At 66.4% G+C, this 115,343-nt stretch carries 98 protein-coding genes and 1 pseudogene (2 of these 99 cut by a window edge); 46 read left to right on the top strand and 53 right to left on the bottom strand.

Translation table 11 applies throughout. From position 1 onward, the window contains the following. Positions 1–387 carry the 3' end of a polysaccharide pyruvyl transferase family protein gene (locus H5V43_RS20170; protein WP_044661109.1) on the top strand. 639 nt of this gene lie to the left of the window's left edge, so only the last 387 of its 1,026 coding nucleotides appear in the window; its start codon lies beyond the left edge, outside the window; the stop codon is at positions 385–387. 18 nt (positions 388–405) lie between these two features. Here the strand turns inward: H5V43_RS20170 and H5V43_RS20175 are convergent, their stop codons facing one another. Beyond that, a complete protein-coding gene (locus tag H5V43_RS20175; RefSeq protein WP_044661108.1) occupies positions 406–1,374 on the bottom strand; it encodes a glycosyltransferase family 2 protein in 969 nt (322 codons plus the stop codon). A gap of 133 nt (positions 1,375–1,507) precedes the next feature. On the opposite strand from H5V43_RS20175, the gene H5V43_RS20180 reads away from it, so the two are divergent. The 5 genes from H5V43_RS20180 to H5V43_RS20200 are packed head-to-tail and all read left to right on the top strand — an operon-like array spanning position 1,508 to position 7,154. Beyond that, on the top strand, positions 1,508–2,644 hold the full coding sequence (locus tag H5V43_RS20180) for a glycosyltransferase (protein WP_025547684.1): 1,137 nt from the start codon (positions 1,508–1,510) through the stop codon (positions 2,642–2,644). Further along, positions 2,641–3,765: a GumK N-terminal domain-containing glycosyltransferase gene (locus H5V43_RS20185; RefSeq protein ID WP_037481683.1), complete on the top strand. Its 1,125-nt coding sequence runs from the start codon at positions 2,641–2,643 to the stop codon at positions 3,763–3,765. Before H5V43_RS20180 ends, H5V43_RS20185 begins: the two co-directional genes overlap by 4 nt. Continuing rightward, entirely contained in the window at positions 3,758–5,014 is a 1,257-nt protein-coding gene (locus tag H5V43_RS20190; RefSeq protein ID WP_238320157.1) for a polysaccharide biosynthesis protein GumE, read from the top strand. The genes H5V43_RS20185 and H5V43_RS20190 overlap by 8 nt, the downstream gene beginning before the upstream one ends. Further along, entirely contained in the window at positions 5,011–6,090 is a 1,080-nt protein-coding gene (locus H5V43_RS20195; protein ID WP_025547688.1) for an acyltransferase family protein, read from the top strand. Before H5V43_RS20190 ends, H5V43_RS20195 begins: the two co-directional genes overlap by 4 nt. Before the next feature lie 20 nt (positions 6,091–6,110). Next, a complete protein-coding gene (locus H5V43_RS20200; RefSeq protein WP_025547690.1) occupies positions 6,111–7,154 on the top strand; it encodes an acyltransferase family protein in 1,044 nt (347 codons plus the stop codon). Position 7,155: 1 nt separating this feature from the next. Here H5V43_RS20200 and H5V43_RS20205 read toward each other — a convergent pair whose 3' ends face one another. From H5V43_RS20205 to H5V43_RS20240, 8 genes are all read right to left on the bottom strand, one after another. Continuing rightward, entirely contained in the window at positions 7,156–8,451 is a 1,296-nt protein-coding gene (locus tag H5V43_RS20205) for a hypothetical protein (RefSeq protein ID WP_025547691.1), read from the bottom strand. Between the two features lies 1 nt (position 8,452). After that, positions 8,453–8,863 carry a DMT family transporter gene (locus H5V43_RS20210; RefSeq protein WP_025547692.1) on the bottom strand — a complete coding sequence of 137 codons (411 nt, stop codon included), beginning with the start codon at positions 8,861–8,863 and terminating at the stop codon, positions 8,453–8,455. A 21-nt stretch (positions 8,864–8,884) separates the two neighbouring features. Beyond that, positions 8,885–10,336, bottom strand: coding sequence for a UbiA family prenyltransferase (locus H5V43_RS20215; RefSeq protein ID WP_025547694.1), 1,452 nt, complete (start codon positions 10,334–10,336; stop codon positions 8,885–8,887). A gap of 112 nt (positions 10,337–10,448) precedes the next feature. Continuing rightward, entirely contained in the window at positions 10,449–10,856 is a 408-nt protein-coding gene (locus H5V43_RS20220; protein WP_025547696.1) for a c-type cytochrome, read from the bottom strand. Further along, on the bottom strand, positions 10,853–12,439 hold the full coding sequence (locus tag H5V43_RS20225) for a flavin monoamine oxidase family protein (RefSeq protein ID WP_025547698.1): 1,587 nt from the start codon (positions 12,437–12,439) through the stop codon (positions 10,853–10,855). Before H5V43_RS20225 ends, H5V43_RS20220 begins: the two co-directional genes overlap by 4 nt. 28 nt (positions 12,440–12,467) lie before the next feature. Beyond that, the gene (locus tag H5V43_RS20230) at positions 12,468–12,971 is read right to left on the bottom strand and encodes a RidA family protein (RefSeq protein ID WP_025547700.1); all 504 of its coding nucleotides are present in this window, start codon (positions 12,969–12,971) and stop codon (positions 12,468–12,470) included. 84 nt (positions 12,972–13,055) lie between these two features. Then, entirely contained in the window at positions 13,056–16,004 is a 2,949-nt protein-coding gene (locus tag H5V43_RS20235) for an amidohydrolase family protein (protein WP_025547701.1), read from the bottom strand. Positions 16,005–16,016: 12 nt separating this feature from the next. Beyond that, positions 16,017–17,891 (bottom strand): gamma-glutamyltransferase family protein, encoded by a 1,875-nt coding sequence (locus H5V43_RS20240; RefSeq protein ID WP_025547702.1) that lies wholly within the window; start codon positions 17,889–17,891, stop codon positions 16,017–16,019. Between the two features lie 452 nt (positions 17,892–18,343). Here H5V43_RS20240 and H5V43_RS20245 point away from each other — a divergent pair, with 452 nt between their 5' ends. Together H5V43_RS20245 and H5V43_RS20250 are read left to right on the top strand one after the other, a co-directional pair. Then, positions 18,344–21,466, top strand: a complete 3,123-nt coding sequence (locus H5V43_RS20245) for a TonB-dependent receptor domain-containing protein (RefSeq protein WP_171009941.1) — start codon at positions 18,344–18,346, stop codon at positions 21,464–21,466. A gap of 74 nt (positions 21,467–21,540) precedes the next feature. Next, positions 21,541–23,418, top strand: a complete 1,878-nt coding sequence (locus H5V43_RS20250) for a gamma-glutamyltransferase family protein (protein WP_025547705.1) — start codon at positions 21,541–21,543, stop codon at positions 23,416–23,418. 17 nt (positions 23,419–23,435) lie between these two features. On the opposite strand, the gene H5V43_RS20255 is transcribed toward H5V43_RS20250, so the two are convergent. Genes H5V43_RS20255 through H5V43_RS20265 form a run of 3 tightly spaced genes read right to left on the bottom strand, consistent with a single transcriptional unit; the run spans position 23,436 to position 24,120 of the window. Next, a complete protein-coding gene (locus H5V43_RS20255; protein WP_476749645.1) occupies positions 23,436–23,612 on the bottom strand; it encodes a hypervirulence associated TUDOR domain-containing protein in 177 nt (58 codons plus the stop codon). A gap of 29 nt (positions 23,613–23,641) precedes the next feature. Next, positions 23,642–23,827 (bottom strand): hypothetical protein, encoded by a 186-nt coding sequence (locus H5V43_RS20260; protein ID WP_025547709.1) that lies wholly within the window; start codon positions 23,825–23,827, stop codon positions 23,642–23,644. A 26-nt stretch (positions 23,828–23,853) separates the two neighbouring features. Next, positions 23,854–24,120, bottom strand: a complete 267-nt coding sequence (locus tag H5V43_RS20265) for a DUF2171 domain-containing protein (RefSeq protein WP_044661102.1) — start codon at positions 24,118–24,120, stop codon at positions 23,854–23,856. Positions 24,121–24,421: 301 nt separating this feature from the next. Here H5V43_RS20265 and H5V43_RS20270 point away from each other — a divergent pair, with 301 nt between their 5' ends. The 10 genes from H5V43_RS20270 (at position 24,422) to H5V43_RS20315 (ending at position 36,071) form a co-directional block, all read left to right on the top strand. Continuing rightward, positions 24,422–25,345: a LysR family transcriptional regulator gene (locus H5V43_RS20270; RefSeq protein ID WP_025547710.1), complete on the top strand. Its 924-nt coding sequence runs from the start codon at positions 24,422–24,424 to the stop codon at positions 25,343–25,345. Between the two features lie 120 nt (positions 25,346–25,465). Then, positions 25,466–27,430, top strand: coding sequence for a methyl-accepting chemotaxis protein (locus H5V43_RS20275; protein ID WP_025547711.1), 1,965 nt, complete (start codon positions 25,466–25,468; stop codon positions 27,428–27,430). Continuing rightward, positions 27,427–28,833: a chemotaxis protein CheW gene (locus tag H5V43_RS20280; protein WP_065847827.1), complete on the top strand. Its 1,407-nt coding sequence runs from the start codon at positions 27,427–27,429 to the stop codon at positions 28,831–28,833. The genes H5V43_RS20275 and H5V43_RS20280 overlap by 4 nt, the downstream gene beginning before the upstream one ends. Further along, positions 28,830–29,975: a chemotaxis-specific protein-glutamate methyltransferase CheB gene (cheB, locus tag H5V43_RS20285; protein WP_065847825.1), complete on the top strand. Its 1,146-nt coding sequence runs from the start codon at positions 28,830–28,832 to the stop codon at positions 29,973–29,975. Before H5V43_RS20280 ends, cheB begins: the two co-directional genes overlap by 4 nt. Continuing rightward, on the top strand, positions 29,972–30,808 hold the full coding sequence (locus tag H5V43_RS20290; protein ID WP_025549513.1) for a CheR family methyltransferase: 837 nt from the start codon (positions 29,972–29,974) through the stop codon (positions 30,806–30,808). The genes cheB and H5V43_RS20290 overlap by 4 nt, the downstream gene beginning before the upstream one ends. After that, positions 30,808–32,757 carry a chemotaxis protein CheA gene (locus H5V43_RS20295; RefSeq protein ID WP_130030067.1) on the top strand — a complete coding sequence of 650 codons (1,950 nt, stop codon included), beginning with the start codon at positions 30,808–30,810 and terminating at the stop codon, positions 32,755–32,757. Before H5V43_RS20290 ends, H5V43_RS20295 begins: the two co-directional genes overlap by 1 nt. Beyond that, complete coding sequence (locus H5V43_RS20300; protein WP_025549512.1) at positions 32,754–32,999, top strand: hypothetical protein; 246 nt, start codon at positions 32,754–32,756, stop codon at positions 32,997–32,999. Before H5V43_RS20295 ends, H5V43_RS20300 begins: the two co-directional genes overlap by 4 nt. Positions 33,000–33,080: 81 nt before the next feature. Continuing rightward, positions 33,081–33,464: a response regulator gene (locus H5V43_RS20305; protein WP_025549511.1), complete on the top strand. Its 384-nt coding sequence runs from the start codon at positions 33,081–33,083 to the stop codon at positions 33,462–33,464. Continuing rightward, on the top strand, positions 33,461–34,099 hold the full coding sequence (locus H5V43_RS20310; RefSeq protein ID WP_025549510.1) for a chemotaxis protein CheX: 639 nt from the start codon (positions 33,461–33,463) through the stop codon (positions 34,097–34,099). The genes H5V43_RS20305 and H5V43_RS20310 overlap by 4 nt, the downstream gene beginning before the upstream one ends. Further along, positions 34,092–36,071 carry a hybrid sensor histidine kinase/response regulator gene (locus tag H5V43_RS20315; protein ID WP_037482726.1) on the top strand — a complete coding sequence of 660 codons (1,980 nt, stop codon included), beginning with the start codon at positions 34,092–34,094 and terminating at the stop codon, positions 36,069–36,071. The genes H5V43_RS20310 and H5V43_RS20315 overlap by 8 nt, the downstream gene beginning before the upstream one ends. A gap of 41 nt (positions 36,072–36,112) precedes the next feature. Here the strand turns inward: H5V43_RS20315 and H5V43_RS20320 are convergent, their stop codons facing one another. Then, a complete protein-coding gene (locus tag H5V43_RS20320; RefSeq protein WP_025549508.1) occupies positions 36,113–36,877 on the bottom strand; it encodes an IclR family transcriptional regulator in 765 nt (254 codons plus the stop codon). A 127-nt stretch (positions 36,878–37,004) separates the two neighbouring features. On the opposite strand from H5V43_RS20320, the gene H5V43_RS20325 reads away from it, so the two are divergent. Continuing rightward, positions 37,005–37,946: an acetaldehyde dehydrogenase (acetylating) gene (locus H5V43_RS20325; protein WP_025549507.1), complete on the top strand. Its 942-nt coding sequence runs from the start codon at positions 37,005–37,007 to the stop codon at positions 37,944–37,946. Next, positions 37,943–38,965 carry a 4-hydroxy-2-oxovalerate aldolase gene (gene dmpG, locus H5V43_RS20330; RefSeq protein WP_025549506.1) on the top strand — a complete coding sequence of 341 codons (1,023 nt, stop codon included), beginning with the start codon at positions 37,943–37,945 and terminating at the stop codon, positions 38,963–38,965. The genes H5V43_RS20325 and dmpG (H5V43_RS20330) overlap by 4 nt, the downstream gene beginning before the upstream one ends. A gap of 83 nt (positions 38,966–39,048) precedes the next feature. On the opposite strand, the gene H5V43_RS20335 is transcribed toward dmpG (H5V43_RS20330), so the two are convergent. From H5V43_RS20335 to H5V43_RS20345, 3 genes are read right to left on the bottom strand one after another with little or no spacing between them, the layout of a single operon-like run. Continuing rightward, on the bottom strand, positions 39,049–40,227 hold the full coding sequence (locus H5V43_RS20335) for an acetyl-CoA C-acyltransferase family protein (protein WP_025549505.1): 1,179 nt from the start codon (positions 40,225–40,227) through the stop codon (positions 39,049–39,051). Beyond that, complete coding sequence (locus H5V43_RS20340) at positions 40,224–42,311, bottom strand: 3-hydroxyacyl-CoA dehydrogenase NAD-binding domain-containing protein (RefSeq protein WP_044661094.1); 2,088 nt, start codon at positions 42,309–42,311, stop codon at positions 40,224–40,226. The genes H5V43_RS20335 and H5V43_RS20340 overlap by 4 nt, the downstream gene beginning before the upstream one ends. Before the next feature lie 14 nt (positions 42,312–42,325). Next, complete coding sequence (locus H5V43_RS20345) at positions 42,326–44,059, bottom strand: acyl-CoA dehydrogenase family protein (protein WP_065847030.1); 1,734 nt, start codon at positions 44,057–44,059, stop codon at positions 42,326–42,328. Between the two features lie 147 nt (positions 44,060–44,206). Between H5V43_RS20345 and H5V43_RS20350 the strand changes: the two genes are divergently transcribed. Continuing rightward, positions 44,207–44,917: a helix-turn-helix domain-containing protein gene (locus H5V43_RS20350; RefSeq protein ID WP_025549504.1), complete on the top strand. Its 711-nt coding sequence runs from the start codon at positions 44,207–44,209 to the stop codon at positions 44,915–44,917. Positions 44,918–44,949: 32 nt separating this feature from the next. Here the strand turns inward: H5V43_RS20350 and H5V43_RS20355 are convergent, their stop codons facing one another. Both H5V43_RS20355 and H5V43_RS20360 read right to left on the bottom strand, forming a co-directional pair. After that, positions 44,950–45,534, bottom strand: a complete 585-nt coding sequence (locus H5V43_RS20355) for a TetR/AcrR family transcriptional regulator (RefSeq protein WP_025549503.1) — start codon at positions 45,532–45,534, stop codon at positions 44,950–44,952. A gap of 90 nt (positions 45,535–45,624) precedes the next feature. Then, positions 45,625–46,320: an FCD domain-containing protein gene (locus H5V43_RS20360; protein WP_025549502.1), complete on the bottom strand. Its 696-nt coding sequence runs from the start codon at positions 46,318–46,320 to the stop codon at positions 45,625–45,627. A gap of 223 nt (positions 46,321–46,543) precedes the next feature. On the opposite strand from H5V43_RS20360, the gene H5V43_RS20365 reads away from it, so the two are divergent. The 5 genes from H5V43_RS20365 to H5V43_RS20385 all read left to right on the top strand — a co-directional run bounded on the left by H5V43_RS20365 (position 46,544) and on the right by H5V43_RS20385 (position 52,653). After that, complete coding sequence (locus tag H5V43_RS20365; RefSeq protein ID WP_025549501.1) at positions 46,544–47,683, top strand: NAD(P) transhydrogenase subunit alpha; 1,140 nt, start codon at positions 46,544–46,546, stop codon at positions 47,681–47,683. Beyond that, a complete protein-coding gene (locus H5V43_RS20370) occupies positions 47,680–47,970 on the top strand; it encodes an NAD(P) transhydrogenase subunit alpha part 2 (protein WP_025549500.1) in 291 nt (96 codons plus the stop codon). Before H5V43_RS20365 ends, H5V43_RS20370 begins: the two co-directional genes overlap by 4 nt. A 1-nt stretch (position 47,971) precedes the next feature. Beyond that, entirely contained in the window at positions 47,972–49,366 is a 1,395-nt protein-coding gene (locus H5V43_RS20375) for an NAD(P)(+) transhydrogenase (Re/Si-specific) subunit beta (protein ID WP_044661092.1), read from the top strand. Between the two features lie 222 nt (positions 49,367–49,588). Further along, positions 49,589–51,079, top strand: coding sequence for a DUF4139 domain-containing protein (locus H5V43_RS20380; RefSeq protein WP_025549499.1), 1,491 nt, complete (start codon positions 49,589–49,591; stop codon positions 51,077–51,079). 8 nt (positions 51,080–51,087) lie between these two features. Next, positions 51,088–52,653, top strand: a complete 1,566-nt coding sequence (locus H5V43_RS20385) for a DUF4139 domain-containing protein (RefSeq protein WP_052628177.1) — start codon at positions 51,088–51,090, stop codon at positions 52,651–52,653. Between the two features lie 66 nt (positions 52,654–52,719). Here the strand turns inward: H5V43_RS20385 and fdhD are convergent, their stop codons facing one another. From fdhD to hmgA, 9 genes are all read right to left on the bottom strand, one after another. Next, positions 52,720–53,529 (bottom strand): formate dehydrogenase accessory sulfurtransferase FdhD, encoded by an 810-nt coding sequence (fdhD, locus tag H5V43_RS20390; protein ID WP_025549497.1) that lies wholly within the window; start codon positions 53,527–53,529, stop codon positions 52,720–52,722. Next, positions 53,526–53,762, bottom strand: a complete 237-nt coding sequence (locus H5V43_RS20395; protein ID WP_025549496.1) for a formate dehydrogenase subunit delta — start codon at positions 53,760–53,762, stop codon at positions 53,526–53,528. Before H5V43_RS20395 ends, fdhD begins: the two co-directional genes overlap by 4 nt. 10 nt (positions 53,763–53,772) lie before the next feature. Further along, on the bottom strand, positions 53,773–56,619 hold the full coding sequence (gene fdhF, locus H5V43_RS20400) for a formate dehydrogenase subunit alpha (RefSeq protein ID WP_025549495.1): 2,847 nt from the start codon (positions 56,617–56,619) through the stop codon (positions 53,773–53,775). Continuing rightward, positions 56,616–58,196 (bottom strand): NADH-ubiquinone oxidoreductase-F iron-sulfur binding region domain-containing protein, encoded by a 1,581-nt coding sequence (locus H5V43_RS20405; protein ID WP_044661091.1) that lies wholly within the window; start codon positions 58,194–58,196, stop codon positions 56,616–56,618. Before H5V43_RS20405 ends, fdhF begins: the two co-directional genes overlap by 4 nt. Further along, complete coding sequence (locus H5V43_RS20410) at positions 58,193–58,660, bottom strand: formate dehydrogenase subunit gamma (protein WP_025549494.1); 468 nt, start codon at positions 58,658–58,660, stop codon at positions 58,193–58,195. Before H5V43_RS20410 ends, H5V43_RS20405 begins: the two co-directional genes overlap by 4 nt. Positions 58,661–58,747: 87 nt before the next feature. Beyond that, positions 58,748–59,113 carry a Rieske (2Fe-2S) protein gene (locus H5V43_RS20415; RefSeq protein WP_025549493.1) on the bottom strand — a complete coding sequence of 122 codons (366 nt, stop codon included), beginning with the start codon at positions 59,111–59,113 and terminating at the stop codon, positions 58,748–58,750. Continuing rightward, positions 59,110–59,754: a maleylacetoacetate isomerase gene (maiA, locus tag H5V43_RS20420; RefSeq protein WP_044661090.1), complete on the bottom strand. Its 645-nt coding sequence runs from the start codon at positions 59,752–59,754 to the stop codon at positions 59,110–59,112. The genes H5V43_RS20415 and maiA overlap by 4 nt, the downstream gene beginning before the upstream one ends. Further along, complete coding sequence (gene fahA, locus H5V43_RS20425) at positions 59,751–61,052, bottom strand: fumarylacetoacetase (RefSeq protein WP_044661089.1); 1,302 nt, start codon at positions 61,050–61,052, stop codon at positions 59,751–59,753. Before fahA ends, maiA begins: the two co-directional genes overlap by 4 nt. Then, complete coding sequence (gene hmgA / locus H5V43_RS20430; protein WP_025549488.1) at positions 61,049–62,389, bottom strand: homogentisate 1,2-dioxygenase; 1,341 nt, start codon at positions 62,387–62,389, stop codon at positions 61,049–61,051. The genes fahA and hmgA overlap by 4 nt, the downstream gene beginning before the upstream one ends. A 78-nt stretch (positions 62,390–62,467) precedes the next feature. On the opposite strand from hmgA, the gene H5V43_RS20435 reads away from it, so the two are divergent. Beyond that, positions 62,468–62,917 (top strand): MarR family winged helix-turn-helix transcriptional regulator, encoded by a 450-nt coding sequence (locus H5V43_RS20435; RefSeq protein ID WP_025549487.1) that lies wholly within the window; start codon positions 62,468–62,470, stop codon positions 62,915–62,917. Between the two features lie 59 nt (positions 62,918–62,976). Here the strand turns inward: H5V43_RS20435 and H5V43_RS20440 are convergent, their stop codons facing one another. Then, positions 62,977–63,873, bottom strand: coding sequence for a LysR family transcriptional regulator (locus tag H5V43_RS20440; RefSeq protein WP_025549486.1), 897 nt, complete (start codon positions 63,871–63,873; stop codon positions 62,977–62,979). 100 nt (positions 63,874–63,973) lie between these two features. On the opposite strand from H5V43_RS20440, the gene H5V43_RS20445 reads away from it, so the two are divergent. The 5 genes from H5V43_RS20445 (at position 63,974) to H5V43_RS20465 (ending at position 71,403) form a co-directional block, all read left to right on the top strand. After that, the gene (locus H5V43_RS20445; RefSeq protein ID WP_025549485.1) at positions 63,974–64,582 is read left to right on the top strand and encodes a TetR/AcrR family transcriptional regulator; all 609 of its coding nucleotides are present in this window, start codon (positions 63,974–63,976) and stop codon (positions 64,580–64,582) included. 348 nt (positions 64,583–64,930) lie between these two features. Further along, positions 64,931–65,308 (top strand): hypothetical protein, encoded by a 378-nt coding sequence (locus H5V43_RS20450; RefSeq protein WP_025549484.1) that lies wholly within the window; start codon positions 64,931–64,933, stop codon positions 65,306–65,308. A gap of 4 nt (positions 65,309–65,312) precedes the next feature. Continuing rightward, the gene (locus tag H5V43_RS20455) at positions 65,313–66,563 is read left to right on the top strand and encodes an efflux RND transporter periplasmic adaptor subunit (protein WP_025549483.1); all 1,251 of its coding nucleotides are present in this window, start codon (positions 65,313–65,315) and stop codon (positions 66,561–66,563) included. A 212-nt stretch (positions 66,564–66,775) separates the two neighbouring features. After that, positions 66,776–69,973 carry an efflux RND transporter permease subunit gene (locus H5V43_RS20460; protein ID WP_025547981.1) on the top strand — a complete coding sequence of 1,066 codons (3,198 nt, stop codon included), beginning with the start codon at positions 66,776–66,778 and terminating at the stop codon, positions 69,971–69,973. 8 nt (positions 69,974–69,981) lie between these two features. Next, positions 69,982–71,403, top strand: coding sequence for an efflux transporter outer membrane subunit (locus tag H5V43_RS20465; protein WP_373278218.1), 1,422 nt, complete (start codon positions 69,982–69,984; stop codon positions 71,401–71,403). 19 nt (positions 71,404–71,422) lie between these two features. Here the strand turns inward: H5V43_RS20465 and H5V43_RS20470 are convergent, their stop codons facing one another. The 3 genes and pseudogenes from H5V43_RS20470 to H5V43_RS23870 form a co-directional block, all read right to left on the bottom strand. Next, positions 71,423–73,933, bottom strand: a complete 2,511-nt coding sequence (locus H5V43_RS20470) for a TonB-dependent receptor plug domain-containing protein (protein WP_025547984.1) — start codon at positions 73,931–73,933, stop codon at positions 71,423–71,425. Positions 73,934–73,964: 31 nt separating this feature from the next. After that, a complete protein-coding gene (locus H5V43_RS20475) occupies positions 73,965–74,978 on the bottom strand; it encodes an ABC transporter substrate-binding protein (RefSeq protein WP_044661084.1) in 1,014 nt (337 codons plus the stop codon). 50 nt (positions 74,979–75,028) lie between these two features. Next, positions 75,029–76,017 (bottom strand): annotated as a pseudogene (locus H5V43_RS23870) (TauD/TfdA dioxygenase family protein). A 196-nt stretch (positions 76,018–76,213) separates the two neighbouring features. Here H5V43_RS23870 and H5V43_RS20485 point away from each other — a divergent pair. The 8 genes from H5V43_RS20485 (at position 76,214) to H5V43_RS20520 (ending at position 86,502) form a co-directional block, all read left to right on the top strand. Continuing rightward, a complete protein-coding gene (locus H5V43_RS20485) occupies positions 76,214–76,783 on the top strand; it encodes a 3'-5' exonuclease (RefSeq protein WP_025547992.1) in 570 nt (189 codons plus the stop codon). An 80-nt stretch (positions 76,784–76,863) separates the two neighbouring features. Further along, complete coding sequence (locus H5V43_RS20490; RefSeq protein ID WP_048576877.1) at positions 76,864–78,201, top strand: LLM class flavin-dependent oxidoreductase; 1,338 nt, start codon at positions 76,864–76,866, stop codon at positions 78,199–78,201. Between the two features lie 259 nt (positions 78,202–78,460). Further along, the gene (locus H5V43_RS20495; RefSeq protein WP_025547994.1) at positions 78,461–81,034 is read left to right on the top strand and encodes a TonB-dependent receptor plug domain-containing protein; all 2,574 of its coding nucleotides are present in this window, start codon (positions 78,461–78,463) and stop codon (positions 81,032–81,034) included. A gap of 4 nt (positions 81,035–81,038) precedes the next feature. Further along, positions 81,039–82,556, top strand: coding sequence for a flavin monoamine oxidase family protein (locus H5V43_RS20500; RefSeq protein WP_025547996.1), 1,518 nt, complete (start codon positions 81,039–81,041; stop codon positions 82,554–82,556). 17 nt (positions 82,557–82,573) lie between these two features. Then, positions 82,574–83,080, top strand: coding sequence for a RidA family protein (locus tag H5V43_RS20505; RefSeq protein WP_025547998.1), 507 nt, complete (start codon positions 82,574–82,576; stop codon positions 83,078–83,080). A 100-nt stretch (positions 83,081–83,180) separates the two neighbouring features. Beyond that, complete coding sequence (locus tag H5V43_RS20510; RefSeq protein WP_025548000.1) at positions 83,181–84,524, top strand: LLM class flavin-dependent oxidoreductase; 1,344 nt, start codon at positions 83,181–83,183, stop codon at positions 84,522–84,524. Beyond that, the gene (locus H5V43_RS20515; RefSeq protein WP_025548001.1) at positions 84,521–86,113 is read left to right on the top strand and encodes an FAD-dependent oxidoreductase; all 1,593 of its coding nucleotides are present in this window, start codon (positions 84,521–84,523) and stop codon (positions 86,111–86,113) included. Before H5V43_RS20510 ends, H5V43_RS20515 begins: the two co-directional genes overlap by 4 nt. Next, positions 86,110–86,502 carry a 4Fe-4S dicluster domain-containing protein gene (locus H5V43_RS20520; protein WP_044661080.1) on the top strand — a complete coding sequence of 131 codons (393 nt, stop codon included), beginning with the start codon at positions 86,110–86,112 and terminating at the stop codon, positions 86,500–86,502. Before H5V43_RS20515 ends, H5V43_RS20520 begins: the two co-directional genes overlap by 4 nt. Before the next feature lie 137 nt (positions 86,503–86,639). On the opposite strand, the gene H5V43_RS20525 is transcribed toward H5V43_RS20520, so the two are convergent. Next, on the bottom strand, positions 86,640–87,302 hold the full coding sequence (locus tag H5V43_RS20525; protein WP_025548003.1) for a peroxiredoxin-like family protein: 663 nt from the start codon (positions 87,300–87,302) through the stop codon (positions 86,640–86,642). A 244-nt stretch (positions 87,303–87,546) separates the two neighbouring features. After that, positions 87,547–89,058, bottom strand: a complete 1,512-nt coding sequence (locus H5V43_RS20530) for a PAS domain-containing protein (RefSeq protein ID WP_172668310.1) — start codon at positions 89,056–89,058, stop codon at positions 87,547–87,549. Between the two features lie 135 nt (positions 89,059–89,193). Between H5V43_RS20530 and H5V43_RS20535 the strand changes: the two genes are divergently transcribed. The 4 genes from H5V43_RS20535 to H5V43_RS20550 all read left to right on the top strand — a co-directional run bounded on the left by H5V43_RS20535 (position 89,194) and on the right by H5V43_RS20550 (position 93,007). Continuing rightward, entirely contained in the window at positions 89,194–90,369 is a 1,176-nt protein-coding gene (locus H5V43_RS20535; protein WP_025548007.1) for a zinc-dependent alcohol dehydrogenase, read from the top strand. An 11-nt stretch (positions 90,370–90,380) separates the two neighbouring features. Then, positions 90,381–90,971: a hypothetical protein gene (locus tag H5V43_RS20540; protein ID WP_025548008.1), complete on the top strand. Its 591-nt coding sequence runs from the start codon at positions 90,381–90,383 to the stop codon at positions 90,969–90,971. Positions 90,972–91,074: 103 nt separating this feature from the next. Then, complete coding sequence (locus H5V43_RS20545) at positions 91,075–91,821, top strand: type 1 glutamine amidotransferase domain-containing protein (RefSeq protein ID WP_025548010.1); 747 nt, start codon at positions 91,075–91,077, stop codon at positions 91,819–91,821. Between the two features lie 94 nt (positions 91,822–91,915). Beyond that, on the top strand, positions 91,916–93,007 hold the full coding sequence (locus H5V43_RS20550) for a potassium channel family protein (RefSeq protein ID WP_025548013.1): 1,092 nt from the start codon (positions 91,916–91,918) through the stop codon (positions 93,005–93,007). Between the two features lie 225 nt (positions 93,008–93,232). Here H5V43_RS20550 and H5V43_RS20555 read toward each other — a convergent pair whose 3' ends face one another. After that, positions 93,233–94,123 carry a LysR family transcriptional regulator gene (locus H5V43_RS20555; protein ID WP_037481824.1) on the bottom strand — a complete coding sequence of 297 codons (891 nt, stop codon included), beginning with the start codon at positions 94,121–94,123 and terminating at the stop codon, positions 93,233–93,235. Positions 94,124–94,297: 174 nt separating this feature from the next. On the opposite strand from H5V43_RS20555, the gene H5V43_RS20560 reads away from it, so the two are divergent. Further along, the gene (locus H5V43_RS20560) at positions 94,298–96,658 is read left to right on the top strand and encodes a TonB-dependent receptor (RefSeq protein ID WP_025548015.1); all 2,361 of its coding nucleotides are present in this window, start codon (positions 94,298–94,300) and stop codon (positions 96,656–96,658) included. Positions 96,659–96,679: 21 nt separating this feature from the next. Further along, positions 96,680–98,086 (top strand): sulfatase family protein, encoded by a 1,407-nt coding sequence (locus H5V43_RS20565; protein WP_025548017.1) that lies wholly within the window; start codon positions 96,680–96,682, stop codon positions 98,084–98,086. Positions 98,087–98,102: 16 nt separating this feature from the next. Here H5V43_RS20565 and H5V43_RS20570 read toward each other — a convergent pair whose 3' ends face one another. The 19 genes from H5V43_RS20570 to H5V43_RS20660 all read right to left on the bottom strand — a co-directional run. Next, on the bottom strand, positions 98,103–99,770 hold the full coding sequence (locus H5V43_RS20570; protein WP_025548019.1) for a sigma-54-dependent Fis family transcriptional regulator: 1,668 nt from the start codon (positions 99,768–99,770) through the stop codon (positions 98,103–98,105). A gap of 69 nt (positions 99,771–99,839) precedes the next feature. Next, on the bottom strand, positions 99,840–100,898 hold the full coding sequence (locus H5V43_RS20575) for an NADH:ubiquinone reductase (Na(+)-transporting) subunit F (protein ID WP_025548020.1): 1,059 nt from the start codon (positions 100,896–100,898) through the stop codon (positions 99,840–99,842). Beyond that, complete coding sequence (locus tag H5V43_RS20580) at positions 100,898–101,257, bottom strand: phenol hydroxylase subunit P4 (protein WP_025548022.1); 360 nt, start codon at positions 101,255–101,257, stop codon at positions 100,898–100,900. The genes H5V43_RS20575 and H5V43_RS20580 overlap by 1 nt, the downstream gene beginning before the upstream one ends. 51 nt (positions 101,258–101,308) lie before the next feature. After that, positions 101,309–102,865, bottom strand: a complete 1,557-nt coding sequence (locus H5V43_RS20585) for a YHS domain-containing protein (RefSeq protein WP_025548024.1) — start codon at positions 102,863–102,865, stop codon at positions 101,309–101,311. A gap of 3 nt (positions 102,866–102,868) precedes the next feature. Next, entirely contained in the window at positions 102,869–103,141 is a 273-nt protein-coding gene (locus tag H5V43_RS20590) for an MmoB/DmpM family protein (protein WP_007684796.1), read from the bottom strand. Further along, positions 103,138–104,133 (bottom strand): ferritin family protein, encoded by a 996-nt coding sequence (locus tag H5V43_RS20595; protein ID WP_025548027.1) that lies wholly within the window; start codon positions 104,131–104,133, stop codon positions 103,138–103,140. The genes H5V43_RS20590 and H5V43_RS20595 overlap by 4 nt, the downstream gene beginning before the upstream one ends. Before the next feature lie 23 nt (positions 104,134–104,156). Continuing rightward, positions 104,157–104,408: a phenol hydroxylase subunit gene (locus H5V43_RS20600; RefSeq protein ID WP_025548028.1), complete on the bottom strand. Its 252-nt coding sequence runs from the start codon at positions 104,406–104,408 to the stop codon at positions 104,157–104,159. 293 nt (positions 104,409–104,701) lie between these two features. Continuing rightward, a complete protein-coding gene (locus H5V43_RS20605) occupies positions 104,702–107,251 on the bottom strand; it encodes a TonB-dependent receptor (RefSeq protein ID WP_025548030.1) in 2,550 nt (849 codons plus the stop codon). 64 nt (positions 107,252–107,315) lie between these two features. Beyond that, positions 107,316–108,248, bottom strand: coding sequence for a catechol 2,3-dioxygenase (locus H5V43_RS20610; RefSeq protein ID WP_025548032.1), 933 nt, complete (start codon positions 108,246–108,248; stop codon positions 107,316–107,318). Further along, on the bottom strand, positions 108,249–108,695 hold the full coding sequence (locus H5V43_RS20615; protein ID WP_025548034.1) for a GlcG/HbpS family heme-binding protein: 447 nt from the start codon (positions 108,693–108,695) through the stop codon (positions 108,249–108,251). Beyond that, positions 108,692–109,039, bottom strand: a complete 348-nt coding sequence (locus H5V43_RS20620) for a 2Fe-2S iron-sulfur cluster-binding protein (RefSeq protein ID WP_025548035.1) — start codon at positions 109,037–109,039, stop codon at positions 108,692–108,694. Before H5V43_RS20620 ends, H5V43_RS20615 begins: the two co-directional genes overlap by 4 nt. 131 nt (positions 109,040–109,170) lie before the next feature. Next, entirely contained in the window at positions 109,171–109,596 is a 426-nt protein-coding gene (locus H5V43_RS20625) for a tautomerase family protein (RefSeq protein WP_025548037.1), read from the bottom strand. Positions 109,597–109,611: 15 nt separating this feature from the next. Beyond that, complete coding sequence (locus H5V43_RS20630) at positions 109,612–110,385, bottom strand: SDR family oxidoreductase (RefSeq protein ID WP_025548039.1); 774 nt, start codon at positions 110,383–110,385, stop codon at positions 109,612–109,614. Between the two features lie 29 nt (positions 110,386–110,414). Beyond that, positions 110,415–111,461 (bottom strand): 4-hydroxy-2-oxovalerate aldolase, encoded by a 1,047-nt coding sequence (gene dmpG / locus H5V43_RS20635; protein ID WP_025548040.1) that lies wholly within the window; start codon positions 111,459–111,461, stop codon positions 110,415–110,417. Further along, a complete protein-coding gene (locus H5V43_RS20640) occupies positions 111,458–112,348 on the bottom strand; it encodes an acetaldehyde dehydrogenase (acetylating) (RefSeq protein ID WP_025548042.1) in 891 nt (296 codons plus the stop codon). The genes dmpG (H5V43_RS20635) and H5V43_RS20640 overlap by 4 nt, the downstream gene beginning before the upstream one ends. After that, a complete protein-coding gene (locus H5V43_RS20645; RefSeq protein WP_025548043.1) occupies positions 112,348–112,551 on the bottom strand; it encodes a tautomerase family protein in 204 nt (67 codons plus the stop codon). The genes H5V43_RS20640 and H5V43_RS20645 overlap by 1 nt, the downstream gene beginning before the upstream one ends. Then, positions 112,551–113,336, bottom strand: a complete 786-nt coding sequence (locus tag H5V43_RS20650) for a fumarylacetoacetate hydrolase family protein (protein WP_025548044.1) — start codon at positions 113,334–113,336, stop codon at positions 112,551–112,553. Before H5V43_RS20650 ends, H5V43_RS20645 begins: the two co-directional genes overlap by 1 nt. Then, on the bottom strand, positions 113,329–114,138 hold the full coding sequence (locus H5V43_RS20655) for a fumarylacetoacetate hydrolase family protein (protein ID WP_083199059.1): 810 nt from the start codon (positions 114,136–114,138) through the stop codon (positions 113,329–113,331). Before H5V43_RS20655 ends, H5V43_RS20650 begins: the two co-directional genes overlap by 8 nt. Further along, positions 114,135–115,343: the 3' portion of a 2-hydroxymuconic semialdehyde dehydrogenase gene (locus tag H5V43_RS20660; protein WP_025548047.1), read on the bottom strand. 234 nt of this gene lie beyond the right edge of the window; only the last 1,209 of its 1,443 coding nucleotides appear in the window; the start codon falls outside the window, past its right edge; its stop codon occupies positions 114,135–114,137. Before H5V43_RS20660 ends, H5V43_RS20655 begins: the two co-directional genes overlap by 4 nt.

Consider the following 115,343-nt stretch of genomic DNA (forward strand, 5'->3'; position numbering starts at 1 on the left):
GCGCTGCCCTCGATCAGCCTGCGGGCCTATTATGAGGGGCAGGTGCAGCGCTGCATCGGACAGGATTTCCGCCTGCCGCGGCCGGACAGGGATAGCGCCATGGCGCATTATCGGCGGATGATGCGGCGGGAGGGCAATGCGCTATGGCAATCGGTGCGCCCCAAGGTGAAGCATCACCTGCGCGCGCTGCCGGGGCGCCTGCCGGCGCAGCGTGCCGCGCGGGGCGCGATGACGCGGTGGGACAGGCGGCGGACGGAGCGCATGGCGACGGTTTTGCATCGGCTGGTCGGCGCGCCCGCTTTCCTGAGCGGCGATGCGATTTTCGCGCAGAGGGTCGAACAGTTGAGCTATGCGCTGGATGGCATTGCGGGGGGCCGTGAAGGCTGAATATTGCCTGCGGGGGCCTTAACGCGCAAGCATCCGCGCCCTGTGCCGCCGGACCAGATGACGGGCCAGCATCGGCCAACTGCGCCGGTCGCGCAGCATTTCCATCAGCAGCGCCCCCGGCCGGCGGGCGCGCAGGTGCGGATAGGCGCGGTTCCAGATCGCCTGGTCGCGGATCGCGTCCGCCCGTTTCGACAACAGCCCCGCCAATGCCCTGTCCGCCCGGATGCGCGGGCGGGCGAGCAGGCCCAGCGTATGGTCCCGCATGGCCTGGAGGTTGAGGATGGTGCGCGACTGGCCCGAACTGTCCGAGGAGATCGAACCGATGCGCTGCGTGAAGAGGTAAAGCCCCTCCCCCATCAGCATGAAGCGCGCGCCGGCCAGCAGCCAGTCCAGAACGAAGGCGAAATCCTCGCCATGGCGGAGGTGAGGCGGATAGTGCAGTCCGCGCGCATGGAGGAAACGGCGGCGGAAGATCGGCTTTAGCTGGCCATAATCGAAGGGGGAACGGCCGGTCATGCACTGGCCGACGAAATCCGCCGCGCCGACCTGCTGCACATGATCGTCCGCCAGCCTGAGCGCCCGGCCCGCCACGGCCTGTGCCTGCCAGTCGAAGAACAGCAGATTGTCGGCCACCAGATCGGCCTCATGCCGCCTCGCCACCCCGGTCATGCGTTGCAGCCGCCCCGGCAGGAACGCATCGTCGGCGTCGAGTATCGCGATCCACTCGCCCTGCGCCGCGGCCAGCCCCCTGTTGCGCGCGACCGAAGGTCCGCCATTTTCCGCGCTGACGATCAGGCGGACATTGTCGTGCATGCGCGTCAGGCCCCGCGCCACCCGCAGCGTGTCGTCGCTCGACGCATCGTCGATGATCAGCACTTCGACCGGCACCTGCTGCGCCAGCGCCGAATTGACCGCGCGAACCAGCGTATCCTGCGCATTATAGGCGGCAATTATCACCGAGACACAAGGGGTTAGGTTCCGCTGCATAGGTGTTATGCCTTACTCGAAACAGGGGTGGGCTTTGGATATAACAGCCGCACAAGCAGCAGCGAATTGAGGGAATACCCCTAGGATATGTCCCAAGGGTCCGAACCCGATCTTCCCAGTGCGGACAGACAATATGCCGATGGTCGCCATTTACAGACGCGGTTTCCTGCCCTTGTCGGAGACCTTCATTGCGGACCATATCCGGTCGCTGCGCCGATACCGCCCCTTCGTCATGGCCGACGACATTGTCGGCGGCCATTATCGGGACGGACAGCAACTGCATCTGCTTCATGAACCCGGCGCCGGAAAGTGGAAAAGGATCAGCAGTCGGCTGACCGGACATTACGACCATCTGGACGGACAACTGTCCTCACGCTCCGCCGGCCTGATCCACGCGCATTTCCTTCAGGATGGCGCGGGCATTCTGCCGCTTGCCCTGCGGCGGCGCATGCCGCTGGTGGTGACGGCCCATGGCTATGACGCGACCGTCACCGCCCGCGAACATGCGCGGCGCACGGAGGGGCTCTGGTACCTGATGCTGAAGCCCGTCCTGATGCGCTATGTCGACGGCATCATCTGCGTGTCGAACTGGATCAGGCAGTGCCTGCTGGAGGCCGGCTATCCCGAAGGCAAGCTGCGGGTCATCCGCCTGGGCATCGACCCCGCCGCATTGCCGCAGGTGGATTCCCCCTCGCTGCGCCGGGGCGCGCTGTTCGTGGGCAGGCTGGTCGAGAAGAAGGGCGTCAACTTCCTGCTCGACGCCTGGGCGAAGCTGCCGCCCCGCCTGCGCGAGGAGCCGCTGACCATCATCGGGGACGGCCCGATGAAGCCGGCGCTGATGGATCAGGCACGAAAACTGGGCATCCAGCCGGTATTTGCCGGCCCGCAGCCGCGAGAGGCGGTGTTCGCCGCCATGGCCCGGCACAGGATCTTCGCCATGCCCAGCATCCGCGCCGCGAATGGCGACAGCGAAGGGCTGCCCATCGTGCTGATGGAGGCGCAGGCCCTGGGCATGGCGGTGGTCGCCTTCGACGACGGGCCGATGCGCGAAGCCATCCGGCCGGGGCAGAGCGGCCTGCTGGCGGAGCGGCGCGACACCGGCAGCTATGCCGCGCATCTGGAACGGCTGCTGCTGTCGGCGGACCTGTGCGAAAGCTTCGGCCGGGCAGGACGGGAATGGGTCAACAACAGTTTCCACATCCGGTCCAACATGGCGGAACTGGAAGATTATTACGACGAAATCATCGGCCGCAGGGAGAGACGCCATTGAACATCCCCATTTCGGCCGCCCTCGCACCCCATGGCGTCACCAACGCCCGCATCCTCATCCTGTCGCGCCACGATTATCGCACGGCGCGCCGCGCCAGCGTGCATTTCATCGCCCAGAAACTGGCCGAACGGGGTCATGACGTCGCCTTCCTGTCCATCGGCTACAGCTGGCTGTCGCGGCTGCGCGGCGACAGCCGGGCGGGGCTGGACCCGCGCGCCAACCGCTGGGAAACGGTGGACGGCCTGCGCGCCTATCTGTGGCGGACCCGCTGGCATCCGGTCAAGATGCCGGTGCCCGATGCGCTGACCGGCTGGCTGTTCCACCGCTGGGCCGGCATGGCCTGCCCCGCCCTGGACGAGGCGGCGGCGACGGCGGACCTCATCCTGATCGAATCCGGCATCGCCCCCGCGCTGATCCGGCGGGTGCGGGCCATCGCCCCGCATGCGCGGATCGTCTATCGCGCGACCGACCTGCTGGCGACCGCCGGCGTGCCGCCATGCATCGAAACGACGCTGCAAAGGCAGGCGCGCGACATCGACATGGTCGTGGTCGTCGCCCGCAGCATGCTGCCGCATTTCGACAGCTTCGACTGTCCGCGCATCTTCATTCCCCATGGCGTCGACCTGCGAAACCTGCGCCGGCCGACCGTCAGCCCCTATGACCGGCCGCATAATGCGGTGGCGGTCGGATCGATGCTGTTCGACGAGGGCGCGATCCGCACGCTGGCGCAGGCGGTTCCCCATTTCACCTTCCACATGATCGGAACGCCCAGGCACGCCTTTCCGTCCAATGTGGTGCTGCACGATGAGATGCCCTTCGAACGGACGCTGCCCTATATCCAGCATGCCGATGTCGGGATCGCGGCCTATCTGCCGGCGGAAGCATCGGCCTATCTGGCGGATTCCAGCCTGAAGCTGATGCAATATGGCGCCATCGGCCTGCCCGCCATCTGCCCGGATTTCGCGGTGGGCGAACATGGGCTGCGTTTCGGCTATCGGCCGGGCGACGCCGATGGGATGGTGCAGGCCTTCGCCAGAGCCGCCCAGACGCGCCGGCGGCCAGCGCCGACGCAGGATTGGGGCGATGTGGCCGACCGGCTGGTGGAGGTCGCCCTTGGCTGAGCTTGTCCTGCAAAGAGACGTCCGGATGCAAGGCGCCGGGGACATGCTGCGCGCGGTCGTGCCGGTGGCGGCCATGGCGCTGCTGGCGGCGACGGTCCTGTTCAACCCGTTCCTCGCCTGGGTGAACAGCCATGTCGCGCCGATGAACGGGTCGATCGTGTCCGTGATGCAGGGCGGCATCGTCATCTCTGCATTGCTGCTGGGCCTGTTCCAGCCGGTCGCGCTGGCGGCGCGATGGTGGACGCTGGCCGCGCTGCTGGTGATGGCCGTGCTGCTGACCAGCGCGATCCGGGCGCAGTTCAATCCCAAGATATTGGGCGACGTGCTGCTGATCCCGGCCTTCATCCTGCTGGGCACGGCGCTGCGCGCCGACCTGTTCCGCCGGTCGGTCCTCGTCATGCAGGCGTGCATCCTGCTGGTGGGCATGTGGGAACTGGCGCGGCCGGACCAATATGGCGCCTTCTTCAACGTGGTCGATTATTATGTGAACACGCGCGGATATGACGCCGACGCCTTCTGGGCGGGCGGATCGCTGTTCCTGAGTTCGGAACGGCCGGGCGGGCGGCTGTTGCTCAACGGCTTCGGTTTCCATCGCGGGTCGTCGCTGTTCCTGGAGCCGGTGTCGCTCGGCAACTGGGCGGTCGTCGTCACCATCTTCACGGCGGCCTGCTGGCGCGAACTGTCGCGCTGGGGCCGGGCCTTCATGGTGGCGTCCACCTTCGCGCTGCTGGTGATCTGCGACGGGCGGCTCGCGATGACGGTCATCCTGCTCTTCTGCCTCTATCTGCCGCTCTGCCGCTATCTGCCCGACCGCTGGAGCGCGATCTACCTGCCTGTCATGCTGGGCCTGCTTTGGCTGGGGGACGCGTTCGGCCTGCTGATGCCCAATGGCGACAATTTCGCCGGGCGGCTGGGCATCGGCCTGCATGCGCTGGGGACGATGGATGCCGCCGCATTGCTGGGGGTCAGCCCCGAATTCGCGCGGCTGGACGATGCGGGATGGGCCGATTTCATCCAGTCCCAATCCGTGCTCATCGCGCTCGGCCTCTGGCTGGCGCTGTCGCTCACCGGGTTCGGCAGGGCGCCGGGCGACCGCATGGCGAAACATGGCACCATGCTGTTCCTCATCCTGTGCCTGCCGATCAGCAATTCGCTGCTCTCGATCAAGACGGCGGCGTTGATGTGGGCGCTCTACGGCTTCTGCTTCGCACGCGGGCGGAGGGCAGCGGACAGCACGCCCCCGGCATGAGCGGGCGGCATATTCCAGCGCTGGACGGGTTGCGCGGCTTTGCGGCGCTGATCGTGATGCTGTCGCATTTTCCCGATGTCGGGCTGCCGCCCTGGGTCAATCACCGCCTGGGCGATTATGGCGTGATGCTGTTCTTCGTGCTGAGCGGTTTCCTGATGGGCCATCTCTATCTGGGGCAGAAGCCCGACGTCGCGGCGCTGCTGCGCTATGGCGCGGCGCGGGCGGGGCGAATCCTGCCGCTTTATCTGGCGGTGTCGCTGCTGTCCTTCTTCCTCTTCAGCTATGCCGATCCGGCCTTCATCTATCGCATAGACGGCCAGCAGCTCCTGCGGTTGCTCAGCTTCACCAGCGCGCAGCCGATCTTCTGGTCCATCGGCCCGGAATTCCAGTTCTATTTCCTCTTTCCGCTGATCTGGATGGCGTTCCACAGCAGCCGCCCGAACAGGCCGGTCGCCTTCCTGGCGCTGGCGACCGCGATCTGCCTGAGCTATGCGATCAGCAGTTGGACGCCGGGCTTCTCCGTCTTCGCAAAGCTGCACATCTTCATCGCCGGGATCGGCACGGCGTTGCTGATGAAGGCGGCGCCGCCGCGCCCGCCGCTCGCCATGCTCGTGCTGGGAAGCGCCCTGGCCTTCCTGGCCGCCATCCTGCTGTCGCCGGCGTGGGCCGAACCCTTCCTCTTCCCGTCGACGCGCGGCGACCCCAAGCATATCGGCTATTATGGCGATCTGGCGAAGGTCCTGCTCTGCGCCTGCGTCATCCACAGCGCGACCATCGACCATCGGCTGAACGACTGGCTGTGGGGCAATGGCGCGATGCGGCGGCTGGGGGCGTGGAGCTTCTCGCTCTATCTGCTGCACATGCCCGCTTTCTATCTGGCGGGATATCTGCCGGTGCCGCCGGCGCCGCGCGCCGTGGCATCGCTGCTGCTGGCGGTCGGCATCGCGGCGCTGTCCCATCGCTTCGTCGAAGGGCCGGCCAACCATTGTTTGCGCCGCCTGCTTGCAAGGCTGTTCGACCGGCAGCCCAAGGTCATCCTATTGCCCGATCTCAGCCGGGCGGAGGTTCGAAGGTGAGACGATAAGGATAAAGCCAGATGCGCAAGGAAAACAGGGTCGCGCACGGGTCGGTGAAGGAGGATGAGGGACGCATAGACTGGCTGGACGTGGCCAAGGGCCTGTCGATCCTGCTGGTCGTCTTCCATCATGCCGCGCTGACGGGTGCTTCCATCGGCCATGGCTGGGCGGTCTTTTCCACGCTCGATGCGTTGGCGAAGCCGGTCCGCATGCCGCTGTTCTTCGCCATAGCGGGGCTGTTCGCCGCCGGGGCGCTCAGCCGGTCCTGGGGCCGGCTGCTGACCGGCCGGGTGGCCAATCTCGTCTGGCTCTACAGCCTGTGGACCGTGATCTACTGGCTGTTCTTCCGCTATTTCGACCCGACCGACGGGCTGAAGCCGCTGGGCCTTTCCAAATGGCAGCTCATCTATATGTGGATCATCCCGCCCAGCGGACAATGGTTCCTGTGGCTGATGGCGATCTATCTGGTCCTTGCCAAGGCGATTGCCCGCTTCCGAAGTCCCGTCCATCTGTCGGCGATCTTCCTGCTTTGCGCCCTGTCGGCCGGGCCGGTGGCGGAACTGCCCCATTATCCGTGGCGCAACGGCCTGCTCTATGCGCCGTTCTTCATCGGCGGGGCATGGTATGGCCGGGCGCTGGCGGAGCGGGCGCCGCGCCATGCCGCGACGCTGATCGTCGGCGGAACGGCAGGCTTTGCGGCCCTTTTGATGCTGACGCGCCATCCCGGCGCGCAGATCGGCCTGTCCATGGCGGGCCTGATGGCGGCAGTCGGCGTCGCCCTGTTGCTCAGCCGGATTTCGTGGCTGAAGGGGCCGCTGATCTTCTTCGGGCGGCGAACGCTCAGCATCTACCTCGGCCATGGGCTGGTCATCGCCGCGCTGTCCATGCCGCTGTCCGTCCTGCCGCTGGGGGATCATGCCTTTCTATGGGTCACGCCCTTCCTGATGCTGTTCTCCCTGTTCGGATCGCTGGTCCTTCACGACCGGGCGGGAAGTCTGGGCCGGATGTGGCTCTATAGCGACGAAGGCATGCGGCAGTCCTTGCCGAAGCGGTTCAGCATCTGACTCAGATGCCGGATGCGCGGCCATGCTGCTTGTCCAGGGCAATCTGGTTGGAAAGCTTCGCCGCGGTCAGAAACTGCCGCTCATTATGGATGGAACCGACGGCGATGAAGAGGATCAGCGCGCCGACGACTGCCTTGCGATAGGGGGAGAACCATCCCAGCGCCGCGAAAGCCAGCGCGGCAACCGCGATGTCCGCCGCGTAAAGGAAGGTGATTTCTCCATAGACGCTGTGGAAGAGTATCTTCGAAGCCAGGAACAGGCCCAGCGCCAGGCCGATGGGCCGCCTCTGCCGGTCGGCCAGCGTTCCCGCGACGCCTCCGGCCAGCAGGACCAGCCAGGCGGCGGCGGCGATGCCGCCCGCGACGCCCCACTGGCCGAGCGGCGCGAACTGATTGGTCACGACCGTCGAGGAGCCGATCTCCGTCTGCATGTCGGCCCGCTGCGGCGATGGCACGACGCCCGGCATCAGCAGGGCGTTGCGCGCGCTGATGGACGGGTGCCATGCCATGCCGGCGGCGTGCATCTTCGGTCCGGCATAGGTCTTTTCCTTGACGATGATGCGCGGGTCGAGCCAGAAGGCGGCGCGGTGCAACAGCTTCATCTGGACCGCGGAGACCGCCGACACCAGCAGGAAGGCGCCCCCGCTGACCAGCAGGAACTGGCGGAACGGCAGGCGGAAGAAGGCGGCCGCCAGCCCCAGGCCCCAATTGGTGATCAGCATCGCGACGCTTGCCGCCGAAGCGACGATCCAGCCGGCGCGGGGCAGGCTCCGCATCGAACAGGTGAAGATCAGCATCAGCACGATGCCGGTCGCGCTGAATGCATAGGTTTCGATAAAGGCATACCAGTGGAGGAAACCGGCGCTGGCGAGCAATGCGAGGGTGAAGCCGGCGGCCGCCGCGGGGGCAAGGCCCATCAGCCGCATCGCCACATGGAAACCCCCCGCGCTGACCGCGGCGGCGAGCATCAGCAGCAGGCCGATCGCCTGCATCGGCGGCAGGCCCAGCAAGGCCAGCGCCTTGACCGATGACAATGCGGTTATGGAAAAGAGCGGATGGGCGACGGTGCGGTTCTGGTACGGGCTCCAGCGCTCCGTCATGTTGGAGATGACGCGGGGCGGATCGGCCTGGAAATAGATGTTGAACGTGTCATAGACCTGCGGCGACAGCGCCTTGCCGTTGAACAGGCAGATCGCCATGGCCGTCATGCTGAGCAGGATGACCAGCACCAGGTCGACGCGGCCGACGCCGATCGGCCAGATGCGGCGGGCGGGCGCGCCAAGCGCGGTCGCGGCCATCTCAGCTCAGCCCCGTCACGAGCACGCCCGCCACGATCAGCCCGATGCCCCCGAGACGCGCCGGCGAAATCGCCTCCCCCAGCAGCCAGAAGCCGCAAATGGCGGTGACCACGATGCCGAGCGCGACGCAGGGATAGGCCTGCGACAGGTTCATGCGGGACAGGACCATCAGCCACGCCCCGGCGCTGAGGCCGAACATCGCCATGCCGACGATCACCAGGGGGGTGGTCGCGATGGTGGTCGCGATCTCGATCGCCGATCCGCGCGCCAGCGCATTCTGCACCGGGACGCCGTTCATGCCGATCTTCATCAGCACCTGCGATCCGGAGGACAGCAGCACGCAGGTCAGGACCAGAAGCGGCCACAGCAGGCCGGCGGCCGCGCGATGTTCAGCCAGGGCTTGGGCAGGCAAGGTTTTCCTCCGGGGATGGGATCAGTGCGCCGCGAACATGATGAGCAGGACCAGGCAGACCATGCCCGAACTCATGCGGTCGCGCAGGGCGAAGACGACCGGATCGTCGTGGATCAGGCGGCGATGCGCCAGCATCAGCATCCGCCCCACCCAATAGAGCATGATCGGGCAGATGATCCACAACAGGTCGGGATGGCGATAGGAGCCGTTGACGGCCGGCGAGGTGAAATAAAGCGCCAGCACGGTGATGGAGACATAGGCGGAAGCCACCGCCATCGACATCACCATGGTCATGTCGCTGACCTTGTAATTGCGGTTGCTGGCGTCGCCCAGATCGGCGTCCTTGCGCTTGGCGAGTTCGGTGTAGCGCTTGATCAGCGCCAGGCTGGTGAAGAACATGACCGCGAAGGCGAGCAGCCAGTCGGACATGACGATCCCCGTCGCCGCGCTGCCGCCGATCACCCGCACGGCGTAGAGCAGGGATAGCGCCAGGACATCGATCAGGAATTTCCGCTTGAGCACGAAGCTGTAGGCGCTGGTAAGCGCGAAATAGCCGAACAGCACGCCCAGCAGCGGCAGCGACACCATCGCCCCCGTCAGCAGGCCGAGAGTCAGCAGCAGGCCCGACACGATCAGCGACGCCCCGATCGGCAACTGCCCGCTGGCGAGCGGACGGCCGCGCTTGCTGGGGTGCCGCCGGTCGGCATGCAGGTCGACGATGTCGTTGACGATATAGATGGACGACGCGATCAGGGAGAAGGCGACGAAGGCGCAGAGGCTTTGCAGCAGGGCCAGCCGGGTGATCTCATTGCCGATCAGCGGCGGCACGAAGACCAACGCATTCTTCACATATTGGTGGACGCGCAACTGACGCAGCCAGAGCCCGGGGCTGGCCCCTTCCTCCGCCAGGGCCTTGAGCGGGCGGCCCCTGCGCTGCATATGGCGGAAGGCGGCGGTGGGCGCGCGCACGGCATAGCCTTGCGCGGCATGCTCCCAGACCGGGACGTCGACCATGGCATTGCCGATATAGTCGAAGCCGCCCTCCCCGAATTCCGCGACCAGCCGGTCCCGCTTGGCCCTGCCCGACAGGTTGGTCGTCCCGTCGGACGCGAACCAACCGTCGAACAGGCAGAGATGATCCGCGATCTGCGACACCAGCCGGGCATCGGCCGCCGAGGCGAGGTAGGTCGGCCTTCCCTCCGCCCGCGCCGCGCGGATCAGGGAGAGCACCTGATCGTCATAGGGCAGGTAATGGGGATCGAAATCGGGGCTGTCCGCCAGTTCCGCCTTGATCGCCGCCTTGTTCCATCCCATGCGCAGAAAGGACGAGAGGATGGTGCGGGGTCTGTCGTTGAAGGCCGAGATCAGGCATTCGACCAGCAAGTCCCCCTTGATCAGCGTGCCGTCCAGATCGACGACAAGCGGACGGCATTGGGTATTCACCTGCGGCTTCGACTGGACAGCAACTTGCATGGCTTCCCCTTCACTTCATCCAAACTGATTAGATGTGAGGCGAGGAAGCGAATCAATTAAGGGGAAATTGCTAAGGGTTTTCGCGGTGCGCGGGAAGGAACAGCCTTTCCTGTCACTCCGCGCTTCGGCCGGGCCTGGCGATGCGTTTCACGTCCGCTTCCGTGACGGGTTGGGGATAGGCGTTGCCGAAATGGGTCCGCACATAGGTGATGACCGCCGCCACCTGCGCTGGCGAGAGCATGTCGCTCATCGGCGGCATCGCGCCCTTGCCCTTCGTCACGATGGTGACCGGATAGGCGGGATCGGCCAGCTTCCTGTTCTTCGCCAGAGCCGGAATGGCGCCGCCGCCGCTGCCCATGGCATTGGGCATGTGGCAGGCGGCGCAGATCTGCCTGTAGACCTTCTCCCCATCCACCGCCTTGTTCTTCGCCTGCACGCCGCCGGGCGTGTCGGCATGGCCCGGCGCGGCGAGAAGGGCCAATAGCGGCGGGACGAGGATCAGGGCGCGGCGCGGGCTCATGCCGCCTGCGTCCGCTGGTGGATGCGCGTGATCGCGTCGAGGCCGGAGAGCAGCGATCCTTCCATCCAGCCACCATAATAGCTGGCATGTTCGCCCGCCAGCACCACGCGCCCGTCAATGGCGACCAGATTTTGGTAATGCGCCTCCCGGTTCTCCTCGCTCCAGCGCGATGTGCATCCCAATATCCAGGGCACGCGGCTCCAGGGCACGGAAACGCCGTTCAGGAATTCCTTGCGATATTGCGGATGGAAGATTTCGCCCTGCGCCAGCGCCGCCTCTATCCGTTCCTGCGGCGTCATGCCGGTCAGTTCGAACGCACCCGCATCGCGGGCGAACGCGCCCAGCAGCACCGCCGGTCCCGGCGCGAAGAAGCGGTCGTTGGGATAGGATAGCTGCGCGATCGGCTGGTCGGTGAAGCTGTGGCCGCCATAGATATTGTCGTCCTCTTCCCAGAAGCGGCGCTTGAATTCCATTCCCATCTTGAGTTGGCCGGCATAGGGCACCGCCTTCATAGCCGCCGCCAGTTTCGGCCCCACTTGCATCTCGACCTGGCTGATGATCGACAGCGGGATGGTGCACACGCACCAGTCGGCGCTGACGCTGTTCATCCTGCCGCTCGGCACGTCCCTGTAGCTGACGGTCACGCCCTTGCCGTTCTGGGCGACCTTCGTGACCTTGGCATTATAGGTGATGAGCTTGCCGACCTGCTTGGCGAAGGCCTTGCCGATCATGTCCATGCCGCCCACCGGCTGGAACATGGTCGTCTGCATCACATAGTTGAAATAGAAGCTCATCGCCGTCCAGACCTGCGGGTCGAGCACGTCGCCCAGCTTCGCGATCTGGGAGGGCGTGGGAGCACCGCCGACGCCGCCGCCGGGCGGGCGGTCATAGCCCCGCTGGGCGGAGACGGCCACGCTGCTGGTATAGGCCATATTGTCGTCGAGCACGCCCCAATGGCGCAGCGCCTCCAGCAGCTTCTCCTTGTCCTCCGCGCTCACGCTGCCGTCCAGCGCCTTGGCGTTCGCGGCCTTGGCCAGCAGTTCCGATGTGTGGCCCCGGAAGTCGGTCGCCACCGCCTTGTAGCGCTGCGGCTTGCCGTCAAAGGCTTCGCTGGAATGGATGAAGCCATTATGGTTGAGCTGGATGAACGGCTCCAGCGCCACGCCGAACTGCCGGCAATAATGCAGCAGGCAGTTGTGATGATGCGGGATGCGCCAGGGGCCGGGATTGATGTAGTTGCCCGGCGCGAACTGCACCTTCTGCACAGTGCCGTCGCTTTCGGTGAAGGTGTCGCCGCCGCGCAGCGTATAGTTGCGGCCGCCCGGACGGTCCTGAAACTCCAGGACTTTGACCTGATAGCCGGCCTTTTCCAGTTCATAGGCGGCGACCATGCCGGCCAGGCCCGCGCCCAGCACGACGACCGACGCGCCCGGCTTCGCGCCGGAGAGGACGGGGGGACCGTCGAACTGGGTTTCGGCGGCATGGCCCAGCGCGGTCATCGCCTGGTACATGGCCGCCGCGCCACCCGCCTTGCCGATCAGGCCCAGAAGCTGGCGGCGGCTCGGCTGCATGCTATTCTCCATAATACCCCCTGTGCGCGGCGGCGGAAGTTCAGTTACCCCTGGCAGCGATCGCCTCGATCTCGATCAATTGCTGCGGCCGGGCGAGGCCCGCGATCTGGAAGGCCGAGCGCGTCGGCAGGTTGGGCTGCTCCGCCGTGCCGAAGAATTTCTTGTAGGCCCGCGTCATGCCGTCGCGGTCCATCTTACCGCCCAGCTTGGGGTCTCCCACCAGGAAGACGGTCAGCTTGACCACATCGCCCATGGTGAGACCCATTTCCGCAAGCTGCGCCTTCATCCTGGTGAAGATCGACATTGCCTGCGCCTCGGTATCGCCAAAGGCGCCGGGGCTTTCCGTATCCTTGGGGTCGATGGGCGCGCCGGTCGCGCCGGAGAGGAAATAGAGCGTGCTGCCGGGCGGGACCACGGCGGCGCTGGCGATCATCGCGCCGGGGGCCTGTTTATGCTCCACCGGCGCGGCATGGGCCGTCGATGACAAGGAAGCGGCGGCAATGATGCCGACAAGAGAAAGCCTGAACGCCGACGGATTTGCCATGAACGCCCCCATTCCCATATTGCTGATGCCTGTATCCCGATGAACGAGGCGGGAAGGAAAATCCTCCATGCCTATGTTGCGGTATCATTGCCCGCCGGAAACAAGTTCTGCGACGTCATAATATTTTCCGTTGGCGATCACCTTCCTCACATTGAAAGTGTTCGCGATATTCTCCCGCGGATCGCCCGCGAGGAGGGTAATGTCCGCCAGCTTGCCAGCCTCCAGCGTCCCCGCGTCCAGGTTGAGCGACTTGGCCGAATTGACCGTCGCCGTCTGCAAGGCCTGGAAGGGCGTCAGCCCCGCATCCACATAGGAGGAAAGCTCCGCATGCAGGTTGGTCGCGATCATCGTGTCGGTGCCCGCCGCGACCAGCGTGCCGGCATCGAACATCTTCTTCAGGCTGGTCAGGCTGCCCGCCATCATCGGCCGCAACAGCGCCGCCATCGGATCGCTTTCCGTCACCGTCTTGCGCGCCCAGAGCGGATAGAGGTTGATGCGCGGATCGTCGCGATAGGACGGGTTCTTCTCCAGATAATTGGTCAGGGCGCCGAAATTGGTGGGTGTCAGCGTCCGGCCGCTCCTGCCGAAAAGCTGGATCACATCTTCATAGGCCATGCCCATCGGCCCCTGCTTGGGCGAATAACCGCGGCGGCTGGTGGCGCCCAGATGCTCGGTCGCGTCGACGCCTGTATAGGCGGCGGGGAAGATTTCATGGCCGGTGACCGGCACGCCCATCTGGTGCGCCGCCTCCACGATGCGCCGCTGGTAGATGTCGGGCATGCGGACATAGCTTTTCAATATGTCATATTTCAGGATGCGGGCGCGCTCCAGCTCCCGCTCCAGATGGGCCGGGCCGGAAACGGCGACGCCCATCTTGTAATAGACGCGCTGCCATTCGAACAGCGGCCCGTTGACATAGAGGCGCGGGCTGATGCGCACGCCCGCTTCGGCTGCCTCCCGGTCCTCTATCGCGTCATAGACCTGATTGCCCGGATCGCGCACGGTGGTGATGCCGTAGGCGAGCCATGCGCGTTCCAGATTGGAGCCGAAATCCTTTTGCAGATGGGCGTGATGCTCGATCAGGCCGGGAATGGCGGTCAGGCCGGTGCCGTCGACAAAATGCTCCGCCTGATGCAGCGCCGGATCATGATCGCGGATCGCGGCGATGCGGTTGCCCTCGATCACGATGTCCTTGTCATGCTGGGTCTCGTCGCGGACGGAGTCGACCAGATTGCTGACGTGGATCACCATCCGCCCGGTCGGATTGGCGAGGCGGTAGCTGAGGTCGACCGGAATCTCCCGGATCACGCCGGTTTCGGTATCGATCGCCTTCAGCTTGTCCGACGACTGGTAGAGGATGGTGCGGCTGTCAGCGGTCCAGGTCGGGAAATAGGAGATTTCGGAGGTGTAGCTGCGCGGCGGACCCATCGGCTTGCCGTCGGCGGCGACGGGCCAGATCTTGAGCAGGCCTTCGTAGATCGCCGCCATCTTCGTGCCGTCAGGCGACCAGGCGGGACCGCCGCCGCCCCGCGTGTCGGTTCCGGCATTGTCCTGCGGCACCTGCCAGAAGGGCTCGCCCTTGCCATCGGCGGGGATGACGTAGATCTGGTTGGTGCCCTCACGGAAGCTGTTCGAATATTTGTAGGAGAGCGCGATGGCGACATATTTGCCGTCCGCCGACCAGGTGGGGCTGCCCGGCTGGCCGAGCGATGCCTGAAGCCGCGTCACCTTCCCGCTCGCCACGTCGACGACGCAGACGCCCGCGACGCCCCAGCGCCCGTCGACGTCGAGGAAGGCGATGCGCCCGCCGTCATGCGACCAGGCCGCGCCAAGCGGCTGGGTGTCCATGTCGGTGAGCTTGCGGTCCTTGCCGGTCCTGAGATCGCGTATCCACAGTTGCGGCAAGCCGCCGCCCTTGTCGGAGGTATAGACGATGCTCTGCCCGTCAGGCGACCATGCGGGATCGGCGTCCAGCGCGGCGTCCTTGGTGAGGTTCTCCGGCACGCCGCCCTTGGAGGACATAAGGTAGAGATCGCCCAGCGCCACGAAGGCGATGCGGCTGCCGTCGGGCGAAATGGTGGGATGGACGATGCCCAGCGCCTTGCGCGGCGCGGTGGAATCCCAGTCGCGCTTCGCCCGCGCATAGCTGGGCTTCACCACCTCCAGCGTGGCGGCGAAATCGACGGTGGAGAGGCGTCCGCCGCTCCGGTGCCTGATCTTGCCGTCCGAGACGTAATAATAGCCGCCCCTCCCCCAGCTTATGCGGAAGGGAAAGACATTCTCGGTCCCGCTGACGGCCTTGCCATCGACCTCCAGGTGGCTGCCCTTCGCGTCCTGCACTACATAGGCGAGTTCGCCGCCGGGGCCGAAGGAGGGCGCATCCACCCTGCCCTCGACCTGCTTGAGCAGGCTTTCCTTGCCGTCCGTCAAGGCGGTCGAATAGAGCGCCGTCCTGCTGCCCTCTATCCCCGCATAGGCGATCCTCGCGCCATCGGGCGACCAGCTCGGCATCCGGTCCTCGCGCGGACTGCTGCTGATCTGCTTCACCGCCCCGCTGGCGACGTCCAGCGTCCAGATGTCGTAATTGCCGCTGCGGTCGGAGGAGAAGGCGATGGTCTTCCCATCGGGCGACCAGGCCGGTTCGCGATCATCCCACGCGCCCAGCGTCAGCTTGCGCATGTCGCTGCCGTCGGGCTTGATCGTCCAGAGATCGTAGCCGCCGTCGCGATAGGCGAAATAGGCGAGGCGCGATCCGTCGGGCGACCAGACCGGCTGGCGCGCATCGTTGAAATAGTCGGTGATGCGCTTCGCCTTGCCACCCCTGGCGGGGATGATCCAGAGGCTTCCCTGAAGGTCCACCGCCAGCCATTTGCCGTCCGGCGATACGGAGACGGCCATGGAGGTGCCCTCATGCACGTCGAAGGCGATGGGCTTTTCCCCACCCGGCGGGGGCAGATTGGCGGGCTGGGCATAGGCCTGCACGGCGCAGGCCGAAAGCAGGGCGATGGAAAACAGCTTCAGCGGAGACTTCATGTACGCGCCCTCTTACCAACCAAAGACATAGCGTTCGCGGCGCACGTCCGCCCCGCCGCGCAAGGTGCCGCTGCCAGGCACGACGCCCGCCGCGACGATGCCGGTGGAGACGGCGAACGGCCCTAGCACGTCGAGCTTGTGCCCGCGCGCGGCCAGATGGTCGCGGACCGATTGCGGCACGCGATTCTCGATCTCCAGCACGCCCGGTTCATCCTTCTTGATCGCGAAGGAGGCGTGGAAATGGTTGCTGTTGATGCGCGGCGCCTCGATCGCGGCCTGGAGCGGCTGGTCGAAGGCCAGCACGCGCAGCAGCACGTTCATGATCTGCTGGTCCTGATTGTCGCCGCCCGGCGTGCCGATGGCCAGATAGGGCGCGCCGTTCTTCAGCACCATGGAGGGCGAGAGCGTCGTGCGCGGACGCTTGCCAGGGACGAGCACATTGGGGCTTTCGGGGTCGAGGTCGAAGACGGTCAAGCGGTTGCTCATCGGCACGCCAGTGTCACCCGCGATATAGGCGCCGCCCAGCAACCAGCCCGAACTGGGCGTGGCGCTGAACAGATTGCCGTCCTTGTCGACCACTTCGATGGCGGTGGTGTCGGCGGTCGGGCGCGGCGGAGCCTTCAGCATATGCGGCGTAAAGGCGGGCGTTGTCCGAGCCTTGCCCTCGAACGCCCAGGGGTCACCATAGCGATGCTCCAGCGAAGCCTTCGGCCCGATCTGCTTCGCGCGCTCTGCGGCATAGGCCTTGGACAAGAGGCCCTTCATCGGCACGGTCGCGAAATCCGGGTCTCCGAAAAAGGCGTTGCGGTCGTCGAAGGCGAGCTTGATCGATTCCGCGACGATGTGGAGATAGGGCGCGGACCCCGGCTCCATCGACGCGATGCCCGCCGCCTCCGCAATGTTGAGCGCCATCAGCATGGCCGGGCCCTGGCTCCAGAAACCGCCCTTATAGACTTCATAGCCGAAGACGCTGGTCATCGTCGGGGTTTCGACCTTGCCCTTATAGGCGGCGAGGTCTTCATAGCGCATCAGTCCGCCGTCGCGCTCCATCGCCGCGCCGATCCGCCGGGCGATGTCGCCCTTGTAGAAGGCGTCGCGCCCGGCCTGGATCGCGGCCTTGCGGTCCTTCGTCTTCTTATAGGCCGCCCGGTCCGCTTCCGCGATGATGCGAATGGTCTTCGCCAGATTGGGCTGGCGGAATATCTCGCCCACTTTCGGCAAGGCCCCACCCGGATAATAGGTGTCATAGGCGTCCTTCCACTTGGACGTCGCCTTCTTCTGGCTGGCGAAGACTTCGGCCAGGAAGTTATACATGACGAAACCGTCGGCCAGTTCGATGGCGGGTTGCAGAACCTGATCGAGCGTCATCGTGCCGTTGAGCTGCAAGGCCAGTGCCATGGCGTCGACCATGGCGGGCACCGTGCCGCCATTGGGGCCGTTGCCGGGGATGACGCCCGCCCTGGCGAACCTGTCCGGCGTGGCGAGCATGGGCGCGACGCCCTGCCCGTTCACCAGCGAAACCTTCTTCGCCTTCGCGTCGTAGATGATGGTCGGCGCTTCGCCGCCGAAGCCGAAATGCGAAATCTCCGTCACGGCGGCCGCGAACACCGCCGCGACGCCCGCGTCCGTCGCATTGCCGCCCGCCATCAATATGCGCGTCCCCGCCGCCACCGCATAATGACGCCCGGCGGCGACGATGCCGAAATTGCCGACGATCTCCGGCCGCAGCGTTTCGCCGGCGCTCACCAGCCGGGTCGGCTCCAGCGGCGCCCTGGCGGCGGGCGCCGCGTCCTGCGCGGAGGCTCCCGTCTGGGCCAGGGCGACGCCCCCCACAGCCAATGCCGCGAAGTCGCGACGGCTCAATCCCTGCCCTGCAGTATCGGTCATGAACGAAGATCCCCTGTAATCGGCATAGTCAGCGCTACCCGAGGGAAAGCAGGCATCTGCCTTGCCGGTCGTTTCCCTGTAACGAGAATGATCCCGCTTTCCACTATGCTTCAGGAAATTTCATGGAATTTTAAAAATATTCATCCGGCCATGGCGGAAATCATGTTCTGATCAGTTCTACTCTCCCGAACGGATGCGATAGTGGGCGTTTCGTCCGTCAATGCATGCTGCCGGCGTGGGGCCGGAAACAACATGGTCCACAGGGGATGATGCCGGAACTCCAGCTATCGGGGGATCCGCGAATGCACAGTCTGGGCCAATTCCCAATATATAAGAACAACCGCCTGTCGTGCACGGGATTCATCGGCGCGCACCTGCCCGATAGCTGAACCGCGCAAAGCCCGTCCGCCGAAGGGATCGGCGGACGGGCTTCATCACAGGGGAACAGCAAGATGAGGGTGAGTAGGAACAGCATTTCGACGCTGGCGGGAGCCAGCCTTTGGGCATTGACGGCAGGGGCGCTTCACGCGCAGACAGCAGCCGACACCGCTCCGCAGGACAGCGGAGCAGACGCCGAGATCGTCGTCATCGGCACCCAGATCAGGGGCGCGAACACGACCGGCGCGCTGCCCGTCAGCGTGGTGGGCGAACAGCAGATCGAAGCGGTGGCCGCAGTGTCCGGCGCCGATCTTTTCCGGTCCATCCCGCAATTGGGCGGCGTGACCTTCAACGAACAGGTGCTGGGCGGCGGCAATGCGAACGCGGCGCGCGGCGACGTTTCCACCGTATCGCTGCGCGGCCTGGGCCAGGGCAACACGCTGCTGCTGATCAACGGCCGCCGCACCGTGCTGCACCCCACGTCACAGGCCATCACCGGCGTCATCGATTCCGGCGTCCCGACTTTCGGCTATAACGCCAACACAATTCCCGTGGGCAACATAGCGCGCGTCGAAGTGCTGCGCGACGGCGCGGCGGCTCTCTACGGTTCGGATGCTGTTGCCGGCGTCGTCAACAATGTCCTCAATTCCGATTTCAACGGCGCCAAGTTCGACGCGCAATATGGCGGAGCGGAAGGTACCAATCTTCGCGAGTTCACCGTCAACGGCCTGATCGGCAAGGATTTCAGCGAAGGACGCGGCAACATCACCCTGTTCGCCGGCTATGCGCAGAAGTCCAAGCTTTATCTCAGCGATCAGGATTATACCGCCAATGTCGACCGGCGCGGCTATGTGGCGGGCACCAGCTTCGCCGGCGTCTCCGCGTTCAACGGCACCAGCACCAGCACGCCCTGGGGCACGTTCCGCGCGCTCAGCCCCGCCGCCAACGGCACCTTCCTCAACCGGACGATCACCAGCAACGGCGTCGCCTTCACCAACAGTTCCAGCCAGTTCCACATCCAACCGAGCACCAACAGCGGATGCCGCATCCCGTCGGGCACCACCGGCACATGCTATGATGACGGCAACGGCGCGACGGAAATGGCGAACGTCGATTCCAACCTGCGCTTCAATTCGCCGGCGACGTTCGACGACCTCACCACCCAGCCTTCGGTCAAGCGCATCAACCTGTTCGCCAACGGGCATTTCGACCTGACCGACAACCTGACCCTCTATGGCGAAGCGGGCTTCTATCGCGGCAAGACGGAAGCGATCATCGGCGCGCCGGGTTCGCTGGCGAACATCCCGATCACCGTCGCCGCCAACGCCTATTGGAATCCGCTTGGGCCCATCGGTTCCCCCAACCGCCTGCCCGGGCTCAGCACCGCCGTCGTTCCGGCGACGGGCCTGCCCGTCCAGATCACGTCCCTCAGCTATGTCGATGTCGGGTCGCGCAGCGTGGAGGTGACCAATTATCAATATCGCTTCCTGGGTGGCCTGAAGGGTAATATCGGCAATTGGGACTGGGATACGGCCGGCCTCTATACATGGGCCACCGCCGCGGATACGCAGGAGAACTTCTCCAACACTTTGCTGCAGGCCGCGATCAACCGCACGACGCCCGACGCCTACAACCCCTTCAACGGCGGTTGCGTCGACGCGCCGTCCATCGGCGACTGCACGCCCAACAGCGACGCGACCATCGACAGCTTCCGCATCAAGGCGACGCGCAAGACACGCACGTCGCTGGCCCTGTGGGACTTCAAGATTTCCAACGCCCATCTGCTGGGCCTGTGGGCGGACAACAGCATCGGCATCGCGGCAGGCGTCGAATATCGCCGCGAAACCTATCATGACAATCGTTCCCCCTATCAGGGCGGCATTCGCGGGGTCGACACCACCTATACCGATGCCGTCACCGGCATCTTCTACGGTTCCGACCTGGGCGGCGCCAGTCCCAGCCCCGACGTGCGCGGCAAGCGCAACGTGAAGTCCGCCTATGCGGAACTCGCCATCCCGATCTTCAGTCCGGAAATGGAGGTTCCCTTCTTCCGCAGCCTCGATTTCCAGATCGCCGGACGTTATGAAGACTATAGCGACGTCGGATCGGTCGCGAAGCCGAAGATCGCGGGAAGCTGGGAACTGCTTCAGGGCATGCGGTTGCGCGGTTCCTGGTCGCAGGGCTTCCGCGCCCCGAACCTTGAGGTGATCAATACCTCCACGCTGGACCGCGTGAACACCGGCATCGACTATGTGCTCTGCGAAGCGGACCTGCGCGCCGGGCGGATTGCCAACTTCTCCCAGTGCAACCGCAGCATCTCCGTCCTGCGGCGCAGCGGCGGCAATCCCAATCTGAAGCCGGAGGAATCGGAAAGCTGGAGCTTTGGCGCGGTCATTTCCCCGCCGCTGGGCGACGGCTGGGGCAAGGTGACGTTCACCGTCGACCGCTGGCGCATCAAGCAGAAGAATGTGGTCGGCCTGCTCGACTATCAGAACGGCCTCAACCTCGATTATCTGCGGCGCGTGCAGGGCAGCAGCAATCCCAATGTCGTGCGCCGCGATCCCACGGCGGACGACGTGGCGCTGGTGGCGGGCACCGGACTCGCCCCGGTGGGCGAGCTGCTCTATGTGGTCGCCAATTTCGAGAACCTGCTGCCGGTGACGGTGCAGGGCATCGACTTCAACCTCGACTATCTGCTGCCGACCGCATCGATCGGCACCTTCTCCCTCAACGTCAACGCATCGCGCCTGATCAGCTATTATGTCGATGCTCCGGCAGGGGTGACGGCGGTGATCGACGGGCGCTCCGCGGGCCTGGTCAATGCGGGCGTGCCGATCCAGGGCGGCGGCGACGTGGTGGGCCGCGACGGCCAGCCGCGCTGGCGGATCGCGGCGACGCTCGACTGGACGCTGGGGCCGGTCAAGATCGGCGCCTATACGCAGTTCATCGACAGCGTATATGAGAATGCGGTACGCGATGGCTCGACCAATCCCTGGATCGTGAAGGGACAGACGACCGTCAATCTCTATGCCCAATATACGTTCAAAAATGGCGGGCCGCTCAACGACACGAGCATCCAGATCGGCGCGCGCAACATCTTCGACAAGGACCCGCCATTGGCGTCGGGCGGCTATCTGTCGAACCTCTACCAGCCGCAGGCGCGCTACTGGTACACCAGCATCAAGAAATCCTTCTGATGCGGCGGGATGCGGCGCCATGCTCCCGGCGCCGCATCCCCTTTTCCCTTGCCCCCAGGATCGAAGGTTGACCCATGTCCGCTCCCGATAAGCCCCGGCGCCCGGAAGCGCTCGACCGTCGAGAATTGCTGGCCGCCGGGCTTGCGGGACTGGCGCTCACGGGCCTTCCATCCGCCGCCCGCGCGCAATCGGGCGCCCGCGCCCCCGACGCGCCCCGCTCCGGCGGAACGAGCGTCGCGGCGCACCGTGTCGAAGTGCCGATGCCGCATGGCGGCGTCACCGCCGGTCATCCGCTGGCCGCCATGGCCGGAACCCGCATGCTGATGCAGGGCGGCAGCGCGGCCGACGCGGTGGTGGCCGCCATGGCGGTGATGAATGTCGTCGAACCCTGGGCATCGAGCGCGGGCGGCAACGGCTTCGCCACCTGCCTCGACCGCAAGGCGGGCAAGGTCCACTCGCTCGCCTTCACCGGCGGCGCGCCGCGCCTGCTCGACCCGCAGGTCGATCCCAAGGCGCTGGACCATGGCCCGAAGGCGTTGACGGTGCCCGGAGCCTTTGGCGGCTGGATCGCGCTTGCCCGGCGATTCGGCAGGTTGCCGCTCGCCACATTGCTGGAGCCGGCGATCGGCTATGCCCGCGACGGCCACCCGCTCGACCCGTCCATCGCCCTGTTCATCGGCCGGGCGCAAAAGACGCTGAGCCTCTATCCGACCAGCGCCGCCCTGTTCCTGCCGGATGGACAGCCGCCTGCGGCCCGCTCGATCTTCCGCAATCCCAATCTCGCCCGCACGCTGCAAGCGCTGGCCGATGCCGAGACGAAGGCGCTGAAGGGCGGCGCGGACCGGGATCGTGCCCTGCAAGCCGCCTATGACTATTTCTACTCAGGCCCCATCGCGCAGGAATTTGCGCGCTTTTCGACCGAAACCGGCGGCTGGCTGCGCCTCGACGATCTCAAGGCCTATCAGCCGCGCTGGAGCGATCCGGTCAGCACCCATTATCGCGGGCTGGACGTCTATAGCAGTCCGCTGACCTCCCGCACCGGGCTGGAACTGTGCGAGCAGCTCAATCTGGTCGAGGGTTTCGACCTGGCCGCCCTGCCCGCCGAGGGGCCGCAGCTCACTCATCTGCTGATCGAGGCGATCAAGGTCGCCAAGGCGGATGTCTATCGCTACGCCGCCGATCCCCGCTTCGCCCAGACGCCGGTCGAGGGCCTGCTCTCCAAGCGTTTCGCGGCGGAACGGCGCAGGCTGATCGATCCGGCCCGGGCGGGTCTCTATCCGGAGGGCGGCGATGCCGCCGCCTTCGACCGGGCGGCGCTGGAACAGGCGCGGCCGCGCTTCGCGGCGCGGGGCGACGACCGCACGCGAGGGGGCGACACGACCAGCCTGTCCGCCGTCGACGCGGACGGCAACGCCATCGCCGTCACGACCACCATTGGCGGCGGCTTCGGCACTTTTCTGGTGATGGGCGATACGGGCATCCTCTTCAACAACGGGTTGAGGCTGGGGTCCACCGCACCCTATGACGGGCACCCGAACAAGGTCGCGCCCGGCAGGATCGCCCTTCTGGGCAACGGCCCCACCATCGTTCTGGACAAGGGCCGGCTGCATCTGGTGTTCGGATCGCCCGGCGGCGAAACGATCGGCCAGACACAATTCCAGTTCCTGGTGAACATGGTCGATCGCGGCATGCCGATCCAGGCAGCCATAGAGGCGCCGCGTTTCGCGCTCGATGCCGATCCGAATTTCTACAGGCCCGGCGCCGCGATCACCGTGCAGGCGGAGGGCCGCTTTGCCGATCCGGTGCTGCAAGGGCTGACCGCCATGGGCCACCGGATCGAGAAGGTCGGCCCTTATGCGATCGGCAGCGTCCAGGGCATAGCGGTCGATCCATCGGGCGCGCGCATGGGCGGGGCCGACCCCCGCCGCATGGGCTATGCGGTCGGTTATTGAGGCGACCCGCGAGGCGCTTACCGCTTCCTGAGGGCATCGGGCTTGTGCGCAGCCCGCTTGCCCTCATCCGTTTCCACGATGAATTCGGGATTGCCCGGCGTGGCGGCCACTTTGTGGCCCTTGATCCGCGTGGTTTCGGTGACCTTCTTCACCACCTTGCCATGGGCCTGTCCGCCATGGCTTTTCCACGTCACGGGATCGCCTTTCCTGAGAGTGCTCGCCATCATGCGCCTCCCGGATCGACGGAGAAGGCGATCTTGCGCCGATCCATTTCCTCGACCACGGCCTGAAGGAAGGGGGACAGATTCTCCGTCTCCTTGTCCGAGGCCGTTTCCCAGCTGTCGATCAGTTCCTCATCGGTCATGTTCCCGACCACGGCCCTATGATCGCTTTGCGCATCCGCAGCCATGACGATCCTCCGCTCTACGGCCTGGGTCAGTTGCCGTCGTCCATGATCGCTTCGCCGCCTTCCTCCTCCTCCAGGAGAACCGCTGCGGAACCCGACGCCGAAAGCCGGACCTGATTCCCTTCCACCGCGGCGACCAGCCCGCCGGCAATGAAATGATGATGGTCCCCATGCGATCCGCTGTCGGCCTTGACCATCTTGATCCGGTCGCCTTCCACCTTGTCGACCGTGCCGATGTGCACGCCGTCGGCGCCGATGATGTCCATATGTTCCTTGATTGCGCTCAGCTCTGCCATGTCCGTCTCCTTCTTCCGCCCTGAACGCATGGAGCCGCGCGAGAGATGCGCCGGGCGCCGCCGACTGGCGCGCCGGAGCCACGACTTCACGCAAAACCGCCCCTCTGCCCAGATGGGGCCGGCACCGGGCCGCATGCCTTCGGCACGGCCGATCGACGACGAAAGTATCATCCCGGTCCCGATGCGGACATTGCGCCGAATCTCCTGAAAGCTTACGGTTTCAGGCAAGGCCGTCTGCCCGGCCGTCGGCGGTTCAAGGGTCGACGCGGCCGGAAAGTCATACTCCGGAGGTATCATCATGTTGGACATGCGCCTTCTGCGCTACTTCGTGGCCGTGGCGGACGAGGGCAATTTCAACCGCGCGGCGGAACGGCTGCACATCGCGCAGCCGCCGCTGTCGCGCGCGATCCAGCAGCTGGAGGCGCATGTCGGCGCGCCCCTGCTGGACCGCGCCAGCCGTCCGCTGCGCCTGACCGGCGTGGGGCGCCTGCTGCACGCGCAGGCGGTGCAGGTGCTGAGCCGCATGGAAGATGTGGAGGCGATGGTGAAGGCGGCGGCGACCAGCCGGCGGCGGCGGCTGGTGATCGGCTTCGTCGCCTCGACCATCTATGCGCGGCTGCCCGAATTGATCCGCGCGTTCCGCAAGGTCGCCGACAATGTCGAACTGGTCATGGTGGAAAGCACCACGCTGGACCAGATCGCCGCGCTGAAGGAAGGGCGGATCGATGTCGGGTTCGGCCGCATCCGGTTCGAGGATCCGGGCGTGCGCCGCATCATCCTGCGCGATGAAAAGCTGGTCGCCGCCTTTCCGATCGACCATCCCCTGGCAAGCGGCGAAGGGCCGATTTCGCTGCGCGAACTGGCGGACGAACCGCAGATCGTATATCCCCGCGCGCCGCGCCCCAGCTATGCCGATCAAGTGATTTCCCTGTTCCGCGACCAGGCGATTGAGCCGCGCATCGTCCATGAAGCGCGCGAGCTTCAGATCGCCATCGGCCTCGTCGCGGCGGAGGAAGGCATGGCGATCGTTCCCGAATCGGTCCGGCGGGCGCGCAGCCACGACGTCGCCTTTCGCGAACTGGCCGAACCCGCCACGTCCCCCATCATCTTGAGCCATCGTCCCGGCGACCGCTCCCCCGAACTCGCGCTGATGACATCGGTCGTCGCCCGCAAATATGCGGAGTGGGGCTATGACGTGCCCGCAGCGCTGAGCGAGGAATCCTGAGCGGGCTGCGCGAAGCGGCGGTTCCGCCAGTCCACCCCTGCCATTTTTCACGGAGATATGGCGTGCGCCTTCCGCCTCGCTTATGCGGGTAGGAAATCGAAGCGAGGAAGAGAGTTACCCATGGCCCTGGTGAAAAAGGCTGCGCTCGGCAAGGCTGGCCGTGGCAGATCGGTCGCATCCTCTCCTGACGACCGGCCGGCAATGGACAAGTCCATGGCCCCCAACGGGTCCAGCCCGCCCAAACGGCTCCCTGCACGGCCGGGACGCAGGCGCAAGCCCATGACCGCGGTCGAGCGGCTCGACCAGGCGACGCAGGAACTGGCCAGCGGGTTGGGGGAATCGGCGTCCGCCGCGGCCGAACTCCAGCGCAATGTCGAGCAGATGGCGAGCGGCGCGGAGGAGGCGGCCAGCGCCGCGCAGGAGTCGCTCGGCCTCGTCGGCCATCTGCGCGCCAATTTTCGGGAAGCGAGCATCCGCGCCGCCGCATCGCGCAGCCAGACCGAAAGGCTGGAGGCGTCGTTCAAGGAAATCTCCGAACAGATCGATGCTTCCGTCGCGGCGATAGAGTTGAACGCCCGCCGCCAGCTTGGCTCGGTCACGGTGATAGAGCAGTTGGAACTGGCCGCCGCCCGCATCGGCGCGGTGGGCGACGCCATGGGCGACCTGGCCGAACAGACCGGCATGCTGGCGCTGAACGCATCGATCGAGGCGACCCGCGCCGGGGACAGCGGCAGGGGCTTCGGCATCGTTGCCGACGAGGTTCGCGAACTGGCCGAAGCGTCGGAGGCGAGCGCGACCGACATCCGCGCGATTGCGACGGGCATCGTCGCGGAGGTCCGCGCGATTGCGGCGCGGGTCCGCGCGGCCAGCGAACGCGCCAGCGGGGAGGCGCGGAGCGGCAGCCATGTCAGCACAGCCCTGGAAGAAGCGCGGGACGCCCTCGCCACCGTTCTGGGCGGCGCGCAGGAGATCGCCGCCGCCGCCGTCCAGGCTGAGGTGGCCGCCACGGAATCGGAACGCGGGGCCGAGCAGGTCGCTAGCGCCGCGGAGGAACAGTCCGCCGCGGCGGCCGAGGCGCAGCAGGCGATAGAGCAGCAGGCCGCCTCGCTGGAGCAGAGCCAGCAGACGGCGGAAGCGCTGGCGGCGCTGAGCGGCGCGCTGGGGACGGAACGGGCCGGTTCGCAGGAGGTCGAGCAGATCGCCGTGGCCGCCGAACAATTATCCGCCACGGTGCAGGAGCTGTCGGGCGCATCCAGCCAGATCCAGATCGCCATCGAGCAGATTGCGCGCGGCGCACAGCTTCAAAGCGCCGCCACATTGCAGGCCAGCGCCGCCATGGGGCAGATCGAAACCAGCGCCACCATTGCAAGGGACAGGGCGGCCGGCGCGGTCGAAAGCCTGGACGGGCTGGTCGCGACGGTCGGGGAAGGAAGCGCGAAACTGACCGGCCTGATCGACGGCGTGGGCGCCGCCGTCGAAGACACGCGCGCCGTGCTGGACCTGCTCGGCAGGCTGAACGAAACGGCGCGGCGGGCGGAGAAGGTGGCCGACACGCTGGCGCTCGGCGCGCTCCAGACCAACATGCTGGGGGTGAGCGGCGCGGTGGAGGCGACCCGGTCCGGCGAAGCGGGCGAAGGCTTCACGACCGTCACGGCCGACATTCGGAAACTGGCGCGCAGCCTGGCCGCCAATGCCGAAGAAGGCAAGGATGTCGTGCGCGCCATCCAGGAAGGCATTCAGATCGCGCAGCGCACGCTCGACCAGATCGCCGCGGCGGGGGAGACGGAAACGACGCGCAACGAAGCGCTGCTTGCCCGCTTCGCCGGCATGGCTGCGGAGCTGAACGCGACCCGCGCCGACAATGGCGTGATCCTCGATGGCGCGGAGGCGATACAGCACGCCGCGCGAGAGGTGCGAAGCGGCTGCGAGCAGATCGCAAAGGCGGCCGAACTGGCGGCCGAAGCTGCGCGGGAGGCGGGCGCTGCCGCTCACCAGCAGGCGCAGAGCGCGGAAATGCTGGCTGCGGCCATTGAAGACATCGCCTCTCTCGCCGCCTCGCTCAACAGCGGAGAGTCCGGCGCATGACGGCGGGCGACCGGCTCGTCTTCCGTGCCGGTGACAGGCGCTATGCCGTGGCGGCGGGCCGCGTGCGCGAACTCGCCCGATTGCCGCGGCTGACGCCGGTTCCACTGGCGCCGCAGGGTCTGCTGGGGCTGGGCAATGTGCGGGGAGAGACGATCGCGGTGCTTTCCCCGGCCGCGATGACCGGCGGCGAAGCGCTGGGCGCGGCGCGCCATTTGCTGGTGCTGGGGGGCAGCGATCCCATCGCCCTGGCCATCGATGCGGTGGAAAGGTCCGACGGGGACGAGGCGGGCAGGATCGAGGATTTCCCCCTCGACCAATGGATCGCACAGGCCTTTCCCCTGCGCGCGAGTGCGCGACGCGCCAGCGCAGGCGGGGCCATGGCACGACCTGTCCGGCACGCCATGCGGGACGACCGGCTGGCGCTGCTGCGCGTGGCGATAGGCGATCAGAGCTTCGCCCTGCCCCTGGAGGAGGTTGCGCAAGTGCTGCGCATGCCCCGCGACGTGGCGCTGCTCCCCGGCGCGGATGCAGCCGTGGTGGGGACGATCCGCTGGCGCGACCGGTCGCTGGGCGTGCTGTCGCTCGCGGCGCTGCTGGGCCTTTCCGGCGATGAGGGGGCGGAGACGGACCGTGCCCGCCGCCGCATCGTCGTGGTGACGCTCGGCGGCCAGAATCTGGGACTGCTGGTCGATCATGTCGAAGGACTTTTGCGCGTGTCGCCCGGGCGGATCGACAGCCTACCCACCGCCCTGTTGCGGACGGAAGGCGAGGCGCGGATCAGCGCCATTTGCCGTCCCGAGGGCGGCGGCCGGCTGGTGTCGATGCTGGCGGTCGACGAACTGCTGCGTGATCCCGCCGCGCGCCTGCCGGTGACGAAGGATCAGCGAACCGGCAAAGCCGCGCCTGCATCCTCGCCCTCCAGCCCGCGGATGTCCCTGCTGCTCGTCCGCATCGGTCCCCATGACCTTGCCCTGCCGGTCGGGGCCATCGACAAGGTGATGGGGCCGCCGGAGCGGCTGACCACGCTGCCCGGTGCGCCGCCGTGGCTGGCGGGCCTGGCGGCGACTGGCGGCGAACCGCTCGCGGTGGTCGATCAAGTCATGCGTCTGACGGGTTCCCCGGCCAGCGGAGCGCGGCGACGGCTGATCGTGCTGCGCACCGACGGCCGGCGCGTCGGCTTTCTGGTCGACGAAGCGCGCACCATCCTTGCCGTCGAACGCAGCATGCTCGTTCCCGCACCCCTTCCCGATGCGCTGGCCGATGGGATTTTCGGAGAGGTGCTGCACGCTTCGGACGGTGGCGGCAGAACGCTGCTCGTCGTCCAGCCGGCAGCGTTGCTTTCTTCAGCCGAGCAAGCCCTTATGGCCGAAATCGCTCGCCGCCAGCCGACGCCAGCGCCATGATCCGACTGCTGATCGTCGACGACAGCCCATTGATGCGGCAGCTTCTGACCGAAATCTTCGCCGAAGCCGGGGATTTCGAGACAGGCACGGCCCGCAACGCCGACGAAGCCCTGGCACAGCTCAGCGCGTTCCAGCCCGATGTCGTGACGCTGGACATTCACATGCCCGGAATGGACGGACTCGCCTGCCTCGACCGCATCATGGTCGAGCGGCCGACACCGGTCGTCATGCTGTCCTCCCTCACCGAAGCCGGGGCGGACGAGACGCTGGAAGCGCTGGCGCTGGGCGCGGTCGATTTCATTCCCAAGCCGCGGGGACCGCTGTCGATCGAGATCGAAGGAATCGCGGCCACGCTTGTCGCCAAGGTCCGCGAGGCCGCCAGCGCCCGCATCCCGCGCAGCGCCCGGCTGACCGAGCGGGTCCGGCGGCGCGCCGCCGCCACGCGCCTTGCGGGCGGCTCCGCTGCTCCCATCCGCCCGTCCATGCCCAGACAGGCCGCGACAGCCATTCCACCCCGCAGGCGGCCCGCCCACCTTCCTTCGCACGAGAAAGCCGAGGCGCTTTCAGGGATAGAGGCGGTGCTGGTGGGCGTCTCCACCGGTGGGCCGTCGGCGCTGGACGCGCTGCTCGGTCCGCTGCCTGCCGACTTCCCCTGGCCCATCGTCATCGCCCAGCACATGCCGTCCAGCTTCACCGGGCCGCTGGCCCGCCGCCTCGACCGGGGATGCGCCATCGCGGTGGAGGAGGTGCGGCAGCCCCGCCCCCTTCGCCCCGGCACCGCCTATATCGGGCGGGGAGACGCGGACCTGATCTTCTCCCGCCGGGATGGCGTGCCCCAGATACTGGCCGCCCCGATGCGGGCGGATCGGCTATGGCATCCCAGCGCGGACCGGCTGGTCGAAAGCGCGCGGGCGCTGTTCCCGCCACGGGCGCTGGTCGCCGTGCTGATGACAGGCATGGGGCATGACGGGGCGGAGGCGATGGCCGCCCTCCACCGGGACGGCGGCCATGTGCTGGCGCAGGACGAGGCAAGCTCCGTCGTCTGGGGCATGCCCGGCGCGCTCGTCGCGGCTGGCGGCGCCGATCTGGTCCTGCCGCTGGAAGATCTGGCGGCGCAGCTCCTCGCTTGGGCGCAGGGATGACGCAGGTGCCCGAAACGCTGCTTGCGGGATCGTCGCTGACGCGGCTGACGGCGCTGCTCTACCGCCTGACCGGCATGAAGTTCGACGAGAAGAAGCGCTTCTACCTCGAACGCCGGGTCGCGCACCGCATGGACCGGACCGCGACAACCGACATCGCCCGCTACCTCCTGCTGCTGGAGCGCGATGCGCACGAGCGGCAGATGCTGATCAACGCCGTCACCATCAACGAGACCTATTTCTTCCGGGAGGAGCATCAGCTCACCGCGCTGGCGGACGAGATCCTGCCCAGGATCGCCGCGGAAAAGCGGCCCGGCGACCTGATCCGCATCTGGTCCCTTCCCTGCTCGACCGGGGAGGAAGCCTATTCGATCGCGCTCTGGCTGCTGGAGCGATGGCCGCTGGTCGACGCCTATCATGTCGAGATCGTCGGGTCGGACATCGACACCCACGCGCTCGATGCCGCCCGGGACGGCCAATATGGGGCGCGCGCGCTCGCCCGGCTGCCGGCGGACATGCTCGCGGCCTATTTCGAACGCGAACATCAGCACCGCAGACGGATCGTCCAGGACCTGCGCGAATCCGTGCTCTTCACCCAGGCGAACCTGAACGATGCGGCTTCGGTGGCGAGCCAGGGCCGCTTCGATATCGTGCTTTGCCGCAACCTGCTCATTTATTTCGATGACGAATCGCGCATCGCCGCCGCCCGGCATCTGCACGAGGCGCTTCTTCCCGGCGGCTATCTCCTGCTCGGCCATAGCGAATCCATGGCCCGGATCGACGAGCGCTTCGATCTGGTTCGCTTGCGCCAGGCAATCGTCTATCGTCGGCGCTGATGGACGAGCTGCTTCAACAATTCCTGCTCGAAGGACGCGATCTGGTGGCGGATGCGCATGCCGCCCTGGTGGCGCTTGGCCGCGACGCACGGGATCGCCCGGCGCTCGACCGGCTGTTCCGCGCCACCCATACGCTCAAGGGGTCGGTGGCCCTGTTCGACATGGCGCCGGCGGAACGGCTGCTCCACGTCGCAGAGGCCCGACTCGAAGGCGCGAGGAAAGGCGACGGGGCGCTGGACGAAGCCATGCTCGACCTGTTGATGCAGGCGATCGACCAGACCGACCGCTGGATCGACGCCATGGAGGGCGCCGCTTCGCTGGACGCCGACGCCACCGGCCTTTCGGACCGCCTGATCGCCCTGATCGCAGGGGACGGGGAAACCGGTGAAGCTGACCTCCCCCTGCCCGTCTCACCCCCGGTCGCGGCTGATCAGGACTGGATCGCCGCCCTGCGCAGCCGCGCCGAACTGGCCATGGTCGACCCCGGCCGGGCGAGAACGGCCTTCCGCTATACCCCCGATCCCGACTGCTTCTTCCGGGGCGAGGACCCGCTGTCCATGGTCGAGAATGTGCCTCAATTGCTGGGCATCGCCATATTGCCCGCCGGCGATGCCTGGCCGGACCTCGCCGCCTGCGAGCCGTTCCGCTGCATGGCCGCCATAGAGGGGTTGAGCGCCGCCGACGAAGCGCAGGTGCGCGCCGCGTTCCGGCTAGCGCCCGATCAGATTGCGGTCGCGCCGTTCAATCCGTCGCCAGCGGCAAGCGATTCTGCCCCCTATGCCACCGAACTTGCGGCCACGCTCAGGGTCGAGGCGGTCCGGCTCGACCGGCTGGCCGACCAGAGCGGCGAACTTGCCGTCGCGATCCGTGCGCTGCAACCGATAGCGGCCCGCCTGCGCGTCATCGATCCGCTGCTCGCCGCCGAACTCCGTGCCGCGGAGGACGAGATCGCCCGCGTCGCCGGACGGCTCCAGCGCTCGGTCGCGCAGGTGAGGCTGGTGTCGCTCGAACCCGTGCTGCGCCGCCTGCCGCGGCTGGCGCGGGAGGCCGCGGCCATGGTGGACAAGGCGATCCGCTTCACCATCGAGGGGGAGACGGCGCAGGTCGACAAGCAACTGGCCGACCAGTTGTTCGAACCCCTGCTCCATCTGGTGCGCAACGCCGTCGACCACGGGCTGGAGCCGGCCGGACAGAGGGTGGCCAGCGGGAAACCCGCCGAAGGGCGGATCGGGCTTGCCGTCCGGCAAGATGGCGGCCATATCTCCATCGTCCTGACCGATGACGGGCGCGGGATCGATCCGCAGGCGATGCGGGCGGCAGCCGTCGCCAAGGGCCTGATGAGCGGCGAGGCGGCGGCCGCGCTCAGCGATGCGGAAGCCTTGCATATCGTCTTCCTCCCCGGTTTTTCCACCGCCGAAAGCGCCACTATGCTGTCGGGCCGGGGCGTCGGCATGGACGCCGTGCGGGCGGCGGTCGAACGGCTGGCGGGGACCATCACGATCCAGAGCGATGTCGGCCGGGGCACGCGCATCACCCTGCGCCTGCCGGCCAATGCGATCACGACTCCGCTTCTGGTCGTCGCGGCGGGGGACCGTCAGCTCGGCGTCAGGCTGGACCAGATCGTTGAAACCGCGCGGATCGACGCCAGCGCGGTCCAGCCGGTCGGTCAGGCGCATGCCTGCATATTGCGGGACAGGACCGTGCCCGTGCTGGACCTGGCGGCGCTGCTGGGGCTGGAACCCACGAGCGGCGCGCTTGCCCGGCTGGTGGTGACCGATGCCGGACCCTGCCGCACCGCGCTGCGCGTGGCTGCCTTCGGGGAGCGGTTCGACGCCGTCGTGCGCGAAAGCACGGGATTGCTGGCCGCCATGCCCGCCGTGGCGGGTACGGCGATGATGTCCGACGGCAGCGTGCTGCTGGTGCTGGACCTGCCGGAGCTGGTGGCATGAGCGTGGTCGTGGAGGAGGACCGGATCATCCTCTCAGGCGCTGCGACGGTGGAGGACGCCGAACCGCTGCTGGCCGCGCTGCTGGAGCATCCCCATCACAGGATCGACATCGCCGGGCTGGCGCGGGCGCATCTTGCCGTGGTGCAGTTGGTCCTCGCCGCCGGCCGGCCCGTCATCGGCCGGCCCGAAAGCCCGTTCCTGCGGGAAATCGCCTTTGCATCGCCAATGCGGATCAAGGTGTAACAATTTCATATCTGCGATTGCGGTTCCTTCCTATAGAAGAAGATGAAGGCCCGACCGGGTCGAGATTGAGTGGAGTCATGAATGCCCGTTACCGTGTTGATCGTGGACGACAGCAAACTCGCGCGGATCGTCGCGGGAAAGGCATTGGCGGAACTTCAGCCCGACTGGCAGAAAATCGAGGCCGGCAGCGGGGCGCAGGCGCTGGAACTGCTGGGCAAGGAGCGGATCGAAGTCGCTCTCATCGATTTCAACATGACCGAACAGGATGGGCTGGAACTTGCGGGCGAGATACGCGCTTTGAGGCCGGACATGCCGATCGCGATCATCACCGCCAATATCCAGGACGAGATCATCGCGCAGGCGCGGGCGATCGGCGCCGCCTTCATCGCCAAGCCCGTCACCAGCGAGGGCCTTGCCGGCTTCCTGACCGGCGCTGCGCTCAAGCTGAGGTCCAGCCAGGAATGATAACGGGCCACGTCGCGCTGAGCGAACTCGAACAGGACGCCCTGACCGAGATCGTGAATATCGGCGTGAGCCGCGCCGCCTCTTCCTTGAGGAAGATGATCGGGGACCAGGTCGTCCTGTCCGTCCCTTCGGTGGAGGTCGTGAGCCAGCGCCGCGCCGCCCGCCTGATCAGCGAGCGCGAAGTGGTCGACCTGATCGCGGTGCGGCAGGATTTTTCGGGTCCCTTTTGCGGGCGGGCCCTGCTGATCTTCCCCGAAACGAACAGCCTGGAGCTGGTTCGGGCGGTGACGGGCGGCGCCCTTTCGGCCGAGGAAGCGGTCGAGATGGAGCAGGAGGCGCTGGCCGAGACGGGCAACATCATCCTCAACAGCTGCCTTGCGACCATGGCCAACATGCTCAAGCGGTCGCTGTCCATGACCATCCCCGAAGTGCTGCGGGGCAATGGCGCGACCCTGTTCGAAATCGACGAAACGACAGGGTCGGAAGGGCTGGTCCTCTTTCTCTACATCGACTTTGCGGTGCGCCAGCGCGACATTCGCGGCTATATCGCGATGCTGATGGACATTCCTTCGCTCGCGACGCTCAAGCAGTTGCTCGACGAGTTCATCTCGCGCATCGTGGGCGAGGATGGCTGACGAAGCGATCATCGGAAACGCGGATCAATTGCGCGCCGTGCTCGCGGCGGCGGGGGCCAGCGGCGCCTGGGACTGGGACATCGTCCGGGACCGGCTGACCGTCGATGCCCGTTTTGCCGAGCTGTACGGATTGGGCGCCGATGCCGCCGACCAGCCATTGCCGACCGCCGCCTTCTTCCGCGCCATCCATCCGGAGGATCGCGCCCGCATCCGCATCGCGGTCGCTGGCATGCTGGCGGGCTCCGAATTCTTCTCCAAGGAATTCCGCATCATCGCTCCGGACGGTGCGATATTATGGATGCACGGCCGGGGCCGGAGCCAGCTTGACGATCAGGACGAGCCGATACGTTTCACCGGGCTGCTGGTCGATGTGACCGACCGCAAGCGCACGGAGGAGCGGCTCCGCATCGCGCAGAGCGCCGGCGGGATCGGCACGTTCGAATATCGGGACGGCTTCGCGACAGTGTCGGTCTCCAGCGAATTCTGCCGGCTGCTCGGCCTCCACCCCGCCGACCGGCTGCCGGTCAGGACGATCAACGCGGTCGTGTGCGAGGACGAGGAGCCGTTGATACCCGAAGACGGTGCGGAACCTGCCAGCATCGACAGCGTGTTCCGCATCCGCCGCAGCGACGATGGCGCGGACCGCTGGATCGCCCGCCGTGGCGAGGCGATGCGCGACAGCGAGGGTAGCGGTTACCGGCTGCTGGGCGTCATCTATGACGTGACCGATGCGAAGCTTCAGGAAACGCGGCTGCGCGAATTGAACGACACGCTGGAGCAGCGCGTCGCGCAGGAGATAGACGAACGCCTGCGGGCGGAGGATGCGCTCCGCCAGGCGCAGAAGATGGAGGCCGTCGGCCAGCTTACCGGCGGCATCGCGCATGATTTCAACAATCTGCTGACCATCATCACCGGCAGCGTCGACATGGCGCTGCGGCGGCTCGACAATTCGGCCGATCCCAGGGTGGGCCGCGCGCTGGACAATGCCATGCGCGGTGCGGAACGGGCAGCGGCGCTGACCCAGCGCCTGCTTGCCTTCTCCCGCCGGCAGCCGCTCGACCCCCGTGCCGTGGAGGTGCCCCGCCTGCTGGCCGGCATGTCGGACCTGCTCACCCGCACCATCACCGAAGCGGTCGCCATCGCCATCGAGGCGCCGGACGACGTCTGGACCATAGAGGCCGATCCGCACCAGCTTGAAAATGCGATCCTCAACCTGGCCGTGAACGCCCGCGACGCCATGCCGCAGGGCGGATCGCTGACCATCGCCGCAGGCAACCGGCAGGTCGCCGCGCACCAGAGCGACGAAAGCCATGTCAGTCCCGGCGATTATGTGGCGATCACGGTAAGCGACAACGGCACCGGCATGGACGCGGACACCCTGACCAAGGTGTTCGATCCCTTCTTCACCACCAAGGAGGTCGGGAAGGGCACGGGCCTTGGCCTGTCCATGGTCTATGGCTTCGCCAAGCAATCCGGCGGCAGCGTGCTGATCGACTCGGCATTGGGGGAAGGCACGACAGTGACGCTGCTGCTGATGCGCAGCATCCAGAGCGCGGAACCGCCCGCCGATGCGATGGACGAGCGCGAACCCTTCGGCAGCGCGTCGGAAACGATCCTGGTTGTCGAAGATGACGACGATGTTCGCGCCTATACGGTGGGAACGCTGCGCGAGCTGGGTTATCGGGTGGTGGAGGCGCATGACGGCGCTTCCGCCCTTGCCCTGCTGGACAAGCAGGACCAGCCGATCAAGCTGCTGATCACGGACGTCGTCATGCCCCGCATGTCGGGCAGCGAACTCGGCGCGGCGGCCCGCGCCCGGCAGCCCAGGCTGCGCATCCTCTACACATCGGGTTATCCCAGGGATGCGATCATGCGCGACGGACGGCTGGACAGCGGCGTCGAACTGCTGGCCAAGCCCTTCACCTTCCGCAGCCTGGCGGAACGGGTACGCGAGATCATCGACAAGGGCTAGGACGCGCTGCGTGAATTCCGGCGCAGGTCGTCGGTGGCGCCTCATTCCGCTGCGTTGAACGCCACCTGCTCGATCTCCCGCGCTGTGGCGTGCAGCAGTTCGATCACCTCGTCATGCCCGATCTTCCTCGCGCTCATCGACTGCGATATGGATATGGCGGCGGGCACCATGCCGTCCGGCCTCCGGATCGGAACGGCCGCGCAGGTCAGGTCTTCGGCAATTTCTCCATCGTCGATCGCATATCCCTGCCGCGCCACCAGATCGAGCTCGCATGCCAGGGCGCCGGCATCGACGATGGTGCGCGGAGTAAGGGCAACGAAGGGGCCGTTGGCGAGATAGGCATCCCGCTCGCCGGGGGGAAGATGGGCGAGCAGCACCTTGCCCATGCCGGAGCAATAGGCCTCCAACTGCATTCCCACCCGCGTGAACAGTCCTGCCGCCCCCTGGCCGATTTTCAGGCGATAGGTGACCATGTCATTTTCCAGCGTCCCCAGCTGCACGATCGTCCGCGCCTTCACGGCCAGCCGGTGCATGGCGGGCGCGGCGACGTTGACGATCAACTGCTTTTCGTCGAGCCGCTGCAAGAGCCGCAGCAGCCGCGCGCCCGCGACATGCCGTCCGCGCCCGACCGGCGTCAGATACCCTTCCTCGACCAGCGTCGTCACCTGCCGGTGGGCCGTCGCCACGGGCATGTCGATGGACCGCGCCAGCGCGGAAACGCTGTTCTGCCCGCCATCGGCCACAACCCCCTCCAGCATGGCCAGGGTCCGCTTGAGCGAACTGATTTGCGGCGTCCTGTTTCTCATGATGTGAGAAGATCACAGCTTGGCCCGGTGGCGTCAAGTACAAAGCTCCCTTATTCTGATGCCCTGTGAGGCGGCCCGTACCCGGCGCCGGCGACATGCGTTTCCTTTACGAAAAGGCTTGAAGGATATGGCCAAAACCAAGGTTGCGATCATCGGATCGGGAAATATCGGCACCGACCTGATGATAAAGATCATGCGTCTTTCGGAGACGCTGGAAATGGGTGCCTTCGTCGGCATCGATCCGGAATCGGACGGGCTGAAGCGCGCCGCCCGCATGGGCGTGCCCATCACGGCGGAGGGCATTGGCGGCCTGATCGCGCTGGAGGGTTTCAAGGACATCGCCATCGTGTTCGACGCGACGTCGGCAGGCGCGCACAAGCGGCACAATGAACTGCTCCAGGCGCATGGCAAGCGGGTGGTCGACCTGACGCCCGCGGCCATCGGCCCCTACACCATTCCGCCCGTCAACGGCGAAACCAACCTGGATGCGTCGAACGTCAACATGGTGACCTGCGGCGGCCAGGCGACCATCCCCATCGTCCATGCCGTCAACCGCGTCGCGAAGGTGCATTATGGCGAGATCGTCGCCTCCATCGCCTCCAAGAGCGCAGGTCCCGGCACGCGCGCCAATATCGACGAATTCACCGAGACCACCAGCCAGGCGATCGTCGACGTCGGCGGGGCGAGCCGCGGCAAGGCCATCATCATCCTCAACCCCGCCGAGCCACCGCTGATCATGCGCGACACCGTTTATTGCCTGTGCGACGACGCCAGCCAGGACGAGATCCGCGCCAGCATCGACCGCATGGTGGCCGAAGTGCAGACCTATGTGCCGGGATACCGGCTGAAGCAGGCGGTGCAGTTCGAACATATCGGATCGAACCGTCCCCTGCGCATTCCGGAGATGGACGGGGAATTCACGGGCCTCAAGGTCAGCGTCTTCCTGGAGGTCGAGGGAGCCGCCCATTACCTGCCCGCCTATGCCGGCAATCTCGACATCATGACCTCGGCCGCGTTGCGCACCGCCGAAAAGATCGCCGTCCGCATGCATGAAGGAGCCGTCGCATGACCTTCGATCCGACCCAGACCAAGCTCTACATCCAGGACGTCACGCTGCGCGACGGCATGCATGCCGTCCGTCACCAATATAGCATCGACCATGTGCAGAAGATCGCCCGGGCGCTGGACGACGCCAAGGTCGACGCCATCGAGGTCGCCCATGGCGACGGCCTTAGCGGGTCGTCCTTCAACTATGGTTTCGGCGCGCATACGGACCATGACTGGATCGCCGCCGTGGCGGACGTGCTGGAACATAGCGTCCTGACGACGCTGCTGCTGCCCGGCATCGGCACGGTGCACGATCTGAAGCATGCCTATGATCTGGGCGTGCGGTCGGTGCGCATCGCCACCCATTGCACGGAGGCGGATGTTTCGAAGCAGCATATCGAGGCGGCGCGCAACCTGGGCATGGACGTGTCCGGCTTCCTGATGATGAGCCACATGACCGATCCGGATGCGCTGGCGCAGCAGGCCAAGCTGATGGAAGATTATGGCGCGCACTGCGTCTATGTCACCGACAGCGGCGGCGCGCTCAACATGGAGCAATATGCGGCGCGGCTTCAGGCCTATGATCGCGTGCTGAAGCCCGAGACGCAGCGTGGCGTGCACGCCCACCACAATCTTTCGCTGGGCGTCGCCAATTCCATCGTCGCCGTGCAGAACGGCGCGGTCCGCGTCGACGCCAGCCTGGCCGGCATGGGAGCCGGCGCCGGCAATGCGCCGCTGGAGGTGTTCATTGCCGCAGCGGACCGCTATGGCTGGAACCATGGCTGCGATCTCTATGCGTTGATGGACGCCGCCGAAGAACTGGTCCGCCCCCTGCAGGACCGGCCGGTGCGCGTGGACCGCGAAACGCTGACCCTGGGTTATGCGGGCGTCTATTCCAGCTTCCTGCGCCATGCGGAAAAGGCGGCGCAGGACTATGGCCTCGACGCGCGCAGCATCCTTGCGGAAGTGGGCCGTCGCAAGATGGTCGGCGGTCAGGAGGATATGATCGTCGACGTCGCGCTGGATCTCAGCGCAAAATAAGCGGCGGGGCGGCTTCGCCCCTTCGCCCGTGAGCAAGCCCATGGCCTGACGGTTCGTCCGTCAGGCCATGGGCGAGCCAGGCCTCACACCCGTTCCCAGATGGCCGCGATGCCCTGGCCGCCGCCTATGCACATGGTCGTCAGGCCCAGGCGGCCGCCGGTGCGCTGCAGTTCATAGACCAGCTTGGTCGTGATGATCGCGCCCGTCGCCCCCACCGGATGGCCCAGCGAAATGCCGCTGCCATTGGGATTGACCCTTGCCGGATCGAAGCCCAGCTCCCGCGAGACGGCGCAGGCCTGCGCCGCAAAGGCTTCGTTGGATTCGATCACGTCCAGATCGCCCACGCCCATCCCCGCCCGCTCCAGCGCCTTGCGCGTGGCGGGCACCGGGCCGATGCCCATATAGGCCGGATCGACCCCCGCATGGCCATAGGCGACCAGTCGCGCGAGCGGCTTCAATCCCTGCGCCTTCACCGCCTCCCCGCTTGCCAGCACCACGGCGGCGGCGCCGTCGTTGATCCCCGACGCATTGCCGGCCGTCACGGTCCCATCCTTCTGGAAGACGGGCTTCAGCTTGCTGAAATCCTCCGGGGCCGCATCGGCGCGCACGAATTCGTCGGTGTCGAACGGCACCGGCTTGCGCCGCACCGTCACCTCCACCGGCACGATCTGCTCCCTGAAATAGCCCTGCGCGATGGCGTTCGCCGCCCGCTTCTGGCTTTCATGGGCGAGCGCGTCCTGGTCTTCCCGCGAAATGCCGTAGCGGGCAGCGACATTCTCCCCCGTGACGCCCATATGGATGCCGTGGAAGGGATCGGTCAGCGCGCCGGTCAACCCGTCCTGCACCACCGCATCGCCCATCTTCTGGCCCCAGCGGGCGGCGGGCAGGAAATAAGGCGCACGGCTCATGATCTCCACGCCCGCGCCCAGCGCGATGTCGCAGTCACCGAGCATGATCGACTGGGCTGCAGTAAGGATCGCCTGCAAACCCGATCCGCAGAGGCGGTTGACGCTGTGCGCCGGAGTTTCCTGCGGAATGCCCGCGCCGATCGCCGCTATGCGCGCGGCATAGGCGTCGCGCGGCTCGCAAGGGATGACATTGCCCAGCACGACATTGCCGATCAGGCTCGCCTCGAGCCCCGCGCGCTCGATCGCCGCCCGCGCCACATGCGCACCCAGTTCGCCCGGCTTCTGGTCCTTGAGCGAGCCGCCGAAGCTGCCGATGGCCGTCCGCGCCGCCGATACCAGAAAGACATCCGTCATATGCTGTTCCTGTCCTGAATGTTGAGATCCCCGAAGCGCCCACCCTCGGCAGCGAGCCGCTCGATCAGCGGGGCGGGCGTCCATGCCCATCCGTTACGGCCGGCGGCAAGGGCGCGAAGCCGGTCCAGAACGGTGGACAAGCCCATGATGTCGGCCTGGAACATCGGCCCGCCGCGTTCGCGGCCGAAGCCATAGCCATGGATGTAGATCATGTCGACGTCGACGGGACGATAGGCGATTCCCTCCTCCACGATCCGCGCGCCTTCATTGACCAGGGCCAGCAGGCAACGGCCGACGATTTCCTCATCGCTGAACGCGCGCCGCTCAAGGCCTGTCTCGGCGGAGTAATCCTCGATCAGCCTTGTGATTTCCGGATCGGTTTCCGCCGTCCGGCCATCCGGATAGGCGTAGATGCCCTTGCCCGTCTTCTGTCCGAACCGCCCCAGTTCACAGATGCGGTCTATCACGCCCGAATAGGGCCGGTCGGGCTGTTCCGCCATACGGCGCTTGCGGATCGCCCAGCCGATGTCCTGTCCGGCCAGATCCATCGTCCGGCACGGCCCCATCGCCATGCCCCACCGCTCCATGGCGGCGTCGATCTGCTGCGGCAGCGCGCCTTCCTCCAGCAGGAACCAGACCTGGCGCAGATATTCCTCGAACATGCGGTTGCCGATGAAGCCGTCGCACACGCCCGACACGACGCCGACCTTGCCGATCCGCTTGCCCAGCGCCATCGCGGTCGCCAGCACATCCGGCGCGGTTTCCCTGCCGCGAACCACTTCCAGCAACCGCATGATATTGGCGGGCGAGAAGAAATGCAGGCCGACGACCCGCGACGGATCGGCCACCAGCGCGGCGATGGCGTCGAGGTCGAGCGTCGATGTGTTGCTCGCCAATATCCCATCCGGCCGGGCGATCGCATCGAGCGCGGAAAAGACCTGCTTCTTGACGCCCATATCCTCGAACACCGCCTCGATCACCAGATCGGCATCCGCGAGCGCCTCCAGTTCGGTCGCCGCCGTGAAGGCGGCGATGCGCGCATCGGCCACGTCCTGACCGATCCTGCCCTTCTCCACATCGCGCTGGATCGTCTTGCAAATGGTGGCTTCGGCCTTGGCGAGCGCCTCGGGCCGCAGTTCGGCCATCGTTACGGGCAGGCCCGCATTCAACAGCGCAAGCGCGATGCCCGTGCCCATCAGGCCGCCGCCCACAACACCGACATGACCGACGTCACGGGGGCGCACGTCCGGCGCCAATCCGGGAATGCGCGCCACAGTCCGCTCCCCGAAAAATACGTGACGCAGGCCGCGAGAGGCTTCGGAGCGCAGCAATTCCCCGAACAGCGCCGCTTCCAGCGCCAAACCGGCGGCCAGATCGCCGGACAGCGCCGCGACGCAATCGACGATCCGGGCAGGCGCCTGGCTCAGCCCGGCCCGCAGCTTCGCCCGGCGCGACGCGACGGCCCCGGCGAGGTCGGCAGGCACCGGCAGCGTGCCCGAACGGCGCAGCGGAGGCACGTTGCGCGCCACCTCCAGCGCCGCCTCCACAACATCGCCGTCCACCAACTGATCGACCAGTCCCGCCGACAATGCGCGCTCCGCCGTCACGGGCTTGCCCGACAGCATCATGTCGAGCGCTGCGCCTGCCCCGATCAGGCGCGGCAGGCGCTGCGTACCGCCCGCGCCGGGCAGCAGGCCCAGCGTCACTTCGGGCAGGCCAAGGCGGCTTCCCGCCTGGGCAACGCGGTAGTGGCCCGCCATGGCCAGTTCCAGGCCACCGCCCAGCGCCATGCCGTGGATCGCCATGATCACCGGCTTGGCGCACGCCTCGACCGTCGCAATCAGATGCCGCAGCCGGTCGACCTGCTCGGGATCACCGTCGAAATCGCCGATGTCGGCGCCGCCACAGAACATCCGGCCGGCGCCGGCGATCACGATGGCGCGGCAGGCGGGATCGCTCGCCGCTTCCCCGACTTTCGCCCCCAGTTCCTCGACAAAGCCGTTGCCCACCGAAAGGGCATTTACCGGCCCGTTGGACAGGCGCAGGACGATGGTCGCACCCGCCCGGGTCATCTCGACGGCCATGATGATCCTTTCGTTCAGAAGGCGTCGGCGCCAAGCGCCATGATCGTGGCCTCACCCGCCGCGATGCCGGCTGCCAGCCCCTGGGCCTGCGGCAGCATCCGTTGCGCGAAATAGTCGGCCAGCGCGCGCTTCGCCGCATGCAGCGGCGCATCCCCCCGCGCGGCGGTGGCCATGCGCGTCCACATCCAGCCCATGGAGACCAGCGCGAAAAGGCGCAGATAGTCGACCGCCGCCGCTCCGGCTGCGTCGACCCCCGCGCCGCGCAGCGACGCGGTTACGCCGCGCAGAAGGGTGAGCGCGTCGCCCGTCTTCGCTGCAATGTCCAGCCCCGCCCCAGCTTCCAGATCCGCGTCCACCAGGGTGAAAAAGCCATCGACCACCGCGCCGCCCGCCATGGGAAGCTTGCGTCCGACCAGATCCATCGCCTGCACGCCATTGGTGCCCTCATAAATCTGGGCGATGCGGGCATCGCGGACATATTGCTCCATGCCCCATTCGCGGATGTAGCCATGCCCGCCGAACACCTGCTGCGCCTGCACCGCGCTTTCGAAGCCGAAGTCGGTGAAGGCCGCCTTCACCACCGGCGTCAGCAGCGCGACCAGGGCATCCGCCTTCGCCCGCTCAGCGGCATCGGGATGATGATGCGCCCGGTCGAGTTGCAAGGCCGTCCACCCGGCCAACGCCCGTCCGGCCTCCACGAAACCCCGGATATTGAGCAGCATGCGCCGCACATCGGCATGTTCGATGATCGCCACCGGACCCCGCGCGCCATCGGCGCTGCGTCCCTGGAGCCGCTCCTTCGCATAGCCGGCGGCCTGCTGATAGGCTGCGCCGGCAATGCCCAGCCCCTGAATGCCGACCATCAGGCGCTCGGCATTCATCATGGTGAACATGGCGGCCAGGCCCCTGTTCGGTTCCCCCACCAGCCAGCCGGTCGCGCCGTCATAGTTCATCACGCAGGTCGGCTGGGCGTGGATGCCCATCTTCTTTTCCAGCGCGCCCACCGACATGGCGTTGCGGATCGTGAAGCCGCCATCGGCGTCGGGCAGATATTTGGGCACCAGGAACAGGCTGATCCCCTTCACCCCCGCCGGGGCATCGGGCAGGCGCGCCAGCACCAGATGGACGATGTTGCCGCCGAAATCATGATCGCCCGAGGAAATGAAGATCTTCTGCCCGGTGACGGCGTAGCTGCCGTCGGCGCCGGGCGCCGCCTTGGTCTTCAGCAGCGCCAGGTCCGTGCCCGCGCCGCTTTCGGTGAGCGCCATGGCGCCGGTCCATTCGCCGCTCACCATGCGCGGCAGATAGGTGGCCTTCAGCGAATCGCTGGCATGGGCGATGATCGCCTCGCACGCGCCGCGTGTCAGGCCCGGGAACAGGCCGAAGGACAGGTTCGCCGCCGACAGCATCTCGTCCAGCCAGAGCTGGAGGATGAAGGGCAGCCCCTGCCCGCCATATTCCGGCTCCGCCGATAGCGATGCCCAGCCCGCAGCCGCGAAGTCCCGCCAGGCGTCGGCAAAACCCTCCGGCGTCTTCACCGATCCGTCGACGAGATGGCTTCCCTCCTCATCCCCATGGCGGTTGAGCGGGTGCAGCCGGTCGGCGCACATCCGGCCCGCTTCCTCCAGGACGGCCACCGCCAGGTCGGCATCGACCTCCTTTCCAATGTCCGCCATTGTCCGGTCGAAGCCGAGAACCTCCGTCAACAGAAAGCGATAATCGTCTATCGGGGGAACATAGCTGAACATCGGGACTCTCCTGGAAATCGCGGGCCTCTGCTATACCAAACATCTGTTACAGTCAATCGCGGCGCATCCCCTGCCATTCGGCAATCCCCAAGGTCCACGACCGACTTATTAACATTCCGGAAACCCGCCGGTGCGAATAGTCGGAAAATGCCCATACCAGCGATCGTCGACCAGCCACCCGAGTCCGAAAACAGGCGAGACGCCGCGCGTTGGCGCATTCGCCTGGAACTTCCCGGCACGTCCGACGGCGCGAGCACGAATGTGGTGATCCACGACATCTCGACCGCCGGCATGCTGATAGAAACCAGGTCGACGCTGGAGATCGGGCAGAGCATCATGCTGTCCCTGCCCGATGCCGACCGGGTCGTGGCCCGTGTCGTCTGGCAGAACGAGACCCTGTTCGGCTGTCGTTTCGAAACGTCGCTGCCCCAGGGCGCGGTAAGCGCGATCAGGCTGCGCAGTCCAGGGCGCGACGATGTGGAGCCTGCCGCCGATCCGCCGGAGGAAGCCGCCGCCGAAGGATTGGGCGAACGCCTGCTGCGGCTGCGGCATGAAAAGGGGCTGAGCCGCACGGCATTGTCCGAGCGGACGGGGTTCAGCAAGCCCACCATCTGGGGATGGGAGACAGGCAGGACGACCCCGAGAAGGGAAAATCTGCGCATTCTTGCGGCGGTCTTCGGCCTGTCCGAGCAACAGCTGCTGTACGGCAAGGGGCGTCCGCCGCTCCGGGAAACCGACGCATCGGGCGCGGAGGCCTATGCCCGGTCGCTGAAGGAGGTCATCGATCAGGCGAAGACGCGCATTGCCGAAGCGGCCGGGGTGAGCAAGCTCAAGGTGCAGATTTCCATCGAATTTTAGCACGCGGACGCCCTCCCCCGGCGGGGCAGAGATCATTCATGCCGAAAGACGGCGACGATCTGCGCCGCAATCTCCGCCGGAGCAAGCTTGCCGGGACGGTACCAGTCGGCGGTGGCGTTCAATTGCGCCAGAAGCAGGTTGCGATAGATCGACCGGTCGATAGGGGCCGGCAGCGGCAGTTCCTCGACCAGCGAACGAAACAGCCCTTCGAACCGGTCGCGCCGCGCGATCAGCTGTTCGCGGACATCATCCGGCACTTCCCGAAAGTCGTTCATCATCGGCGTGGTGAGGGAGCCGGGGGCAAGCTGGATGTCCAACAATGTCGCGCAGGCCGCGTACAGCCGGGCCCAAGGATCGGATTGCGCCCGCACGGCCGCGGCTATGCGTTCTTCCGCCCTGTCGAGCGCGGCATTGTGCAGTTCCACGAACAAGGCGTCCTTGGACCTGATATGATGGTAAAGCGAACCGCCCAGCACGCCCGCCTGCTCGCCGATGTCGCGCATGGAGGTGCCGCGATAACCCTTTTTCGCGAATAGCTGGGCGGCGATCTCCAATATCTGGCGGCGGCGCGACGATGGCTCGTCATTCGGTCCAGAAGGCGGCACAGGCTTTGTCATCGTGGCGGCGCTAGCACATCCTTAAATGCCCGCGAAGCCTCCGTTCCCGATGAAGGGACCGGCGCTTCATCTTTGCCCGAGCCGGCCTCCTCAGATGGCCGCGTCGAGTTGGCGCATGATCTCCCGTCGGCGCCGTTGCGCTTCGAAGCGGGCGCGCTCCGGATCGCCGTCGAGGATCGCGGCGATGATGGCGCGTCTTTCCCGCTTCCAGCGCTGCTTGCCCTCGCTTCCGCCATAGACCGGCCCGCGCGGATATTCGGCATAATGGTGCACGGCCACGCGGGAGAGCAGTTCCATCAGCGGGCGGTCGACCATCAGGTAGAGAATGTCCAGCATGCTCTGGTCGAATGCGCCGCGCTGCCGCGCCGTATTGCGCCCGTCGATGGATTTGACCAGCGCCGCAAGCTCCTGCCGAAGCGCCTCGTCCGTGGCGCGCGCCGCCGCCGCCATCAGTTCGCAGTCGAGCAGGGTGATGATGTCGATGGCCTCCGGATGCGCCGAATGATGCAGCGCCAGGAAGCCGGAAATCGCCTGGCTCAAACCCTCCGCATCGGGCCGGGTGCCGTAATAGCCGCCGCCGGGGCCGCGCCGAACCTTCAGGAAACCCTCATGCTCCAGCACGCGCGCCGCCTGCTGCACGGTGACGATGCCCACGCCCAGCGCCTTCGCCAGATCGGGCAGGGATCCGATCTGCGCTTCGGGCGGCTGGGCGACGATCATGTCACGCAGCTTCGCCACGGCCGCCGTCACCAGTCCTTCGCGGGAATTCTGCTTGCGGATGCTCATCTTACTCCTCGTCTGGGGTCCGACCGCCCATAGCGAATTTGCCGGCAAAAGGGCACTCCTCATACATCCTGTCCTATTATGTGCATATTATTTGTTTGATTCTTTCCGGTTTGGCGGTATTGCGATTCATAGGGGTCGATAATGGGCATATTAGTATGGGCTGAGGATAGGACGGCTTTTGGCCGCGCCAGAGCCCTGCCAACATGGGACGAGGGTGGATGCAGTGAAGATCGGCATAGTGAAAGAGATGGCGCCCGGTGAGCGCCGCGTTTCCGGCACGCCGGAAACGGTCAAGAAATTCAAGGCGCTGGGCGCGGAAGTCGCGGTGGAAGCAGGGGCGGGCCTGTCCGCCGCCATATCCGATGCGGACTATGCCGCCATGGGTGCGACGGTGGCGGATCGCGTCGCTACTGTGGCGGATGCCGACATCATCCTGGGCGTGCAGGGGCCGGACGTGGCCAGCATCGCGGGCGCCAAGCCCGGCGCGTGGATCGTCGCGGGCCTCAATCCCTTTGTCGAGCGGGCGCGGGTCGACGCCTATGCCGCCGCCGGTTTCGAGGCGCTGGCGATGGAGTTCATGCCGCGCATCACCCGCGCGCAGTCGATGGACATTCTCTCCTCCCAGTCCAACCTTGCCGGCTACAAGGCGGTGCTGGACGCGGCGGCCGAATATGGCCGGTCCTTCCCGATGATGATGACGGCGGCGGGCACGGTGTCGCCGGCAAAGGCGTTCATCATGGGCGTCGGCGTCGCGGGCCTGCAGGCGATCGCGACCGCGAAGCGGCTGGGCGCGCAGGTTTCCGCCACCGACGTGCGCTCCGCGACCAAGGAGCAGATCGAGAGCCTGGGCGCAAAGGCGATCTTCGTCGAGAGCGTCGCGGGCATCGAGGGCGAGGGCAAGGGCGGCTATGCCACCGAAATGTCCGAGGATTATCAAAAGGCGCAGGCCGAGCTGGTGTCCGGCCATATCGCCAAGCAGGACATCGTCATCACCACCGCGCTGATTCCGGGCAAGCCCGCGCCGCGCCTGATTTCAGACGCGCAGATCGCGTCGATGAAGCCGGGCAGCGTGATCGTCGACCTGGCCGTCGAGCAGGGCGGCAATGTCGAGGGCGCGGTGCTGGGCGAAGTGGTCGAACGGCACGGCGTCAAGATCGTCGGGCACAAGAATGTGCCCTCGCGCCTCGCCGCCGACGCATCGGCCCTGTTTGCGCGCAACCTCTATAACTTCCTCTCCGCCTTCTGGAACAAGGACCGGAACGCGCCGGTGCTGGACGAGGAAATCGGCAACGCCATCCGCGTGACGCAGGGTGGGAAAGTCGTCAGCGAAAGGCTGCTTCAATTGACGGGGGCACTGTCATGAGTTCGCTTAATCCCGATTATCTGTTCGTCTTCATCCTGGCGGCCTTCGTCGGTTTTCAGCTCATCAAGAAGGTGTCGCCGCTGCTGCATTCGCCCTTGATGTCGCTGACCAACGCCATCGCAGCGGTGGTGATCGTGGGCGCGATCAGCATCACGGGCGAGGAAGGCGCGACGCCGCTGGCAAAGACGCTGGGCTTCGTCGCGGTGTTCTGCGCCACGGTCAATCTGGTCAGCGGTTTCATGATCACCGACCGCATGCTCAAGATGTTCAAGCCGCGGGGGAAGTGAGATGAACGCATTCGTACCCTTTGCGGCGATCATCGCATCGTCGCTGTTCATCCTGGCGCTGATGTGGATGAGCCACCCGTCGACGGCCCGCCGGGGCGTGCGCGCGGGCGAGATCGGCATGCTGGTCGCCATCGTCGGCGCGCTGGTCCAGCATGAGGTGGTCGATTACAACCTGATCCTCATCGCCATGGTCGCGGGCGCGGCCGCCGGCATCCCGATGGCGCTGCTGATGCCGATGACGGCGATCCCGCAGCGGACCGCCATCTCCCACGCCTTCGGCGCGCTTGCCGTGGGCCTGATCGGCGCGGCGGAATATTACAAGCACGCCCATGGCGAATATGCCGGCAGCTTCATCATGTGGGCGCTGATGTTCGAGATGCTGCTGGGTTTCCTGACCTGCACGGCATCGGTCATCGCCTTCGCGAAGTTGCAGGAGATCATGGGCAGCCGTCCCGTCTCCTTCGTCGGGCAGCGGGTGGTGAACGGCGCCGTGGCGCTGGCGGCGCTGGTGATCGCCGCGATGCTCGCGCTCGATCCGACGCAGACCTGGCTGTTCCCCGCCTTCGTGGCGCTGGCGCTGCTGTTCGGCATATTGCTGGTGATCCCGATCGGCGGGGCGGACATGCCGACCGTGATCGCGCTGCTCAACAGCTATGCGGGGCTTGCGGCGAGCGCCATGGGCTTTGCCCTGGGGAACAAGCTGCTGATCGTGGCGGGCGCGCTGGACGGTGCGTCGGGCTTCATCCTGGCGGTCATCATGTGCAAGGCGATGAACCGCAGCTTCGCCAATGTCATGTTCGGCGGCTTCGGCAAGGTCGTGGCCGGCGCGGCGGGCGGCAAGGACGACCGCGTTGTCCGTTCGGCCTCGGCCGAGGAAGCGGCGTTGCAGCTTGAAAACGCCAGCAGCGTCGTCATCATTCCGGGCTATGGCATGGCGGTGGCGCAGGCGCAGCACAAGGTGAGCGAACTGTATCAGGCGCTGACCAAGAAGGGCGTCGATGTGAAGTTCGCGATCCATCCGGTCGCGGGCCGCATGCCGGGACATATGAACGTGCTGCTGGCCGAAGCCAACGTGCCCTATGAGCAGTTGATCGAGCTGGACGACATCAACCCCGAACTGCCGCAGGCGGACGTGGCGCTGATCATCGGCGCCAACGACACGATCAATCCGTCGGCGCGCGACGATCCGCAGAGCGCGATCGCGGGCATGCCGATCATCGAGGCGGATCGGGCCAAGTCGGTCTTCGTGATCAAGCGTTCGATGAATGCGGGCTTCGCCGGAATCGACAATCCGATCTACTATAACAGCAACACCCAGATGCTGTTCGGCGATGCCAAGGACATGGTCGGCACCATCGCCAAGGAACTGGCTGGCGGCGGTTCGGGCCTGCATTGAGCGACGGACTGGCGCCTCCCTCCGCAGCATCCGAACGGATGGAAGGGCGGCGGGCCGGGTGCGGGCTGGACGCCTTCGCGAGCGGGGCGGAAGAATGGCGCAGTCCTGTCCGCCCTGCACCACCGTCATCTTGAAAGGCGACAAAGGTCGTTCCGGGATTATGCCTCTGGAACGACCTTTGTTTTTGCGGCATGTCTTGCAGGATTGGCGGAGGGGGGCTTCATGCGTCTGATATGTCCTGCGATAATCTCGGTTGCGGTCCTGGCTCCCCAGGCGCTCTTTGCTCAGCCTTCCGCGCCGAATGCCCAGGGCGACCTGTCCGTCACCATCTATAATAACGATCTGGCGCTGGTGCAGGACCTCCGCCGCATCACCCTGCCCTCCGGACGCTCCCGGCAGGAATTTCCCGATGTCTCGGCGCGCATTCGCCCGGAAACGGTGACATTGTCGGGAGAAGGCATCGGCATTGTCGAGCAGAATTTCGACTATGACCTTTTGTCACCCGCATCGCTGATGGAAAAGGCGGTGGGCCAGACGATCACCCTGCTGCGCACCAACCCAGCCACCGGCGCGGAAACGCGGGAACAGGCAATGGTGCTGGCGGCCAATGGCGGGGTGGTGCTGAAGATCGGTGAGCGGATCGAGGTGCTGCGCGACGACGGTCTGCCTGTGCGGGTCATTTTCTCCTCCATTCCGCCCAATCTGCGCGCGCGCCCGACGCTGAGCGTCACCATGGATGCGCCGCAGGGCGGTGCAAGGCCGGTGACGCTGAGCTACCTGACGCCGGGCATGAGCTGGAAATCAGACTATGTCGCCCTGTTCGACGAGAAAGCGGGCAAGCTCGACATGCAGGGCTGGATCACGCTCAACAACAGCACCGGCACCGCTTTCGCCAACGCCCGCGCCCTGCTGGTCGCCGGGGAAGTCGGACAGGTGCAGCAATCTTATGGCGGCTATAATGGCGGCCGGCCCCAGCCTCGCGGAAACCGGCCCGGCACGGAGAGCGGCGGCGAGCAACTGGGCGACTTCCATGTCTATCCGATCGAGGGTCGCACGACGATCGCCAATGCCCAGACCAAGCAGGTGAGCTTCCTCGACGCATCGGGCGTGCCGGCGGAACGCGGTTACGAGTTCCGCAGCAACTGGATGGAAAGCAAGGACCAGGCGGAAAGCGCCGCATCGGTGCTCAAATTCTCCAATGCCAAGGCTTCCGGAATCGGCGCGGCCCTGCCCGCGGGCACGGTTCGCGTCTATATGCGGGATGCGCGCGGGCAGGCCCAGTTCATCGGGGAAAGCGGCATTCCGCACACGCCCGGCGGCTCCACCCTCGCCCTGCGAACGGGCGACGCCTTCGACGTGAAGGTGCAGCCGGTGGTCGAGCAGCGCGACACGATCACGACGGACGAATGGACGAAGACCGAGCGCTGGCGCGTCGCCTATCCCGACGGCACAAAGGCGGAAGGCTATGTCGAGCGGCCGCAGAAATATTTTCGCACGCGGATGCGCTACATCGTCACCAATGCCAAGCCGGTGCCGGTGAATGTCGACGTGGTCCAGTCCGGCCTGTCCCAATGGTGGTGGTGGCGCGACCTGCGCGTGCCGGAGGAGAGCATTCCCGGCGTGCAGGAAACGGCTGACCTGCGGCGCTGGGTGGTGCCGGTGCCCGCCAATGGCAAGGTCGAACTGACCGCCACTTTCCTCACCCCCTGGTAAGCGCGGCCATGCCCCGCCTGTGGCTGTGGCTGATGATCCTGCCGCTTTGGGCGCCCCTGGCCGCGAGGGCGCAGTTGCCGGTCGTGATCTCCAGCGGTCCGGACAAGGTGGCGGTCACGCTCTACCGCGACCCGGAGCGGGGAGAGGCTCCGCTCGACCGCGATGAGCCCGGCGCCTTCGCCCTGATCGCGGAGACGCGCACGGTTATGTTGCCGCCGGGCGAAGCCGTGATCCGGTTCGAGGGGGTGGCGAGCGGCATCGTGCCGCAATCGGCGATCCTCTTTGGCGCGCCCCCGCGGGAGCGCAATCGCGACGCGGCGCTGCTGTCGCAAAAGGGGCTGGTTGACGCCTTTACCGGGCAACGGGTGATCCTTCGCCGCACCGACCCGGCAAGCGGCAGGACGGTCGAGGAAAGCGCGACCGTGCGATCCGCCGCCGACCGTCTGGTGGTGACGACCATGCGAGGCGTGGAGGCGCTCTATTGCTCCGGACTGCACCAGACGCTCCTCTATCCGGGGGCGCCCGCGACCCTCTCCGCAAAGCCGGTGCTGACCATGACGACCAGGGACCAGCCCGGCGGACCTGCGACGATCACCCTGGCCTATATCGCCACCGGCTTCGACTGGGATGCGACCTATGTCGGCACATTGGCCCCGCACGGCCAATCGCTGGACCTGCTCGGCTGGCTGACGCTGGCGAGCGCGGACGACACCAGCTTTGCCGATGCAACCGCTTCCGCCATAGCCGGAAGGGTGAACCGTTCGGAGGACAGCCGCGACGACAGCGGCGAAAGGGCGCGTGAAGAAGCCCGCTATCTGAACAGGTTCAGCGCCTGCTGGCCCGCCGGGACGACGAGCGACCTGGGCAGCGGCACGCCGCCGCCGCCTGCACCGCCGCCCATGGCCATGATGATGGCGGGCGAAGACATTGTCGTGACGGCCCAGCGGCGGCAGGAAGGCATGCTGTCGGCCCCCGCTCCTGTCGCCGTGGTCGCCAGGGCGGAAAATCTGGGCGACCTCAAGCTGTACCGCATTCCCGTTCCCGTCACCGTCGCCGCCCGTGCACAGAAGCAGGTGGCGTTTCTGGTGAAGCAGAAGGTGAAGGGCAGCCTGGTCTATCGCACGGAGATGAGGTGGGAAGAGCCGGACGATCCCCGGATGCTGTTCCGCTTCCGCAACGGCAGGAAGGATGGCCTGGGCGATCCCCTTCCGGCGGGACGCGCGGTTCTCTATCAGGACAGCCCCTGGGGCCGCATGTATGTCGGGGAAAGCACCACAGGCGACAAGACCGTCGACGAGGAAGTCGAATGGTCCTTCGCGCAAGCCAGCAACCTGACACTGGAACCGGAACAGGAAGAGGCGGGCAAGGGCATCCTCCATCACAACCTTGTCGTGCGCAACGCCAATCCCTTCCCCATCCGTTTCGAGATCGACTTTCCAGCGAACGGCGGACGGCTATTCAGCGGCTTCAGCGGTCGCCTGACGAAAAAGCCGGGCAAGCAGGTCTGGGCCATGACGGTGCCGGCGAACGGAACGATCCGCCTGCGCTTCCGATCCGCCGGGCAGCCGAATTAGGGCCCGGCCCTGGAGCGCATCCGGATTCCCGCGAAACCAGTATCGCGGCAGAAGCCCTGCGCTTCTTCACTGATCGAGGTCCAGCCCCCCTTCCCCGAATAACAGGATGGAGTCAGCGCGCGCCAGCGCCACCAGAGCCAGCCCCGCCCCCGCCGCCCGTTCGGCTGCAAGGCGCGTCGGCGCGGAGATCGTCACCAGCAGGGGGCAGTCCGCCAGCACGGCCTTCTCCACCAATTCATAGGAGCAGCGCGAGGAAAGCAGCGCAAAGCCGCCATCCCATGTCCATCCACGCCGCCACATCGCGCCGATCAGCTTGTCGAACGCATTATGCCGCCCGACATCTTCCCTCGCCAGGCGGATCGTGCCGTCTGCCGCCACCAGCGCCGCCGCGTGGGCCGCGCCGGTTCTCGCATTGAGCGGTTGATGTCCTTTCAATTCCCCCAGCGCCCGAAAAACCGCCTGTTTGTCGGCCCGTGTCGAAACCGTGACGGATGGCAGGGGCCGGATCGCCTGTTCCAGATTCTCCACCCCGCAAATTCCGCAGGACGATTCCGAGGCGCGATGCCGCACCCGGCTCAGCAAGGCCTCCGTTCGCTCCTCCGGCAGGGTCGCCCGGGCAATGATCCCTTGTTCGGTCGCATGCACATCCACCTCGAACGGCGCATCTTCCCGGCCGATCAACCGCTCCGCCAGCGTGAAACCCAGCACCAGTTCCTCGACATCGGCGGGTGTAGCCATCAACACGGCATAGCCGATGCCGTTGAATTCGATGGCGATCGGCACTTCCTCTGCCAATTCCCGCGTCACCGGGGTGATGGGGCCTGCCGGCGTTATGTGCCTGAAGGTGAAGGGCCGATCTTCGGGCGCGGCGCTCAAAGCGCCACGACCCGGCCGACAGCGGCGGCGGCTATCGGAGACAGTGCGCCGGGACGCGCGGCCGCCAGCAAAGCAATGCGCTGCTTCATCGCCGGATCCCAGAAGGCACGGATATGGTCCGCCGTCATGGCGACAGCTTCCGCCTCGCCCAACGCCGCGACATTGCGCGCGATCTGGTTCGCCATGTAGATCAGGCGGTCCTCGGTCGACATGACTTCATTTTCATCGCTCATGCGCTCGATCCTATTCGGCCGCTTCCAAGGGCGCAATGCGCCTGCTGTGCCGTGCCTGCTCCGCATAGTCGCGCTGCCAGTCGCTCGGTCCGTTGGAACGCATGACCTGGACCGCCGTCACCTTATATTCCGGGCAATTGGTGGCCCAGTCGGAATAGTCGGTGGTGATGACATTGGCCTGCGTGTCGGGATGGTGGAAGGTGGTGTAGACCACGCCCGGCGCGACCCGCTCCGTGATCAGGGCGCGCAGGCTGGTTTCCCCGGCCCTGCTCTTGAGCGAGACCCAGTCGCCATCGCTGATCCCGCGATTTTCGGCGTCGTTGGGATGGATTTCCAGCCGATCCTCCGGATGCCAGGCCGCGTTCGCGGTCCGCCGCGTCTGCGCGCCGACATTATATTGGCTGAGGATGCGCCCGGTGGTCAGCAACAGCGGGAAGCGCGGCCCGGTCTTCTCATCGGTCGGCACATAGTCGGTGACGACGAACTTGCCCCTCCCCCGCACAAAGCCGCCGATATGCATGGTTGGCGTGCCGTCGGGCGCTGCATCATTGGCAGGCCATTGCAGCGATCCCTCTGCATCCAGCCGGTCATAATGCACGCCCGCGAAGGTGGGCGTCAGCGCGGCGATCTCGTCCATGATTTCGGAAGGGTGCGCATAGGACCAGCCCAGCCCCATGGCCTGCGCGACCAACTGGACGATCTGCCAATCGGCATGGCCGTTGAGCGGCGCCATCACCCTGCGCACGCGCTGGATGCGGCGTTCGGCGTTGGTGAAGGTTCCATCCTTCTCCAGGAAGGTCGATCCCGGCAGGAAGACATGGGCATAATTGGCCGTCTCATTGAGGAACAGGTCCTGCACGACGACGCATTCCATCGCGGCAAGCCCCGCCGCGACATGATGGGTGTTGGGATCGGACTGGAGAATATCCTCGCCCTGGATGAAGATGCCCTTGAACGTGCCGTCCGTCGCTGCATCGAGCATGTTGGGGATGCGCAGCCCCGGCTCCGCATCCAGCGTGACGCCCCAGGCCTGTTCGAACTGGCCGCGCACCGCATCGTCGGAGACATGGCGATAGCCCGAAAATTCGTGCGGGAAGCTGCCCATGTCGCAGGCACCCTGCACATTATTCTGCCCGCGCAGGGGATTCACGCCCACGCCTTCGCGCCCGATATTGCCGGTCGCCATGGCGAGATTGGCGATGGCCATGACGGTGGAGCTGCCCTGGCTGTGCTCGGTCACGCCCAGTCCGTAATAGATCGCGCCATTGCCGCCGGTCGCATAAAGCCGGGCGGCGGCGCGGACCTCCGTCGCCTTGACGCCGGTAAGGGGCTCGACCGCTTCGGGCGAGCGCTGCGGTTCGGAAACGAAATCGGCCCATTCGGCAAACTCATCCCAATCGCAACGATCGCGGATGAACGCCTCGTCATAGAGCTTTTCCGTCACGATCACATGCGCCAGCGCCGTCAGCATGGCGACATTGGTGCCGGGCCGGAGCGGCAGATGATGGGAAGCCTCGACATGGGGCGACTTCACCAGATCGATCCGCCGGGGATCGATGACGATCAGCTTGGCGCCCTGCCTGAGCCGTTTCTTCATGCGGCTGGCGAAGACCGGATGGCCGTCGGTCGGATTGGCGCCGATGACCAGGATCACGTCGGCCTGCATCACGCTGTCGAAATCCTGCGTGCCCGCCGAGGTTCCGAAGGTCGTCTTCAGCCCATAGCCGGTGGGAGAATGGCAGACCCGCGCGCAGGTATCGACATTATTGTTGCCGAAACCCTGGCGGATCAGCTTCTGGACGAGGAAGGTCTCCTCATTGGTGCAGCGGCTGGAGGTGATGCCGCCGATGCTGCGCGTGCCATATTTTGCCTGGATGCGCCGGAACTCGCTGGCGGTATGGGCGATGGCCTCCTCCCACGACACTTCGCGCCAGGGTTCGTCGACCGAAGCGCGGATCATGGGTTTGAGGATACGGTCGCGGTGCTGGGCATAGCCCCAGGCGAAGCGGCCCTTGACGCAGCTATGCCCGTGATTGGCCTTGCCGTCCTTCCACGGCACCATGCGGACCAGTTCCTCGCCCCGCATCTCCGCGCGGAAGGTGCAGCCGACGCCGCAATAGGCGCAGGTGGTGACGACTGCGCGATCCGGAGTGCCGATCTCCACCACCTTCTTCTCGGTCAGGGTCGCGGTCGGGCATGCCTGGACGCAGGCGCCGCAGGACACGCATTCGGACGAGAGGAAATCCCGCCCCTGCGATGGCGAAACCCTGGAGTCGAAGCCCCGCCCTTCGATGGTCAGGGCGAATGTGCCCTGCACCTCGTCGCAGGCGCGCACGCAGCGGGAGCAGACGATGCATTTGCTGGGATCGAAGTCGAAATAGGGGTTCGACCGGTCCTTCGCCTGCCCCATATTGGTCGCGCCGTCATAGCCGTAGCGCACGTCGCGCAGGCCCACGGCGCCCGCCTGCTCCTGCAATTCGCAATCGCCATTGGCCGGGCAGGTCAGGCAGTCGAGCGGATGGTCCGAGATGTACAGCTCCATCACCCCGCGCCGCAACTGCTTCAGCCGCTCGCTCTGCGTCCGCACCACCATGCCCTCGGCAATCGGCGTGGTGCAGGAGGCGGGATAGCCGTTGCGTCCTTCCACTTCGACCAGGCAGAGGCGGCAGGAACCGAAGCTTTCGACATTGTCGGTCGCGCACAGCTTGGGGATCGAACAGCCGGTCAGCGAGGCCGCCCGCATGATCGACGTGCCTTCCGGCATCGTCACGGTATCGCCGTCGATGGTGAGGGTCACGCTCCTGCCGGTCGATATGGCGGGCGGGGTTCCATGGTCGGTTTCGCGCGTGTAGCTCATTCCGCAGCTTCCTTCACCGGCGACTTGGCACCGAAATCCTCGGGGAAATGATCGAGCGCGCTCAGCACCGGATAGGGCGTGAAACCGCCCAGCGCGCAGAGCGAGCCATGTTTCATCGTGTCGCAAAGGTCGCGCAGCAACGCCGTCTGCGCCTCCAGCCCGGTATCGATCCGGTCGGGCGTGCGGGAATTGAGCGCTTTCTGGAGATACCCCTCCCAATTGCGTCCGGCCTGAACGACGGTCGCGCTGTCCCGCGCCGCGATGATCCGGTCCATCACCTCGACGCCCCGCGTCGACCCGATCCGGCAAGGGGTGCATTTGCCGCAGCTTTCGACCGCGCAGAATTCCATCGCGAAGCGGGCCATATGCGCCATGTCGACGCTGTCGTCGAACACGGTGATCCCGGCATGGCCGATCAGCCCGCCAGCCTGCGCGAAAGCCTCATAATCGAAGGGCAGGTCGAACATGCTGGGCGGGAAATAAGCGCCAAGGGGGCCGCCGACCTGCACCGCGCGGACGGGCCGCCCGCTGGCCGTGCCGCCGCCGATGTCGTTCACCAGTTCGCCCAGCGTGATGCCGAAGCCGATCTCATAGAGGCCGCCATGCTTCACATTGCCCGCAAGCTGCACCGGGATGGTGCCGCGCGACCGGCCGAAGCCGACGTCCGCATAGGCCTTCGCCCCTTCCGCCAGGATGAAGGGAACCGCCGCCAGGCTGAGCAGATTGTTGATCACCGTCGGTCGTCCGAACAGCCCCGCCAGCGCCGGAAGAGGCGGCTTTGCCCGCACCTGTCCCCGCTTGCCCTCGATGCTTTCAAGCAACGCAGTTTCCTCGCCGCAGACATAGGCGCCCGCCCCGACGCGCACTTCGAGCGTGAAAGGCGCGGTCCGCTCGGCGGAGAGTTGGATCGCTTCCCGCATGGCGGCGATGGCGAAGGGATATTCGCTGCGGATATAGATATAGCCGTGGCTTGCTCCCACGGCATGACCGGCTATCGCCATTCCTTCGATCAGGCAGAAGGGATCGCCTTCGACCAGCATCCGGTCGGCAAAGGTGCCGCTATCGCCTTCATCGGCATTGCAGACGATGAACTTGGCGTCCGAAACCGCATCCAGCACCGTCTGCCATTTGATGCCGGTGGGAAAGCCCGCCCCTCCCCGCCCGCGCAGGCCGGATGCCTTCACCGCATCCACCACCGCCTGGGGCGTCATGCCGCGCGCCGTTTCCAGCCCGCGCCAGCCGCCATGTTCGGCATAGTCCTTCAGGCTGAGCGGATCGATCACTCCGCAGCGCGCGAAGGTGAAGCGTTGCTGCCCGGCGAAGAAGGGCAAGGCCGCCACGTCGCCCAGCCGCGCTTCATGGCTGCCGTCCAGTACGGCCGCTATGTCGGCGGGGCCGACCGGCCCGAAGCCGATCCGCTTCCCCTCGCTTTCGACCTCGACCAAGGGCTCGATGGAAAAGAGCCCCCGGCTGCCGGTGCGGACCACCTCGCATCCTGCGGCTTCGAAGGCGTGGGCAACCTCGTCCGCGCCCAGGGCGACGGAGGCCATGTCCCGGCTGACATAGACCCGCTTCATGCCGCGATCTCCTGCGCGATCCGGTCCAGCGTGGCCGCATCGATCCGCGCGACCGGCCTTCCGTCGACAAGGGCGTTGGGACCGACGGCGCACAGGCCGAGGCAATAGACGGGTTCCAGCGTGACCTGTCCGTCCGGGCGCGTCTCGCCCATGGGGACGCCCAGCCGATCGGTTGCGGCCTTCTCGATTGCCGTGGCGCCGCGGGCCTGGCAGCTTTCGGCGCGGCAGAGTTTTACGACATGCCGGCCGGCGGGGGTTCGGCGGAAATCATGGTAGAAGGTCACAACTCCATGAACGTCTGCGCGACTGAGGTTGAGTGCGGTGGCGATGGCGGGGATGGCTGCATCATCGATAAAGCCTATCTCTTCCTGCAACATGTGCAGCAGCGGGAGCAGGCGGTCGCGGGTGCGGCCATGGGTCCGGGTCCAGTCCTCTATCAGCCTCGTCGCGTCTTCCTGCTGCATCTTTTCCGCCCTTTCCTGCGCGCCATGCTGCGCGCTGGCGGGAGTGGCGTCAAATCGAAGACGATCATGTTTGATAGAGATTATCTATCAAACCGCCGTCACGATCATTCCGTCTTCGACCGTCACCGGCCAGGGGATCAGCGCAGCGCCCGCGCAGGGGCCGCCCAGGCATGCGCCGTCGGATGGCGCGAAGAGGGCGCCGTGCCAGCTACAGGCGATCAGGGCGCCGTCCGGCGTCAGATAATCGTCCAGCTTCTGTGCCAGGGGCAGGCCCATATGGGGGCAGCGGTCGACATAGCCGCGGACTTCGTTCCCGATGCGCAGGACGAAGCCGTGAAAGCGGCCCTTGCGCATCTGGATCACGAAATTGCGCGCCTTGCCGTCCGCTATGCTGTCGAGCGGAGCCAGGGCCACGCCCGGCGGGGTCGCGGTCAGCCGTTCGTCCTCGCTCATGGATCGGCGTCGGGCTGGACGGACGGATGGGCCATTGCAAAGGCGTCCAGCGCCCGCGCCTTTTCCCCCGCCGCGACGAGGGCGGGAAAGGCGGACAGGTCGACATGGAAGCGCTCCGCCGAATAGAGTTGCGGCACCAGATAGCAGTCCGCCAGCCCCGGCCGATCGCCAAAGGCGAAGCCCCGGCCATGGCGCATCACCCATGCCTCCAGCGCGGCGAAGCCGTCCGTGATCCAGCGGGCGATCCATGTGTCGAGGGCGGGCTGGTCCGCGCCGAAATCCTGCTTCAGCGCCTGAAGGACGCGCAGATTGTTGAGCGGATGGATGTCGCAGCCGATCAGCGCCGCCATGGAGCGCACGATTGCCCGCCCCTCCGCATCGGGCGGCAGCAGGGGCGGTTGCGGCCAGCGTTCCTCGATCCACTCCAGAATGGCGGGGCTTTGCGTGAACGCAAAACCCTGCGCCTCCACGGCGGGGACCAGCCCTTGCGGGGACAGGGCACGATAGTCCGGTTCCCGCTGCGCGCCGGTGCGCAGGTCGTGCGTGACCTGATCATAGGCCACGCCCTTCAGGTTCAGCGCGATCCGTACGCGATAGGAGCTGGTCGAACGCCAATAGCCGTGGAGGGTGAGCGCGCTCATCGCGCCGGCTCGATCAGGGCGCGGCATTCCCCGAAGCCGATGGGGACATAGCCGTCCGCCCGCGCCACCGCCTTAAGCGCCAGTTCGTCGCCATCCTGCAAAAAGGCGCGTTCCTCACCGGTCGGCAGGAGGATCTTCGTCTTGCCGCCCTCGGTCAGTTCCATGAGGCTGCCATAGCTGTCCGGCGTCGGGCCGGAGAGCGTGCCCGTCCCCAGCAGGTCGCCGGGATTGAGGTTGCAGCCGTTGGACGCATGATGGGCGACGATCTGCTGCGCGGTCCAGTACATGGAGGAAGCGGGGCCGCGCGAGAGGCGCATGGGCGCGAGGCCCTGCGCCCGCATGTTTGCGCTCGACAGATGGACCTCCAGATCGACGGACAGTGCGCCATGGGCCTGATCCTGTTCGTCCCACAAATAGGGCAAGGGTTGCGGGTCGCCCTGCGGCCTTGGAGGCTGGGCGATGCGGAAGGGGGCCATGGCCTCCGCCGTCACGACCCAGGGGGAGATGGTGGACTGGAAATTCTTGGCCAGGAACGGGCCCAGGGGCACATATTCCCATGCCTGGAAGTCGCGCGCCGACCAGTCGTTGAGCAGGCAGAAGCCCGCTATATGGTTCGCCGCCTCGGCAATCGGCACAGGCTCCCCCAGCGCATTGCCCGCGCCGATCCAGATGCCCAGTTCCAGCTCATAATCCAGTCGTTGGCTGGGCCCCACCACCGGAGCATCGGCATCGGGGGCCTTGCGCTGGCCCTGCGGGCGGATCACCGGCACGCCTGACGGCCGGATGGAGGATGCCCGTCCATGATAGCCGATGGGGACATATTTATAATTGGGCAGCAGCGGATTGTCGGGGCGGAACAGCTTGCCGATATTGGTGGCGTGGTGAATGCCGACATAGAAGTCGGTATAATCGCCTATCGCGGCGGGCAGGTGCAGCGCGCAATCCGCCGCCCGGTGCAGCAGGGGTTCGACGGCGTGGCGCTGTCCTTCATCGCTGAAGAGGGCGCTGAGCCAGCGGCGCAGCGCCAGCCGGTCCGCCGCCGGGAGCGCCATCAGGGCGTTTAGGGTGGTTCCGTGCAGGACGGCGGCGGCGGCGGCGGGAAGCAGGCCCGCTTCGGCGGCGGCGCGCAGGTCGAAAATCCGCTCCCCTATCGCGACGCCCGCCCGCGCCGCGCCGCCGGGGGGCGAGAAAATGCCGTAGGGCAGGTTCTGGACCGGGAAGTCGGGATGGCCATCGGCTCCCTCGACCCAGCTCGACCGGGCGGGATCATGGGTTTCGTCTATCTGCGGGAAGCTCATGCCCCCTCCTCTTCTCTTGAGCCGGCCCCTTGCGGCAGTTGCGCCTTGGTGAAGCCGGACCAGCAATCGTCATAGTCCAACTGGCCCAGCGGCGTTTCCATCGCGAAGCGGGTCGGGCGAAAGGCGAAGCGGCTTTCGAACATGAAGGCCATGGTGTCGCTGATCCGGTGCGGTTTCAACTCGGCGGCCAGCGCGCCTTCATAGCTGGCCTTGTCCGGGCCGTGGCCCGCCATGCAATTGTGCAGCGACGCGCCGCCCGGCGCGAAGCCGCCTGCCTTGGCATCATAGACGCCGTGGATCAGGCCCATGAATTCGCTCATCACATTGCGGTGAAACCATGGCGGGCGGAATGTGTCCTCCGCCACCATCCAGCGCGGCGGGAAGATCACGAAGTCGCAATTGGCGGTTCCCGCCCGGTCGCTGGGGGAGGTCAGCACGGTGAAGATCGACGGATCGGGATGGTCGTAGCTGACCGTGTTCATCGTGTTGAACCGGCGCAGATCGTAGCGGCAGGGCGCGAGATTGCCGTGCCAGGCCGCCACGTCGAAGGGGGAATGGTCCTGCGTCGTCGTCCACAGCTGGCCGGCGAATTTCTGGACGATTTCGTGGGGGCTGTCGTCATCCTCGAACCAGGCGGCGGGGGTTTCGAAATCGCGGGCGTTGGCGAGGCCGTTGGCGCCGATGGGGCCGAGGTCGGGGAGGCGGAACAAGGCCCCGTAATTTTCGCAGACATAGCCCCGCGCCGTTCCGTCGGGCAGGTCCACCCTGAAACGCACGCCGCGGGGGATCAGCGCGATCTGTTCCGGCGCGACATCCATCACGCCCATTTCGGTGGTGAGGCGCAGCCTGCCTTGCTGCGGCACGATCAGCATTTCGCCGTCGGCATTGGTGAAGGCGCGCTTTTCCATCGGGCGGTTGGCGGCGTAGAGATGGACGGCCAGGCCCTCGCCCGCCGCCGGATCGCCCGCGCCGCAATAGCTGATGAGGCCGTCGAGGAAATCCACCGATCGTTCGGGGAGCGGCAGGGGGTCCCAGCGCAGGCGGTTGGGCGTCGGGGGGGCTTCGTCGAAGGGGCCGCTGCGCAGGAGGGTTTCGGCCTCATAGGGGCGGTAGGGCGGGTGATTGGCCGCGGGGCGCAGGCGGTAGAGCCAGCTTCGCCGGTTTTCCGCACGGGGCGCGGTGAAGGCGGTGCCGGACAGTTGTTCGGCGTAAAGGCCATAGGGGGCGTGTTGCGGGGAGTTGCGGCCCACGGGCAGGGCGCCGGGCGCCGCCTCCGTCGCGAAATGATTGCCGAAGCCTGTCAGCATGGCGGCTGCGGATGGCCTGCTCTCTCCCATTTCGGCGCGACTCCTGTGGTATCAATTGTTACCATCATAGCGCTTTGCCGATGAAGTATCAAATGTTACCAGTTGTGGATGACCGCCAAGACGCTGCGCCTCGATCAGTTCATTCCCTATCGCCTGTCCTTCACGGCGGCGTTGCTGAGCGACACCATCGCGCAAAGTTATGAGAGGCTGTTCGGGATCAGCATTGCGGAATGGCGGGTCATTGCCTGGGTGGCGGAGCTTGGCAGCGTTACGCAGCAGCAGATCTGCGCCCGGAGCCGCATGGACAAGGTGACGGTCAGCCGGGCGGCGATTGCGTTGAGCGGGCAGGGGATTGTCCAGCGCCTGCCCAATGCGGAGGACCGGCGGTCGCATCTGCTGGCGCTGACGGAGGAAGGGCGGCGGTTGCATGGGGCCATCGCGCCCAGGGCGCTGGAGCTGGAGAGCGGGATATTCTCGCATTTCAGTGCGGAGGAGGTGGAGTCGTTCGTCGCCATGTTGCGGCGGATCGATGCGATTGTGTTGGGGGATGGGGAATAATTTTTGTCCGGCCGCTCTACGGGATCAGCCGATCCCGTTCGGGTCGGGCGCGCTGCGTTTCAACCCAGCCCCATCCTGTCCGAAATGTCCCGCGCCACGGTCAGGACCGCTTGCGCCAGCGGGCCCAGCGGGGCGCGGTCGGAGACGATCACGCCGATGCGGCTCCCCTCCTCCGCGTCCGGCAGCGCGAAGGTGCGCACCCAGTCCAGACCGTCGAGCAGCATCGCATGGCTGTCCGGCACGATGGAGCAGAGCCGCCCCTGCCGCACCAGCGCGAACAGGGCGACATAGCTGTCCGCCGTCACCACCGGGCGCAGCGCAAGGCCCCGTTCGCCCAGCCGGGCGTCCAATATGCGCCGGTTCTGCATGCCCTGATGGAGCAGGCACAGCGGCAGGGCGGCCACATCCTCCCAGTCCGGCGGGCGCTTTTCATCCAGCACGCCCCGCGCCGCCACCAGCATGTAGCGCTCGACATAAAGGGGCGCGGCCAGCATGTGGGAGGGCGGCTCGAAATCCAGATAGGTGAGGCCCGCGTCCAGTTCGAAGGCGGCGAGCTCCCGCTCGATCTGGCGCGAGGTCAGCGCCCGGACCGAGATGTTGAGGCCGGGATGCCGCTCCAGCAGCGCCTCCACCAGCGGGCCGACGGCGGGCATGGCGGCCGGGATCGCGCCCAGGCGCAATTCGCCCTGCAAGGGGCCCTTGGCGACCGCCGCCGCCTGCATCAGATTGTCCGCCGCCGCGACAAGCTGCTGCGCCCAAGGGAGGATCGCCCGGCCCTCCTCGGTCAGCCCGGCGTAGCGGCGGTTGCGCTGAATCAGGCGCTTGCCGAGTTGCGCCTCCAGCGCGGAAATGCCGGCCGAGAGCGTGGGCTGCGAGACATGGCAGGCAGCGGCGGCGCGGGCGAAATGCCCTTCCCTCTCCAGGGCCAGGAAATATTGAAGAAGGCGGGTCTGCATGCGCGCTTTACTCTCTTTTTTCCGGCTGATAGGGCAAAGTGGCGCTCCGTAGAAGCCGGGTCTGGACGATGGGCGCAACTCTCACTATATACCGCTCGGTATGGAAACACAGACTCAGACAGCGAGGGGACGCCCGAGGGAGTTCGATCCCGAAGAAGCGCTCAGTGCCGCGCTGACCGTCTTTTGGCGGCGTGGCTATGAAGGCGCGTCCATGGCGGAACTGACCGAGGCGATGGGCATCACCAAGCCCAGCCTCTACGCCTGTTTCGGCAACAAGGAATCGCTGTTCCGCAAGGCGCTCGACCTCTATGAGCGCGACAAGCTGTGCTACATCAAGTCCGCGCTGGACGAACCCACCGCAAAGGGCGTGGCCGAACGGCTGCTGCGCGGGTCGCTGGCGATCCAGACCGGGACGACCGATCCGCATGGCTGCCTGGGCGTGATCAGCGCGGTCGCCTGCGCCACGCAGGCCGAGTCGATCCGCGACGAGGTCATCGCCCGCCGCGCCTCCTCCGACGCGGCCCTGGTGGCGCGGCTGGAACGGGCGCGGGAGGAAGGCGACTTTCCCGACACGATCGAGCCGAAGGCGCTGGCCACCTATCTGACCGCCGTGGTGCAGGGCATGGCCGTGCATGCGAGCGCGGGGATGTCGCGTGAACTGCTGGAGCAACTGGTGGAGACGACGCTGGCCGTCTGGCCGGGGAAGTGACGGAAAACCGGGCTTTCCGGAATTCCATACCGAAAAATTACCAAACGGTATAAAAAGCCTGTTGACCCTGCTGCTGCACCGCATTATATACCAGTCAGTATTGAATAGACCTGCTCTCCAAAAGAGGTCACATGATGCGGACGTTTCTCAAATCCTGTCGTCGCTGACGACCTGACGCGACCAGCCCAACAGGGCGGCGCGACCTGACCATCATTCCATTGTTCGACGCGCGGCCCGCCGGTCGCGCGGCGGAGAGGTTTTTTTTCCACGTTCGGCCGGGATGGCTCGCAGCGGACGACGATGCGTCGGCCCGATTCCCGGTTGCGCGTCATGCACAGGGGAATTGCCATGGCATTTCTGCAACTTGCCACGCTGGCCGAAGATGGCGGAGCGATTGGCGTCAAAAGGGCGGCGAACGCCGGTTTCGCGCCCGTCGAATGGCAGATCATCCAGCTTGCGCGGGGGGACGGCCTGTCGTCGCTGCGCGCGCCGGACCGCTGGGACCGGGTGAAAAGCTGGATATTTGGGGAGCGGGCCAATCCGCGCCTTGCCAACAAGCGGCTGGAGAGCCTGCGCCGTCTGGCGGTCGACGCCTGGCATCGCGGCTATGCGGTCCGTCCTTCCTTCCTGAAGGCCTTTTTGAAGGCCGGATTCAACGAGGGCCAGCTCGAAACGCTGCTGGCCAGCATCAGCGCGCAACGGCGCTTCCAAGGTTCCCGGAGCTGACACCATGAACATGCACACCCCCATCGACGTCGACACCAGGTCGGCCACCCCCCTCGCCCGCTGGCGAAAGCGCCATGTTTCGCTGGGCGTGATCGCGCTCGCCATCCTGGGCGGCGTGACGTGGAAGCTGATCGACAGGCCCGAGGCGCAGGCGGCCGCCACCCCGCTGGTCACCGTGGGCGTCTCCGCCCCGCTGACCCGCGCGGTGACGCAGTGGGACGATTATGTCGGACGCTTCGCGCCCAGCCAGACGGTCGAGATTCGTCCCCGCGTGTCGGGGTCGGTGACGGCGATCCACTTCAGGGACGGCGATTATGTGAAGGCGGGGCAACTGCTCTTCACCATCGACCAGCGGCCCTTCCTGGCGGCTCTGGCGGAGGCGAAGGCCAGCACGGCGAGCGCCCGCAGCGCCTTGCTGCTGGCGCAGAATGATTATAGCCGCGTCCAGCGTCTGACGGGGGATGAGGCGGTTTCGGCGAGTGAAGTGGACTCGCTCCGGTCGCGGTTGCAGGCGGCGCAGGCCGCGCTGGCGGGGGCGCAGGCGCGGGAGCGGCAGCGGGCGCTCGACATGGAGTTCACGCAGGTCCGCGCGCCGATTTCGGGGCGGGTTTCGGACCGGCGGGTCGATATCGGCAATCTCGTCTCGGCGGGCGAAGGGGCGGGCGCGACATTGCTGACCACGGTCAACAAGCTCGATCCCATTTACTTCAACTTCGATGCGTCCGAGGCGCTGTATCTGAAGTCGCAGCGCGACAGGGGCGCTGGCGGGGCGGTCGAGGTGCGGTTGCAGGATGAAGCGGATTATCGGCACAAGGGGCGGCTGGACTTCACCGACAATGGGCTCGATCCGCGTTCGGGGACGATCCGGGTGCGGGCCGTGTTCGACAATCCGGACATGTTCCTGACGCCGGGGCTGTTCGGCAATATGCGGCTGGCCAATGGCGGCAAGGTCAATGCCTTGCTGGTGCCGGATGAGGCGATCCAGTCCGATCAGGCGCGCAAGACCGTGCTGGTGGTCGGGCGGGACGACAGCGTCGCGGCGAAGCCGGTGGAGCTGGGTCCGGTGGTGGACGGGCTGCGCATCATCCGCGCGGGGCTGACGCCCGGCGACCGGGTGATCGTGTCGAACATTCAGGCGGCCATGCCGGGTGCGAAGGTCGCGACGAAGCCGGCGGCGATCAAGGCGGCTCCGGCGCCGGTTGCGGCGGTGGATGCGGCGGCGCCGGTTGCGGCGCAGGCGACCTTTGCGCGCTAAGGCATCACGCCCTCCCCGTTCGGGCTGAACCTGTCGAAGCCCTGCACTTTTCCTTGAAGAGAAGTGAAGCCCCCTTCGACTGCCTGCAAGGCAGGCGCTCAGGACAGGCTTCGACAAGCTCAGGGCGAACGGAGGCAGAGGTAGGAAATCAAGCTGAAACGCGCGCTCCCCGGATCGCGAACCCCTTTTCACGCCATCGAGGAATTCGTCCGATGCGCCTCTCCCGTTTCTTCATCGACCGGCCGATCTTTGCCGCCGTGATCGCGGTGATCATCACCGTGGTCGGCGCGATCGCCTTTGTCGGTCTGCCCGTTTCGCAATATCCGGACATCGTGCCGCCCACGGTCACGGTGTCCGCCCAATATCCCGGCGCATCCGCCGAAACCGTCGCGTCCACCGTCGCCGCGCCGATCGAGCAGGAGATCAACGGCGTCGACGACATGCTCTACCAGAGCAGCCAGTCGACCGGCGACGGCAAGGTCACGATCACCGTCACCTTCAAGGTCGGCACCGATCTGGACGCCGCGCAGGTGCTGGTCCAGAACCGCGTCGCCGTCGCCATCCCGCGCCTGCCCGAAGAGGTGCAGCGGCTGGGCGTCGTCACGCGCAAGACGACCCCGGAATTCCTGATGGTCGTGAACCTCCAGTCGCCGGACGGGACGTTCGACCGCGATTATATCTCCAACTATGCGCTGACGCAGGTGCGCGACCGGCTGGCGCGGCTGGACGGCGTGGGCGATGTGCAGCTTTTCGGATCGCGCGACTATGCGATGCGCATCTGGATCGACCCCGACCGCGCCGCCGCGCTCAACCTGACCGCGGGCGAGATCGTGCAGGCCCTGCGCGCCCAGAATGTGCAGGTGTCCGCCGGTTCCATCGGCCAGCCCCCTTATGATCGCGGTGAAGCCTTCCAGCTTGGCGTCGAGATGCAGGGCCGCCTGACCGAGCCGCAGCAGTTTGCGGACATCGTCATCCGCACCGATGCGGACGGCCGTCAGGTCCGGGTGGGCGACGTCGCCCGCGTCGAACTGGGCGCGCAGGATTATGGCATCAACACCTATCTGTCGAACAAGCCCACCGTCGTCATCGCGACGATGCAGCGCCCCGGCTCCAACGCGCTGGACGCGGCGGAGAAGGTGAAGGCGGAGATGGAGCAGCTTTCCAAGCGCTTCCCCAAGGGGCTGGAATATAGCGTCATCTACAATCCGACCGAATTCATCGCCCAGTCCATCGACGCCGTCTATCACACGCTGTTCGAAGCGGTGATCCTGGTCGTGCTCGTCATTCTGGTCTTCCTCCAGAACTGGCGCGCGGCGGTCATCCCGATCATCGCCATTCCGGTCTCGCTGATCGGCACGGCGGCGATCCTGGCGGGGCTGGGCTATTCGCTGAACAATCTGTCGCTGTTCGGGCTGGTGCTGGCCATCGGCATCGTCGTCGACGACGCCATCGTCGTGGTCGAGAATGTCGAGCGCAATATCGAGCATGGCATGTCGCCGCTGGAGGCCGCCCGCGTGTCCATGGATGAGGTGTCCACGGCGCTGATCGCCATCGTCCTCGTCCTGTGTGCGGTGTTCGTGCCGACTTTGTTCATCACCGGCATTTCGGGCGCTTTCTACCAGCAGTTCGCCGTCACCATTTCGACCGCGACGATCATTTCGCTGATCCTCTCGCTCACTCTGTCTCCGGCGGCGGCGGCGCTGTTGCTGAAGTCGAAGCCCCATGTCCAAAATGGCGGGCATGATCTGGACAATGCGCCGCGCTGGCGCCGGTTGGCCGGGCAGGCGGCCGACCGCTTCAATCGCGGCTTCGACCGGCTGAGCGCTGGCTATGCCCGCCTCACCCGCTTCCTCGTCGCGCGGCCCAAGAAGATGCTGCTGACCTATTCGGGGCTGATCGCCGCCACCATCGCCCTGTTCTGGGTGACGCCCGGCGGCTTCATCCCCGCGCAGGATCAGGGCTATTTCCTGGCCGTGGTGCAGTTGCCCTCCGGCGCTTCGCTGGAACGCACCGACAAGGTGACGCGGGAGGTCGCGGCGAGAATCCTGCCGGTAAAGGGCCTACGCGGCGCGGTGATGTTCGCCGGTTTCCATGGCCCTTCGCAGACGCAGGCGCCCAACAGCGCCGCCATCTACTTCCCGTTCAAGACCTTCGCCGAGCGTCGGCAAGAAGGCGTCACCTATGCCGGGATCATGGAGCAGGCGAACAAGGCCGTCGCCGGTTATGACAAGGCCCGCATCCTGCTCGTGCCGCCGCCGCTCATCCAGGGCATCGGTTCGGCGGGCGGATACCGCCTGATGGTGCAGGATCGTGAGGATCATGGCTATGCCGGGCTGAACAAGGTCGCCCAGGACTTCATCGCCAAGGCGAACCAGACGCCCGGACTCAACATGGTCTATACGCTGTTCGATGTCGGCACGCCCCGCGTCTATGCCGATGTGGACCGGCGCAAGGCCGACCTGCTGGGCGTGCCGCCGGAGCGCGTGTTCGAAGCGATGCAGGTCTATCTGGGCTCCGCCTTCGTCAACGACTTCAACCTGCTGGGGCGCACCTATCGCGTGACCGCGCAGGCCGATGCCGACCATCGCGGCACGGTGGCGGACATTGCCAATCTGAAGACCCGGTCGAACAGCGGGCAGATGGTGCCCATCGGTTCCGTCTCGACCTTCAGGGACAAGACCGGCCCCTATCGCGTGGTGCGCTACAACCTGCTGCCGGCGGTGGAGATCGACGGCGATACCGCGCCCGGATACAGTTCGGGCCAGTCGCTGACGACGATGGAGAAGCTGGCCGATTCCACCCTGCCCGCCGGTTATGGCAAGGAATGGACGGGCGTCGCCTATCAGCAGGTGATCGCCGGCAATACGGCGGGCGTCGTCTTCGCCATGGCGGTGTTCTTCGTCTTCCTGGTGCTGGCGGCGCAATATGAAAGCCTGACGCTGCCGCTGTCGATCATCCTGATCGTGCCGATGTGCCTGTTCGCGGCCATGCTGGGCGTGAACCTGCGGGGCATGGACAATAATATCCTAACGCAGATCGGGCTGGTCGTGCTGATCGCCCTGGCGGCGAAGAACGCGATCCTGGTGGTCGAGTTCGCCAAGCAGGCCGAAGAGGAACAGGGACTTTCGCCGGTGGATGCCGCCGTTCAGGCAGCGCAGACCCGTCTGCGTCCGATCCTGATGACCAGCTTCGCCTTCATCCTGGGCGCGGTGCCGCTGGTGATCGCGAGCGGGGCGGGCGCGGAGCTGCGGCAGGCTTTGGGCACGGCCGTCTTCTTCGGGATGACCGGCGTGACGGCTTTCGGCCTGCTCTTCACCCCCACTTTCTATGTCGTGTGCCGCGCATTGGGCGACCGCTTTTCCCGCAAGGGCAAGGGTCAGGCCCCCGCCGCGCTGCAACCCGCCGAATAAGGAACGGCATGATGATCAAGACACTCCTCCCCCTTCTGCTCGGCGCGTCGGCCCTGACCGCTTGCGCCGCAGGGCCGGACTATAAGGCCCCGGCTACCCCGACCGCTGCTGCCGGGGCCTTTATCGGCGCGGCCAGTCCGGCGGCCAGCACAGCAGTCAGCACGGCGCAGGCCGACGAGCATTGGTGGCGGCTCTACAGCGATCCGATGCTGGACGGGCTGGTGCAGGACGCGCTGAAGGCCAATAGCGACATCCGCGTGGCCGTCGCCCGGCTGGAAAAGGCCCGCGCCCAGTTGCGCGGCGCCCGTTCCGACAGGCTGCCGCAGACGACCCTGAGCGGTTCGCCCAGCTATGGCCGGGCGTCGGCCGCGCAGACGCTGCCGGGGGCCGACCGCGAGAACTGGACCGTCGATGCGGGGTTGAACGTCGCCTATGAGGTCGACCTGTTCGGGCGGGTGAAGCGCAGCATCGAGGCGGCGAAGGGCGACGTCAACGCCGCCGCGGCCGACGCCGACGCGGTGCGCGTGGCGGTGGTCGCGGACACGGTGCGCGCCTATGTCGACGCGACCAGTTCGGCGGAGCGGATCGCCGTGGCGCGGCAGACGGTGGCGCTGCTCGACAACAGCATCCGCATCACCAATGCGCGGTTCGAGGTGGGCCGGTCGGACCGGCTGGACGTGATCCGCGTGACGGCGCTGCGCGACCAGCAGGCGGCGATCATCCCCAGCCTGATCGCGGACCGGGACAGCGCGCTGTTCCGGCTGGCGACGCTGACGGGGCGGACGCCGCAGGAGCTGCCCGCGCCGGTGCAGGACCAGAAGACGACGCCCGGCCTCAGCCAGCCCATACCGGTGGGGGACGGGCGCGCCCTGCTGGCCCGGCGTCCGGACGTGCGGGCCGCCGAGCAGCGGTTGGCCGCCGACACGGCGCGGATCGGGGTGGCGACGGCGGACCTTTATCCGCGCATCACGCTGGGCGGATCGATCGGCACGACGGCGGTGGGCGGCGGCGATATTTTCGGCGGCGGGCCGTTCCGCTGGCTGCTGGGGCCGCTGATCAACTGGGCCTTCCCCAATCAGGAGGCCAATCGCGCCCGGATCGCAGCCGCCAGGGCCGATGCCGACGGGTCGCTCGCGGCGTTCGACGGCACGGTGCTGCAGGCGCTGGAGGAAACCGAGACGGCGCTGTCCGTCTATGCCCATGCGCTGGAGCGCCGCGATACGCTGAAGGCCGCGCGGGAGGCCGCCGGGCGGGCGGCCCGCATCAGCCTTGCCCGGCAGCGGGAGGGGCAGATCGATTTCCTGACCGTGCTGGACGCGCAGCGGACGCTGGCGGCGGCGGAGAGCGATCTGGCGACGGCGAACCGGGTGGTGGCCTTCGCCCAGGTCGACCTGTTCAGGGCGCTGGGCGGCGGCTGGACCAGCAGTTGAGCCCGCAGCGCGGCGGCGGTCAGAAGCGCGCCGAAACGCGCCCATAATAAAAGCCGCCGCTCAGCCCGAACGGCGCGAAATTGCCGTAGGCGCCCGATCCGTCATAGGCGATCACGCCATGGCGGTCGGGATAGACGTCGAACAGATTGTTCGCGCCGACCGACAGCGTCAGCCGATCGCTGATGTCATAGCCGACATCGAGGTCCGCGATCCATTTCGCGCCGAAGCGCCGGTCGCCGGTCGCGACATTGCTCGATTCCACATAGCGGCCGAAGCGGGTCAGCCGCGCCAGCGCATGCAGGCGGCCCAGCGACCAGTCGTTCGTCAGCACCAGCTTCGTGCGCGGGGTCGCGGCGACGAGGTCGCGCTGCGCCTGGCGCCCGAACAGGGTGACGTTGAGCGAGGCGAGTTCCGGCGGCGTGTCGACGACATGGGTGATTTTCGTGCGGTTATAGCTATAGGCCGCGTTCAGGCGGAAACTGCCGAGCGCGCCGGTGCGCAGCGTATATTCCGTCACGACGTCGATGCCGCGCGTGCGGGTGTCGATGGCGTTGGCGAAGAATTGGGCGCTGTCGACATCGTCGATGCCGTTGGCGACCAGGATGGCGCGGATGGCCGCCCCTCCATTGGCCGCCGTGCCGAGGAATTCGGTCTTGACGATGCGGTCGTCCACCGCGATCTGATAGGCGTCGACGGTGAGGCGGAACGGGCCGCGCTCAAAGGACAGGCCGGCCGTATAGTTGAGCGACTTTTCCGGCTTGAGCGGGGTGGCGCCCAGCGCCTGCGCGGCGATGCTGCCGACCGGCAGGAATTTCGATGTGGTGCTGACCCGGTTATTGCCGATGATCGTCGCCGTGTTCTGCGTGGTCGAAAAGCCGCCCTGCGCCAGCGAGGGAGCGCGGAAGCCGGTGTTGACGCCGCCACGGACGGCAAGGCCGGGCGCGAATTCGTAACGGGTCGAGAATTTGCCCGACACCGTGTCGCCCGCGCTGTCGTCATAATGTTCGAAGCGCCCGGCGACGCCGACGAACCAGCCGGGCGTCAGGTCGGTCGACAGGTCGACATAGGCGGCGATGTTGTTGCGGCTGAGCGTCGCCTCGTCCGCCGGAGAGGTTCCGGTGAAGGAAACCAGTCCCGGCGATGGCGACCGCCCGCCATAGGCGTTGCCGAAGGGCGTTCCGTCGGCGGGGATCACATAGCCGCCGTCGCGATAGCTGTCCGGCTCCCCCGCGCGGTTGCGGAACTTCTCCCAGCGATGCTCGAACCCGATGGCCACGTCGAGCGGACGGGCCGTGCCGATGTCGTAGCCGCGGGTGAATTCCAGATTGTTGACCCAGAGGTCCTGTATCTGCTTGCCCATGAAGAAGCTTGTCGGGCTGGACGGGCCGAGCGAAGGGTTGAGGGTGCCTTCGGCGCCCAGCTTCACATGGTCGCGCCCATAGCTGGTGGAGAGGTCGAACGACCAGCCTGCCGTCAGATCGCCGCGCAGGCCGATGGCGGATTGCCAGTCCCATTCCTTGATGCGCCGGCGCGCCTGGAAGCCGGAGGGATAGAGGCCGGGAAGGGATGTCTGGCCCTGCACATTCGCCTGCCCGCCATAGCCGGTGGTCGCCGGGAAGATCGCGCCGCGCTTGTCATCGATGTCGCGATAGCTGAGGGTGGAAAAGCTGTAGGCGGTCAGCGCGCCGAGGGGCAGTTCGGCATTGACCGATCCGTTGACGATCTTGTCCCGGTTGGACCGGCCATAGCCGCCCGCGATCAGATGATCGGCATGGGTTTCGCGCGGGTCCGGGGCGCCGTTCACGAAAGGATAGACATAGGGCACGGGTTCGGCGGAGCTGTCGGCGCGGTCGTGATACTTCCCCTCCACGGCGATGCGGACGAAGCCGTCGCCGCTGATGCGGGTGCCGTAGCTTAGCCCCTGCTGCACCAGTGCGCCGCCCTTTTCGTAAAGCTGCCCGGCGGTGGCTGAGAAGGAGCCGCCCTCCGGCGCGTCGTCCAGCAGGATGTTGATGACGCCGGAAATCGCGTCCGACCCATATTGGGCGGCGGCGCCGTCGCGCAGCACCTCGATCCGGCCCACGGCGTTGGTGGGGATGAGGTCGATGTCGACCGGGGTGGAACCGCCCGATATGCGCGAAAGGTTATTGATGAGCGCGGTCGTGTGCCGCCGCTTTCCATTGACCAGCACCAGCAGATAATCGCCCGATAGGCCCCGGATGGAGATGGGGCGCACGCTGGCCGAGGTGCCGCCGCCGCCCAGCGCCGGCATGGTGAGGGAGGGGATGATGTTGCCCAGCACTTCCTTGAGGCCCGTGCGGCCGGTGGCCTGCAATTCCTGGGGACTGATGACATCGATGGGCACGGGGCTGTCCGCCACCGTCCGTCCCCCGCCCCGGCGCGTGCCGGTGACGACGATGGCCGATCCGGCGGCTTCCGCATCGTCGGCGGCGGCAAGCTCCTGCGCGGCGGCGAAGGATGGAAGGACGGCGCCGGAAAGTGCGGCGCCGGCGAGAAGCAGGCTTTTCATCGGAGATCCTTCGAAATGAAAAAAGAGGGCGTCAGTCCCGCCGGGCCAGGGTCGTGGCGTTGAAGGACGGGTCATAGGCGCCGCGAATGTCGGGCAGCGCGGGGATGATGCCGGCGCGGCGGTAACGGGCAAAGATTTCGGCCTGTTCGCGAACCAGAGCATCGTTTATCGGTTCCGCCGTGCCGATATAGGCGGTGATGGAGAAGCGGGCGACCTTGAAGGGCAGGCCGGTCTCCTGCGCCAGCGTCCGGGCGAAGGCGTCGGGATGCGCCGCCGCCCAGCGCCGCGCCCGGCTCAGCCGCGCCAGGAAATCGGCCAGTATCGGCCGCTTGCCGTGGATCGCGGACTCCGATGCCGCAAAGAAACCCGTCTGGGCGGGAAAGCCGCTGGCATCGGCCAGCACCCGGTCGCCATTTTCCATGACCGCGATGCCGACATAGCTGCCCCAGGTCGACCAGGCGTCGATCGCGCCGCTTTCCAGCGCCGCTTTGGCCGCGCCGTTGTCGAGATAGGTCCAGCGGACATCGGACGACGCAAGGCCCGCTTGTTCGATCAGGCGGAGCGCCAGATCCTGCCCGGCCGAACCGCGCACGGTGGCAAGCTTGCGCCCCTTGAGCTGCGCCACGGACCGGACCGGCGAGTCCTTCGGCACGACGATGGCGGAGGCGCGGCCAACGCCGGGGCCCTGCGGACGATAGGCGAAGACCGCCTTGATCTTCGCGCCGCCGGCATAGGCGAAGGCGAAGGGCGGAGCGCCGACGCCCCCCACATCGATCGCGCCCGCCGCCAGCGCCTCCAGCAAGGGAGAGGCTGCCGGAAACTGCGCCCATTCGATCCGGTAGGGCAGATCGTCCAGTTCGCCGGCGGCGCGCATCAACGCCTGCGCGCCGCCGCGCTGATCCCCGATCTTCAGGACGGGGCGGCCCGGATCGCCCCCGCCATGCGGGCGGAGCGAGGCGAAGCCGATGGCGGCGAGCGCGATCAGGGCGAAGAGGACGATCCAGGGAAGAAGAACCCTGCGCCGGGAGAGGATGGTGCGCGTCATGGCGTCTCCGGGACCGGCGGCGGCGGCAGCCGCAACCGGCCCGCCAAGGATCAGAGGTTCGCGTAGAGCGGTTCGTCCGCGATCAGGATGCGTTCCAGCACGCGCGGGAAATCGCCATAGTTGCGCACGGCATAGTGAACCGCCGCCCGATTGTCCCAGAAGGCGACCGAGTTGGGACGCCAGGAAAAGCGGACCTGATATTCGGGCCGCTTATATTGCCGGACGATCTCCTCCAGCAATTCGCGGCTCTCCGCCAGTTCCACGCCCAATATCTGCGGCCGCTGGGTATAGTTGACCCAGAGGATCTTCTGCCCGGTTTCGCGATGGGTGCGCACGACGGGATGCGCGACGATGGGATAGTCGTGCCCGGCGCCGACCAGAGCTTCCCGGAAGTCATGGGTGACGTGCAGCCCCTCCAGCCGCGCCTTGACGTCGTCCGACAGCCCTTCATAGGCGAGATGCGCGTCGACCCAGATGGTGTCCCGCCGACATCGGGGAGGGTGACGGCGCGCAGCACGGCGCCCCAGGTCGGCACCAGCCGCCAGCTCGTGTCGCTGTGATAGGCGTCGCCCGGCCTTACGTCCCGATGGATGCGCTTTTCATATCGGGCCGCGTCGGCCGCCGCGATCTTGTGGATGGGCGCGATCCTGGAATCGGCGGTGGTGCTGGGATGGGTGTAGAGCGGGCCGAAGGCCGCGGCGAAGGCGGCATGCTGTTCATTGGTCAGCGGCTGGTCGCGGAAGAACACGACCTTGTAGCGCAACAGGGCGGCGCGGATCGCGTCGCGCTGTCCGGGGGAAAGCGGCCTGCTGAGATCGACGCCGTCGATTTCGGCGCCGATGGTCGGTTGCAGGGGGCGGATGCCGATGATCCCATCGGCGCGGTCCAGAATATCTGCTGCTGCGGAGGACATATCATCACCTTTCAAGGTCGCCGGACGATTTCCGTGCAGGACCATTGCTAAGGGATGGATGCGCCATCGGGTTATGATGATTGGTCGGCATGCTTTGAATATCCGAATATTATTGGCAATACTCATCCATGTGGAAATACGGGTCCTTCAATATCATTGCCTTGGCGCAACAATTCATCGGCCCTCCTATTCCAATCATTCATGGTTCTTCGGGCAGAGAAAATAACTGTTCGCCGTCCGAAGCCTGTAGATCGGAACGGAAGGAGCGTCGCCACATCCGGTCGGGATCGTGGCAATTGCCGGAATAACGGAGATCGCGCCGATGGATTATGTGACGATCGATTTCGAAGCGAGCTGCCTTCCCCGTCATGGCCGGTCCTTTCCCATCGAGGTCGGAATAGCCGATGCGAAAGGCGCCCGGTCCTGGCTGATCCGTCCCCTGACCGACTGGCGCGCATGGGACTGGACGCGGGAAGCGCTGGACCTGCACGGCATAAGCCCGGAGCAGCTGGAGCAGGAGGGCATGCCGGCCGATCGGGTCTTCGCCGAACTCGACCGGGCGGTCGGCGGACGGCGCCTTGTCGCGGACAGCGGCATCGACGCCTATTGGTGGGATATGCTGGCGAAGGCCGCCGGCCGGGAAAGCGCCCGTCCGATCGAGCATGTCTCCGCCGTGCTCGACGCGCTGGCGGTGACGAGCGAGGACATATTCGCGGCGCAGCGGCATGCGGACCGGCTTTGCCCGGCCCGCCATCGCGCGGCGAACGATGCGCTGTGGCTGTGGACAGTGTTGGCGAAGCTGGAACCGCGCGCCGGGGAGTTGCCGCATCCGGCATATTTGCCGTCGCTGCCCAATTACGAGCCGCGCTCAATGGTTTTGCAGAATCGATAAATGGGCGACCATTATGCGTTGGTCGGCCGATGGGCGGAATAATAGACCGGTCCGCGCCAATCATTGAGCGAGAACCGATCATGTCCCAGCACCGTCATATCAAGCTCGGCTTCATCCTGCACGGCGTCGGCCGCACCTGGAACGACTGGCGGCACCCGGGCCGCGACGTCAATGCCAGCACCAGCCTGGCCTTTTACCAGAAGCAGGCGGCCACCGCCGAACGCGGCAAGTTCGATTTCCTCTTCGTCGCGGACAGCCTGTCGATCACGGAGAAGTCCAGTCCGCATTATCTCAACCGCTTCGAGCCGATCACCATCCTGTCCGCGCTGGCGGCGACCACATCCCGCATCGGGCTGGTGGGGACGCTGACGGTCAGCTATTCCGAGCCGTTCAACGTCGCGCGCCAGTTCGCCTCGCTCGACCATCTGAGCGGCGGCCGGGCGGGATGGAACATCGTGACGTCCTGGCTGGGCGATACCGCCGCCAATTTCAGCAAGACCGAGCATCCGCCCCATGCCGTGCGCTACCGCATCGCCGGGGAATATCTGGACGTGGTCCAGGGCCTGTGGGACAGCTGGGAGGAGGACGCCCATGTCGCGGACAAGGAAAGCGGCCAGTTCGTCGATCCGGAGCGGCTCCACCGGCTGGACCACAAGGGCGAGTTCTTCCAGGTGCGCGGGCCGCTCAACATCAAGCGGACGCCGCAGGGCCAGCCGGTCATCTTCCAGGCGGGCGCTTCGGACGACGGGCGCAATTTCGCGGCGAAGCGGGCGGAGGTCATCTTCACCCATGCCGAGGACGAGGAGGCGGGCCGGGCCTATTATGCCGATGTGAAGGCGCGGGCCAAGGGTTTCGGCCGCGATCCGCACCAACTGTTCATCCTGCCGGGAATCGCCCCGATCGTCGGAGAGACGGACGAGGATGCGGAGGCGCGTTATCGCGAACTGGCGTCGCTGGAATCGATCGATACCGGCCTTGGCTTCCTGTCGCGGACCTTCAACGACCATGATTTCCGCCAATATGATCTGGACGCGCCCTTCCCGGACGTCGAGCATATCGGCATCAATAGCCAGCAGAGCGCGACGTTGCGGATATTGGCATTGGTGCGCGCCGAAAAGCTGACCCTGCGGCAAGTGGCCGAAAGGCTGGCGACGCCGCGCGGCGCCTTCGTCGGGTCGCCCGAGACCGTTGCCGACCGGTTGCAGCAATGGTTCGAAAGCGGCGCCGCCGACGGCTTCGTCGTGTTCGAGCCGCTGCCCGGACAGCTCGACCTGTTCGTCGACAGGGTGATCCCGATCCTGCAGGCGCGCGGGCTGTTCCGCACCGAATATGAAGGCACCACCTTCCGCGAACATCTGGGCCTTGCCCAGCCGGACAATCGCTACAGCAGCAAAGCGGCCGAAAAGAGCGCCGCCTGATCGCCCGCGGGCCGACCGCAGGCCGGGCTTTGACGGAGGGGAGCGGCAAGGTCGCTCCCCCTTGCCGCCGGTCGGATCGCGAACCGGAACGGGATCGATCGTCCGGAAATCGCCCTATATTCCGCACCGTTCCATCTATGACGAAAACTCGATTGCCTCAATAATCTACCGATATAGTAGATAATTCAGCGCAGGGACGGGGCCGAAGCCATGTCCCGCCCGCGCGGATCATGCGACAAATCATAAGCAGGGGGACTTCATGCATTCGGTGAAAATCTGGGCCGGGGCCGGCGTGGCCCTGGCGGCGGTGGCGCTTGCCCAAGGCGCGCAGGCGCAGCCCGCCGACAATGCGGCGGCGGCGGCCGCGAGTGAACGCGACGCGATCATCGTCACGGGTACGCGCCGGACGGATCGCACGGTCAGCGAATCCGCCGTGCCGGTGGACGTCTTCAGCGCCGGCGACCTGGCATCGCAGGCGACCAGCGACATCAAGGCCGCGATCAAGAATCTGGTTCCCTCCTTCAACCTTCAGCGCAATGCGCTGTTCGACGGATCGGCCTTCGTCCGGCCGCCGACGTTGCGCGGCCTGCCGCCGGACGAGACGCTGGTGCTGATCAACGGCAAGCGCGTCCACCGTTCCGCGCTGGTGCAGGTGAGCGGCGGGTCGCTCGCCGCCGGGTCGCAGAGCGCCGACCTGTCGCAGATTCCCGGCGCGGCGGTCCAGAGGGTCGAGGTGTTGCGCGACGGCGCCGCCGCCCAATATGGATCGGACGCGATTGCCGGCGTCATCAACTTCGCGCTCAAGAGCAATGCGGAAGGGCTGAGCCTCAACGCACGCTATGGCGAATATTATGAGGGCGACGGGCGCGACATCCAGTTGTCGGGCAATTGGGGATTGAAGCTGGGCAATGAAGGCGGCTTCATCAACCTGACCGGCGAATATATCAACGCCCATGACACCAATCGCGCCGTACAGCGTCCGGACGCGGTGGTTCTGGAAACGCTGGGCTATGACGTCAAGCAGCCGGTGACGAGGTTCGGCAGTCCCGACACCGAAGCCTATCGCTTCTTCGTCAACGCAGAACTGCCGCTGGGCGACGACGCGCTCTATTTCTTCGGCAATTACGGCTATTCGGATCAGGTCATCGACTTCAACTATCGGCGTCCGATCGCCGTGACGACGACAGGGCCGGCCGGCAGCCCCTTCACCTTCGGCAAGTCGATTTCGCTCTATTATCTCGACCGCAATGCGGATGGGACATGGAATGCCGATGGGCGGACCTGGAATGACGCCAATATCTTTCCCAATGGCTTCACGCCGCGGTTCCGCAGCACCAATACGGACATTTCCGCTGTCGGCGGCTATAAGGGCGAAATCGGCGGACTGCATTATGACGCCAGCATCGGTTACGGCCAGAACCGGATCAAATATTATATCAGCGACACGTTCAACCCGTCGCTGGGGCCGGATTCACCGACCGACTTCTATGACGGGTCGCTGGAGCAGCGCGAGCTGAACGCCAATCTGGACCTTAGCTATCCGCTGGAGATCGGCCTTGCCAGCCCACTCAACATTGCGGGCGGCTTCGAATATCGGCGCGAGAGCTTCCTGATCGGCGCGGGCGACGCGGCGTCCTATACGCAGGGCATCTATGCGTCCCAGACGGTGCGGCGCGCCGACGGTTCGACCTTCCTCGTCACGCATCCGGTCGGCTCCAACGGCTTTCCCGGCTATGGCCCGACATCGATCGTCGACCGGTCGCGCGCCAGCCAGGCGGCCTATCTGGACCTGGAGGTGGACGTGACGCCGCGCTTCACCCTGGGCGGGGCGGTGCGTTACGAACATTATGACGACTTTGGCGGCACCACCAATGTGAAGGCGACGGCGCGTTATGCGTTCAGCGACGCCATCGCGTTGCGCGGGGCGGCCAGCACCGGCTTCCGCGCGCCCACGCCGGGGCAGCTTTACCTGCGCAACCTTCAGACCTCCTTCATCGGTACCAATCCGGTGCCGGTGCAGATCGCCACATTGTCGCCCGAAGACGCCGCCGCCAGATATTATGGCGCGACCGCATTGAAGCCCGAGGAGTCGGTCAATTTCAGCGGCGGTCTTGTCCTGACGCCCACACCGTCCTTCACCATCACGGCGGACTATTATAATATCAAGGTGACGAACCGCATCGGACTGACCAGTCGGGTTTCGGTGACGGATGCGGATCGGGTGCAACTGGCCGCGCTGGGCGTGGTCGATCCCAATTCGCTGGGCGCGGTCCAATATTTCACCAATGGTTTCGGCACCCGGACCCAGGGCGTGGACTTTGTAGCGAATTATCGGGCGAATACGGGCTGGGGCAAGTTGGGATCGTCGCTGGCGGTCAATTACAACCGTACGAAGCTCAGCTATCGCCGGACCATCACCTTGCCGGGCGGACGGTCCCTGCAACTGATCGACGACGAGCGCAAGCGCGACATCGAGACGCTGCTGCCCCGCTGGCGCGGCGTGTTCACCCAGACGGCGGAGGCAGGACCGGTCGATGTCGTCGCCCGCGCCAATTATTTCGGCAAGTTCACCAATAACCAGCTTGCCTCCAATGGCGGGAACAAGACTTTCGGCGCGGAAGTCTCCTTCGATCTGGAGGTCGGCGTGAAAGTCGCGGACAAGTTCCGGATCGCCGTGGGCGGGGAGAATATCTTCGACAATTATCCCGACCGCGAGACCCGGCTGCTCTATCCTTCCACCGGCGCTCCGGCGAGCGGGTTCGTCTATCCCGACGCCTCGCCGCTCGGCGTGCTGGGCGGCTTCTGGTATCTCCGTGTCTCGGCGGAGCTTTAAGGGCGTGGCGTCGCTCGACCGGCGCGCCCTGCTCCGGTCGCTGGGCGGCGCCACGCTCGCGGCGGCGCTTCCCGCTCCGGTCGTTGGTGCGACCCGGACGGACGGGGTGGGGAGCGTCGTTATCCTGGGCGCGGGCATCGCCGGGCTGGTCGCCGCAAGGGAACTGGAGCAACGCGGCGTCGACGTCACCGTGCTGGAGGCGCGCGAGCGCGTCGGCGGGCGGGTGTGGACGCTGCGCGGCGGCGACAGCTTTACCGACACAGACGGGACGACGCAGCGGGTCGGCTTTGGCGACGGGCTGTACCTGAATGCGGGCGCGGCGCGGATTCCCAGCCATCATGACGGCGTTCTGGGCCTCTGCAGGGACCTGCATGTGCCGCTGGAGGTGCTGGTGAACAGCAGCCGCAGCGCCTTCATCGCGGATGCGGACGGGCCGCTGCGGCTGCGGCAGGCGGCGAACGACCTGCGCGGGCATCTGTCCGCCCTGCTGGAAAAGGGACTGCGCGCCGGGTCGTTCGACCAGACGATCGATGCGCCGACGCGCAAGGCGCTGGAAAGCTTCCTCACCGGCTATGGCGACCTTGCGGCGGACGGCCATTATGGCGGCAGCGCGCGGTCGGGGCTGGCGCGCCCGCCGGGCGCGTTCGACGAGGTGCAGCAGGCGGTGGCGCCGCGAACGCTCGACCAGTTGCTCGCCAATCCCAATCTGGCGGGCCTGCTGTTCGAGGAAGAGATCTACATGCAGGCGACCATGCTGGCGCCCGTCGGCGGCATGGACCGGATTCCCCGCGCGCTGGCCGCATCGCTGCGCAGGCCCGTCGTCACCGGGGCGGACATAGTGGAGGTCAGGCGGGCCGGCGCGGGCGTCGGCATCGTCTGGCGCGATGCGAAGGGCGGCGCGCAGGTCGTGCGGGCCGACCGCGCCATCATCACCCTGCCCCTGCCGGTGCTGGCGGGCATCAAGGGCGATTTCAGCGCGCCAGTGAAGCGGGCGATAGCCGCCGCTCATTATCAGGATACGGTCAAGGTCGCCTTCCAGAGCCGTCCCTTCTGGGAAGAGCAGCAGGTTTATGGCGGCCTGTCCTTCGTCGGCGGCGAAACCTCCGTCATCTGGTATCCGTCCGACCGTTTCCAGCAGCCGCAGGCGGTCCTGCTCGCCGCCTATATGGCATTGGACGCGGCGAAGAGCTTTGCCGCGCGGCCGATCCCGGAGCAGATCGCGCTGGCCCGCGCCGCAGTCGATCGCATCCATCCCGGCCATGGCGCGGACCTGCAATCCCCGGTCGTCGTCAACTGGCGCAAGACGCCCCATAATCTGGGGCCCTGGCTGGACTGGCATGCGGACGGCAACAGCCTGGACGATTTTCGCCTGCTCAACCAGCCCGATGGCCCTTTCCTGTTCGCGGGCAGCCATTTGTCCCAATATTCGGGCCATTGGCAGGAAGGCGCGGTGCTTTCCGCCCGGCGCGCCGCCGATGCTCTGGTACCGTTACCCGCAAACGTCACCCCCCGTCACGCCTGAAAGAAGGAGTTTCCATCATGTCCCATCCCCTCATCCGTCCCCTCGCCGCGCTGGGCCTGCTGGTCGGCGGCGCCGGCAGCGCCCACGCCGCGTCGGAGGTCGTCCGGCATGGCGCCGAGGGCCCATCGCCCATATTGACCGGCGTGACCGTGCCCGCCGGGGCGGAGACGCTCTATCTGAGCGGGCAGGTGCCGCCCGTGGCCGACAAGGCGGCCGACCCCACGACACCCGCCGCCTATGGCGACACGCGGACGCAGACGGTCGGCATCTTCCGCAAGATCGAGGCGCTGCTGGCGGCACAGGGTTATGGCCTGCAGGACGTGGTCAAGCTGACCGTCTTTCTGGTGGGCGATCCCAAGCTGGGCGGAAAGCAGGATTTCAAGGGATTTTCCGAAGGCTACGCCCAGTTCTTCGGCACGGCGGCGCAGCCCAACAAGGTCGCCCGGTCGACGGTGCAGGTCGCCGCTCTCGCCAATCCGGGCTTTCTGGTCGAGATCGAGGCGGTCGCCGTCAAGGCGAAATAAGCGGTTCCGTTCAGAAGCTTCAAACAGCCTATGAGAAGGCCTCGTTGGTCACTGTCCCACCGCCTGGTCTAGACTTTTCCCATATTCGGAGGATTTGGACATGGCGGACACGGCGCAGCGGCAATTGCATCTTGGCGCGATATTGGAAGGGGTCGGGGCGGATCATGTCAGTTGGCTCGACCCCGAGCTGCCGGGCGACGCCAGCATCGACATCGACTGGTATATCGACAATGCCCGGGCGGCGGAGGCGGCGAAGTTCGACCTGGTCTTCATCGTGGATTCGCCCTTCATCACGCCCGATACCGCGCCGCATTTCCTGAACCGGCTGGAGCCGCTGACCCTGCTGTCGGCGGTGGCGGCGTCGACGTCGCGCATCGGGCTGGTGGGCACGCTCACCACCTCTTACTGGGAGCCCTATAATGTCGCGCGGCAATTCGGGTCGCTCGACCAGATCAGCCGGGGCCGGGCCGGATGGAATGTCGTCACCACCGGGCTGGAGGGCGCCGCCCGCAATTATGGGCGGGAGGAGCATTTCGACCACAAGCTGCGCTATGCCCGCGCCCGCGAATTCGTCGATGTGGTGCAGGGCCTGTGGGACAGTTATGAGGACGACGCCTTCCCCCGCGACCGCGAGGCGGGCATTTTCCTGGACAAGGCCAAGCAGCACCGGCTGGACCACAAGGGCGCGCATTTTTCGGTCGCCGGGCCGCTGGCGCTCAGCCGGTCGCCGCAGGGACAGCCGGTGATCTTCCAGGCGGGGGACAGCAATGAGGGCCGCAACCTGGGCGCGGCCATTGCCGAGGGCACCTTCACCAGCGCGGAGGATTTCGAGACCGGGCGGGCCTATTATGCGGACATCAAGGCGCGGGCGGCGGCGCTGGGGCGCAATCCCGACCTGATCAAGGTGCTGCCCGGACTGGCGCCGATCATCGCAGAGACCGACGAAGAGGCGCAGGCCATCGCCGCGGCCGCGCAGGAAGCGCTCGACGTCGGCAAGCTGCTGGTGCAGATCGGGCGGGCGTTCAACTATCACGACTTTTCCCGCTACGATCTGGACGCGCCCTTTCCCGACCTGAGCGGCGTCACGCTGAACAGCTACAAGGGCCATGCCGAACGGATCATCCGCGTGGCGCGGGAGGAAGGGCTGACGCTGCGCCAGGCGGCCTATCGCTTCGGCCAGTGGCGGACGGACTTCGTGGGATCGCCCGAGACCATAGCGGACGAAATCGAGCGCTGGTTCACCGGGCGCGCCGCCGACGGTTTCCTGCTGCGAGTGACGCGGCCCAAGGATTTCAGGCTGTTCCGGGAGCGGGTCGTGCCGATCCTGCAGGCGCGCGGATTGTTCCGCGACGATTATGCGCACCGCACCTTGCGCGGACATCTGGGCCTGCCGGTTCCGGAAAACCGGCATGCGCGGGAACAGCACGCGATCGCCGCGGAATGACGGAGGAAGGGATCGACCTTCAGGCCGACGTGCTGATCATTGGCGGCGGCATGGCTGCCTGCTGGGCGGCGATCGCCGCGGCGCAGGCGGGCGCCGACGTGCTGCTAGTCGACAAGGGATTCGTCGGCACCAGCGGCGTCACGGCGACGGGCGGCCCCAATCACTGGTGGGTCGCCCCCGAACCCGGCAAGCGCGAAGCCGCCGTCGAGGAACGCCATGCGCGCAGCTTCGGACTGGCCGAGCGGCACTGGATGGCGCGCATCATCGAGGAAAGCTGGATCGCCCTGCCCACGCTCGCCCGCTATTATCCCTTTGGCGGCGACGGCAGGGGCGGCACCTTCTATCCCGGCGTGCGCGGCCCGGAATATATGCGCGCCCTGCGGCGCTACGCGACCGATGCGGGGGTCCGTATCCTCGACCATCATCCGGCGCTGGAACTGCTGGTGCATGACGACGGATCGGTCGCGGGCGCGGCCGGGCATGGGCGCCTGACGGGGCAATCATGGCGGGCCCGGGCGGGCGCCGTGATCATGGCGACGGGCGGATGCGCCTTCCGTTCCGGGCTGATCGGCAGCCATGGCAATACCGGCGACGGGCTGCTGATGGCGGCGGAGGCGGGCGCCGCGCTGTCCGGCATGGAATTTTCCGTTTCCTATTCCCTCTCCCCCGCGTGGAACTCGACACGCACCCTGCCCTATTTCGCCGCGCGCTTCTTCGACCAAGACGGCCGGGAACTGGACATTCCGCCGCCCATAGGCGGGGAAGGCGCGCATCTGAGGGCACTGGCGAGCGCCATGCTGGCCGGGCCGGTCATCGCCGACCTCAGCGATGCGCCGGACGGGTTGAAGCCGATATTGCGGCGCATCCAGCCCGCCTCCCCCACGCCGTTCGAGCGGCGCGGGCTGGATATTTTCCGGGACCGGTTCGAGATCAAGCTGTTCGGGGAAGGCACGGTGCGGGGGACCGGCGGGTTGCAGGTCGTGGACGCGCATTGCCAGACGAGCCTGTCCGGACTCTATGCCGCCGGCGACAGCGCGACCCGGGAACTGGTCGCCGGGGCGACGAGCGGCGGCGGCGCGCAAAATGCCGCCTGGGCGCTGACCTCCGGCCGGATCGCCGGTGCGGCCGCGGCGGCACGGGCGAAGCGCGACGGGCGGCGTCTGGGCGCGGCGGCGCGGGCCGTCGGCCAGGCGGGGTTGCGCCCGGCCGCTTCCCCGCGCCCGGTCGATCTGAAGGCGGTCCTGCCGGTCGTTCAGCATGCCACCATCGGTTATGACGACGCCCTTTGGCGCAGCGCGCCCAAGCTGGCGCGGGCGCGTGACGCGCTGGACGGCGCGTGGCGCTTGCTGGCCGATCATGGCCAGGGCGTGGGGCTGGACAGGGTCGGGCTGCGCGAACATGCCGCGATGATCGCCGCTGCGCGCTGGGTGACCGCGGCCGCCCATAGACGCGACGAGAGCCGGGGCATGCATATGCGTGCGGACCGCCCCGCGACGGACGCCGCGCTTGCCAGCCGCCTGCTGACCGGCGGCACCGACAAGGTCTGGACCCGTTTCGAAACCCCCGCCTTGCAGGAAGCCGCCGCATGATCGCCCATATCTTCGAAGACCGGTGCACCGCCTGCCAGGCATGCGTTTCGGCCTGCCCCACCCATGTGCTGGATGCCGGGCCTGATGGCGCGCCCCGGATCGCGCGGCTGGACCAATGCCAGACCTGTTTCCTGTGCGAGCTTCATTGCGAAGCCGACGCGATCTATGTCGGTCCGGACCAGAGGCAGGCCGAAGCGATCTCGCCAGAGGCGATCCTGGCGTCCGGGCATCTGGGGCGGCTGCGCCACGACCATGGCTGGGACCGGGAGCCGGAGCCGGGCAGCACCGGCCATTTGCATGACTTCTGGCAGCTGGGCCCGCTGCTGCGCGAAGGCGCCGAGATCGCGGCGCGCCGCTATGCCGAACGCCATGCGTCCGACAGGGCGTGAATGACGGACAGGGCGGGGAGCGATGCCGGCGCATGAGCCGGTTCTGCCGCTGTGAAACGATCGATCCATGACGCCTGAGGAGGCGGGCCGTCCCCTCGCCTTCCCCGCATTGGCCATGGGAAAGGCGAGGCGTTCCGTCAGCCGATATGCTGGTCCACATGGTGGAGGACGGTTTCCGCTTCGGGGCGGTCGAGCCAGTCGGGGCTGACCTGCAACCAGCGCAGCACGCGCCCCGCGCCGACGAGCAGGAAAGCGGGCTGGGGCAGTTCCCAACTGCCCGTGCCCGTCACTTCACCGATCCAGCCGGCCGGCGGCGGCGAGGGACGGTGATCGGGCTGGAAACTGATGTTCAGCAGCCGCGCCAGCGCGTTATCCGCGTCGGTTGCGACGAGAAAGGGCAGATCGTGCCGCGTCTTGACCTCCCGCAGCAGCAACGGCGGTTGCGGGCTCAACGCCACGAGCGGAATGCCGCGCTGGCGAAGGCCGGGGAACAGCGCATCGGCATAATAGGGCAAGGCGATATTGCAGGCCGGACAACCGGCATAGCGGAAGAAGAGGAACAGCGCGGCGCCGCCTGAGGTCAGTTCGTCCAGGCCGAGGGTATCGCCCCCCACCTCCACGAAGGACAGAGGCGGCAGCGCGGTGCCCGGCTGGGCCACGGCGGCGGGATCGAAACGGTCCAGCAACTGCTTGCGTTGCCGGGCATTGCCCTCAAGCTGGGCCGGGGGCCAGCTCCTCTCCCGCTCCGCCTGCAAAGCGGCATAGCGAGCCTTGAGCGTTTCGTTGACTGTCGTGGCCATGATGATCTCCTTCGCCGTGCACCTCCCCCATTTTGGCGGCGACCGGCGACCGCCACCAATGAGACTTGCCCGGTCAATCACGAAGAATGATCATAGATCGGTTGTATTCGAGGGCCCCGAGCCGGCGAACGGGCCGGTTTTCGTGAGAATTTCCCGGTGGGGTGGGCCTGTGCCGGCATGGAGATCGAAGCTGGCCATCGCAGACGGGCCCAGGCTCAGGACCCATTACTGGCGGGTTCTGAGCCTAGGTGACGCCCCGCTGTTCGCCGCCCTCGCCGCTCGCCGGCGTGATCCCGGCGGCCAGGGCGAGCTGAAGCAGTTCGGTCAGGCTGTTCGCGTTCAGCCGATTCATCACCTGGGCGCGGTGCAGTTCGACCGTCCGGGGGCTGATGCCGAGCTTCTGGCCGATGATCTTGTTGGTCCCGCCGTCGACCAGGCCGACCAGCACCTCGCGTTCGCGGGGCGTCAGTCGCGCGATGCGGGCGCTGGCGTTTTCGTCCCGCGTTGGCGCCCGCGCCGAAGCCTGGCACTCCGCAATGGCGCCGGCAAGGCTGGCGCGCATCGACGCCTCGTCTCCGGCAAGGATGTAGTCGACGGCGCCCGCCTTCATCGCGGAAACCGCGCACGTCACATCCGCACCCGCCATATCCAGCGCGATGGTGGGTATCGTGATCGCCCGCGCCCTGAGCTCGCGTGGCACGGACAGCCCCTCGTCCCGCCCCTTGCGCAGGTCCAGGAGCACGCAGCCCGGCGAGAGGACGGGCGCCATGTCGAGAAAGGCGGAACCGCTGTCGAACGTCCGTCCGCGATAACCCAGCGCGCGAACCAGCGCGCTCAGCTTGCGGGCCTCGGCCGCCTTGCCGCTCACCACATAGACATGGCGGACATCGTCCTGGGTAAGGTCTTCGGTGATCCCGCCGATCCGGGTCACAGCGCCCGCCTCGTCGAAAATCGGAAAGCTGGTGTCCCGAAGCCAGCGCATGGCGCCATCGCGGGGCCGCACGATCCGGTATTCGAACTGCACGACGTCTCCGGCCTTCACGGCGGCGAGGGCGTGGCCGACCTGCGGGCGATCCTCCGGGTGCACGTCCTTCATCCATTCGGCGAAGTCGCTCGCCGCCTCCTGGCAGGGCACGCCCCAGATCCGCTCATAGGCGGCGCTCCGGTAGATGATCGCGCCGGCGACCGGATCGCCGATCCAGATCAGGTTGCTGCTATGCGCGGCGAAGCTGCGGAATTGCGCCTCGCTCGCGCGGATCGCGGCCTCCGCCCGCCGCTGCGCCGTCACGTCGATCGCGGCGCCGATGAACCCGACCGCGCGCCCGTCGGCGAAGCTGGTGCGGCCGGAGGTGGCGATGCGGCGCGTGATGCCGTCTTCTTTCCCGATCACGCGATATTCGACATTATAGCTGCCGTCGCCACGGGGATCGACGCAGCGCGCGATCGCATCGCGGACCGGCTGGCGATCGTCGGGATGAATGCCGGCTTCGAACAGCGTCATGTCGACCGGCGTATCGGCAGGCAGGCCCCACATCGCCCTTAGCCGCTCGTCCCACTCCAGCGATCCGGTGTCCGGGTTCCACGAGTAGATGCCGATGCCCACCAGTTCTGTCGCCGCCCTCAGACGGGCTTCGCTACTGCGAAGGGCGTCCGCGAACCGCCGCCATTCGCTGGTGTCGCGCGCCGGCCCGTCGTCGTCTGAACAGAGCGCTTCATTGCCTTCCCGGGCGGCCGTTGGTCGTAACTCTTGCACCACGGCGCCGGCTCTCCTCAAACGCTTGCCGCCCAGTCGGCAAAAGCCGCTGACCGGGGAAGGTTCCCTAGGGATCGCCCTTATGGGTTGCGGGCGGGGCGAGCCCCAGATGGGCGCCATCCAACCAAGGAGACCGGCATGAAAGCCCTAGTCTGGCACGGCAAGGAGGACATCCGATATGATACCGTATCCGATCCTTCGATCGAAAACCCCCGCGACGCCATAATCAAGGTTACAAGCTGCGCGATTTGCGGTTCCGACCTTCACCTTTTCCACAATCTGATCCCTGCCATGCTGCCCGGCGACATCATGGGCCATGAGACGATGGGCGAAGTCGTCGAAGTGGGCAGCGCGGCCAAGGATTCGCTCAAGAAAGGCGACCGCGTCGTCATACCCTTCACGATCCAGTGCGGTGAATGCGACCAGTGCCGGCGCGGCAACTTCTCGGTCTGTCAGCGGACGAACCGGAAGGGCGGACTGGGCGACAAGGCCTTCGGCCACAGGACGGCGGGGCTGTTCGGATACACCCACCTGACCGGGGGCTATCCGGGCGGTCAGGCCGAATATCTGCGCGTGCCGTTCGCGGACACCACGCACATCAAGGTGCCCGACGGGATCGAGGACGAGAAGCTCCTCTTCCTTTCCGACATCCTGCCGACGGGATGGCAGGCCGCCGTTCAGGCCGACATCCAGCCGGGCGATACGGTGGCGGTCTGGGGCTGCGGCCCGGTCGGCCAGATGACGATCCGATCGGCCATCCTGCTGGGCGCCGAGCAGGTGATCGGCATCGATCACCTTCCCGAACGCCTGTCCATGGCCGCGGCGGCGGGCGCCATCACCATCAACTTCGAGGAGGAAAGCGTCGTCGAGCGGCTGAACGAGCTTACCGGCGGAGAGGGGCCGCACAAGTGCATCGACGCCGTCGGCACCGAGAGCCATGTCAATCTGGGCCAGCCGGACACGCTGATCGACCGCGCCAAGCAGATGCTGATGGTGGAGAACGACCGGCCGCATGTGCTGCGCGAGATGATCTATGTCTGCCGGCCTGCCGGCGTCATCTCGATCATCGGGGTCTATCTTGGCCTGGTCGACAAGATTCCGATGGGGCAAGCCATGAACAAGGGCCTGACCTTCCGCATGGCGCAGGCGCACGTCCCGCGCTGGACGGGCGATCTCCTCCGCCGGATCGAGGACGGCCAGATCGACCCCTCGTTCGTCATCACCCACAAGGTCGACCTGTCCCAAGGTCCCGAGATGTACGCCACGTTCCGCGACAAGGCGGATGGCTGCATCAAGGTCATGCTCCAACCCTGAAGGAAGCACCCATGCCTCTCACCAATCTCACCGGTATCGCGCGCTCCGACGGGGACCCCCGCGTCGAGCAGAAGGGTCCAAGTTCGATGAGCAGTGCCGACCGGCTGGCGCGCGCGCTCGGCTGGTTCTCCATCGGCCTGGGCATCACCGAACTGGTGGCGCCCGGGCGCATCGCCCGCGCGCTGGGCCTTGACGACAAGGAAGGCCTGATCCGCGCCTATGGCGTGCGCGAACTGGCCAGCGCGATCCCGACGCTGTCGGTGGACAAGCCGCTGGGGCTTGCAGCCCGGATCGGCGGCGACGCGCTCGACCTGGCCACCCTGGCAACCGGCTTGCACCGCGACAATCCCAAGCGCGGCAATGCCGCGATCGCCATCGCCCTGGTGGCGGGAATCACCCTGCTCGACATCATCGCCTATACGGGCGTCAAGGCTGTGCACCGCCGCGACCCACATTCCGGGGAGCGGGACTATTCCGATCGGTCGGGCCTTCCGCGGGGACCGCAGGCCTCACGCGGGCTTGCCCGCGAGGACTTCGACATTCCGCCGGATTATCGGGCGGAGGGCCAGACGGCGGACGCTGTTCCTCACCTGGTCGCCTAGCGTCGCCAATCCCCGGCCCGGCGAAGGCGTTCGCCGGCGACAGCGCCGCCAGCTCCGCCGGACAGCGGAGCCCGGCCGCAATTTGAATGAATGAGGGATGATCATGGATCGAACCGGCAAAATCCTTATCGTCGTGACCAATGTCGACCAATATGATCGAGTGGGGTTCAGGACCGGCCTCTGGCTTGGGGAGCTAACCCATTTCTGGGATGCGGTCGAGGAGCACGGCTTCCAAAGCGAGATTGCGAGCCCGTCGGGCGGCTGGGTCCCGCTCGATCCCCAGGGGCTGATGATGCCCGAAATGGGGCACAACAGCCGCCTTGGCGGCGGCGTCACCCGCCATTATCGTGACAGGCAGTTCATGGACCGCCTCAACCACAGCCTGCCGCTTGGCGAGGTCAGCGTCGCGGACTATGACGCCATCTATCTGGCGGGCGGCCATGGCACGATGTGGGACTTCCGCTCGCCCGAGCTTGGCCGCCTCCTTGCCGAATTCCACGACAGCGGGAAGATCGTATCCGCCGTCTGCCATGGCCCGGTGGGGTTCATGGAGGCAAGGCTGGGCGACGGCCGTTGGCTTGTGCAGGACAGGGACCTGACCGCCTTCTCCTGGGCCGAGGAACAGGCCGACAATCGCGAAGACATCGTGCCGTTCAACCTGGAGGAAGAATTGAAGGCGCGCGGCGCGCGCTACACCAAGGCTGTCTTGCCGTTCGGCAAGCATGTCGTGGAGGACGGGCGGCTGATCACCGGCCAGAACCCGGCGAGCGCGCGCGGCGTCGGCGAAGCGGTCGCCCAGGCCCTGCGGAAGTCCGCGCCACCGGTTCACCGGGATGCCGCCGCCATATAAGGGTCGAGGAGCCGAGAGACCGCGCCGGTAGGAACCGGACTGCCGACCGGGCGCAGATCCCCGGCTGCCCGATTGCGCCTGTTGAGGGTAGGACATGATCATCGAACAGATATTCGGCGCGGCGTTGATCCTGCTGTTCCTCGCCGACATCTTCCTGACCGTGCTCTATGCGCGGGCGGGCACCGGGCTGCTCGCGCCCCACTGGAACCGTGGGATGTGGGCGCTGCTCCACGGTATCGCCGGGCTGTTGGGCAGGCGTCGCGGCACGATGCTCTCATTCGCCGGCCCGCTCATCGTCGTTTCGCTGATAGGCTTTTGGGCGGTCGGCCTTTCGCTGGGCGCTGCGCTCGTGATCCGGCCGGAACTCGGCACCGCGATCCGGCCGTCCAGCGGCGAGTCCCCGACCGACTTCGTGACAGCGCTTCTGGTCGCGGGGAACAGTCTGTCGATCGTCGGGGGCGGCGATTATTCGCCGCACACGACCGGCACGCGCCTGCTCTTCCTCATAAATTCGCTGATCGGCGCGTCGGTGCTGTCACTGGTGCTGAGCTATCTCGTCCAGGTCTATTCCGGCCTGCGCGAACGCAATGTCCTGGCGCTCGCGGTTGACCTGATGACCGACGGAACCGGCGATGCGGCGGTGATGCTGGCGCGGCTCATGCCGGAAGGCGAGGCGAGCAACGCGGCCAGCGAACTGGGCAATCTCGCCCGATCGCTCGCCGCGACCAAGGAGGCGCACCATTTCTATCCGCTGCTGTTCTACTTCCGCTTCGAGGAGCCGCTCTACGCCGTGTCGCGGTTGACCTTCGTCCTGCTCGACGCGGCTACCCTGATCGAAACCGCGCTGGATTCGCGGCGCCATGGCGCTGCGGCGGCCTTCGCCCCGGCCGCCTCGATGCGACGCGGCGCCCGGCTGCTGCTGGAGACGCTGGATTCGAACTTCCCGACCGCCGACGTCCGCAGCGATGCCGCCGCCGAGGCCCAGCGCCTCCGCCAAAGCTATCTGCATGCGACCCGGACGCTCAGAAACGCCGGGATCGCGGTGAAGGCGGACGGCATCGAGGCATATGTCGCGGCGCGGCAGGAATGGGAACCGCTGGTCCGGCGCGTTGCTCCGACCCTGGGCTATGCCATGCCCGAGATCGACCGGCGGCCCGCGCGAACGGAGACAGGCGCCGCATATTGACGCTTGCGATTTGGGCTGCCGACCGCAATTCTGCGGTGAAGATTGGAGGCAGTCGTTGTTAGGATCAGAGGCACCCATGGGAAACGCCAATGGTCGCCCAAAAGGACAGGTAGCGCAAAAGATATTGGTGCGTCCGATCTGCCGGCGTGAACGTTGTGTAGCTGAAGAACGCCATCCTGTCGCAAGTGACTGGGACCTTTCGATCGAAGAGCTGATGGATCGAAATCATCCACGGCGCGCTTCCCCGTTGCCGACGACTTCGCGAAAGAACAAAGCCAGGCGGTCGCGCGTGCCCTGATCGAGAGATTGGGAGAGGAACAGCCGCCTCTCCCAGGTGCCGACCTTGACGATCGGCACCAGGCGGTGTTGGCGATCCAGCCTCTGCACAGTGGAATGCAGCATGATGACGGCCCCCGCGCCCTGCGTGGCCAGTTCCACGGCAACCTCGTGATGCTGCACCTCGCTGTGCAAAACCGGTTGCATGACTCCGGCCGATGCGAGCATGCGCAGTTGGTCGCAGGTCCGCAGCGGCGGAATGTTCCAACTGATGAAGGGGAGCGACTGCAAGCCCCTTAGCTTCGCCTGGTCGCGCAGCTCCCGCGTGGCGAAGACGAAGGCCGGCTCTGCGAAGATCGGTTCGAACCCGCCTTGCGGATCGGATTGCTCGCGGGAGAATATCGCGCAGTCCAGAATGCCCCGCGCCACCTGGTCGTCGACATCCGCTCCAGACGCGTTGTGGACGAAATCCAGGGCAATGTCGGCATTCTCCATCAGGAAACGCGGCAGCGCGGGCCGCACATATTCGTTAAGCAGGAAGGTGCCGATGAAGATGCGCAGCTTCTGCGGCGTCGCCCCGCGGAACAGCCGTCCCAGCTCATGCCCCTTCTGGACGAAGGTCTTGACGCCTTCCTGGAAGCGTTCGCCTTCGGCTGTCAGGCGCATGCTGCGTCCCGCCCTGCGGTGGAACAGGGTGGCGCCTATCTGCTGTTCCAAGGCGCGCATCTGCTCGCTGACGGCAGCCTGGGATATGCGCAGATTTTCCGACGCCTGACGGAAAGACTGCGCCCGGCCGACCGCCAGGAAGATTTCCAACTGGCGCGGCGTGAAACGGAACATGGCCGATCTCTCCCCCCTGCTGCTGCCGCGCCTCTGCGGGCGCTGCACCAGGGTATAGGCTGCACCTTGTCACCGGGCAAGGTCGAGCCCCATTGTCCTGCCGCCTCCTTATGGCGACAGTACCCGGAACAAGCGGGGCCGACGGATGATCGGCCAGATCATGGAGGGGGAGATATGAACGGGAAACGACATCTGGCGCGCCGCATGCCGAGGCTGGCGCTGCTCGCCGGGCTCTGCCTGCCGGCGATGGCGGCCGCGCAGGACGATGCCGGATCGTCCGGCATCCAGGACATTGTCGTCACCGCGCAGAAGCGCGCGGAAAATGTCCAGGACATCCCGATCGCGATCAACGCGCTGGGCGGAGAGGCCCTGGCCGAACGGCGGATCGCCGATCCGACCGATCTGGTCCGGCAATTCCCGAACCTGAGCTTCAAGCAGAGCTCTGCCGTCAATGCGGGCATTTCCATCCGCGGCGTCGGCACCCAGAATTTCCACCTTACGGCGCAACAGGCGGTGGGCCAGTATCTGGACGAGGTGTCGCTGGTGACGCCTTTCTCCAGCACCTTCGGCCTGTTCGACCTGGAACGGGTGGAGATATTGCGCGGGCCGCAGAACACCCTGTTCGGCCGCAACACCACCGGCGGCGCGATCAACTATGTGTCGCGCCGGCCCGACGCGGGCCAGGGCTTCAACGGCTATGCCCGCATCAATGCCGGGCGCTTCAACCGGATCGATGTGGAAGGCGCGATCGGCGTGCCGCTGACCGATACGCTCGCCATCCGCGTGGCGGGGCAGGTGCAGACCCGCGACGGCGTGTTCCGGGATGTCGCGACCGGCGAGAAGATCGGGTCGACGAAGCGCTATTCCGGCCGCTTCGGCATCGGCTGGCAACCCGATGACGACACGGAATTGCTGCTGTCGGGCCATGTCGGCTATAATCGCGGATCGCGTCCGCCGCGCAAGGCGGTCGGCCGTTTCCTGCCCGACGGCGTCACCCCATGCCCCGCCAACGATCTGGGCGTCGAACAGTTCGAACGCGTCAATAATTGCGTGTCGACCGGCAAGGGCGGCCTGACCTTCAATCCCTCCCTGTCGCGCTGGCGCGACGCCTATGACGCGGGCAGCAATCTGGCCGATGTCGATTTCGAGGGCGGATCGCTGCGCCTGCGCCATGATTTCGGCGGCTTCTCCCTGACCGCAATCTCCGCCTTCGACCGCACCAAGGTTCTCTATGCGGAGGAAGGCGGCGGCCTGCCCTACGCCCAGTTCCAGGTGTTCCAGGACGCGCTCTACGACGTCTATTCGCAGGAGGTCCGGCTGACCTCCGGCGCGGACGGGCCGTTGAAATGGATCGCCGGGGCCTATTGGTCCTATGAAAAGGACAGCCTGGCCACCATCGTGCGCAACAATTTCGCCGGACCGCCGACGCTGGCGGTGGTGCCGATGGTCGCCATCGACCAGAAGGCGGAGATCGCCTCCTTCTACGGGCAACTCGACTATGCGCTGACCGACCGGCTGGACATCAGCGCGGGCCTGCGCTGGACCAATGACAGACGGCAGGGCCTGCGCGACGTGATCACCGCCCTCGACAGCGTGACCGGCCTGCCCGGCGCGGCCCGCCTGCCCGCCGACTTCTTCTTCTCGCGCGGCTTCCTGACCGGCCTCGCCGCCAATTTCACCCTGCCCTGCGCGGCCGGCGTGGTCGGCTGCCACGGCCCGCTCACGCCCTTGAAGCAGGATGTCAGCAAGCTGGCGGGCAAAATCTCCGCCAATTACGAACTGGCGACCGACGTCATGGCCTATCTCAGCTATTCGCGCGGCTTCAAGTCGGGTTCCTTCGACATCCGCGCCCAGGGCGTGTTCAACGGCACCGGCAACACCCCGGTCCGCCCGGAAACGCTCAACGCCTATGAACTCGGGCTCAAGTCGCGCCTGTTCGATCGCCGGGTGCAGATCAACGTCGCGGCGTTCCGCTACGACTGGAAGGACCTGCAGACCTTCGGCCAGGTGCCGGTGCTGGGCCCGGCCTTCATCAACCTGCCCAAGGCGCGGCTGACCGGCGTGGAGGCAGAGGCGAAGATCGCGCCCGGCGGCGGCTTCGAACTGGACCTGGCGGGCGCCTTCCTCGACACCGAGGTGATCGACGTCGGCGCGCTCACCCCGCAGACCGCGCTCAAGGGCGCGCCGCTCCAGCAATCGCCGCGCTGGTCGTTCAACGGGACCGCAAGCCAGACCGTCGAGCTGGGCGACAATCGCCTGACCGGGCGGCTCAGCGGCCGCTATGTCGGCGCGCAATATAATGAACTGACCAAGGCGCGCAGCGGCTATATCGATCCCAGCTTCTTCGTCGACGCCTCCATCGGCTTCGATTTCGAGCGGGACCGGCGGCACCAGATTTCCTTCTACGCGGACAATCTGACCTCGGAAAAGACCTGCCTGCGCAAGGAGCCGTTCGACGGCCTCAGCAACACCAACACCTGCGTGCCCAACGAAGGAACGGTCCTCTACGGCGTGACGCTGTCGACGCGCTGGTGACCGGACAGGAGGTTTGACGACATGAAGACATCGATGACCGGCGCGATGACGCGCCGGGCGGCGCTCGCCGCCCTGGGTTCGGCGGTGGCGGCCCCCGCCGTCGCCCGCGGCGGGCGATCCGGCCCGCGCCGGCCCAACATCCTCTATATCATGGCCGACGACATGGGCCATGCCGACCTGGGCTGCTATGGCAGCCGCAACATCCGGACCCCGGCGATCGACGCCATTGCCGCTCGGGGCGTGAAGTTCGGCAACGCCTATGCCAATAGCTGCGTCTGCTCACCCACCCGCGTCGCCCTGCTGACCGGCCGTTACCAGGGACGGTTCCGCATCGGGCTGGAGGAGCCGATCGCCTTCAACGGCGCCGAACTGTCCCTGCCCCGCGGCACCAGGACCCTGCCCGGCCTGCTGCGGGATCTGGGCTACACGACCTCGCTGGTCGGGAAATGGCATATGGGGGAACTGCCGGCCTCCAGCCCGCTCGATCACGGCTATGACTATTTCTTCGGCATAGCGTCGGGCGGCACCGACTATTTCGCCCATGCGACCAGCATCAACGGCCATGAGATGGGCAAGCTGTTCGAGAACCGGACGGAAATCGACCGCCCCGGCTATCTGACCGACCTGCTGGGCGCGAAGGCGATCGATCGGATGCAGCAGGCGGCGCGGCAGGACCGCCCCTTCTTCATCAGCCTGCACTTCACCGCCCCCCATTGGCCCTGGCAGGGCCCCGGCGACGCCGCCCAGGGCAGCGCCACCGCCGATCCGCGCCAGATGGACGGCGGCAATGTCCGCGCCTATGCCGCGATGATGGAGAGCATGGACGCCAATGTCGGCCGCGTGCTGGCCGAACTGGCGCGGCTGGGGCTGGAGGAGGACACGATCGTGATCTTCACCAGCGACAATGGCGGAGAGCGCTTTTCCGACAGTTGGCCGCTGACCGGGATGAAGGGCGAATTGCTGGAGGGCGGCATCCGCGTGCCCCTGATCGTCAGTTGGCCCGCCCATCTGCCCAAGGGGCGCGACAGCGCGCAGGTGACCATGTCGATGGACGCGCTACCCACGCTGCTGTCGGCGGCGGGCGGCGACCCCGGCCGGGTGGAGGGGCTGGACGGCATCGACCTGATGCCCTTCCTGCGCGACGTCGACAGCAGGACCGACCGCACGCTGTTCTGGCGCCACCGCGCCGGCGACCAGATCGCAGTGCGCAGCGGCCAGTGGAAATATCTGCGGTCCTACGGGCGGGACTATCTGTTCGACCTGTCGCAGGATGAGCGCGAACGCGCCGACCGCAAGGCGGCGATGCCCGGCAAGGTCGCCGAGCTCAAGGCCGCCCATGCCGGCTGGCTGGCGCAGATGCTGCCCTATCCGGAGCATAGCTATAGCGAGGACATGCTGGGCAAGTTCGCAGACCGCCCCGGGGAATGAAGGGCGTTCGCGGCGTTCAGCCGCCCGCCTGCTTCAATCGATAGTCGAGCTGCCGCCGGGACATGCCGAGCATGCGCGCCGCATCCGCGACATTGCCCCCGGCGCGGCGCAGCGCCTCCTCCACCAGCGCGGCCTCATAATCCGCCAGCAGCAGCGGCGCCCTTTCGATGTCGGGTATCAGCGGCGCGCCGGTGACCGCCAGCCTGCCGTCCGGGCGCACATGCGCCTGTTCGCGGCTGTCGGGTTCCAGCACGATCGACAGGGTGTCGACGTCGATCCGCCCGCCCGGTTCGGCCAGCAGCACGCCGCGCTCCAGCACATTCTCCAGCTCGCGCACATTGCCCGGCCAGCGATAGGCGATCAGCGCGCGCATCGCCTGGTCGGACACGCCGCGCACCGGCTTGCCGTGCCGCCGGGTGAGCCGTTCCACCAGCGCCTCGACGAACAGCGGAATGTCGGCCGCCCGATCGCGCAGCGGCGGGATGGCGACGGGAAAGGGGTTGAGCCGGTAGAAGAGGTCGGCGCGGAACGTCCGGGCCGCCACCGCCGACGCCAGATCGACATTGGTCGCCGCGACGATGCGGACATCGACATGGCGCAGCCTGTCGCCGCCCAGCCGCTCCACCTCCCCCGTCTGGAGCACGCGCAGCAGCTTGACCTGCGCGGGCAGGGGCAGGTCGCCCACCTCGTCCAGGAACAGCGTGCCGCCGTCCGCCCGCTCGAACCGGCCGAGCCGCTGCCGCTGGGCCCCGGTATAGGCGCCGGGCTCGACGCCGAACAGCTCGCTTTCGATCAGGTCATGGGGGATGGCGCCGCAATTGATCGCGACGAAGGGCTTGTCGCGGCGCGGCCCGTTGTCGTGCAGCCAATGGGCGAACACTTCCTTGCCGACGCCCGTTTCCCCGGTCAGCAGGACGGTGATGCTGCTGTCGGCGGCGCGGCGCAGCAGGTTCATCGACTTCAGGAAAGCGGGCGACTGGCCGATCAGCGATCCGGCCTGCTTTTCCCGCCGCAGGGATGCGCGCAGTTCCCCGATCTCCTCCGCCATGGCGCGCAACTGGCCGGCTATGTCCTCCGGGTGCATGGCCTTCAGATAGGGGTCGTCCGCGGGCAGGTCGGACGCGATCTCGCCCACGATGGTGCAATGCGGGTCGCCCTTCGCCTTGCACATCGTCTCCCGGAAGATGACCGGGCGGCCCATGAAGGCGCTGACATAGCCGGAGGCATAGCCCAACTGGTTCCAGCAGGTGGCGTGTTCGCCGATGCCGAAATGGACTATCTGGCTTTCCGCCTCCCAGCTTTCGGTCCAACGGAACTCGCCGTGGAAACGCCCGGCGTCCAGGTCCAGCTCGCACCGGATGGTCTCCACCTGCACCAGCCCTTCCAGCTTGTGCAGCCGGGGGCCCAGCAGGAAGACCTCCTCATAATCGCGGTCGCCCACCATCTTGCGGGCGATCTCCGCATCCTGCATGCCGGATTGATAGCCCATGCGCATCAGCAGCGCGCCGGCCCGGCCTTCGCCCAGCGTGCGCACCATTTCCGCCCGCAGCGCGCCCAGCGACCCGGCGTGCAGCAGCAGCATCCGCTGTTCGTCCAGCCAGACGGTGCCGGTGCCGGGGTCGAACCGCAATTTCGACCACAGGTCGATCCGGCCCGATCGGTCGTCGAGCGCCTTGCTCGCCATCTTTGCCCTTCTCCCCTCGCCGGTCCGGCCGTTTCGCCGCTTTCAGCCCGATCCTAGCGCAATATCCGGTCAGATGCGCCTGAAAAGCGGACTTCGAACCTGCTGCGCGTCTGCGGCGGAGAAGAATTTTTCGGTGTAGATGTCCTTTTCGAACAGGCGCCCCTGCATCAGCGTGGCAAGGCAGGCCTCGATCATCACCGGCGGACCGCAAAGATAGGCCTTGTGTCCGCGGAAATCATTGTCGAAAGCCGCCCTGGCGGCTTCGTGGACATAGCCGCGAAAACCCGTCCAGCCGCTGTCCGCCGGTTCGTCCGAAAGCGCGGGGACGTAGCGGAAATTGGCATGGGTCCGGGCCAGCGCCTCGAACTCTTCATGATAATAAAGCTCCTCCCGGCTGCGCGCGCCATAGACCAGCGTGATCGGCAGCGTCTCGTTGCGGGCGATCAGGTCGAGGATCATCGAGCGGGGCGAGGACAGGCCCGAACCACCGGCCAGGAAGAGCATGGGCGCCTTCGCCGAATGGCGCACGAAGAAGCGGCCATAGGGGCCGGACAGCTTCACCCGGTCGCCCTCCTTCAGATGCTCATGTATCCATGTCGTCCCGACGCCGCCGGGCACGATGCGGATATTGAGTTCGACGGCGCCGGGCGCATGGGGATTGCTGGCGAGGGAGAAGGCGCGGGTCAGAACCCCCTCCTCCCCCACCGTCAGGTTCACATATTGCCCCGCCTGGAAGCGGATCGGGCGATCCAGCGCGACATGGATGCCCCTGATGGTCGGGGTCAGCGGATCAATGCGGGTGACGACGCCCTCGAAATCCTCGACCGGGATTCCCAATGCGTCGGGGTCTTCCTCTATATCCGCCTCTATGCTGACATCGCTTTCAAGGCGGGCGCAGCAGGCCAGCGCCTTGCCCTCGTCGCGCTCGAAATCCATGAGCGCGAAGCTGGACGCCTCCCCATGGTCGATTTCGCCGTCCGTCACCTGGATCTTGCAGGTGGCGCACAGGCCATGACAACAGGCATGCGGCAACCAGATGCCCGCGCGCAGGCAGGCGTCGAGGATGGTCTGCCCCTCCGCCACTTCCACCTCGTCGCCGGTGGTTTCGATGGTCAGCGTGTAGCTCATCAGATGCCGGCTCCGTTCAGGCCGTCGCGGCCAGGCGTGCGGAAGCGCAACGCATCCTTGTGGCTGAGGCCATTGGCCGCGATGCTGGCCTGCATGTCGGGGGCGAAGGCTTCGCCGTTACGGGTCCAGACGGCGCTGTTCCAGTCGATCCCCGCCCAGTCGGGATGCTGGCCGAAAATCTCCGCCATGGGTCCGGCGATGAAGTGCGCGAAGGGCAGGTCCGGCGGCAACGGCCAGGCATAGGGGCTGGAAAAGAGCAGATGCCCGTCCCAGCCGGCATAGATGACGCAGGCGCCGTGGAAATTTTCAGCCTTGTCGGCCGGTTCGAATTCATAGGTGTCGATGGCTTTGACGGCCATGATGTCTCTCCTGGAATATGATCCCTTCCGTGAGGGCGGTGTGGCCGGCTGTCAGTCGTTGGCCTTTGCAAGGCCGCGCCACATGGCGAAGTTCCTTTCATCCGTGGACCCGTTGTGCAGGCCGTTGTCGCGGCCATGTTCGATGCGGAAGAAAGCCAGCGCCTCGGCGGCGGGATTGAAGCCCTCGGCCGTCGGGTCCGTGCCGGGGCGGAAGGCGTTGCCCTTGAAGACCTCATGCCCGGCGATCTTCGACTGGATGAATTTTTCCGGTTCATCCTCGAAAATTTCGCGGCAATGGTCGGAACAGAAATGATATTGCTCGCCCTTGTAGTCGGCATGGCGCTGGCACAGTGTCAGCGGATCGCCCGGTTCGGTGAACATCATCGGAATCTGGCAGACCTGGCACTGCATCGGCACGGCCGTCGCCTCGAACGGCTTTCCTTCCGCTTCGCACTTCGCCCAATATTCATAGCGCGGACGGTAATAGCGGTCGAACGTGTCCGGATATTTGGCGGACAGCCAGTCCATGTCCTCCTTCGACGGCAGCCAGACATGGAAGTCGCTGGTGCCGCGCGCCTGATAGAAATGGCACCATGCGATATGGGACAGGTGGTCGCGCTCCAGCCTGATCTGCTCGACGCAGGGCGGCATGACGATGCCGTAGCGGGCGAGATCGCGGAACAGGGCGCCGCAATTCTCCTCGAAATAGATTTCCCACGCCTCCGCCCAGCTCATCACCCGCTTGGGCAGCATGTAATCCTGCATCATCGCGACCAGCGTCAGCAGCCGCACGCCGCGCCAGGTCCATTTGTTCAGCCATTTCTGGACGATGGGGACATTGACCGGGTCCTGCTCCAGCACGAACTTGATGACCTCCAGCCCCAGGGTCATGTGCCGCGCCTCGTCCGACTGGGCGGAAAAGCCGAAGGTCATCGCGCCCATGTCGCCATTATAGGCCGCGCCCGAAATGAAGGGCACGAAGACGAGGTTGGTCAGCACATATTCGAAGGCGAAGCCGATGGCGACGATGAATTCGAACGGGCCGCCAGTCGCCGCATCCTCGAAGAAGCTCTTGGGCACCTGAAGATAGGGCAGATAGTCGTGATGATGGCGGAACTCCGCCATGCCGCTATAATAGCGGTTATAATTGCTGATGGCGTGGATCTGCGTCTGCGAATGGCGCATTTCGTCCAGCGACTGCATCATGCAGGCGACGCGCGGGCCGACGCCCCGGAATTGCCGCCCGATATGGGCGAACCCCCGGTGCGACATATATTCCAGCGGGGCGAAGCCGTTGACGAACAGCTTCACCGTATTGATGTAGCGCGCGTCGGACAGGGTGAGATGGCCGTTGCTCTGAGCGAAGGCGTCGACGATGGCGTAGAGCTTCCGCTCCTTTTCCGCCTGATATTTCCAATAGGCGTCCATGGTCAGGCGGAACGGGTCTTCCCATGCGTCCCAGTCGTGGATTTTGATCCCCTCGAACCGGTCCATCGGGAAGATGTCGTCGATCGGCTGATAGCTCGGTTCCCAGCCCAGGCCCCGCGTCATCAGCGCATAGCGTTCCTTGAGGCCGAGTTTCTTCTTCTTCGTGACGGGCATGTCCATGGCTCAGCGGTCCCAGCTCAGAGTGAAGATGTCGTCGGTCTCGTCCACGCGGCCCGACAGGGAGATCATGTTGACGTGCAGTTCCTGAAGGTCGAAATCGCGGCCGATCAGCTCTTCGATCGTTTCGCGGCGCACGACCAGCGTGCCCGGCGCGGTGATGCGCACCATCGCCGGCTGCGGGTCCAGGCTGGCGGCGGGATTGTCCGCCATGATCGCGTCGATGACATGGCGGGTGTCGTCATTGGCCTGAAGCGCGAGGAAGACGGTGCTGCTCATGCGCGGACCCCCGCCCTGGCGGCGCGGGCGTCGAGCGCGGTGCACAGTTCGTCCATGACGGCGGCGGACCGGTCCCCCAGCCCCATTTCGGCCAGCGGACAGAGCGCCGCGGCGGCGCGCGGCGTCCATTTGGCGATCCACTGGCCGATCAGCGCGGCATTGCCCGCATCGTCGGCACAGGCCGCCTTGATCTGCGCGTCGACCCATTTGCGCGTTTCCGCCGCCCATTCATTCTGGAACTGCGTGACCATCGCCACCGCGGCGCCGCCGCGCTGCGCCAGGTCGCCGTCGACGATCGTCTGGAAGACCAGGGGATAGAGCAGGCCGTCGAGCACCAGATCCTGCGCTACGAACAGTTCGAACCAGTCCTGCTCCACGAACAAGTCCTCGACCAGGCGGCGCAGCGATTGCCAGCGCACGTCGTGCAGCCATGCCTCCTTGGCCGCGTCCAGCGCTTCGGGTTCGGCGAGCAGCAGGCCAAGGCGCGTGTCGAACTGCGCGATGCCCAGCTGGTCCATCGCATAATAAAGCGCCGGCTGGGTGATGCCCGTGCCATAGCCATAGGCGGCGATGAAGTCATTGTTCATCGACGCGCCCCAGGCGACATGGCGCAGCGGCAGGATCAGGTCGAGCGCGAGGGCGCGGATGTCGTCGGGCAATGCGTCGGCCAGGCCACGCGTCTCCACGAAGTCGAAGGCGGCCTCCGCCGCTTCCTGCTGCCTGGCGCGGGCCAGGACGTAGCTGCCGTAATAATATTGGCGCGGATCGCGGAAGGCGTACCAGTCCGCCATCTTCAGCTTCGTGCGGCTTTCGTCGAAATAATCGTGGGCCGGGTCCCAGAGCGGACGATAATGCTGGTTGCCCGTCGTCTGGAGGCCGATCGTGCCCTCCTGATAGCGGGACGCCGGCTTGTCGCCGCCGATATGGCGCGCGACATGGCCATAGGTCTGCCGCTGCGGCGCGATGGTGACGGTGCGCAGGTCCATCTGCATGGGGTCGGTCTCTCCTCTCTTGCTTATCGGGCTTCGCCGGCGAGCACCCGCGCCAGCCGGGCGTCGAAATCGTCCTGCTCCAGCGGCTGGCCGGTCACGTCGGTCACGCGGTTGACGGCGCAGAATTCCTCGAACGCCGCGGTCGGCATCAGCAGTTCCACGAAGATTTCCGGGGCGCCGATGGCGAAGTCGAATTCGATCAGGCCGTTTTCGCGGCGGTTGCGGACGCGCACGAACTTCGCGTCCAATATGTCGGATTGCGGTCGTTCCGCCATCTTCCTCTCCCGGCTGTTGCCTTGTCCTTTCTGTTTAGCAAGGCCCATGCCAGTTCGATTTTCCCGGAAATCCGGACTTTTCGCGCACGCCGCATCGACAATTTTGTCATGGGCGGGCCGCCGTCGACAATTTTGTCGAAATCGCGCCCGCCCCTTCCCGCCCAAAAAAAGGACCGCCCGGACCGGGCTGCGGAGGCAGCCGATCCGGACGGTCATGGCAGGCCGCGCGCGGGAACCGTCCCTTGCGCCCTCTGTCCCGCGACGCCCGACCGGCCACGGGAACCCCCTTGTCCTCAGTTGCGCACGCGCAGGGTCAGGAACCATTCGCGCGGGCGGCTGAATACGCCCGAATAGATCGCCTCCGCATTGGTGTAGCCGGACACGACGGCGCGGCGGTCGGCGATGTTGGTGACCCCGGCCTGAATTTCGTAGCGTTCGCCGGGCGCGCGCCAGGTGACGGAACCGTTGAAGAAGCTGCCTGCCGGCGTGGCCAGCACCGGCGTATTCGCCTCGTCATTATAGGTCTTGCTGGCATAGGTCCAGTCGACCCGCGGCGTGAAGCTGCCGATGCCGCTGGTCTCGAAAGTGTAGGCGGTGCCCGCCTGCGCCTGCCATTTGGGCGTGTTCACGAACTTCTCCTTCCCCGTCAGCGGCACGCCGGGCAGGATGCTCTGATATTCCGCGTCCAGATACCCAAGGCTGGCGTCCAGCGTCCAGTTGCGCACCGGGGCCAGGTTCAGCTCGGCCTCCACGCCGCGGATGCGTCCGTCCCCGCCATTGGCGGTGACCGGGGACGACCCGTTCTGGAAGGTGAGTTGGATGCTGTTATATTCCGTGTTGAAGGCCGCGACGTTCAGCCGGACGCGGCGGTCGAACAGTTCGGACTTGATGCCGATTTCCGTCGTATAGGCCTTTTCCGGGCCGAAGGTCGGCGCGGGCAGCTTGACCGGCACGCCGTTGACGACGGTGAAATTGGGCAGCGTCAGGCGCGTGGTCCAGCCGCCGCCCTTGTAGCCCGTGGCGTAGGAGGCATAGGCCATCACCCGGCGGTTGATGTGATATTCCGCGCCGATCCGGTAGGAGACATTTTCGAACGACATGCTGTTTTCGCCCAGCGGATAGACGCGGTAGATGTCGTTGGGATCGGGCAGGACGAGCGCGGGCGGCGCCTGGGTCAAGCGCAGGCCGAAGGCGTTTTCGTCCCGCTGCGTGCCGGTGAAGCGCTTGTCGTCGCGGGTATAGCGGATGCCGAGGGTCAGCCCCAGCCTGTCGGGGATGACATCGATATTGTTGTGCATGAAGGCGGCATAGGATTTGGTGTCGTAACGGTCGTTCGACACGATCTGGATCATGCCGCCGATAAAGGGCACCCGGTCCGCGTGGCGGCCATATTCATGGAAATAATAGCCGCCCAGCACGAATTTCCAGCGGTTTTCCCATATATTGCCGACCAGTTGCACTTCCTGCGAAAGCTGGTTTTCCCAATCCGCGAAGGTGGGCGCGAGCGCGGAGAAGGGCGCGCCGCCGATGTCGGCGCCGAATTTGGACTTCAGCCGGCGATAGGCGGTGATCGACTTGATCGTCAGCGCATCGGTCAGGTCGTAATCGATCTGGCCATTGATGCCGTAATTGTCGATCTTGTTGTAATTGGCGCCGCTGGCGTAGCTGAGATCGGGATTGATGCTGCCGTCCGCGTTGCGGATCACATAGCGGTTGTCATAGGGCAGGTTCTGCCCCGCCTGGCTTTCCAGCGAAGGCTGGATGCCGGCCGGCGACCCGGCATTGCCGCGCACGCCCTGGCACAGGTCGGTCACGCCGGCGGCCGGCACGCCCGCCAGCGCGGCGACCGGCGCGTAGAAGGCCGGATTGCCCGAGATGCAGGTGTTGTAGAGCGCGACATAGGCATTCTGGTTGACCGCCAGCAGCGAGAAGGGCGTCGCCTGCTCATCCACGTTCAGATAGTCGCCGATCAGCCGCATGGTGAGCCTGTCATTGGGCGTGAACAGGAATTTCAGGCGCACGGCGGTCTGGTTCATGTTGCCCGACCGGTCGGGCCTGTCCTTCGCCGTCGTCGGGAAGAGGATCGCGCCGTCCGTATTGCCGTTGGCGGGGCCGCCCGACGCGCCGCCGGTCGCCAGCAGCCAGATCGGGTTGTTGCCGGTATCGCCTTCATAGGGAATGCGCTTCTGCCAGCCGTCGCGATGCTTGGTGGAGAAGGCGAGGCCCATGTGCAGCACGCCCGGCGCCAACGGCGCTTCCAGCGCGCCGCGCACGTCGATGCGATCGTAGCGGCCGGTCGTGACTTCGCCCTTCACCTTCCATTCGTCGCCCGGATCGGAGGTGACGATGTTGAGCGCGCCGCCGATGGTGTTGCGGCCGAACAGCGTGCCCTGCGGTCCTTTCAGCACTTCGACGCGCTGAAGGTCCAGCAGGTCGACATTCGCGCCGATGTTGCGGGCGAGGTAGACATTGTCGACATAGACGCCCACGCCCGGTTCCAGGTTGAAGCCGAAATCATTCTGGCCGATACCGCGGATATAGGTGAAGAGGGTCGAGCTGGACCCGCCGAACGCGCCGGAGCTTTTCAGGGTGACGTTGGGCGCCTGTCCGGAAATGCTGGCGATGTCGGTCAGCCCCTTGGACTGGAGCGCTTCCGACGTGACGGCGGAAATGGCGATCGGCACCTGCTGCGCGCTTTCGGACCGCTTCTGCGCGGTGACGACGATGTCCTGGAGGCCGACATTCTCCTGCGGCGCGGCGGCGTCCTGCGCCATCGCGGCCGATGTCGAAAGGACGAGCGCCACCGCCAGCGCGGACGCGCCGTTCGAAATTCCAGACTTCATGATAAAACTCCCCTTGTCCCTTATGTATCGGCCGCCTTGTCGCGGCCTGTCTTGTCGATGACCGTCAGGTCAGAACGTTCAGAAAGCTCTCGCGCGGCATATTGTCCTGCGAGAAAGTGGCCTTGCCCAACTGGCTGGTGTCCCAGGTCAGCGTCGGCGTATCGGGATAATGGACATAGCCGCCGGTGAAGACTTCATTGCGGTTGCCCGACGGATCGAAGAAATAGATGGTCGCGCCGCGCGTCACCCCATGGCGGTTCACCGACACGTCGACCGGGATTTCATATTTGCCGATCAGGTCGCCCGCGTGGAACAGGTCGTTCACCGAATCCAGCAGGAAGGAGACATGGTGGAAGCGGCTGCCATCCGGTTGCAGGATGAAGGCGATGTCATGCGGCTTGTTGGAGCAGGAAAGGAAGACCGCAAGCCGGGTCTCGTCCCCCTGCGTGACCAGTTCCTCGCTGACGGTGAAGCCGAATATCCCGGTGAAGATGTCCCTGTTCTCGACGATGTTGGGTCCGCCCAGCAGCACATGGTCCAGCCGCACGCAGCGGAAGCCGCGAATATAGCCTTCGTCGGGAATGGTGCCGGGGTTGCGGGTCGGCATGCCGTTGCCGATCTTCTCCTTGTCGGCATAGATGTGCATGACATGGCCCGACGGCAGGGTGAAGCGGATGCGCCGGCCGCTCTTGGGATACACGCCCGGCTCGACATGTTCGACGGCAAGGCCATATTCGGTCAGCGCCGCGGCGAAATGGTCGATCTCCGCATCCTCATAGGTGCGGAAGGCGAAATATTCGACGCCGGGCGCATCGGCCTTCTCCAGGACCAGCGAATACCAGTCATGCTCGTCCGCGACCTTGTAATAGAGCTTGTCGGGGTCGCCCTGATAGGTTTCGATAAGACCCATCCGCTCGCCATAGTGGCGGCGCGCGTCGTCGATGTCGAACACCCTGACGCACACTTCGCCGACCCGGAGCAATCCACGAATCGCCATTCATTCTCTCCCAGAAATATCGTCGCGCAGCATGGCCGCCAGGGCGGCTGCGGCGATGTCCTCGTCTTCCACTTCGCTGCCGCCCGACACGCCGACCGCCCCGATCAGGCGCCCCTGCACCTCGGCGGGACAGCCGCCCGGAACTTCCGTCAGGCGCGGCCGGCGCAGCAAACCGTCGCGCACCGGGCGGGGCGCCCGCTCCAGCAGCGCGCCGAAATCGCGCGTCGCCATTGCGAAGCTGGCAGCGGTATAGGCCTTGTCGATCGCCAGTTCGCCTGAACTAAGGAACGATCCCGGCATCCGCAGATAGCCCGCGAGATTGCCCGCCCCATCCACGACCGCGACATGCACGCGGGCGCCGATCGCCTCCGCGCGGGCGCGGCCGGCGGACAGCATCCGCTCCACCGCCTGCGCCGCGGGGGCGCCGATCTCCGCAATCGCGCTCATGCGGCGCGGCCGACCGGGGCGGCGCCGAAGGATGCGCGCGGCAACGGCACGGCGCGAATATCGCTCGACGGATAGGCGCGGCAGGCCAGGACGATGCCCGCCTGCTCATCGGCGGCGCTCACCACGGCGCGGTTCATATGCCCGGTGGAACAGCGGCCCGCCTGTATCCGGATGCGGCAGACGCCGCACCCGCCGCTGCGGCATCCCACGGCCAGCGCCTTGCGTCCGGACGCGATCATCGCCGCCAGCAGGCTCTGGTCGGCGCGGCAGGGAAAGCGCACGCCCCCTATCTCTATCTGAAACGGCGCCGCTTGGGTCAGGCCTTCAACATCGCGATCGTCCATCCGATCTCTCTCCTGCCAGTCATTCTGTTCTTTTCACCGATCATAATCATGGGGTGAATTACCGACAAATACCCTTTCCGCTCGCCTGTGATACTCCATGCGCATCACCCCTGCCCATCATCCTTGGCCCGTCATCCGGCGCGCAGCGACGCTTCGGACGCGCGCGCCTCGCTGGCGGGAACGCCGCCGATGCTCCACAGCGCGGGGGCGACCGGCATCACCGTGCCGCGTATCAGCGACCGGTCGCAGCCCAGATGGCGTTCGACAAGGTCGGTGAACCCCGCCGCCAGGCCCTGCAACTGTTCTGTCGGGCGGCCTTCGAGGGCGATGCAGGTGAACCAGGGCGCTGCCGCCCCGCCATCGCTGACCAGCCGGCCGCCCGTCGCCCAGCGATGCGCCGGCACGCTCGTGGCGAAAGCGCGCACCCGCTCCAGGGGCGGCGGCGAAACCGTGGGATAGAGCGCCTGCACATAGAAGAACGAGGCTGCCTCCAGCAGCGCGGCGACGGCTTCTTCCGGATATTGGTCCGCCACCAGATGGAATTGCACGATGGGCATGCCGCTTCTCCTTCCTCAAGGCAGGCCGCGCCGGCGGCCCGCGTCCAGCATTATCGCCGCGCCCGCCATGGCGTCCGCCTCCGCATCGAGCAGCATCGCCACGGCCCAGGCGACCTGGCTCGGGGTGGTGAGCGCGCCGATGGCGGATTCGCCGCGCATCGCGTCCAGCTCGTCCGCGACCGAGCCGCCGTTTTCCGAGGCCCGCGCCGCCGCGACCTTGTGCAGCCGATCGGTATCGGCGGGGCCGGGGGCGACAAGATGGGCGGTGATCCCCTCCCCGCCACAGGCCCAGCTCATCTGCCGCACCACATTGGCGAGCGCCGCATTGGCGACCCCGGCGGTGGCGGCATAGGCGGTCGGCTCGAACCCGTAATGGCCGCCGATCGCGACGAGGCGGCTGTGGCGGCGCAGTCGGTCCTCCACCGCGCGCACCAGCCGGACGAAGCCGCCGACCTTGATGTTGCAGGCCTCCACCAGCGCGTCGGTGGGCGCGGCGCGAATGCCGCCCGCCACCGGCACGCCGGGCGCATGGACGACCATGGCGACCGGCCGGTCCAGCCGCGCCCGAAGCGCATCGACCGCATCGTCGGACGCGAAGTCGGCCACGACCGGCATCACCACGCCCGCGCCATGGCGATCGACCAGCGCCTCCAGCGGCTCGCGCGACCGCGCCACCGCGACGACATGCATCTTGCGCGCCACCAGCCCGGCGACGATCGCCTTGCCCAATGCGCCGCTCGCGCCGACGACCACGCAATGGGCGCCGAAATTCCTGCCCGGAACGGACATGCTCTTCACTCCGATCTGAAAACCGGGCGTCAGGCCGAAATCAGCCCGCGCTCCTTCGCCATTGTGAGGGCGGTATCCTCTATCATGTCCTCCTGCCCGCCGATCATCTTCAGGCGGCCCAGTTCGACCAGCAGGTCGCGGGCGGGCAGGCCATATTTGCGCTCGCAATCCTTGGCCGCGTAGAGGAAGGTGGAATAGACCCCGGCATAGCCCAGCGTCAGGCTGTCCCGGTCGGCGCGCGGGGGCTTCGCCATCATCGGCAGCGCCCGCTCCTCCGCGACGTCCATCAGGCGGAAGGTGTCGACGCCCGTTTCCACCCCCATCCGCTCGCACACGGCGGCGAATACCTCCAGCGGGGTGTTGCCGGCGCCAGCGCCGAAACCGGCGGCGGACCCGTCGATCCGGCTGGCGCCCGCCGCCACGGCGGCCAGCGAATTGGCGATCCCAAGGCCAAGATTGTGATGGCCGTGGAACCCGATCTCCGTCTCCGCCTGCAACGCGCCCTTCAACGCGCCGATCCGCGCCGTCACATCTTCGGGCAGCATGTAACCGGCGCTGTCGACGCAATAGACGGTCGTCGCGCCATAGCCTTCCATCAGCAGCGCCTGTTCGACCAGCGTTTCGACCGAGGTCATGTGCGCCATCATCAGGAAGCCCACCGTGTCGAGCCCCAGCTTCCGGCCGAGGCCGATATGCTGTTCGGTCACGTCCGCCTCCGTGCAGTGGGACGCGACATGGACGCAGCCCGCGCCGCAATCCGCCGCCATGCGCAGTTCGTCCAGCGTGCCGATGCCCGGCACATGCAGGACCGACACGGTGGCGTTCTTCATGCGGGACGCGACGGCGGTGATATAGTCGCGGTCGCTATGCGCGCCGCGCCCATAGTTGAGCGACGAACCGCCCAGCCCATCGCCATGCGTCACCTGCAACAGTGGCACGCCCGCCTCGTCCAGCCCGGTCGAGATGGCGATCATCTGGTCCAGGCTGATCTGGTGCCGCATCGAATGCATGCCGTCGCGCAGGCACATGTCATGCAGCTTGACCTTCCGGCCCTTGATCTGCGCCGTCGTCGTCATTGCACGCTCTCCATCATCTCCTGCGCGAACATCTCGCCCGTGCGCGCGGCGGCGGCGGTCATGATGTCCAGATTGCCCGCATATCGGGGCAGGAAGTCGCCCAGCCCCTCGACCTCCAGGAAGATGGAGACCTTGCGCCCCTCGAAGGTCGGCCCGTTCTTCAGCCGATAGCCCGGCACATAGCGCTGCACCTGCGCGATCATCTCTTGCACGGATGCGGCGATCGCGTCCCGGTCCGGCTCGTCGGCGGTCTCGCAATAGACGGTGTCGCGCATCATCAGCGGCGGTTCGGCGGGATTGACGACGACGATCGCCTTGCCCTTCGCCGCGCCGCCCACCTTCTCGATCGCGGCGGAGGTGGTGCGGGTGAATTCGTCGATATTCTTGCGGGTGCCGGGGCCGATCGACCTGGACGCCACCGTCGCGATGATCTCCGCATAATCGACCGGCTGGACGCGGCTGACCGCGTTCACCATCGGGATCGTCGCCTGACCCGCGCAGGTCACCATGTTGACGTTGACCGCGCCGTCGCGCGCCTGCTGCGCCAGGTTGACCGCCGGCACGCAAAGCGGACCGATGGCCGCCGGCGTCAGGTCGATCATCAGCACGCCCAGCTCGTTCAGCTTGCGGCTGTTTTCGGCATGGACATAGGCCGACGTCGCGTCGAACGCGATCTTCACGCCGTCCCTGGCGACATGCGGCACCAGGCCGTCGACGCCCGCATCGGTGGTCTTCAGCCCCAGCTCCCGCGCCCGCGCCAGCCCTTCGGACGCCGGATCGACGCCGACCATCCAGACCGGCTCCAGCCTGTCGGAACGCAGCAGCTTGTAGAGCAGGTCGGTGCCGATATTGCCCGGCCCGATGATGGCGCATTTCACTTTGGTCATCAACTTTGTCCCTGCTGCGCCTTTTCGCCGAACGTCACGCCGGCGACGGCATAATGGTCCAAGGGGGTTTCGTTCAGGATCACGCGCACCTGGTCGGGACGCACGTCCATGGTTTCGACCGTCGCCCTGGTGAGGGCGCGGATGAAGGCCCATTTCTTTTCCATCGAGCGGCCTTCGCCAATGACCACGGATATAATCGGCATCAGTCTATCCTCACATTGATGCTGCCCATGTCCTGAAAGCGGGCGCAAACGATGTCGCCTTTCGCGATCGGCATCGCTTCCGTCGCGGCGCCGGTCAGCACCACCGAGCCGGCGGGCAATATCCGCCCCCGCTCATGGAGCCAGGCGACCAGCATCTGCACGGCGCGGGCGGGATGGCCCAGCACCGCGCCCGAACAGGCCAGCGCCGCCGCCTCGCCGTTGATTTCCAGCACGATGCCGATGGTCGCGGGGTCGACATCATTGGGCCGCCGCATCCGCCCGCCCATGACGAAGCGCGCGCTGGAGCCATTGTCCGCGACGACGCTCGGCAGGTCGAACCTGAACTTCTCGAACCGGCTGTCGAGGATCTCGATGGCGGGCTGGATGAAGTCCGTCGCGGCATGGACCTGATTGATGGAAACGGCCGGGCCGGACAGGTCGCGGGCCATGACATAGGCGATTTCCCCCTCGACGCGCGGATGGATCAGCCCGGCGGTCGGCACCACGCCGCCTTCCGCATCGCATGTGTCGCGCATCAGCAGGCCGAAGCTCGGCACGTCGACGCCCATCTGGATCATCTTGGCCCGCGAGGTGAGACCGGCCTTGTAGCCGATCAGCGCCCGGCCCCGCGCCTGCCAGCGGCGCAGGCATTCGTCCTGCACGGCATAGCCGTCATCGACGGTCATGCCCGGATAATCGTCGGTCAGCTTCGCGATGGTGTGGCGGTTCGACTGGGCGCCGTCCACCCGGTTCGCCAGTTCGGCGATGGCTGCTGCATCAAGCATCGGCGGTCCTCCGGCCGAAGGTCAGGGAACAATCGCCGATCCCGCCGATGCGCATGGCGATATGGTCGCCCTCGCCCACCGGGAACATCGGCCCCAGCGCGCCGGACAGGATCACCTCCCCGGCCAGGAAGGGCATGTCGAGCCGGCCCAGCGTATTGGCGAGCCAGGCGACCGCATTGGCGGGCGATCCCTGCACGGCCGCGCCCACGCCCACGGCCACCTGCTCGCCATTGCGTTCCGCCCACATGCCGGCCAGCGCCAGATCCACGTCGCGCGGATCGATCTTCTCGCGGCCCAGCGCATAGACGCCGCAGGAGGCGTTGTCGGCCACCGTGTCCTGGATGCGGATGTCCCAGTTCGTGATGCGGCTGTCGACGATCTCGAAACAGGCGCGGACATGGTCCGTCGCCGCCAGCACGTCCGCCGCCGTGACGCCCGGGCCTTTCAGGTCGCGTTTCAGGACGAAGGCGATCTCCGCCTCCGCCTTGGGCTGGATCAGCGCTTCGATCGGGACGGTCGCGCCATCGTCATAGGCCATGGCGCTGGTCAATATGCCGAAGTCCGGTTCGAACACGCCGATGGCGTTCTGCACGGCCCGGGAGGTGACGCCGATCTTCTTGCCGACGACCGTCTCGCCCGCGGCGACGCGCCGCCCGATCATGCGGGCCTGGATGTGGTAGGCATCGACGATGGTGATGCCCGGCACCCGGTCCCGCAGATTGGGGACAGTCGCGCCGGCGACCAGCGCCTCGTACAGTTCGTCGCCGTGCCGGGCGATGGCGGCCGCGTCCAGCACGGTCACAGCTTCACGCAGATGTTGCGCAGCTCGGTATAGAATTCGAGGCTGTGGACCCCGCCTTCCCGGCCGATGCCGCTATGCCCGGTGCCGCCGAAGGGCGTGCGCAGGTCGCGCAGGAACCAGCTGTTGACCCAGGTGATGCCCACGTCGACCTCCGCCGCGACGCGGTGCGCGCGCGACAGGTCCCGCGTGAAGATGGCGGTGGAAAGGCCGTAATCGGTCGCATTGGCGACGGCGATGGCCTCCTCCTCGCTGTCGAAGGGGCGGATGTGGCAGCAGGGACCGAAAATCTCCTCGTTCCAGACCGACGCCTCGTCCGCCAGGCCGGTCCAGATCGTCGGCTGCACCCAATGGCCGCCCGAAAGTTCCTCGGGCATGGTCGGCACGCCGCCGCCGGTCACGACACTCGCGCCCTCCGCCACGGCCTTTTCATAATAGGACAGCACCTTTTCGCGGTGCTCGGCGGAGATGAGCGGGCCCAAGGTCGCGCCGGGCCTGAGCGCCTCCGCCTTTTCCTTGAGACCCGCGACCAGCGCCTCGAACAGCGGCCGCTCGACCAACACCCGCTCGGTGCCCAGGCACACCTGCCCGCAATTGAGGAAGACGGATCGGCCCAGCGCCTCCAGCGTCACGTCGAGATCGGCGTCGGCGAAGACGATCGCGCTGTTCTTGCCGCCCAATTCGAAGGACACGTCACGCAGGCCATGCGCCGCCGCCTGCATGATGGCGGTGCCGGTGCGCGTCTCCCCCGTGAAGGTGATCGCGTCGACGCCCGGATGCTGGGTCAGATATCCGCCCGCGCTGTCCGGGCCGAAGCCGTGGACGACATTATAGACGCCCGCGGGCACGCCCGCATCGTTCATCACCTCGCCCAGCAGGGTCGCGGTGCCCGGCGTCTCCTCCGACGGCTTCACGATCACGCTGTTGCCGCAGGCGAGCGCCGGCGCGACCTTCCACGTCATCAGCAGCAACGGCGCGTTCCATGGGCAGATGACGCCGATCACCCCCTTGGGCTTGCGGATCGCATAGTTGAGCGCGCCCCGCCCGTCCGGGGTCGGCGTCTGGAAACTCTCGGTCGCGACATTCTTCACGACGTCGGCGAAGATCCGGAAATTGGCCGCGCCGCGCGGGATGAAGGCATGTTCCATCATCGACCGGGGCTGGCCGGTATCGGCCATTTCCGCCGCCACGAAATCGTCGAAGCGCCG

Origin of the sequence: Sphingobium fuliginis (assembly GCF_015074805.1) — a bacterium.
Classification (GTDB): Bacteria; Pseudomonadota; Alphaproteobacteria; order Sphingomonadales; family Sphingomonadaceae; genus Sphingobium; species Sphingobium fuliginis.

Excerpts from the sequence above, each read along its gene's own strand:
- H5V43_RS20175 (WP_044661108.1), bottom strand. The coding sequence starts at position 1,374 with ATGCAGCGGAACCTAACCCCTTGTGTCTCGGTGATAATTGCCGCCTAT.
- H5V43_RS20180 (WP_025547684.1), top strand. The coding sequence starts at position 1,508 with ATGCCGATGGTCGCCATTTACAGACGCGGTTTCCTGCCCTTGTCGGAG.
- H5V43_RS20195 (WP_025547688.1), top strand. The coding sequence starts at position 5,011 with ATGAGCGGGCGGCATATTCCAGCGCTGGACGGGTTGCGCGGCTTTGCG.
- H5V43_RS20200 (WP_025547690.1), top strand. The coding sequence starts at position 6,111 with ATGCGCAAGGAAAACAGGGTCGCGCACGGGTCGGTGAAGGAGGATGAG.
- H5V43_RS20205 (WP_025547691.1), bottom strand. The coding sequence starts at position 8,451 with ATGGCCGCGACCGCGCTTGGCGCGCCCGCCCGCCGCATCTGGCCGATC.
- H5V43_RS20215 (WP_025547694.1), bottom strand. The coding sequence starts at position 10,336 with ATGCAAGTTGCTGTCCAGTCGAAGCCGCAGGTGAATACCCAATGCCGT.
- H5V43_RS20220 (WP_025547696.1), bottom strand. The coding sequence starts at position 10,856 with ATGAGCCCGCGCCGCGCCCTGATCCTCGTCCCGCCGCTATTGGCCCTT.
- H5V43_RS20225 (WP_025547698.1), bottom strand. The coding sequence starts at position 12,439 with ATGGAGAATAGCATGCAGCCGAGCCGCCGCCAGCTTCTGGGCCTGATC.
- H5V43_RS20230 (WP_025547700.1), bottom strand. The coding sequence starts at position 12,971 with ATGGCAAATCCGTCGGCGTTCAGGCTTTCTCTTGTCGGCATCATTGCC.
- H5V43_RS20235 (WP_025547701.1), bottom strand. The coding sequence starts at position 16,004 with ATGAAGTCTCCGCTGAAGCTGTTTTCCATCGCCCTGCTTTCGGCCTGC.
- H5V43_RS20240 (WP_025547702.1), bottom strand. The coding sequence starts at position 17,891 with ATGACCGATACTGCAGGGCAGGGATTGAGCCGTCGCGACTTCGCGGCA.
- H5V43_RS20245 (WP_171009941.1), top strand. The coding sequence starts at position 18,344 with ATGAGGGTGAGTAGGAACAGCATTTCGACGCTGGCGGGAGCCAGCCTT.
- H5V43_RS20250 (WP_025547705.1), top strand. The coding sequence starts at position 21,541 with ATGTCCGCTCCCGATAAGCCCCGGCGCCCGGAAGCGCTCGACCGTCGA.
- H5V43_RS20260 (WP_025547709.1), bottom strand. The coding sequence starts at position 23,827 with ATGGCTGCGGATGCGCAAAGCGATCATAGGGCCGTGGTCGGGAACATG.
- H5V43_RS20265 (WP_044661102.1), bottom strand. The coding sequence starts at position 24,120 with ATGGCAGAGCTGAGCGCAATCAAGGAACATATGGACATCATCGGCGCC.
- H5V43_RS20275 (WP_025547711.1), top strand. The coding sequence starts at position 25,466 with ATGGCCCTGGTGAAAAAGGCTGCGCTCGGCAAGGCTGGCCGTGGCAGA.
- H5V43_RS20280 (WP_065847827.1), top strand. The coding sequence starts at position 27,427 with ATGACGGCGGGCGACCGGCTCGTCTTCCGTGCCGGTGACAGGCGCTAT.
- cheB (WP_065847825.1), top strand. The coding sequence starts at position 28,830 with ATGATCCGACTGCTGATCGTCGACGACAGCCCATTGATGCGGCAGCTT.
- H5V43_RS20290 (WP_025549513.1), top strand. The coding sequence starts at position 29,972 with ATGACGCAGGTGCCCGAAACGCTGCTTGCGGGATCGTCGCTGACGCGG.
- H5V43_RS20295 (WP_130030067.1), top strand. The coding sequence starts at position 30,808 with ATGGACGAGCTGCTTCAACAATTCCTGCTCGAAGGACGCGATCTGGTG.
- H5V43_RS20300 (WP_025549512.1), top strand. The coding sequence starts at position 32,754 with ATGAGCGTGGTCGTGGAGGAGGACCGGATCATCCTCTCAGGCGCTGCG.
- H5V43_RS20305 (WP_025549511.1), top strand. The coding sequence starts at position 33,081 with ATGCCCGTTACCGTGTTGATCGTGGACGACAGCAAACTCGCGCGGATC.
- H5V43_RS20310 (WP_025549510.1), top strand. The coding sequence starts at position 33,461 with ATGATAACGGGCCACGTCGCGCTGAGCGAACTCGAACAGGACGCCCTG.
- H5V43_RS20315 (WP_037482726.1), top strand. The coding sequence starts at position 34,092 with ATGGCTGACGAAGCGATCATCGGAAACGCGGATCAATTGCGCGCCGTG.
- H5V43_RS20320 (WP_025549508.1), bottom strand. The coding sequence starts at position 36,877 with ATGAGAAACAGGACGCCGCAAATCAGTTCGCTCAAGCGGACCCTGGCC.
- H5V43_RS20325 (WP_025549507.1), top strand. The coding sequence starts at position 37,005 with ATGGCCAAAACCAAGGTTGCGATCATCGGATCGGGAAATATCGGCACC.
- dmpG (WP_025549506.1), top strand. The coding sequence starts at position 37,943 with ATGACCTTCGATCCGACCCAGACCAAGCTCTACATCCAGGACGTCACG.
- H5V43_RS20335 (WP_025549505.1), bottom strand. The coding sequence starts at position 40,227 with ATGACGGATGTCTTTCTGGTATCGGCGGCGCGGACGGCCATCGGCAGC.
- H5V43_RS20340 (WP_044661094.1), bottom strand. The coding sequence starts at position 42,311 with ATGGCCGTCGAGATGACCCGGGCGGGTGCGACCATCGTCCTGCGCCTG.
- H5V43_RS20345 (WP_065847030.1), bottom strand. The coding sequence starts at position 44,059 with ATGTTCAGCTATGTTCCCCCGATAGACGATTATCGCTTTCTGTTGACG.
- H5V43_RS20350 (WP_025549504.1), top strand. The coding sequence starts at position 44,207 with ATGCCCATACCAGCGATCGTCGACCAGCCACCCGAGTCCGAAAACAGG.
- H5V43_RS20355 (WP_025549503.1), bottom strand. The coding sequence starts at position 45,534 with ATGACAAAGCCTGTGCCGCCTTCTGGACCGAATGACGAGCCATCGTCG.
- H5V43_RS20360 (WP_025549502.1), bottom strand. The coding sequence starts at position 46,320 with ATGAGCATCCGCAAGCAGAATTCCCGCGAAGGACTGGTGACGGCGGCC.
- H5V43_RS20370 (WP_025549500.1), top strand. The coding sequence starts at position 47,680 with ATGAGTTCGCTTAATCCCGATTATCTGTTCGTCTTCATCCTGGCGGCC.
- H5V43_RS20375 (WP_044661092.1), top strand. The coding sequence starts at position 47,972 with ATGAACGCATTCGTACCCTTTGCGGCGATCATCGCATCGTCGCTGTTC.
- H5V43_RS20380 (WP_025549499.1), top strand. The coding sequence starts at position 49,589 with ATGCGTCTGATATGTCCTGCGATAATCTCGGTTGCGGTCCTGGCTCCC.
- H5V43_RS20385 (WP_052628177.1), top strand. The coding sequence starts at position 51,088 with ATGCCCCGCCTGTGGCTGTGGCTGATGATCCTGCCGCTTTGGGCGCCC.
- H5V43_RS20395 (WP_025549496.1), bottom strand. The coding sequence starts at position 53,762 with ATGAGCGATGAAAATGAAGTCATGTCGACCGAGGACCGCCTGATCTAC.
- fdhF (WP_025549495.1), bottom strand. The coding sequence starts at position 56,619 with ATGAGCTACACGCGCGAAACCGACCATGGAACCCCGCCCGCCATATCG.
- H5V43_RS20405 (WP_044661091.1), bottom strand. The coding sequence starts at position 58,196 with ATGAAGCGGGTCTATGTCAGCCGGGACATGGCCTCCGTCGCCCTGGGC.
- H5V43_RS20410 (WP_025549494.1), bottom strand. The coding sequence starts at position 58,660 with ATGCAGCAGGAAGACGCGACGAGGCTGATAGAGGACTGGACCCGGACC.
- H5V43_RS20415 (WP_025549493.1), bottom strand. The coding sequence starts at position 59,113 with ATGAGCGAGGACGAACGGCTGACCGCGACCCCGCCGGGCGTGGCCCTG.
- maiA (WP_044661090.1), bottom strand. The coding sequence starts at position 59,754 with ATGAGCGCGCTCACCCTCCACGGCTATTGGCGTTCGACCAGCTCCTAT.
- fahA (WP_044661089.1), bottom strand. The coding sequence starts at position 61,052 with ATGAGCTTCCCGCAGATAGACGAAACCCATGATCCCGCCCGGTCGAGC.
- hmgA (WP_025549488.1), bottom strand. The coding sequence starts at position 62,389 with ATGGGAGAGAGCAGGCCATCCGCAGCCGCCATGCTGACAGGCTTCGGC.
- H5V43_RS20435 (WP_025549487.1), top strand. The coding sequence starts at position 62,468 with ATGACCGCCAAGACGCTGCGCCTCGATCAGTTCATTCCCTATCGCCTG.
- H5V43_RS20440 (WP_025549486.1), bottom strand. The coding sequence starts at position 63,873 with ATGCAGACCCGCCTTCTTCAATATTTCCTGGCCCTGGAGAGGGAAGGG.
- H5V43_RS20445 (WP_025549485.1), top strand. The coding sequence starts at position 63,974 with ATGGAAACACAGACTCAGACAGCGAGGGGACGCCCGAGGGAGTTCGAT.
- H5V43_RS20450 (WP_025549484.1), top strand. The coding sequence starts at position 64,931 with ATGGCATTTCTGCAACTTGCCACGCTGGCCGAAGATGGCGGAGCGATT.
- H5V43_RS20455 (WP_025549483.1), top strand. The coding sequence starts at position 65,313 with ATGAACATGCACACCCCCATCGACGTCGACACCAGGTCGGCCACCCCC.
- H5V43_RS20460 (WP_025547981.1), top strand. The coding sequence starts at position 66,776 with ATGCGCCTCTCCCGTTTCTTCATCGACCGGCCGATCTTTGCCGCCGTG.
- H5V43_RS20465 (WP_373278218.1), top strand. The coding sequence starts at position 69,982 with ATGATGATCAAGACACTCCTCCCCCTTCTGCTCGGCGCGTCGGCCCTG.
- H5V43_RS20470 (WP_025547984.1), bottom strand. The coding sequence starts at position 73,933 with ATGAAAAGCCTGCTTCTCGCCGGCGCCGCACTTTCCGGCGCCGTCCTT.
- H5V43_RS20475 (WP_044661084.1), bottom strand. The coding sequence starts at position 74,978 with ATGACGCGCACCATCCTCTCCCGGCGCAGGGTTCTTCTTCCCTGGATC.
- H5V43_RS20485 (WP_025547992.1), top strand. The coding sequence starts at position 76,214 with ATGGATTATGTGACGATCGATTTCGAAGCGAGCTGCCTTCCCCGTCAT.
- H5V43_RS20490 (WP_048576877.1), top strand. The coding sequence starts at position 76,864 with ATGTCCCAGCACCGTCATATCAAGCTCGGCTTCATCCTGCACGGCGTC.
- H5V43_RS20495 (WP_025547994.1), top strand. The coding sequence starts at position 78,461 with ATGCATTCGGTGAAAATCTGGGCCGGGGCCGGCGTGGCCCTGGCGGCG.
- H5V43_RS20505 (WP_025547998.1), top strand. The coding sequence starts at position 82,574 with ATGTCCCATCCCCTCATCCGTCCCCTCGCCGCGCTGGGCCTGCTGGTC.
- H5V43_RS20510 (WP_025548000.1), top strand. The coding sequence starts at position 83,181 with ATGGCGGACACGGCGCAGCGGCAATTGCATCTTGGCGCGATATTGGAA.
- H5V43_RS20515 (WP_025548001.1), top strand. The coding sequence starts at position 84,521 with ATGACGGAGGAAGGGATCGACCTTCAGGCCGACGTGCTGATCATTGGC.
- H5V43_RS20520 (WP_044661080.1), top strand. The coding sequence starts at position 86,110 with ATGATCGCCCATATCTTCGAAGACCGGTGCACCGCCTGCCAGGCATGC.
- H5V43_RS20525 (WP_025548003.1), bottom strand. The coding sequence starts at position 87,302 with ATGGCCACGACAGTCAACGAAACGCTCAAGGCTCGCTATGCCGCTTTG.
- H5V43_RS20535 (WP_025548007.1), top strand. The coding sequence starts at position 89,194 with ATGAAAGCCCTAGTCTGGCACGGCAAGGAGGACATCCGATATGATACC.
- H5V43_RS20540 (WP_025548008.1), top strand. The coding sequence starts at position 90,381 with ATGCCTCTCACCAATCTCACCGGTATCGCGCGCTCCGACGGGGACCCC.
- H5V43_RS20545 (WP_025548010.1), top strand. The coding sequence starts at position 91,075 with ATGGATCGAACCGGCAAAATCCTTATCGTCGTGACCAATGTCGACCAA.
- H5V43_RS20550 (WP_025548013.1), top strand. The coding sequence starts at position 91,916 with ATGATCATCGAACAGATATTCGGCGCGGCGTTGATCCTGCTGTTCCTC.
- H5V43_RS20555 (WP_037481824.1), bottom strand. The coding sequence starts at position 94,123 with ATGTTCCGTTTCACGCCGCGCCAGTTGGAAATCTTCCTGGCGGTCGGC.
- H5V43_RS20560 (WP_025548015.1), top strand. The coding sequence starts at position 94,298 with ATGAACGGGAAACGACATCTGGCGCGCCGCATGCCGAGGCTGGCGCTG.
- H5V43_RS20565 (WP_025548017.1), top strand. The coding sequence starts at position 96,680 with ATGAAGACATCGATGACCGGCGCGATGACGCGCCGGGCGGCGCTCGCC.
- H5V43_RS20570 (WP_025548019.1), bottom strand. The coding sequence starts at position 99,770 with ATGGCGAGCAAGGCGCTCGACGACCGATCGGGCCGGATCGACCTGTGG.
- H5V43_RS20575 (WP_025548020.1), bottom strand. The coding sequence starts at position 100,898 with ATGAGCTACACGCTGACCATCGAAACCACCGGCGACGAGGTGGAAGTG.
- H5V43_RS20580 (WP_025548022.1), bottom strand. The coding sequence starts at position 101,257 with ATGGCCGTCAAAGCCATCGACACCTATGAATTCGAACCGGCCGACAAG.
- H5V43_RS20585 (WP_025548024.1), bottom strand. The coding sequence starts at position 102,865 with ATGGACATGCCCGTCACGAAGAAGAAGAAACTCGGCCTCAAGGAACGC.
- H5V43_RS20590 (WP_007684796.1), bottom strand. The coding sequence starts at position 103,141 with ATGAGCAGCACCGTCTTCCTCGCGCTTCAGGCCAATGACGACACCCGC.
- H5V43_RS20595 (WP_025548027.1), bottom strand. The coding sequence starts at position 104,133 with ATGCAGATGGACCTGCGCACCGTCACCATCGCGCCGCAGCGGCAGACC.
- H5V43_RS20600 (WP_025548028.1), bottom strand. The coding sequence starts at position 104,408 with ATGGCGGAACGACCGCAATCCGACATATTGGACGCGAAGTTCGTGCGC.
- H5V43_RS20605 (WP_025548030.1), bottom strand. The coding sequence starts at position 107,251 with ATGAAGTCTGGAATTTCGAACGGCGCGTCCGCGCTGGCGGTGGCGCTC.
- H5V43_RS20610 (WP_025548032.1), bottom strand. The coding sequence starts at position 108,248 with ATGGCGATTCGTGGATTGCTCCGGGTCGGCGAAGTGTGCGTCAGGGTG.
- H5V43_RS20615 (WP_025548034.1), bottom strand. The coding sequence starts at position 108,695 with ATGAGCGCGATTGCGGAGATCGGCGCCCCCGCGGCGCAGGCGGTGGAG.
- H5V43_RS20620 (WP_025548035.1), bottom strand. The coding sequence starts at position 109,039 with ATGGACGATCGCGATGTTGAAGGCCTGACCCAAGCGGCGCCGTTTCAG.
- H5V43_RS20625 (WP_025548037.1), bottom strand. The coding sequence starts at position 109,596 with ATGCCCATCGTGCAATTCCATCTGGTGGCGGACCAATATCCGGAAGAA.
- H5V43_RS20630 (WP_025548039.1), bottom strand. The coding sequence starts at position 110,385 with ATGTCCGTTCCGGGCAGGAATTTCGGCGCCCATTGCGTGGTCGTCGGC.
- dmpG (WP_025548040.1), bottom strand. The coding sequence starts at position 111,461 with ATGACGACGACGGCGCAGATCAAGGGCCGGAAGGTCAAGCTGCATGAC.
- H5V43_RS20640 (WP_025548042.1), bottom strand. The coding sequence starts at position 112,348 with ATGACCAAAGTGAAATGCGCCATCATCGGGCCGGGCAATATCGGCACC.
- H5V43_RS20645 (WP_025548043.1), bottom strand. The coding sequence starts at position 112,551 with ATGCCGATTATATCCGTGGTCATTGGCGAAGGCCGCTCGATGGAAAAG.
- H5V43_RS20650 (WP_025548044.1), bottom strand. The coding sequence starts at position 113,336 with ATGCTTGATGCAGCAGCCATCGCCGAACTGGCGAACCGGGTGGACGGC.